We start from the raw sequence: 114,608 nt of genomic DNA on the forward strand, positions 1-114,608 counted from the left end.
AGTTCATGGCGGAGGAGGGGCGGCCGACGGACCCGACCCCCGCCGAGCAGGAGCACGGGGCGTACTCGGAGTCGATGGAGGTCGCGTCCGGCGCGATGCACGTCTCGGCGCACAAGCCCACCGACCGGCCCGACTACGGCGACGAGGCGGTCGACGCGCTGGAGTCGGCGGACGCCGCGGTCGGCACCGACTCGGACGGGACCAGCCCGGCGGCGTCCTACCCGCCGGGGTACTACGGACCGGCGACGGCGTTCTACCTCGTCGCGGTGGACGACACCGTGGCGCAGATCCAGTCGGTGCGCGTGTGGTCGGCCCTGCTCGGTGCCCTGGCGATCGTCTTCGCCTGGCTCTTCGCCGGCGAGCTCCTGCCCGGTCGACGCTGGGCGCGGGCCGGCCTGGTCACGGCGGTCGCCCTCCAGCCGATGCTCGCCCACCAGTTCGCGATCGTGAACAACGACGCCTGGGTGATCGCGGCGGGCTTCGGCGCGCTGTGGCTCGGTGCCCGGCTCGTCCGGTCGGCGCGGGCGCCGTGGATCATGCTCGCCGCCGGTGCGGTGGTCGGCCTGGGGATGCTCGGCAAGCCCTTCGCGGCGATCGCGGTCTTCCCGGTCGCGATCGGCTGGTTGCTCGGCAAGGTGCAGCACCGGGTCCGGGACTGGCGGGTGCTCGTCATGGAGCCGCTGCTCGCGGGCGTCGGCGTCGCCGCGACCTACGGCGTGTGGTTGGTCGTGGCGAGGGCGCTCGGCATCGGCGCCGGGCTGGGCTTCCCCGCGCAGGAGGGCGGGTCACGGGACCTCGTCACGTACCTCGCGACGCAGTGGGACCCCGGGTTCCTGGAGTTCCGCGGCCTGTGGGTGACCCAGTTCTGGGGGAACTTCGGCTGGGTCAACACACCCCTGCCGCAGATCGCCTACCTCGTGATCTGGTGGCTCTACCTCGCCCTCGCCGCCGCCCTGGTCGGCTGGCTCGTGGTGGTCGTCCGCCGGTGGCGGAGCCGTGACGACGAGGCACGCCGGATCGACCGGCTCATCACCCTCTGTGCCGGTTCGGGACTGCTCTCGTTGCTGGGCATGTACGCCATCGAGTACCTGTTCTTCGCCTCGTCGGGGCGGACGGACCTGCTCCAGGGCCGGTACCTGCTGATGATCGCCCCGGCGCTGCTCGCACTGCCCGTCCTGCTCGTCCAGCGGTTCGTCCCGCGACGGGCGGCGGCCACGGTCGCGGCCTGGAGCCTCGCGGCGCTGCTGGTCGTGCTGCACCTCGTCTCGATCGGTGTCGTCGTCCGGCACTACTACCTGTGAGCGGGCACGAGCCGGCCGGCCCGCTGCGGACGGTCGCGGTGGTCACCGCGTACCGGCCGGGTCCCGCGCTCCGCGCGGTGGTCGCCGCGGCAGCGCCGCAGGTCGACGTCGTCGTCGTGGTGGACAACACGCCGGTCGGGACACCCGGAGCAGCGGAGGTCCTCGAGCCGTCCGAGGGCCTCGAGATCGTGTCGATGGGCTACAACTCCGGCCTGGCGGCGGCGCTGAACACGGGCATCGCGCGGCACCCCGACAGCGCGCAGGTGCTGCTGCTCGACCAGGACTCGTCGATCCCGCGCGACCTGGTCGAGCGCCTCGCCGACCGTCTGGGTGAGGACCCGCGGATCGGGGTGGTCGCGCCGGCCCCGTGGGACGCGGCCGCCGGTCGCTACCTGGACCCCCGGGCGAGCGGCCGCCCTGTCCTGGCCGACCTCGGCGCCGTCATCACCTCCGGCATGCTGGTGCGTCGCGGGGTGCTCGACGAGGTGGGCGGGTTCCGCGAGGACTTCTTCGTGGACTGCGTCGACCAGGAGTTCTGCCTGCGCGTGCGCGCCGCCGGCTGGCGGGTGACCCAGGACCGGTCGGTGCTGCTGCCGCACGAGCTCGGTGAGACCCGATGGCACGGCTGGGGTCCGCTCCGGCTGCGCGCCACGCACCACGCGACCTGGCGTCTCTACTGGATCGGCCGGAACTCCGCCGTGATGCTGCGCGAGCACGCGCGCTCGGAGACGGCCTGGTCGCTGCAGTGGGTGGCGATCGTGGGGTACTGGGCGCTCACCATCGTCCTGTTCGAGCCGCCTCGGTGGGAGCGGCTCAGGACCCTGGCCGGGGGCCTGCGGGACGGTGCACGAGGTCGCGCGGTCCCGAGCCGCTACCGACCGCAGGGGCCGTCGACGCCCGGATGAGGTCCGCGGCTACCGCTCGTGCCGCTCGGCGCGCGTGGCGACACGCACGGACGACGGGTTGTGAGGAACGTCACCGGTTCTCGGTACGGTTCGTGAACGGGTGGTCTTGCGCACCTGGAACACTTGTCGGCGACATCCGGACCGAACGCATCGCGGCGTCCGTACCGGGCCCAGCCGCACCCTGTCCCTCATCGAGGCGACGCCTGTGCCGCCCACCGACACGACGGGCCGAGCGAACACCATGACTGCCTCACCCACTCGCACGCCGGAGACCGCGGCGACCCCGCACGCGGACGGTGCAGGCGCCGTCCCGGGTGCCCGGGGGTGGCTCCGCCCGGTCCTCGTGGGCGGTGCCCTCGCGGTGGTCGTGGTGCTGGGTCGCGTCGCCGGAGTGCTCGACGGACCGGTCGGCCTGGTCGTGGCCACCGCCATCGTCCTGGCCGTGCCGACGTCACGCCTGCTCTCGCGCCGGATCGTGCTGGCGGTCCCGATCATCTTCGGGTGGTTCCCCCTGGTGGCGTGGCTGCACCTGCCCGTCGGGTCTCTCGGTGCGGTGACGATCGCCCTGGCCGTCGTCGCCGGAGCGCTCGGCGCCTGGGTGGCCCGGGCGCGCGGGCGGCTCGGTCTGGTCGTCCCGCGGCTCGCCCTGGTCGACGGCGTCCCGCTGGTCGCGCTCCTGCTGGCGGCCTACATGCTCGCCCCCTGGTTGCTGGCCCCCAGCGGCGGGTCGGCGGTGTCGATGCTCGCGAGCGGGTGGGACAACGTCGCGCACTTCAACATGGCGGAGATGATCCGGCAGCACGGCACGGTCGTCGCGCAGACGGCGCAGCCGGCCGACGGGACCTGGGCCTACGCGCACTACCCGCAGGGCTACCACGCGATGACGTCGGCGGTGATGGAGCTCCTCGGCCCGGTCCAGGTGGGCGGACCGGCCCTGGAGGCCGTGCTCTACGTGCACGCCCTCGGGCTGGTCTTCGTGACCGGGATCGTCGCCCTCGCGGCCGGGATCGCCGCCCTTCCGCCCCTGCGACGTCACCCCGGGGTCGCGCTGCTGGGAACCGGGCTGGTCGGCGCCGTGTTCCTCCTCGGTCCGAGCGGGTACGTCATCGTCGACGGCTTCCCCAACTTCCTGTACGCCTGCGTGCTGCTCTGCCTCGTCCCGCTCCTGGTCGTCGCGACCCCGCGGTGGACCGGCATCGTCGTCCTCCTCGCCCTGAGCGGCGCCCTCGTCGGCATCGCGCACAGCTGGGCGCTGCTGCTCACGATGGCGGCTCCCATGGCGGTCGTGATCCTCCTGCCGCTGCGCCGCCGGCTGCCGTCGAGCTGGCGGCACCGTGCCGCGATCATCGCCATCGCCGTGGCGAGCGTGGTCGGCGTGGTGCTGGCCGTCCTGACGATCGAGATCCAGTCGATCGCGGCGATCATGCTGATCGGGGGTGGCATCTCGCCGCGCGGGCCGGCGGAGAAGTTCGTCATCGCGGCCTGGCTCGGCGCGGCCCTGGTGGCTCTCGCCCTGGTCGTGCCGCGCCCTCGCGGCGGTCACGTCCTGCGGGCGCTCGGGGTCGCCGTCGGTCCGCTGACCGGTATCGCCTTCACCGTGTGGATCATCGCCGTGCAGGCCGGGCACGAGGGCGCGGGCTACTACCTCCACAAGTACGTCATCGCGCTCGAGCTGCTGATGGCGACCGTGGCGGTGGTGGCGGGCTCGCTCGCGCTCGCCCACCTCCACCGGCGCAGGAGGCTCGGTGTCCCGGTCGGGGTCGCCCTGGCCGCCACCGCGGGCGTGTTCGTGCTGGGGCTGTTCGGAGCGCCGACCACACCCCTGGCGACGAGCACAGGGCTCACCCTGGCGACCGGAGGGGTGGCGCGCGAGACCCTCGTCACGCGCTCGACGGCGCCCGCGCCGGGTGTGTCCGACCTGCTCGCCGCCGCGCAGCTCACCCGGGAGGTCGCGGGCCGCTCGGTCTACGTCCCGCTCGGTGCGGTGTTCGCCCACCCCGGGTCGATCGGGCAGTGGAACGCCGCGCTGGCCGGCCGGTGGGTCGACGAGGTGAACGCGCCGATCGGCACGATGCTCCGGTTCGACGTCGCGAGCTGCGACGACCCGCACTGGATCTACGGGATCGTCGCCAGCGAGCCCGACCTGACCGTGATCGTCCCGCCGGCATGCCTCGACGCCGCCCGGGCAGAGGTCGACGACCGGGACCGGGGCCGGATCCGCACCTGGTGAGCGCGGGCCTCAGCCCACGGTGACCGTGCGGCAGCCGAGGGTGGCGTTGGCACCTGCCGGGGTGTTGATGGCGTAGAGGCAGACGCTGTGGCTGCCGGGCGGGGCACTCATCGTGGTGGTGAAGCCGTGCCTGTCTCCCATGCCGAAGACCGCGGCGATGTCGGGGCGGGTCTGGTCAGCGACGAACGCCTGGCCGGTGCCGTCGACGTACATGTGCACGGCGATCGGGTCCGTGGTGTCCAGGTCGAGTGCCCAGCCCTTCACCGTCACGGAGTTCGCCGTGGTCGTGACCGAGTCGAGGAACCCTGTGGGCGTCCGGTTGGCGGCCGGCACGACGACCGTCCGGCAGCCCAGGGCGACGTTGGTGCCCGCGGGGGTGTTGATCGCGTAGAGGCAGACGTTCTTGCTGCCGGGCGTGGCGTTCATGGTCGCGCTGAAGCCGTGCCTGTCACCCTTGCCGAAGATGGCGCCGATGTCGGGGCGGGTCTGGTCGGCGACGAACGCCTGGCTGTTGCCGTCGACGTACATGTGGATGGCGATCGGGTCGGTGGTGTCGGGGTCGAGCGCCCAGCCCTTCACCGTGACCGACCCGGGGGCGCCCGAGGTCGAGTCGATGAAGCCGGTGGGTGCGCTGTTGGTCACCGTCATCGTCCGGCAGCCCAGGGCGACGTTGTTGCCCGCGGGGGTGTTGATCGCGTAGAGGCAGACGTTGTGGCTGCCGGGGCTCGCGTTCATGGTCGCGGTGAAGCCGTGGTTGTCGCCCTTGCCGTAGATGGCGCCGATGTCCGGGCGGGGCTCGTTGGCGACGAACGCCTGGCTGTTGCCGTCGACGTACATGTGGATGGCGATCGGGTCGGTGGTGTCCGGGTCGAGCGCCCAGCCCTTGACCGTCACGGTCGACGGGGTCGTCGAGAACGTGTCGCGGAAGCCGGTGGGGCTCTGGTTGACGACAGAGACGGACCGGCAGGTCAGGGGCAGGTCCTTGCCCGGAGCCGGCTTGTGCGCGACGAGGCAGACCGTGTGCGTGCCGATCGACGCCGGCACGTGGGCGGAGAAGCCGTGCCGGGGCCCGGCGCCGTACGCCGCGTCGACGTCCGGGCGCGGCTGGTCGGCGGTGATGCTCGTCGCGACGCCGTCGACGAGCACGCTGACCGGGACGCTCGTGCCGGTCGAGTCGGGGTCGTACACCCAGCCGCTCACCGACACCCCCGTCGCGTCGGGTGTCACGGTGTCGACGAAACCTCGGAGCGGGTTGGGCACGGTCACGGTCCGGCAGCCGAGGAGGGTGTTGCCGGAGATCGTGTCGTTGTTGATCGCCCAGACGCACACGTCCTGCGTCCCGGGGGAGACCTGCATCGACGCGACGTACCCGTGCTTGTCGCCGCGGTTGAACGGCGCCACCAGGTCCGGGCGGGAGACGTCGGCGACGAAGGCCTGGGCCGTGCTGCCCGCGTACACGTGGACGGCGATGGGCGCGTTCGTCTCCGGGTCGATGGCCCAGCCGGTCACGGTCACGGTGAGCCCGGACACCGTCACGGAGTCGAGGAAGCCGAAGGGCGGGCTCCCGGCCGGGTTGCCGAACCAGTCCGAGAAGTAGTTCCAGAAGTTGCGGTTGCCGTACGACGAGCAGGCGTCGCCGGTCCCGTACCCGGCGGCGAGCGCGGCCGCGTTCGGCTGGTACGGCGTGTAGTTGTAGAGGCTCGCGGTCGCCTGGTTGCGGATGAGCACGGGGGAGCTCCCGCAGGCCGCGTTCGGGTGGAAGCGGACGTTGTTGGTCAGGCCCGCGCGGTGCGAGTAGTTCTGCGGGTTGAGCGCGTAGTTCCGGAACTGCGAGGCCGCGGAGTAGACCTGGTTGAAGAAGCCGAAGTAGAGCGCGTCGCAGGCAGCGGTGTCCGGGCAGCCGTACCCCATCGCCTTCTGGTACGTGGAGGCCGGCTTCCCGCTCGACGCGGTCACCAGCCCCTGCTCCTTCTGCAGCGTGACGAGCAGGACCTGGGGGTTGATGCCGCAGGCGGCCGCGACCTTGGCGACGATCGACGCGGCGCTCTCGTTCGCCGCACCCTCGTACGCGGCGCACCGGTTGGTCGCGGCGCGGGAGGTGGTGGACTCCGTGTAGCTCTTCAGACAGGTGCTGCCGGCGGCGGGTACGCAGCCGGCGCCCTTCTGGTCGATGAACGCCTTGACCTGCGCCGGGGTGAGCGCGGCGGAGTTGTAGAAGACGGGGTCGCTGATGATGAAGCCCGGGTCGAACCGGGCCAGGTCCGCGGCCCCGGCCGGTGCGGCGGACAGCGTGCCCAGCAGGACGAGCACGGCGGTGCCGAGCGCCGCGAGCGCGGCCGCGGCCAGGCGGCGGGTCACCGGGCCACCTCGATCGCGACCGGCGCGGCAGCGACCGAGCCGGCGGCGGTCGCGAACGTCAGGGTCGTGCTCCACGTGCCGGACCCGAGGCCGTCGCCGGAGACCGAGACGGTGCCGCAGGAGGTGGTGCTGGCGTCCGGCACGGCGGTCGACGTGCCCGTGAGGGTGGTGCCGTCCTTCGTCGCCGAGACCGTGCACGTCCCGCCGCCCAGGACGGCGTCCACGTACCCGCCCATGACGATGGCACCGGCGGCGGCGTCGTACCCGGAGAACGTGACGGTGAGGGTGGTGCCGGCGAGGGGGTCGGTCGGGGCGGGCGCCTCGGGGGCCGGGGCCGGCTCCGTCGGCTCGGCCGGTGCCGCGGTGGGGGTGCTCTCCGGTGCCGAGGCGGACTCGGTCGGGGACGCGGGCGAGCTGGGGGAGGTCGTCGGCGAGGCTGCAGGGTCCGGTGCAGGCCGCTGCCAGGACGCGACCGCGGCGACCGCGGCGGCGACGAGCGCGACCACCGCGACCGAGACGACCACGACTCGCGAACGAGTGTTGAGCATGACTGACGACCTCCGGGCGACGGCTGAGCGCACCACGCTAGCCGCCGTCGAAGCCATTCTGGCTCACCGCAGGAGCGGCGCGCCCGAGGGTGTCCGGATCATCCCGATAGCGTGTCGCCGGAGGGGGCCGCCCGGTCAGCGCTCGGCGTCGAGCAGCCCCAGGAGGTACGCGCCGTAACCGGACTTGACCAGCGCGGAGGCCCGCTCGGCGAGCTCGTCGTCGCTGAGGAACCCGCGGCGCCAGGCCACCTCTTCCGGGGCGCCGATCTTCAGGCCCTGGCGGTGCTCGATGGTCCGCACGTAGTCGGACGCCTCGAGCAGCGAGTCGAACGTGCCCGTGTCGAGCCACGCGGTTCCCCGGGGCAGCACCTCGACCTGGAGGCGCCCCTGCGCCAGGTAGGTCTTGTTGACGTCCGTGATCTCGTACTCGCCCCGGGGGGAGGGCTGCAGGTCCCGGGCGATGGCGACGACGTCGTTGTCGTAGAAGTAGAGCCCGGGGACCGCATAGTTGCTGCGGGGGTGCGTGGGCTTCTCCTCGAGCGAGAGGGCGCGTCCGTCGGCGTCGAACTCCACGACCCCGTACGACGTGGGGTCGGCGACGCGGTAGGCGAAGACGGCCCCGCCGTCGATGCCCTCGAACCGCTGCAGGCGCGAGCCGAGACCGGGGCCGTAGAAGATGTTGTCGCCCAGCACGAGCGCCACCGAGTCGTCCCCGACGAAGGACGCGCCGAGCACGAACGCCTGCGCCAGCCCGTTGGGCTCGGCCTGCACGGCGTACGTCAGGGAGATGCCGAACTGCGAGCCGTCGCCGAGCAGCCGACGGAACTGCTCCGCGTCGTGGGGGGTGGTGATGATGAGCACGTCACGGATCCCCGCGAGGATCAGCGTCGAGAGCGGGTAGTAGATCATCGGCTTGTCGTACACGGGGACGAGCTGCTTGCTCACGCCGAGGGTGATGGGGTGCAGTCGGGTACCGGAGCCGCCGGCCAGGATGATGCCACGCATGGGCAGCAAGTGTGCCGTACAACGTGGCCGCGCGGCGCATCGGGGCCTGACGGCGGTCAGAGCACGGTGACGACGAGCCCGGACTCCCGCACGACGGCGAGGAAGTCGTCGAGCCGCTCACGGGGCACGAACGCGTGGTTCCAGGCGAGGTCGTGGAAGCGCACGCGGTCGCCGACGACCGCCTCCCGCTCGCTCAGCCGCACGTCGACCAGCGACGCGTCGTCGAGCACGCGCTCCAGGGCGGCGAGGTCGGCGCGGGGCAGGACCTCCACGAACGACACCGGCCGCGACCGGAGCAGCAGCTCGGACGCACCCTGGAGCACCCGGTGCTCCGCTCCCTCGACGTCGATCTTCACGACGGTGACCTCGGGCCGGCCGACCTGGTGCCAGTAGGCGTCGAGGGTCAGCGCGGGCACGGGCACGGGGGTGCTCCCCGCACGGAACGACGCGTCGGTGGAGCAGCTGGTCTCGATCGCCGCGCTCGGCGGCGGGACGAACAGCTCGATCGTGCCGGACCGGTCCGACGCCGCGGCCTGCACGACCCGCACCCGCGCGGCCGACGGGTTGAGCGCCAGGTTCTCGCGGAGCAGCTCGGCGACCGGGGGGTACGCCTCGAACGCGTGCACGGCGGTACCGCGCACGCTCGCAGCGATGAGCGCGTAGACGCCTGTGTTGGCACCCACGTCGAGCACGGTGCCGGGCCTGCGTCGCAGTGCGCCGAGGAACAGGTCCGGCAGCGGTCGCTCGTACCCCAGCCAGCCGGCGAGCCGGAACGCCTCGACGCACTGGTCGCTGCCGTTCCGGCGGAGCGCCTTGATCCGGGGGGTGCTGCGCCACGCACGCGCCGACGGGGGGAGCCGGACCGCGACGATCTCGCCGTGCGCGACGATGCGGTCCGCGCGATCGGCCAGGGTGTGCGCCCGGAGTCCTTCGAGGGCGTGGACCGGCACCCGCGTCCGCGTGAGCACAGCGGCTGCCGTGCTGCGGAGCCGGGTCCTCATGGCCGTCACACAGCGAACATAGGTGCCGCCGTGCGCTACCGGAAGGTGCCCGGGCGGTCGGGCGTCCCGAGGGACTGCGTCGTGACCCGCTCGCTCGAGACCAGGAGCGCCGAGCGCGCGGGGTCGTCCCGGAGCTGCTGGGCCAGCGGGGCGGACACGACGACGGCCGACCCGTCGCCGCGGAGCACGCCGACGACCTCGGTCACGAGGTCGACCCCGGGTCCGGTGGTGGCAGGCAGGAGCGCACGCTCGCGCGCGGAGGGCTCGTCGCCGGGGAGCCCTGCCAGGAGCTCGGCGTGGGTGACCTGCCGTGCGCCGTCGTCGAGAGCGGCGGCGGCGGGGTCGACCGGGGGAGCCCAGCCGAGCACGTCGCCGTAGGTCATGACGGCGCCGGCCGCGTCGATCGCGCCGGGCGGCAGCGTCCCCTCGTACCGCCGGGCGAGCGCGGGCAGCGACACCACGACGAGGTCGCGGACCCCCGGGTGCCGGTCGGGACGGTCGGTCACGGTGACGTCGGCGCTCCCGTCACCGGTCACGACGCAGGCACCGACACGCCAGGTGGCGAGCGCCCACACGACCGTCCGCCAGTGCCCCGGCAGGTCCAGCCGGACGCGCGTGCCGGGGGCGGAGTCGAACTCCTCGACGAGCAGGTTGGCGGTCTTGTTGACCCAGTTCTCCAGGACGGCGCCGGACAGCTCGACGCGCTCACCGGCGTCCCCGTACCAGGTGATCCGCGGCCGTCCGGGCTCGCGGGTCAGCAGGTCCAGCAGGTCGGCGATCGTCGTCAGGGGCACCGCTCCACCCTAGATCGACACGCCCGGATCACCCGTCCGGGGCAAGTTCACCCGACAAAACCGGACAGTTACCACGTCTCCGCTTGACCAACGCGAACGACACGCGTGTAATTCCTTAGAACGGATTCATGAGCGAGCACCACCCGCGGCACTCGGAGAGCGTCGCACGCCGAGCCTTGGAACGAGCAGTTGAACCAGCAAGAAAACCGCACGGAGGCACGCATGTGGAATCTGCTCGACAACGACGAGATCTTCCCGTCGGACGCACGGAGGAGTGCACAGACGCACGCTTCCAACGTCCTGCCGATCTTCGGCGCCCTCGAGGACGAGGGACCGATGGGCTGGCAGGAGCGCGCCCTGTGCGCGCAGACCGACCCTGAGGCGTTCTTCCCCGAGAAGGGCGGCTCGACGCGTGAGGCCAAGAAGGTGTGCACGGGCTGCGACGTGCGCTCGGAGTGCCTCGACTACGCCCTGCAGAACGACGAGCGCTTCGGCATCTGGGGCGGCCTGTCCGAGCGGGAGCGGCGCAAGCTCAAGCGGCGTGTCGTCTGACGGTCTGCGCCGGCGGGGAGTGTCGCGCGCGGGTCCCGACCCGCGCGACGGCATGATGTTCCGAGCATGACTGACACCCTCCTGCCGGTGGACCTGCCCACCGCGACCTCCTCCACACCGGTGACGACGCCGGTGTCGGCCGTCGTCGTGACGCGCGGCCGTACCCCGTACCTGGCAGCCACGGTCGCTGCCCTCGCGGCGCAGACCCGTCGGCCGCTGCGGGTCCTGCTCGTCGACGTCTCCGACGACGGTGACGAGGCGGTCGAGCAGCTCCTGCACAGTGCGTTCACCGCCGCCGGCGGCTCCGCGACGCCCACCCTGCGCGTCGTGCGCACGCCCGGCGCGCGGACGTTCGGGCACGCGGTCCGCCGCGCCCTCGAGGCCGACGACGGGCTCCCGACCACCTGGCTCTGGTTGCTGCACGACGACAGCGCCCCCGCGCCGACCGCCCTCGCCGAGCTGGTGCGCGCCGTGAGCCATGCGCCGTCGGTCGCCGTGGCCGGCGTCAAGCAGCGCACGTGGACCGATCCGGAACGGCTGCTCGAGGTCGGGCTGCGCTCGTCGCGGTCGGGCCGCCGGATGACGGACGTGGAGCCGGGCGAGCTCGACCAGGGCCAGCACGACGGCCGGGAGGACGTCCTCGGCGTCGGGATCGCCGGTGCGCTCGTCCGGCGGGACGTCTGGGCCGACCTCGGGGGCACGGACCCGCTCCTCGGACCCTTCGGAGACGGCTTCGACCTGTCCCGCCGGGCGCGCCTGGCGGGGCACCGCGTGATCGTCGTGCCGTCGGCCGTGGTCCGGCACGCCCAGGCCGGGTACCTCGGGCTGCGGTCGGACGCGGTCGCCGCCGGCGGCGGACCCGTCGACCGGGACGGGGACGGGGAGGACGACCGCGCGGACCCGCGCCGGTCCTTCGCCGCCCGCCGGCGGGCGCTGGTGCACAGCCGGCTCGTCTCCGCGCCGCTCCCTCTGGTGCCGCTCGTCGCCGTCGCCGCGCTGCTCGGTGCCCTGCTGCGTGCCTTCGGTCAGCTCGCGGCCAAGCAGCCCGGCCTGGCGATCGACGAGGTCCGGGCCGCTCTGGTCGCGCTCGCCCGGCCCGACGGTGTCGTCCGCTCCCGCCTCCGCGCGACCCGCAGCCGACGACTGCCGCGCCGTGCGCTGCGACCGCTGCAGGCCGGCTGGCGCGACGTGTGGTCGCAGGCCCGGGACCGGCGGCTCGCGCGGGCCGAGGCCCGTCGGGTCACGCAGGCGCCGAGCGAGCTGGAGCTGCGCGAGCTGGCAGCGGTCGCGACCCGGCGACGCATCACGCTGGCTGTCGTCGCGACCGCTCTCGTCGCCGCGGCGGGCGTCGGGCTCGGTCCCCTCGTCGCGGCCGCCTTCGGTGGGGCTCGCCTGGTCGGTGCCGCCCTGCTCCCGAGCAGCGCCCGCCTGGGAGACCTCTGGACGTCGGCGACGTCAGGCTGGGTCCCCGACGGGCTGGGTGGTCCGGGGCCGGCCGACGCGCTGCTCACCGCGCTGACCGTGCCGACCGCCCTGCTGAGCGGGTCGTCGGCGACGGCCGTCGCGCTCCTGCTGCTCGGTTCGGTGGTGCTGGCCGGGCTGGGGGCGTGGGCCGCGGCCGGTGCCGCGACGCGGTCCGTCGGCGTCCGTGCGTGGGCGGCGGTCGTCTGGGCCGGTGCTCCTGCCCTGCTCCTGGGCCTCGGTGACGGCCGGCTGGGCGCCGTGGTGGCCCATGTCGCCCTGCCGTGGGTCGCCCTGGGCCTCGTCCGGGCGGTCGGTGCGCAGCGGGTCGACCAGGTCCTGTCGGGCGTGGCGACCGCGCGGCGTGCGGACGACGACGACGTCGACCAGGGTGCGGTCGAGACCCCCGTCCGGGGCACGCCGACGGTGCCCACACCCCGGGTCTCCGGGGACGCCCCGGCACCCGTCGGGACCGACCCTGAGCCGTCGGAGCTCGTCGGTGCACCCGACCCGACCGGCTCCATCGCCGCCGCGGCCGCCGCGTCGATCGGGTTCGCGTTCCTGGTGGCCGCGGCGCCGAGCCTTCTCGTCCCCGGTCTGCTGGCACTGTGCGTCGTGGCGCTCTGCGCCCCGCGGCGGCGCGGCCGGGTCCTGCTCGTCGCCGTGCCGGCGATCGTCCTGCTCGGTCCCACCCTCGTCGAGGCGGCGGGGCGCGGCCTGGCCGGCTGGCGGCTCCTGGTCGCCGACCCCGGGCTGCCGAGCGCGGCGCCCGCGGCCGACCCGGTGAGCCGCCTGCTCGGCGTCCCGACGGACGCGTCGTCGCTGGTCCCCGGCGCCCTGCCGGAGGCGGTCGCCACGGTCTGGCCGCTCGCGCTCGGCGCGGTCGTGCTGCTCCTGGCCGTGCTGGCTCTGCTGCGCGGCGCACCCGTCGCCCGCGCGGTCCGCGGCGCGTGGTTCGTGGCGGGCATCGGGGTGGCGACCGCGACGATCGTGGTCGCCGTCCCGGTCGCGGTCACCGACGAGGCGGTCGCGTACGGGTGGGCCGGTCCCGCGCTCTCGCTGGCCGGCGCCGGGCTGCTCGCCGCCGCGGTGCTCGGCGTCGACCAGCTGCGCGAGCGCCTCGCGGCCTACACCTTCGGGTGGCGGCAGCCGCTCGTCGCGCTCCTGACCGTCGTCGCGGTGGCGGTGCCCGCGGTGTGGCTCGGCTCGTGGGTGTGGCAGGCGCGCACGGGGGACGCCGTCGCGCTGCGCGCGATGGAGCGGGCGATCGTGCCCGCCGTCGGTCAGCAGGCGCAGGCGTCGGCGCTGTCGTCCCGCGTGCTCGCGGTGAGCATCGAACCGGGTGGTGACGGGCCGTCGACGGTGACGTGGCAGCTGATGCGCGCCGACGGTCCGCAGCTCGTGGACCAGGCGGCCGCCGAGACGACCCGGACCTTGCACGGCGACCTGCTCACGCCCGAGGTGACGGCCGACGACGCCGCCACGCGCGAGGTCGACGAGCTCGTCGCCCGGCTGGCGTCCGCCGCGACGGGGGACGTCGCGGGCGAGCTCGCGGCGCTGGCGGTGGCCGACGTCGTCGTGCCCCCGCTGCCCGACGACCTCGGTGACGTGTCGCCGCAGGTCGCCGCCGCCCAGCGCGAGGAGCTCGTCAGCCGGCTCGACTCGACGGCCGGGCTCGAGCGGGTGACGCAGAACGCGACGGGCACGCTGTGGCGCGTGCAGGCGACCGCGCCCGCCGCCGGCGTCGCCGCCCCGTCGGTCGTCCCTTCGTGGGCCCGGATCCTGCCCGCGGACGCCGACGTGACCGACCCGTCCGCCGCGGCCGTGCCGGTGGCGTCGTCCGGGCGCTCGGTCGACACCGCGGTGCCCGCGGGCGGTGCCGACCGCCTGCTCGTGCTGGCGGAGCGCGCGGACCCGCACTGGCACGCCACGCTCGACGGCCGGTCGTTGCGGTCGGTGGACGGCGGGTGGCGGCAGACGTTCGACCTCGGTGCCGACGCGGGCGAGCTGGTCGTGCGGTACGACGACCCCGACCGCGGTCTGTGGCTCGCGCTGCAGGGCTTCGTCGCGCTGGTCACGATCCTCCTCGCGGTGCCGGTGCGTCGGCGTCGGGGGGTGCGCGCATGAGCGGCCCCGGGACGGGCTCGCGGGCACAGGTCTGGCTCGCACGCACGGCGCGCGCGGTGTCCGGGTTCGCCGTCCTCGGGCTGGTTGTCCTCGTGGTCGTCGCCGGTGCGCGCTTCCCCGGTGCGGGCACGGACACCGTCGCGACGACCGAGATCGCCGTGCCGCCGACCGCGTCGACGCTCGTCTGTGCCGGCCCGCTGATCCAGCCCGACGACACCGGCAGGGGCGACTCCGCGTTCGACCCCACGCCCGTCGAACCCGTCTCGACCGTCACCGTCCTCACGTCGGTCCCGGACCGCGACGCACGCTCCGCGGCGACCGTGGCCCCGCTCGACCGGTCCGCAGTCACCGCCACGCTGCCCGGCGGGGGCGGCGCGACGGTCGTGCCGGACGTCGCCGGACCGCAGGTCGTCCGCGCCGAGCCGGGGACGGCACCCGCCCGGGTGGCAGCGGCGAGCGCGGGACTGGTCACCGCGGGGGACCTGCGCGGCCTGGCGGCTGCGTCCTGCCAGCAGCCGACCGCCGACGCCTGGCTGCTCGGTGGCGCCACCGACCTGACCAGCACCGCGCAGCTCGTGCTGAGCAACGCCGGCTCGACACCGGCCGAGGTGACCCTCGCTATCTGGGGTCCGTCGGGTCCGGTGGACCTCAGCGGCGAGCGGTTCCTGGTGGCGCCGGGCGCGCAGCGGGTCGTCGTGCTCGGCGGCATCGCCGCCGAGCAGCGGCGGCTGGCGGTGCACGTCTCCGCGACGGGCGGTCGGGTCGGCGCGCACGTCCAGGACTCGGCCATCGACGGCTTCACCCCGGCAGGGACCGAGCTCGTGGTCCCGGGAGCGGCGCCTGCCCGACGTCAGGTGGTCCCCGGGCTCGCGGTCGTCGACTCGACGGTGGGCGACCTGTCCGCGCCCTCCCTGCGGCTGCTGGCGCCGGGGGACACCGGCACCACCGCGACCGTGACGCTGCTCGGACCGACGGGCGTCACCGAGCTGCCGGGTGCCGAGTCGGTCACGCTCGTGCCCGGTGAGGTGACGGACGTGCCCCTGGGCGGCCTGCCCGCCGGTGCGTACACGGCGGTCGTCGACGCGGACCAGCCGGTGCTGGCCTCCGCCGTGCTGACGCGTCCCGGGTCCGTCGGTGAGCTGGACGACGTGCCGAGCGTCGAGCGGGCGTGGGCGGCGTCGACCGCGGTCGGCCGCAGCGGCGTCGTGGCGGTGCCGTCGGGTACCCGCGGCACGCTGGTCGCCGGGGCCGTCGCCACCGGCACGGACCCGACGGCGGGCGGGCCGGCGACGGCGACCCTGCGGCTGCTCGGTGCCGACGGGAGGGTGCTGGCCGAGCGCCGGCTGCGGCTGGACGCCGGCTCGACCGGGGCCTGGTCCGTCGACCAGCTCGCGACCGGGAGCGGCGACCTCGCGGTCACCGAGCTCGGCTCGGGTCCGTCGGTCCCCGCGGGGGTCGTGGGTGTGGACCTGGTGACCGAGGAGGACGCCGAGGTGGCGATCGCGTGGGCCCTCGTCGCCGAGGCGGACCGCCCCGACGGCGTCCTGGTCTCGGTGCTCGACCCGGTGCCCGTGCCGCACACCACCCCGGACGTCGCGGTCCGCGAGGACCCGCGGCTCGGCACCCGCTGACTCACCCCGCGGCGCGCAGCTCCGCACGCTCGCGCACTCGCAGCCCGAGGACCGCTGCCCGGCGCACCGGCCACTGGTACCAGTGCGGGTACCGGCGCCCGACGTAGCGGGCAGCGCTCGCGTGGTGCGCGGAGATCATCGGCGCCGGCCGGGCCCGCCACGACGTGCCACCCACGTGCGTGACCTGCACCTGCGGGACGTAGAGGTTGGTCCACCCGGCACGGCCGAGCCGTTCGCCGAGGTCGACGTCCTCGAAGAACATGAAGTACCCGTCGTCGAACCCGCCGACGGCCTCGAACGCCTCGCGTCGCAGCAGGAGGCAGGCCCCCGACAACCAGCCCGCGGCACGGCGCGTCCCCGTGTCCTGCTCGTGCGCGCGGTACCGGCGGGTCCACGGGTTGCCCGGCCAGACCCGCACGAACAGCGCGTGCCCGGCTCCCTGCGTCAGCGACGGCAGCTCGCGCGCGGACGGGTAGACGGTGCCGTCGGTGTTGAGCAGCGCGGGTCCGACGGACCCGGCGCGCGGGTCGGCGTCCCCGGCGGCGACGAGCGCGTCCAGCGCGCCGGGCTGCCACTCGATGTCGGAGTTGGCCACGACGATCCACGGTGCCGTCGCACCTGCCGCGCCCAGGTTGGCACCGCCGCCGTAGCCGAGGTTCGCCCCGGGGGCGACGAGGTGCGCCCCGACCTCCTCGGCGACCTCGCGCGCGACCGCGGGGTCGGTCCCGTTGTCGACGATGACGAGCTCGACGGGTGCGGCGGAGGCGGTGGCCAGGGTCCGTGCGAACGTCGCCAGCTCGTCGCCGGGGTGGTAGACCACGCAGACCACGCGGACGGTGGGAGGGGACTCAGGGGGAGAGGCGGAGGAGCTCATCGTGAGGAGAGGCTAGTGGGCTCAACCCGCGTCGCCGTACCGCGGGTCGACGTCCTCCGGTGAGCGGCCCAGCAGGTGGGCGACCTGCTCGACCACGACGTCGCGCACGAGGTCGGCCATGTCGAACGGGTCGGACGCGCGCGACTCGACCGGTCGCCGGTAGATCACCACCCGCGCGGGCAGGCCGGCGTCGGGCGGGAAGTACCGCCCGAGCGGGACGCCTCCGTGCTCCCACGGCGCGGGGTTGGACGGGGGCACGTCCTCGACGGCGAACTCGGTGCCCTGCAGCTGTCGCGCCCAGGTCCGCTCGATCCGCTCGACGGCGTCCAGGACGAGGTCGTCGAACCGCTCGGCCCGGGTGCGGTACGCGGGCATGGTGCTCGGCATGAGCGGCCCCCGCGGCCCGCGCCCGCGCCGGTCGCGACGGCGCACGGGCACGACGGACGTGGTCGGCAGCGCGACCGAGCGACGGCCGATGCCGGGAGGCCGGCGGGCGGGTGGGGGCGGTGCTGAGCTCACCTCTGCACTGTAGATCGCGGGCGGGCGACGGCGTGGGGGACACGGCCTGTCGTCCCTCGGGGGTACGGTCAGCCCGTGAGATCCGTGAGGCAGTGCTCCCGCACGGCCTGTGGCCGTGCGGCCGTGGCCACGCTGACCTATGTGTACGCCGACTCGACCGCGGTGCTGGGCCCGTTGGCGCAGCACGCCGAGCCGCACTCGTACGACCTGTGCGTCGAGCACGCGGAGCGCCTCACGGCCCCGCGCGGGTGGGAGGTCGTCCGGCTCACGCCGGAGTTCTCTCCCGCACCCCCCAGCCGGGACGACCTGCTCGCGCTGGCGGACGCCGTGCGCGAGGCCGGCAGGCGCACCGAGCCGGAGCCCGCGCCGCTCCCGGAGGCCGTCGGCGCCGTCCTGAACGACGCACCGCGTCGTGGGCACCTGCGGGTGCTGCGGGGCGAGGGCTGACGTGGCCCGCCGCAAGGGCGAGGCCGCCCGCGCCCGTGCCGAGCGCGCGGGCGAGCCGCTGGGCTCCATCAGCCAGCCCTCCGGACCGGGCGTGCCCGGGACCGCTGCGTGCCTGCGGTGCGGCGAGACCGACCTGACGCGGATCCGGATGGCTCTCGCGGACGGTCGCCAGGTCGTCTTCGTGTCGTGCCCCGCGTGCGAGCAGCGCAACTGGTTCCCGCTCGACGGCGACGGCGTGCCGCTCGACCGCGAGGACGTCGTCGGCGACGCCTGACCTGCCGGGAGGCGTCAGGCACCCCGGTACGATGACGAGGTGACCTCCCCTGCAGCCGAACGTGTCGACCTGTCCGCCCTCATCAAGGCGTACGACGTCCGGGGCCTCGTCCCCAGCGAGCTCAACCCCTCCGTCGCCCGGGCCATCGGCGCCGCGTTCGCCGACGTGGTCGTGCTCCCCGAGGCCACGGACCGTCCCCGCGTGGTCATCGCCAACGACATGCGTCCGTCCGGGCCGGAGCTGGTGGCGGCGTTCGCCGACGGCCTCGCCGCCCGGGGCGTCGACGTCCTGCGGATCGGCCTGGCGTCGACCGACGGCCTGTACTTCGCCTCCGGCTCGCTGGGAATCCCCGGCGCGATGTTCACGGCGAGCCACAACCCGGCGCAGTACAACGGGATCAAGCTCTGCCGCGCCGGTGCCCGCCCGGTCGGCCAGGACAGCGGCCTGACCACGGTGCGCGAGCTGGCCGGTGACTACCTCGCCGGCTCCGTGCCCGAGGTCGACGCCGACCAGCGGGGGAGCGTCGAGGACGGCGACCTGCTCGCCGAGTACGCGTCGTTCCTGCGGTCCCTGGTGGACCTGTCGGGCATCCGCCCGCTGAAGGTCGTCGTCGACGCGGGCAACGGCATGGGTGGCTTCACCGCGCCGGCCGTCCTGGGCACCGGTGCCGGGCTGGCCGAGCTGCCGCTGGACGTCGTGCCGCTGTACTTCGAGCTGGACGGCACGTTCCCCAACCACGAGGCCAACCCGCTCGAGCCCGAGAACCTGAGGGACCTGCAGGCGGCCGTCGTCGAGCACGACGCCGACCTCGGGCTCGCGTTCGACGGGGACGCGGACCGCTGCTTCGTCATCGACGAGCACGGCGACCCGGTCAGCCCGTCCGCGATCACGGCCCTCGTGGGGCTGCGGGAGGTCGAGCGCGAGCGCGCCGCGGGCCGCACGCCGACGGTGATCCACAACCTGATCACGTCGCAGGTGGTCCCGGACCTGCTGACGGCCGCGGGTGCGACCACGGTCCGCACGCGGGTGGGCCACTCGTTCATCAAGGCCGAGATGGCGCAGAACGACGCCGTCTTCGGGGGAGAGCACAGCGCGCACTACTACTTCCGCGACTTCTTCTTCGCCGACACCGGGATGCTCGCCGCGATGCACGTGCTCGCGGCCCTCGGCGGGCAGCCGCACCCGCTGTCCGCGCTGTCGGAGCAGTACCAGCCGTACTCGGCGAGCGGGGAGATCAACTCCCGCGTCGCCGACGTCGCCGCCGCCCGCGCCCGGGTGGTGGAGGCGTACGTCACGCAGCAGGGCGCCGGGCCGGTGCAGGTCGACGAGCTGGACGGGCTGACCGTGTCGCACTGGGACGGGCACCCGCAGTGGTGGTTCAACCTGCGGGCCTCCAACACCGAGCCGCTGCTGCGGCTGAACGTCGAGGCGGCCGACGAGGACATCATGGAGAAGGTCCGCGACGACGTGCTCGCGCTGGTGCGGCAGGACGGGGAGGGCTGATGGCCGGGTCGACGGGGCGCTCGCTGGAGCCCTGGGCACGTGAGCTGCTGCGGTGCCCGGTGACGGGGGCGACGCTGGTCGACGGGGTGGGTCCCGACGGCGCGCCGACGCTCGTGTCGACCGACCCGGACAACCCCCTGGCGTACCCGGTGCGCGACGGGATCCCGGTCCTCCTCGTGGACGAGGGCGTGCCGGTCCCCCGGGGCTGACGAACCTGCTGTGACACCGCTCACCCGGGGCTAGCATGGCCCGGACGGCGTGGGTGATGCCCGCAGACCGAGAGGGGTCGCGCCGGCGCGAACGACCAGGGCGAGAGCCCTGGTGCGTCGCGCCCGCAACCGATCGCACCCCCAGGAGTGAGATGTCGTTCGATGAGCTCCCCGGCCGCTACAAGGTCCGGGACCTGACCCTCGCCGAGGCCGGTCGGCACCAGATCCGCCTCGCCGAGCACGAGATGCCCGGACTCATGGCGCTCCGGGAAGAGTTCGGGCCGACGCAGCCCCTCGCCGGCGCCCGCGTCGCGGGGTCCCTGCACATGACGGTGCAGACGGCGGTGCTGATCGAGACGCTCGTCGCGCTCGGCGCCGAGGTCCGCTGGGCCTCGTGCAACATCTTCTCGACGCAGGACGAGGCGGCCGCGGCCGTCGTCGTCGGCCCGCACGGCACGGTCGACGAGCCCGCCGGCGTGCCGGTGTTCGCCTGGAAGGGCGAGTCGCTCGACGAGTACTGGGACTGCACCGAGCAGATCCTGGTGTGGCCCGGCGGCACCGGCCCGAACATGATCCTCGACGACGGCGGCGACGCGACGCTGCTCGTGCACCAGGGCGTCGAGTACGAGGCCGCGGGTGCGGTGCCGTCCGACCCGCTGCCGGGCGAGGAGGGCTACTCCGAGGAGCACCTCGTCATCCTCGGCACGCTGCGCCGGTCGCTCGCGGCCGACCCGCAGCGGTGGACGACGATCGCGGCGGACATCAAGGGCGTCACCGAGGAGACGACCACGGGCGTGCACCGGCTCTACCAGCTGGCGGAGGCGGGCCGCCTGCTGTTCCCGGCCATCAACGTCAACGACTCCGTGACCAAGTCGAAGTTCGACAACAAGTACGGCATCCGGCACTCGCTGCCCGACGGCATCAACCGCGCCACCGACGTCCTCATGGGCGGCAAGGTCGCGTTCGTCGCGGGCTACGGGGACGTCGGCAAGGGCGCGGCGGAGGCGTTCCGGGGTCAGGGCGCGCGGGTGATCGTGTCCGAGGTCGACCCCATCTGCGCGCTCCAGGCGGCGATGGACGGCTACCAGGTGGCGCGGCTGGACGACGTGATCGACCAGGCCGACTTCGTCATCACGACCACCGGCAACAAGGGCGTCGTGTCCGCGGCGCAGATGGCCCGGATGAAGAACAAGGCCATCGTCGGCAACATCGGGCACTTCGACAACGAGATCGACATGGCCGGACTCGCGGCCGTCCCGGGGATCGTCCGCACCGAGATCAAGCCGCAGGTGCACGAGTGGACGTTCCCGGCCGACGAGGTCGGTCCGGAGCGGTCCGTCATCGTGCTCTCGGAGGGTCGCCTGCTCAACCTCGGCAACGCCACCGGGCACCCGTCGTTCGTCATGAGCAACTCGTTCTCCAACCAGGTCATCGGCCAGATCGAGCTGTTCACCAAGCCGGACGACTACGCCCGCGAGGTCTACCGGCTGCCGAAGGTCCTCGACGAGAAGGTGGCGCGGCTGCACCTCGACGCGCTCGGCGTGCGGCTGACCGAGCTGACGAAGTCGCAGGCCGAGTACCTGGGCATCGACGTCGCGGGACCGTACAAGCCGGAGCACTACCGCTACTGAGACCGCTCAGTTGACGGGGTCCGGGACGCCGTGGGGGAGTCGGTGCAGCTGCGACGACTCCGCGGCGTCCCGCTGCCCGGCACGCAGCCGTGCCGCGAGCTCGCGCTCCCGCCGCTCGGCGAGGACGGCTGCCAGGAACTCCTCGGGGTGGGTGCCCGGCGGAGGCAGCGGGTGGACGTAACGCTGCACCTCGGTGGTGAGCTGGGAGCCCAGCTGGACGCGTGACGCCGGGTGCAGCGTCACCGCACGGCCGAGGAACTGCCGGACCGACAGCGCGAGGCCGTCCGGCAGACGGGCCAGGTCCGCCGTGTGCGCCCAGCCCGCGAGGTGCCGGGGCATGACGACCGCCGCGCGCACCTTGGCGGCGCCGCGCACCCGGACGGCATAGGTGCCCGCGAGGATGTCGCCCACGCGCTTGCCCTGCGGGTGGACGATCGAGCAGATCAGGGCGACGGTGCCGAGGGTGAGCCAGAGCTCGACCACGCCGACGAGGGCCCGCACCAGGGCCTGCCGGAAGACGAGAGGGCCTCCGTCGTCGCGCACGATGCGGATGCCCGTCGCCAGCTTGCCGAGCGACCGACCGCGGGTCAGCGTGTCCACGGTGGTGGGCAGCACCACCATGATCGTCGCGAGCAGGACGATGACGAGGATCCGGCCGAGCTCCTCGGAGACGTCGGGACCGAGACCGTTGACGGCCACGAGCACGACGATCAGGCCGATCGCGAGGACGCCCAGGTCGAGCAGCGCCGCGAGCAGACGTGTCGCCGCCGACGTGGGGCGTGCGTCGAGCAGGACGCCTTCGCCTGTGAGGATGCCGTCCATGGGGGGCAGGTTAACCGGTGGCGGGCGCCGAGGATGGCAGGCTGTGCGCCATGGACCTGGACGCCTTCGAACGTGCACGCGCCGGCGACTGGGCGCGGCTCGAGGAGCTCGTGCGGCTGCGCCGGCGCACGGGTGCGGAGGCCGACGAGCTGGTGCGTCTCTACCAGGGTGTCGCCACCGACCTGTCGAGCGTGCGCTCCGCCGCCCCCGACCCCGAGATGGTGACCCGCCTGTCGATGCTCGTCGGACGCGCCCGGGCCGCCATCGCGGGCACGCACGAGCCGAGCTGGCGCGACGTCACCGCCTTCGTCATGGTGGCCCTGCCCGCGGCCCTCTACCGGATCCGGTGGTGGACGGTCGCGGTCATGGTGGCCTTCCTCCTGCTCGCCGTCACCGCGGGCATCTGGGTGGCGACGCAGCCGGACGCGCTCGCGGCGATGGGCACCCCGAGCCAGCAGCAGGAGTACGTCGAGAGCTCGTTCGCGGAGTACTACACGCCCGGTGCGGGCTTCGCGGCGATGGTCTGGACCAACAACGCGTGGCTGACCGCCGTCTGCATCGCCACCGGCATCACCGGGATCGGCCCGGTCTACTTCCAGGCCACGAACGCGATCAACGTCGGCGCGACCGGCGGGATGATGGCCTACCACGGTCACCTGGACGTCTTCCTCCAGCTCATCGCCCCGCACGGTCTGCTCGAGCTGACCGCGGTGTTCGTCGCCGGCGCGGCGGGCCTCCGGATCTTCTGGACCTGGATCGACCCGGGGCCCCGGACCCGCGGCCGCGCACTGGCCGAGGAGGCCCGCGCCCTGTTCACGGTCGCGCTCGGGCTGGTCGGTGTGCTCGCGGTCTCGGGCCTGATCGAGGGCTTCGTCACCGGCTCGGGCCTGCCGTGGGCGGTCAAGGTGAGCATCGGGGCGGTCGCGCTGGCGGGCTTCTGGGCGTACACGCTGGTGCTCGGGCGTCGGGCCGTCCGCGCGGGGCACACCGGTGACCTCGAGGCGGACCGCGCCGGCTACGTCCTGGCCACCGCCGGCTGATCAGACCTCGGGGTCGACCACGACGACCCGGCGCGCGTCGGCGCCCGGTGCCATGAGCTCGGCCAGGTCCTGCGCCTCGGCACGGAGCTCGTCGTGCTGGTCGGCGGTCGGCCGCGCGAACGGGCGCACCGTGAGCGTGACGGTGCCGCGGAGCCTCGGGTCCCGCGGGACGTCCCAGGTGCCCGCCACGCGGCCGTCCAGCAGGAACGTGGCCGGCACGACGCCGTTCGGGCTGGCCAGGTACGGCCGGTGGGCGGGCGAGACGATCCGGGTGCGGTCGGCGTGCCCGAGGAGCACGTTGTCGTAGTCCGCCAGGAAGCGCACCGGCGCCGGTGTTCCCGGGTCGGGCAGCACCCCTCCTGGCAGGTCGAGGACCTCGCGCTCGCGCACGCCACCCGGGGACGGGTCGGCGCGGTACCGGACCAGGTCGAGCCGGTCCACCACCGCCCTCATCCCCGTGAGCCCGGACCAGCTCTGCAGGTCGGCGACCGACGCCGGACCGAACGCCGCGAGGTAGCGACGCACGAACCGCTCCTGCTCGGTGGCGAGCACCTCGGGGTCGGCCAGGTCGGGCGTCGCAGCCGTGAGCTCCGGCCCGAACCAGGACCAGGCGGTGGTCCACGTCGTCGCACCCGAGCGTCCCCACACGCCGCGCGGTGGCACCTGGACCAGGGGGAGCGTCCCGCGGGCGGCGTAGGCGAGCGTGCTCGGGGCGACGTCCGGCCACCGCTGCGCGAGCAGACGTCCGAGCTCGGTGGTGACGCGCGGCTCCTCCTCGACGAGCGCGCGGGCGGCGGCGGTGACCTCGCCGACGTCGAGCGTGCGCAGCGCCGCGCTGTGCTGCGCGTTGACCAGCAGGTCCTTGGCGTGGAGCGGGGCGACGAGGCCGGGCAGCAGCAGGGCGTCGGCCGGGGTGACGAGGTGGATGGTGCTGCGCATCACCGCGATCCGGGTGACGCGGCGGTCCCAGAAGGCGTCGCCGAGCTCCTCGGGTCGGAACCCCGCGACGCGGCTCCACAGCCCGACGTAGGGCGACCACGCGTTCTGCGCCTGGAGTCCCACCAGGTGCTCGACCATCTCGGTCGCGGGACAGGACCGGCGCGCGAGCAGGTGCTGGCGCGCGAGCAGCGCGCGGTTCAGGTGCGTGCGGGTGAGCAGGTCGGGCACCCTCGGAACCTATCGGGGGTCGCCGACACCGTCAGAGTCGCCCGGCCGCCTTCAGGGAGATGTACGTGTCCGCGAGCCGGGGAGCCAGGTGGTCCGGCAGGGCGTCGACCACCTCGGCGCCGCGCTGGCGCAGGCGCACCGCGACCGCCGCGCGCTCGAGCCCCACGCGCTCGGCGGCAGCAGCGTCGAACACCGCCGCGGCTCCGGTGCGAGCCGTCCGCAAGGCGTCGACCTCGGGGTCGGACACCGACGCGAGCACCACCTGGTGCCGCTCGGTGAGCTGTCCGACGACCCCGAGGAGCCCCTGTTCCACCGCCGCCGGGTCGAGTGCGGTGAGCAGCACGACGAGAGCCCGCTGGCTCAGCCGCTGACGCACCTGGGCCACGACCCCGGGCCAGTCCGTCTCGACGAGCTCGGGCTCGACCAGGGCGAGCGTGTCGGCGAACGACGCCATCACCCCGGCACCGGTCGCGCTGGCCACGCGCCCACGGACCCGGCGGTCGAAGACGAGCAGCTCGACCCGGTCGCCGGCCTTCGTGGCGAGCGCGGCCAGCAGCAGCGCGGCCTCGATCGACGCGTCGATCCGGGGCGCGTCCAGCACCCGCACGGCGGACGTCCGGCCGCTGTCGAGCACGATGAGCACCCGGCGGTCGCGCTCCGGGCGCCACGTGCGCACGACGACGTCGGACCGCCGGGCCGTCGCGCGCCAGTCGATCGCACGGACGTCGTCGCCGATGACGTACTCCCGCAGCGAGTCGAACTCGGTCCCGGGGCCGCGGACCTGCACCGACGCCCTCCCGTCCAGCTCACGCAGCCGGGCGAGCCGGCTGGGCAGGTGCCGGCGCGAGGCGAACTCGGGCAGCACGCGCAGCCGTCCGGGGGTGTCGATCGACGCCTGGCGACCCGCGACGCCGAGCGGCCCGAGCGTCCGGAGGGTGACGCGGTCCGCGTGCGCGTCCCCCCGACGGGTCGGCTCCAGGACCGTCCGGACCCGGGCACCGTCGCGCGGTCGCACGTCCACGCGGTGCCGGTCGCTCTGCGCGCCCGTCGACGGCGGCCACGCGTCACGCACCAGGGCCCGGAGCCGGCGGGCGCCCAGGTTGGTCAGGGTGAGCGTGGACGTCGCAGGCTCGGTGAGGCGGACCGACGACGGCACCTCCCGTCGGATCGCGACCTGCCGGGGGGACGCGGCGAGCGCCACGTCGACGACGCACACGAGCACGACGAGCAGCGTCCACAGCATCACGGTGCCGGTGGCGGGCACGACGAGCACCACCGGCAGGCCGAGCGCGGCGAGGACGACCGCGCGCCAGGTGAGGGCCATGTCAGCGGGGCACGGGGACGGACGCGAGCACCGTGTCGAGGACGCTCTCCGTGCTGACGCCCTCGAGCTCCGCCTCGGGGCGGAGCTGGACGCGGTGGCGCAGCGTGGGGTGCGCGAGCGCCTTGACGTCGTCCGGCGTCACGTAGCCGCGGCCGGACAGCCAGGCCCACGCGCGGGAGGTCGCCAGCAGCGCCGTGGCGCCCCGGGGGGAGACCCCGAGCGAGAGGGACGGCGACTGCCGCGTCGCCCGGCAGACGTCGACGGCGTAGCCGAGGACGTCGGGCGCGATCTGCACGTGCCCGACCTCGGCCCGGGCGCGCGCGAGCATCTCCGGCGTGGCGACGGCACGCAGCCCGGCGCCGGCGAGGTCGCGCGGGTCGAACCCGGCGGCGTGCCGGGTGAGCACCTCGATCTCCTCGTGGCGCTCGGGCAGCGGCAGCACCAGCTTGAGCAGGAAACGGTCCAGCTGCGCCTCCGGGAGCGTGTACGTGCCCTCGTACTCGACCGGGTTCTGCGTCGCGATGACCAGGAACGGGTCGGGCAGCGGCCGCGGGGTGCCGTCGATGGACACCTGGCGCTCCTCCATCGCCTCGAGCAGCGACGCCTGCGTCTTGGGGGGCGTGCGGTTGATCTCGTCGGCCAGCAGCAGGTTGGTGAACACGGGGCCCGCGCGGAACGAGAACTCGGCGGTCCGGGCGTCGTACACCAGCGAGCCCGTCACGTCACCGGGCATGAGGTCGGGGGTGAACTGGACGCGCTTGGTGTCGAGGTCGAGCGCGGCCGAGAGCGCCCGGACGAGCAGCGTCTTGGCGACGCCCGGCACGCCCTCGAGCAGCACGTGACCGCGGCACAGCAGTGCGATGACCAGGCCGCTGACGGCCGCGTCCTGCCCGACGACCGCCTTCGCGACCTCGGTGCGCACGGCACCCAGGGCGGCACGGAGGTCCTCGGACGGCTGGTGCGGTGGGGCGGGGGGTGCAGTCGCGCCCCACGAAGGGCTCTGGTCGCTCACGTTCGGTGAACCTCGCTCTCGAGATGGTCCAGGTCACGGGCCAGCTGCGTCAGCCCGCGGTCGTCGGTCGGTGGGGGTCCGTACAGCAGCGCCTCGACGTCGGTTGGGCGGCGCCCGGCGGCGCGGGCGATCGCGTCGATGACGAGGGGTGCCCCGGCCGAGCCGGGCAGCCCGAGCCGCGCGGCGCTGCGTGCGGCCGTGCCGGCACGCAGGGCGGCGGCGGCGTGCCCGTAGGAGCGCCCGCGCCGGTACAGGCGTCCCCGGCCGCGGGTCGTCTCGCCCGCACGGACCACGACCGGCAGCTGCTCGGTGACCAGGCGGCCCAGCCGGCGGCCGCGCCACAGGGCCGTGACCACGAGGACGAGCAGCAGCTGCAGTGCGAGGACCGGGACCACCGGGGGCAGGAGCTGGCCGGAGGAGGGCTCCTGCTCGCCGCCGCCGCCGGTGTCGTCGAGCGACGGGATGTACCAGACGAGCCGCTCGTGCCTGCCCAGCGCGCGCAGGACCAGAGCGGCGTTGCCCTGCTCCGCGAGGTGCTGGTTGGTCAGCGGCGCCATGTCGGCCAGCCCGACGATCCGGCGTCCGTCGGACTCGGTCACGGCGTAGGCACCGCCCTGGTCCGTCCCGGTGCCGGGGGCGGGGAAGCAGACCACCGCGCCCGGCCCGGTCGCCAGCAGGCCGCCACCCGCCGTGATGGTGCCGGCCGCGACCGCGTCGGGGTCATCGCACGCCGCGGCACGGACCTCGGCCTCGGCGGGCGCCACCCCGCTCGACGCGAGCGAGGGGGAGAGCACGCCGAGCGCCCACCCGGCGTCGGCCAGCACCAGGTCCGCGCCCGTGGCGTCCAGGACGTCGACCTGCTCGTCCGTGAGCAGGTAGTCGCCGACGACGAGCACCGTCGAGCCGGGGCCGGCGAGCGTCCGGACGTCGGCGACCCGACGCACGTACCGGACGTCCACGCCCTCGCGGGCGAGGATCTGGGCCGCCGCGCGGGCGCCCAGGTCGCCGGGGTTGTCGGGCGCGAGGGTCAGCGTCGAGGTCCGCGGCTCGGGCAGCGCGGAGAGGATGCCCGCACCGACGACCAGAGCCAGCAGGGCCAACGGCCAGCGCGCGCGCCGCCACCGCTGCGCCGACCGGCCGCGGGTCGAGGTGCCGTCGCCGACGACCGCGTCGTGGACGGTGGTCACCGGGGTGCTCATCGGGGAGCCGCCACGGCCAGGTCGGTGACCTCGGTGGCGGGCGTCGGCCGTGCGTCCTGGACGCGCGCGTCGAGACCGCGCAGCCGGACCTCGTCCTGCGCGGTCGCCGGCACGTCCCCGTAGGCGACGTCGTCGAAGGTGCGGCCCGCTGCGACGAGCTCGGAGCCGAGCGCCGGGAGCCGGGCCGCCGCGGCGAGCGCCGCCTCGTGCGCCGTCCGGGCCGCGCGTTCGTCCAGCACGGCCCGCTCCTCGAGCCCGCGCACGATCGCGCGGAACCGTTCGAGCACGGCCGTCGCGAAGTCGCCCGCGGTCGCCGCGGCGTCGGCGGCGGCCCGGATCTCGTCGGACGTCCGAGCGTCCCCGTCGGCCAGCACCCTCCGGTCCGCACCGCCGCGGCGGGACAGGCGGACCGGTCCTGCCACGAGGAAGGCGATCCCGACGACCGCGACGAGCACCAGGACGACCGCGAGGACCGCGAGAGGGCTGAGCGCCGCGGGGGTCCGCAGCCCGGCGAGCTGCTCCGCGATCCAGTCCAGCAGGCTGGCCAGCAGCGAGCGCTGCTCGTGGTAGACGGGGTCGAGCAGCTCCTCGGTGGCCCAGCGGCGCGCCGTCGGGGCGTCGGGGTCGACGGGGACGCCCGCCACCATCCGGGCCAGCACGCTCACGCGGTGGTCTCGGCCGCGCGGGCCAGCTCGACGTCCAACCCTTCGCGGCGCATCCGGACGTCGATGTAGAGCAGGGCCACCACCGACGACACGAACGTGGTGGACAGGGTGGAGGCGATGACGGTGGCGATGCCGATCACGACGACCGAGCCGAACGACGTCGCCGTCGGGTCCCGCAGGACCAGCTGCGCGATGAGCGTCGCGGGGAACACGATGATCTGCGCGATGATCCCGGCGAGGATCGTCGTGAGCAGGTAGATCCCGAACAGTCGCCAGAAGCCGTGGTAGGTCAGCCGCCACGCCCGGGTGATGGTCGGCCAGAACTTCTTGCCCTCGAGCATCAGTGCGGGCGGCACGAGCAGCGTCCGCGTGGTGAACCAGACCGCGGCGACGACGAACGCCAGCGCGCCGCCGAGCCCCAGCACCACCGCGAGGGCGACCTGGTCGTTGACGGCCAGCAGCGTGACGCCCATGACGAGCACGGTGAGCGCCGTGAGCACGACGATCCCGCTGAGGAAGGTGAAGGCGACGACGAGCCAGACGCGCCACGAGCGCAGGACCTCGCCGACGGTCGCCACCTGGCCGAGGACGGAGCGGCTGACGGACACGATGAGCAGTCCCGTGAGGATCGTGGTCGCGATCGTCGTCACCGGCGCCGCGATGAGCAGGCCGATCGAGGAGCCGAGCTGCTCGGCGAAGCCCATCTGCCCGGACGGGTCCAGGTCGACCGAGAGGTCGGAGAGCTGCGGCGCGAGGATGCCCTTGACGTACCACTGGATGACGGACTGCAGGACGACCGCCAGCGTGACCACCAGGGCAGCGAGCCCGAACATCACGCGCGGGTTGGCCCGGACGGCCCGGAAGGCCCCGTCGTAGATCTCGCCCATCCCGAGCGGGCGCAGCGGGATGATCCCCGGCTGCAGCGCCTGCGGACGCCACGAGACCCCGGGCGGCGGCGGCGCCGTCGGGCCCCACGAGCCGTACCCGCCGGGTGCCTGCTGCCCCCAGCCGGACGGGGGCGGGGGCGGGGGTGCGACGGGCGGGCCCGGCTGCGGCGCGGCCTCCGGCGGCGGTGCTCCCGGGCCTGCGGGGGCCGCCCAGGAGGGCGGTCGCGGGGCGTCGTCGTGCGGGCTCGTCATGCGAGCGCGGCTCCTCGGCTGTCGTGGTGCAGGCGGTCGGGGGCGCCGTCGTCGGGCCCCCCACGGAGGAATCATCGTGCCACGACGGCACGGTCCCGGGACGCGCGACCGGGTGATCTGTCCGCGTCGGGACAGGTCGCAGCGCCAGGTGGCCCAGGTCCGGGCCTGTGCGGTGCGAGAATGCCGCCATGAAGGGACGCGTGCTGGTGGTCGACGACGACACCGCGCTGGCCGAGATGATCGGCATCGTGCTGCGGTCGGAGGGTTTCGACCCGGTGTTCTGCGAGGACGGTGACGAGGCGATCGGGGTGTTCCGCGCCACACAGCCGGACCTCGTCCTGCTCGACCTCATGCTGCCCGGCAAGGACGGCAACGAGGTCTGCCGGCAGATCCGCGCCGAGTCGGGCGTCCCCATCGTCATGCTCACGGCCAAGAGCGACACGGTCGACGTGGTCCTCGGCCTGGAGTCGGGCGCGGACGACTACATCTCGAAGCCGTTCAAGCCCAAGGAGCTCGTCGCCCGCGTCCGTGCCCGGCTGCGCCGCAGCGACGAGCCGGCGCCCGAGCACCTGACGATCGGCGACGTCACCATCGACGTGCCCGGCCACCGGGTCGCGCGGGCGGGTCGTCCTGTCTCGCTGACGCCGCTCGAGTTCGACCTGCTGGTGGCGCTCGCGCGCAAGCCGTGGCAGGTGTTCACACGCGAGGTGCTGCTGGAGAAGGTCTGGGGCTACCGGCACGCCGCCGACACCCGCCTCGTGAACGTGCACGTGCAGCGTCTGCGCTCGAAGATCGAGAACGACCCCGAGCAGCCCGAGATCGTCGTCACCGTCCGTGGTGTCGGCTACAAGGCGGGCGTGGCCTCGACGTGACGTCGCAAGGTGCGGCCCCGTGCGGGTGAGCGGCGCCTGGCGGCTGCTCCGGGCACGGTCGAGGCGGCGGGCTCGCTCGTGGACGCGGGCCTGGCGCTCGTCGCTGCAGCTCCGCGTCATCACCTCGACGCTGGCGATCGGCCTCGTCGCACTCACCCTCGTCGGCGCCTACGTGAGCGCCCGCACGGCCGCCGGCCTCTTCGACGACCGGCTCCAGCAGGTCCTCCAGGAGAGCGCCCGGTCCACGCTCCAGGCGCAGACCACGTTCGACTCCTCGACCGCAGCGACGGGCGCGGACGTGCAGCGTCTCAAGCGGGACGTCGTGGAGGCCCAGCGCACCGGCGGCTCGGACAGTCGCGAGGTGTTCCTGCTCCGGGCACCCGGGCAGCAGGGCGGTGACATGTTCATCCCCGGTGCCGCGACGGACCAGGCCCTCGTCCCGCTCGTCAGCCGCGAGCTGCGCCTGGCGACGGCGGAAGGTGGACAGCGCTGGCAGTCCGTGGCGATCCCGCGGGAGACCGGGGGCGTCTCGCCCGGGGTGATGGTGGGGCAGGACGTGATCGTGCCCGTCGACGGGACGTACCAGCTCTTCTTCCTGTACAGCATGCAGTCCGAGCAGGACCGGCTCGACTTCCTGCAGCGCACGCTGGGCCTCGCCGCGGTGGCGCTCGTCGTGCTGCTGGGGAGCATGACGTGGCTGGTCACACGACAGACGGTCCGGCCGGTGCGTCGCGCGGCGGAGGTCGCCGAGCGGCTGGCCGACGGGCACCTGTCGGAGCGGATGCCCGAGAAGGGCGAGGACGAGATGGCCACCCTGGCCCGCTCGTTCAACGAGATGGCCGACAGCCTCCAGGACCAGATCCATCGCATGGAGGAGCTGTCCACGTTGCAGCGACGGTTCGTCTCGGACGTCTCGCACGAGCTGCGGACCCCCTTGACGACCATCCGGATGGCCGGGGAGGTCATCCACGCCTCGCGCGAGGACTTCGACCCGGCCGTGAAGCGCTCTGCGGAGCTCCTGCAGACCCAGCTCGACCGGTTCGAGGACCTGCTGGCGGACCTGCTCGAGATCAGCCGGTTCGACGCGGGCGCGGCCATGCTCGACGCCGAGGGGCGCGACGTGCGCGACGTCGTGATCCAGGCGGTCGACCACGCCGCCCCGCTCGCCGAGCGCCGGGGTGCGTGGCTGCACGTCGTCGTGCCCGAGGAGCGCTGCGTCGCGGACATCGACCCCCGCCGGGTCGAGCGGATCCTGCGCAACCTGCTGGTCAACGCCGTCGAGCACGCGGAGGGCAGCACCGTCGAGGTCACCGTCGGCGCCGACGCGCACGCGGTCGCGGTGACCGTCCGCGACCGGGGGGTCGGCATGACCCCCGACGAGGCCGCCCACGTGTTCGACCGCTTCTGGCGGGCCGACCCCGCGCGGGCCCGCACGACGGGCGGCACGGGGCTCGGGCTGGCCATCTCGTTGGAGGACGCCCACCTGCACGGCGGCTGGCTCGAGGCGTGGGGGAGGCCCGGCCGCGGTGCGAGCTTCCGGCTCACGCTCCCGCGGCGCGCGGGGATCCGGCTCACCGCGTCACCCCTGCCGCTGCAGCCGGAGGAGTCGCCGATCACGGGCTCCCTGAGGATCGTGGCCCGCCCGCACAACGACCCGGCAGCGCTCCCGGAGATGGGGTCCGACGACCTCGACTCCGCGCTGTCCGACGACGAGCGGCAGGAGGTCCGATGATCGCGCACCGGCTCCGTCGCGCCACCGTCGCCCTCGGCGCGGTCGTCGTCCTGGCAGCCTGCACCGCCATCCCGACGTCGGGACCCGTCCAGGAGGGTGACACGGAGGTCACCGAGCCGTCGGAGATCGACGTGCTCGCCGAGGGGCCGCAGCCGGGGGACACCCCGGCCGAGATCGTCGACGGCTTCCTCGCCGCGGGCGCCGCCGGTTTCACCGACAACTTCGGGACGGCCCGGGAGTACCTCGCGGGCGAGGCGAAGACCACGTGGGACCCCACGGCCGGCGTGCTCGTCTCCGGGGCCGTCGAGCCTGCACCGACCACGACGGAGACCGAGGTCACGATCGACGTCCCCGTCGAGGCCCGCGTCGGCGAGAGCGGGGTCTACGCCGAGGCGCCGCCGGACGGTCGCGAGTCCGTGACGTTCGGCATGGTCCGCAACGACGCCGACGAGTGGCGGATCGCCGCGACGCCGCCCGGCCTGATCCTCCAGCAGGAGGACTTCGCCCGCCTGTACCGCCCCGCCTCCCTGTACTTCGTCTCGCCGGACCAGAGGTTCCTGGTCCCGGAGGAGCGCTGGTTCCCGCAGAAGAACCTGAGCACGTCCATCGTCAGCGAGCTGCTCGCCGGGCCGTCGGCCTGGTTGCAGGACGCCGTCGTGACGGCGGTGCCCGACGGCGTCGAGCTCAACCCGGAGGCCGTGCTCATCGACGAGAACGACGGTGTGGCGGCGGTCCGGCTGGAGCCCGCGCTCGCCGTGACCCGGGCGGACCGTGACCTGCTGATCGCCCAGATCGAGGCGAGCCTGCGACCCGTGCGGGGGATCAGCTCGGTGCAGGTGTACGCCCGGGACGTGCCGCTGGAGGGTTCGGCGAGCCTGGAGAGCGGTCCCGGTCCGTCGAGCAACCTCGAGCTCGTGCAGGACGACCGGCTCGTCGCGCTCGCCGACGGCCAGATCGAGCCCGTGCCCGGCCTCGACACTCTCGACGGGCTCGACCCGCGCAGCCCGGCACGCAACGAGGACGGCTCCGTGCGCGTGATGCTGTCCGGCCCGAACCGGCTGACCACCGTGCCGACGGCGGAGGTCGGCCCGCAGGAGCTCGTGACCGGGTCCAGCCTGGCGGCACCGTCGGTCGACCGGTTCGACTGGGCGTGGACGGCGCAGCCGGCCAGCGGTCTCGTCGCTGCGCGCGTCGGAGCACCGTCGGTCCAGGTGGGTGCCGACTGGCTGGAGGGCCGGGCGGTCCGTGCGGTCCGGGTGGCGCGTGACGGCGTCCGGATCGCGGTCGTCTCCGCGGGCGCCGACGGTGTCCAGGTGGACATCGCCGCGATCACTCGTGACGACTCCGGCGCGCCGCAGCAGCTGGGGTCCCCGGTCCGGGCGGGTGCGTCGTTGGTGGACGCGTCGTCGGTCGTCTGGTCGGGGGAGTCGACGCTGGCGGTCGTCGGGAGGTCCGTCGGCAGCGCGAACGTCCACCTCGTCCCGGTCGCCGGCCCGACGAGGCCGCTGCCCGAGGTCGCGAACCTCGCCGACCTCGCCGGGAGCACCGTCATCTACGTCACGACGACCGACGGTGAGCTGCGCAGGTTCGGCACCACCTGGGCGCAGATCCTCGGTGTGACGGGCGTGTCGTACCCGTCGTTCCCCGGCTGACGAGCCGCCCACAGCCCACCGTCGTCCCCACGTCGGGCGCGCGTCGCACCCTGGGGTGGGCACGCTCCGCCCATGACGTTCGCGCGTGAGCTGCTCGGTCTGCTCCTCCCGGTCGAGTGCGCGGGCTGCGGGCTCGACGACGTCGCGTGGTGCGCGGCGTGCGGGGCCCTGCTCGCGGCTCGGTTCTGGCGGTGCGAGGACCGGGCTCCGCGTCTCGACCGCCTGGACGGACGGGGGCCGCTGCCGGTGTGGACGCTCTCCGACTGCACCGGCCCGGTCCGACGAGCCGTGATCGCGTGGAAGGACCGCGGCCGGCTCGACCTGACCCGCCCGTTCGCCGCCGCCCTCGCGAGCGCGGCCGCGGGGCTGTCGGCCGACGTCGGGGCCGGCACGCTGCTCGTGGTGCCCAGCCCGTCGACGGCGGCGGCACGTCGACGCCGGGGCGGCAACGTCGTGGACGCGCTCGCGGCGGGGGTCGCGGACGGTCTCGCGCGTAGGGGCGTGGCCGCCGGGGTCGCACCGGTGCTCGCCCGGGCGCGGGGTCAGGACCAGGTCGGGCTCGGCGCCCGGGCGCGTGCGCGCAACCTCGCCGGCCAGGTCCGTGTCCCGGCGCGGCACGCCACGGGACTGGCCGGCCGGCGCGTCCTCGTCGTGGACGACGTGCTCACGACCGGGGCGACCCTCGCCGCGTGCCGCTCCGCGCTCGAGCGTGCCGGCGCCCAGGTCATCGGCGCGGTGACGCTGGCCTCGACCCCCGACCCCCGGGGTGCGCCCCGGCTCCCGCGAGGGCTGTCCACAGGGTGATCAGTGCGCGGCGCGGGTGGTTCGAGCGGTGGTGCGGGGTTAGCGTGGGGTACTGAGCCGACGGCGAGCGCGGACCGACCCCCACGGGTCGACCGGGCCGGCCGCGGGAGGAGGTGACGCCGCCCGACTGCCCCCTGGGGCAGCCCATCGCACTGTCACCCCCGGGCGGGCACGACCCGCCCCTGACCCTCTCAGGAGGCTCACATGGAGATCGTGGTTGCCGGCCGGCACACCGAGGTGCTCCCGAAGTACCGGGCGCACGTCGAGCAGAAGCTCGCGAAAGTCGAGCAGCTGGCCCCCCGCGCCCAGCGCATCGATGTCGTCGTGTCGCACGAGACGAACCCCCGTCAGGCAGGCAGCAGTGAGCGTGTCGAGCTCACCGTCGTCGACCGTGGCCCCGTGATCCGTGCGGAGGCCTGCGCGGACGACCGGTACGCGGCCCTGGACCTGGCCCTCGGGAAGCTCCTCGAGCGACTCCGTCGGACGCGTGACCGGCGCAAGGACCACCGCAACCACACTCCGATCGCCCCCGTCGACGTCCGGCCCCCCGAGCCGGAGCCGGCCGCTCCCGCACCGGTCGACCCGGACGCCGCGGTCGAGACGACGCTCGGCGACTCGCCCGTGGTGATCCGCGAGAAGGTCCACCAGGCGCAGCCGATGACGGTCGACGACGCGCTCTACGAGATGGAGCTCGTCGGCCACGACTTCTTCCTGTTCATCGACGCCGAGACCGCCCAGCCGTCCGTGGCGTACCGCCGGCGCGGCTGGAGCTACGGCGTCATCAAGCTCGACGCCGCGGTGACCGCGGCACCGCTCGCGACGGTCGCCGGCTGACCGGCTCGATCGACGACGACGCCCGGCCCGGTCGACCCGACCGGCCGGGCGTCGTCGTGTCGGTGGGGCACGCAAAGATGTCCGGGTGACCGTCCCCGGAGCTGAACGCCTCACGCTGTCGCAGGCCCGTCGCATCACGCTGCGCGCACAGGGCCTCGACCGTCCTCGCCCGGTGCGGCCAGCTGCGCCCACGATGCGGCAGTTCCAGCAGGTGGTGGACCGTCTCGGCGTGCTGCAGATCGACTCCGTCAACGTGCTGGCCCGCGCGCACCTCCTGCCCGCGTTCTCGAGGCTGGGCGCCTACGACCCCGCCCTCCTCGACCGGGCGTCCGGGACGGCGCCGCGCCGGCTCGTCGAGACGTGGGCGCACGAGGCGTCGTACGTGCCCCCGGAGACGTTCCGACTGCTGGGCTGGCGGCAGCGCGCGTACCTCGACCAGGCGTGGGGCGCGATCGCGGAGGTGCCGATGAAGCACTCGCCGCTGGTCGAGGAGGTCCGCACCATCATCGCCGAGCGCGGTCCGGTCACCGCGCGGCAGGTGCAGCAGGACTTCGAGGCCGACCACCCGACCACTCGCGGGGAGTGGGGGTGGAACTGGTCGGTGGCCAAGCGCGTCCTCGAGTTCCTCTTCTTCACCGGGGAGATCACGTCGGCGGGTCGCAACGGGGCGTTCGAGCGCCGCTACGACCTGACCAGCCGGGTGCTCCCACCCCACGTGCTGGCTCTGCCCGAACCCTCGGACGAGGACGCGGTCCGGGCGCTCACGCAGATCGGTGCACGGGCGCACGGCATCGGCACGCTGCGCAGCTTCGCCGACTACTTCCGCATCAAGGAGTCCCGGGTGGTGCCGGCGATCGCCGACCTCGTCGAGGAGGGCGTGCTGCAGGAGGTGGTGGTCGACGGGTGGAACCAGGGGCCGGTGTACCGGCACCGGGACGCCGACCTGCCCCGCCGGGCCACCGGTCGCGCCCTGCTGAACCCGTTCGACCCGCTGGTGTTCGAGCGCCGCCGGCTGGAGGCGCTGTTCGGTCTGCGCTACCGCATCGAGATCTACACCCCGGAGCCCAAGCGGGTCTGGGGCTACTACGTCCTGCCGTTCCTGCTGGGAGAGTCGCTGCCCGCCCTGGTGGACCTCAAGGCCGACCGGAAGGCGGGGGTCCTGCGCGTGCTCTCCGCGCACCGGGCGACGGGCTCGACGGTGCCGGACGCCGACGTCGTCGAGCCGCTCGCGGCGGAGCTGCACGAGCTGGCCGGGTGGCTGTGCCTCGACGACATCATGGTCGGCGACCGGGACGGCGTCCTGCGCGGTGACCTCGCGGCGGACCTTGCGATCGCCGTCCGGTCGGCATGACGCCCGAGACGCGGCCGCGCGACTTCGCCCTCGTCGCGCTCGGCGGCGCCCTGTGGGGCACGGGCGGCCTGGCCGGTGCAGCGCTCGCCGATGCCGCCGGCCTGCCGCCGCTGACCGTCGCCGCGTACAGGCTGCTGGGTGGCGGGGGCGTGCTGCTCCTGGCGCTCGCGGTGACCGGCGCGCTGCGCGGACTCGCCCGGACGCGCCCGGTCGTCCTGCTCGTCGTGGAGACCGCTCTGCTCGCTGCCGTGTACCAGGCCGCGTACTTCGCGGCGGTCCAGCGGGCGGGGGTCGCGGTGGCCACGCTGGTCGCTCTCGGGGCCGCTCCGATCCTGGTCGCCGTGGGCACCGCCGTGTCCGCCCGGCGGCCCCCGTCGCCGCGCACGCTGGTCGCGCTCGGGATGGCGCTGACCGGGCTGGTGCTCCTGGTGGGCCCGTCGGACGCGGCCGGTCCGGGGACCGCGTCCGGTGCCCTGCTCGCCCTCGTGGCGGCTGCGGCCTTCGCGACGATGACCGGGCTGAACCGCCGCAGCGTGCCCGGACTGGGTCCACTACCCCTCACGGCGACCTCGTTCACGCTCGGCGGAATCCTGCTGCTCCCGGTCGCCGCGGTGGCCGGTCCCGGCCTCGGTGTGCCGTCCGACGCGGAGGGCTGGGTGCTCCTCGCCTACCTCGCCGTCGTCCCCACGGCGGCGGCCTACAGCGCCTACTTCACGGGCCTGCGGCACGTTCCCGCGACGACCGCGGCGCTGCTCGCCCTGCTCGAGCCGCTGACCGCCACCGTCGGCGCGGTGCTGCTGCGCGACGAGCGCCTCGGCCCTGCCGGCGTCGTCGGTGCCCTCCTGCTGGCAGCTGCGGTGGTCGTTCTTCGACCACGCCGCGCAGGCTCGCCTACGATGGACGCGCCCGGCCGTGCGGCCGGTCACCTCAGCCGCTCCGACGCCGCGCGCGCCCGGAGCGCGAACACGTCGGGAGTAGTGCGTGCCAGCGATCCTCGAGAAGGTCCTGCGCCTCGGTGAAGGCCGGATCGTCAAGAAGCTGTCGGGCATCGCCCAGCAGGTCAACGCCCTGGAGGACAGCTTCGTCGCGCTGTCCGACGCCGAGCTGCGCGAGGAGACCGACCGCTTCCGCGCCCGGCTCGCCGAGGGCGAGACGCTGGACGACATCCTCGCCGAGGCGTTCGCCACGGTCCGCGAGGCCGCGCGGCGCACGCTCGGGCAGCGCCACTTCGACGTGCAGCTCATGGGCGGTGCCGCTCTCCACCTGGGCAACATCGCCGAGATGAAGACCGGTGAGGGCAAGACCCTCGTCGCGACCGCGCCCGCGTACCTGAACGCCCTGAGCGGCAAGGGCGTGCACGTCGTCACCGTCAACGACTACCTGGCCAGCTACCAGTCCGAGCTCATGGGCCGCGTCTACCGGTTCCTCGGCCTGACCAGCGGCGTGATCCTGTCCAACCAGGACCCCGCCACGCGCCGCAAGCAGTACGCGTGCGACATCACGTACGGCACGAACAACGAGTTCGGCTTCGACTACCTTCGCGACAACATGGCGTGGAGCGTCGACGAGCTGGTCCAGCGTGGCCACAACTTCGCGATCGTCGACGAGGTCGACTCCATCCTCATCGACGAGGCGCGAACCCCGCTGATCATCTCCGGACCCGCGTCCGGCGACACCAACCGCTGGTACGCCGAGTTCGCCAAGGTCGTCCGCCGCCTGCAGCCCGAGCGCGACTACGAGGTCGACGAGAAGAAGCGCACCGTCGGGGTGCTCGAGCCCGGCATCGAGCGCGTCGAGGACTACCTCGGCATCGACAACCTCTACGAGTCCCTCAACACGCCGCTCATCGGGTTCCTGAACAACGCCATCAAGGCGCAGGAGCTGTTCAAGCGTGACAAGGACTACGTCGTGATGAACGGCGAGGTGCTCATCGTCGACGAGCACACGGGCCGCATCCTGCCGGGCCGTCGCTACAACGAGGGCATGCACCAGGCGATCGAGGCGAAGGAGGGCGTGGCGATCAAGGCCGAGAACCAGACGCTCGCCACGATCACGCTGCAGAACTACTTCCGTCTCTACGGCAAGCTCTCCGGGATGACCGGTACGGCCGAGACCGAGGCCGCCGAGTTCCAGGGCACGTACAAACTCGGCGTCGTCCCCATCCCGACCAACCGCGACATGCAGCGCATCGACCAGCGCGACTTCGTCTACAAGAGCGAGGACGGCAAGTTCGACGCCGTCGTCGCGGACATCGTCGAGCGGCACGCGCACGGTCAGCCGGTCCTCGTGGGCACCACCAGCGTCGAGAAGAGCGAGCTGCTGTCGTCCAAGCTGAAGAAGCAGGGCGTCCCGCACGAGGTCCTCAACGCCAAGCAGCACGCGCGTGAGGCGTCGATCATCGCGCAGGCGGGCCGCAAGGGCGCCGTCACCGTCGCGACGAACATGGCCGGCCGCGGCACCGACATCATGCTCGGCGGCAACGCCGAGTTCATGGCCGTCGCGGACCTCGCAGCCCGCGGCCTCGAGCCCGCCGAGCAGCCGGAGGAGTACGAGGCCGCCTGGCCCGCCGCGCTCGAGAAGGCCAAGGAAGCCGTCGCCGCGGAGCACGACGAGGTCGTCGAGCTGGGCGGGCTCTACGTGCTCGGCACCGAGCGCCACGAGTCGCGCCGCATCGACAACCAGCTGCGCGGCCGGTCCGGCCGGCAGGGTGACCCGGGCGAGTCGCGCTTCTACCTGTCGATGCAGGACGACCTGATGCGCCTGTTCAACTCCTCGCTCGCGGAGTCGATGATGACGCGCGCCGGGTTCCCCGAGGACATGCCGCTCGAGTCGAAGATCGTGACGCGCGGCATCCAGTCGGCGCAGTCGCAGGTCGAGTCGCGCAACTTCGAGATCCGCAAGAACGTCCTGAAGTACGACGACGTCATGTCCCGGCAGCGCGTCGTCATCTACGAGCAGCGCCGTCGCGTGCTGGAGGGCGAGGACCTGCACGAGCAGGTCAAGCACTTCCGTTCCGACGTGCTCTCGGCCTACATCACCGGCGCCACCGCCGAGGGTCGGCCGGAGGACTGGGACCTCGACGCGCTGTGGACCGCCCTCAAGGCCGTGTACCCCGTCACGATCACCCCGGACGAGGTCGTCGAGCAGGCCGGCGGCCCCACCCGGCTGTCCGCCGAGCTCATCGAGCGGGAGATCCTCTCGGACGCCGAGCACGCCTACGCGGAGCGTGAGGAGCAGATCGGCTCGGAGAACATGCGCCAGCTCGAGCGGCGGGTGACCCTGTCGGTCCTCGACCGCAAGTGGCGCGAGCACCTCTACGAGATGGACTACCTCAAGGAGGGCATCGGCCTGCGCGCGATGGCGCAGCGCGACCCCCTGGTGGAGTACCAGCGTGAGGGCTACCAGCTCTTCAACGCGATGACCGACGCCATCAAGGAAGAGACGGTCGGGTACCTGTACAACCTGGAGGTCCAGGTCGCAGCCCCCGAGGCTCCCGCGGTGACCGCCGACTCCGCCGTCGCTGCCGCCGCGAGCGCGGGCGCCCAGGCCGCCCTGCCGCGGTCGGTCTCCGACGGCCCGACGCCGGGCCGGCTCGTGGCCAAGGGCATCGACGGCCCCGAGCAGCGCGCACCGCTGCAGTACAGCGCGCCGTCGGTGGACGGTGACGGCGGGGTGGTGACCCGCGGCGACGCCGGTGGCAGGGCCGCAGGCGCCCGTCCGGCCGCGGCCGACGGCGAGGCCAACCGCGAGGCCCGTCGCAAGGCGGCCAAGCAGCAGCGCAAGCGCTGACACGGACGCGAGCCCGTCCCCGTGCACCGGGGGCGGGCTCGCGTGCGTCCGGGCTCAGCCGATCTCGAGCGCGGTGACGCGCCACGAGCCGCGGTGCCCCTCCAGCCGGAGCGCGACAGCGCGCACCCGGACGCCGTCGTCGGCCACGAGGCTCGCCTCCAGCACGTGCGGGTCGACGCGGCAGGCGCGACCGCGACGGATCGAGGGCGGTCTGCCCCCGCCGCCGGTGCCGAGGACGCGCTGGGTCAAGCCTGCCCGGACCTGGAGGGACTCGTACACGCCCGGGGTGAGCCAGCGGGCGAGCTGCGCCACGGAGCGCCGACCGGCGAGCACCTCCAGCGACGCCAGCGCGACCGCGCGGGCGACCGTCGCCGGGTCGCCGTCGGGGAGCAGGCGGGGGGAGTCGTCGTCGGCCTCCATGACGAGCGACCGGTCGGTGACCCGCAGGACCGCGATCCGGCCGGCGACGGTCTCCGGCACCGCGTGCGCGGGACCGGTCGCCTCCTCGACGAGGGAGGGCGCGAGCGCGGGGACCAGCCGGACCTGGGGACGGCGCGCGCGCACGGCTCCCGGTCGGGTGGGACCAGGCCCGCGCTGCCTGTCCTCCGCCCCGCGCACCCGGGCGAAGGCGTCCTCGGCGGGGGTCCTGCCACGGGTGAGGACGACGGCTCCGACGTCGGCGCTCACAGTGCCGGCTCCCCGGCGGTCGCGGGCACCAGGAGCACCTGACCCGGCCGGAGGAGATCGGGATCGGCACCGATCACCGCCACGTTGGCCTGGTACCACTGCGGCCACGCGGCGGCGATCTGCGCATCGGTCGCCCCTGACGGGAGGTGGCGTGCCGCGATCGCCCAGAGGCTGTCTCCGGCCTCCACGACCACCTCGCCGGACCCCACGGGCGCCGGGGGTGTCCGGACGTGGTCGGCGGCGGCCGTCTCGACGGCCGCCGTGGCGTGCCCGGGCGGAGCGGTCGGACCGGGCGCCGGGCGTGCCGGCGCGGGGACCGGTTCCGCGGGGGCCGGCGCGGCGCTCGCAGACGCGGACGGCTCGGTCACCGTGGTCGGTCGTGGCGCGAGGTCGGGGTCCGGGGTGCTGGTCGAGGTCGTCGTCACCGCCCACCCGAGGTCGTCGGGCACGGCGGCGTCGTGCGGCTCGACGGTGGCCGACGACGGCGAGGGCACGGGTACGACGGCCGACGCGCCGGTCGCCATGCCGAGCCCGATCCCCGCCCCGACGGCGAGCACAAGAGCCTTGCGTACGACCTGTGGCGCGCACCGGTGCACCAGCCGCTCGCCGGCCCGCCAGCTCGCGCCGGCGACCCGCACGACGACGCACACGGTCGCGAGGAGGGCGCCGGCCGCCAGCCAGACCGCGACGAGCGCTCCGGCGGCGGTCACGGCGACCTCGATGACGGCGTCGACCTGCCACGGGCCGACGTGGTCCGACAGCACGGTCCGCACGTGGTGCGCGAGCACCCCCGCCAGCGCGGCCGACGCCAGCGTCCCCGCGAGCAGCCCACCGATCGGCCCCCCTGCTCCTCGCATCTCCGTGCCCACCATGTTCGCCCCTGACCATGTCGTTTGATGCAGTTTGGTGTTGCTTGCGTGGCATAGATGTACCTGAGCGCGCTCCATTTTGTCCAGCGATGTCCGACATGCGGCGGTTCGGCGGCTCCGTCGCCGGCTCGGTGGAGTGGGGCGTCGCCATCTCGTCACGCAGCTCCAGGTCGAGGGCCTGTACGCGCTGCTCCGGGCCAGATCACCGATCTGCACACGGCCACGACGTCACCGTCGCCCCACCGGTTCAGCGCCGCTTGTCGGCCAGGCCGTAGCCGCGGGCCGTGGCCGCGGGCCGACGGGCGCCGGTGAGGACGGCAGCGGCGCTGGTCGGGCAGGAGGCACCGGTACCGTGCACGCATGCGGTGGGAGTCGCTCTTCGCGGACATGGAGGCCCAGCTCGCGGCCGGTCGGCTCGCCGACGTCCGCGCCGACGTGGCCGAGCTCGCGCGCGCCGAACGAGCCTCGATCACCCTCGCTGCGCGGGCCCGTGCGTCGATCGGTCGACCCGTGCGGGTGCTGGTGGGTGGTGCCGACGTGGTCGAGGGCGAGCTGGTCGACGCCGCGCCGGAGTGGCTCCTGGTGGCGACGTCTCCCGTGCGGCGGGCGCTCGTCCCGGTCACCGCCGCGGCAGCGCTCGACGGGCTCGTCACGCACGCGGCCCCGGCGCCCCGTGCGGTGAAGGCGCGCCTGGGCCTCGGGCACGCCCTGCGCGCTCTGGCTCGGGACCGCGCCGTGGTCAGGGTGCGCGCCGCGGACGCCGACCTGACGGGTCGCATCGAGCGCGTCGGGGCGGACCACCTGGACCTCGCGGAGGTCGACGGGCGGCGCGGCACGTGGGCGGTCACGTTCGCGACGCTGCGCGCGGTCCAGACGGGGTGAGGGCCGGTCAGTCCCCGGCGCCGTCGGCGACCGAGCCGCCGTCGCTCGAGATGCGGGCGCGCGTCTGCTCGTACATCCGCTGGATGTACTTCTCCAGCTCGGTCGACTCCACGCGCCACTGCAGCCGCCCGCCGATCTGGATGGCGGGCAGCTCACCGGAGCGCACGAGCGCGTAGGCCTGCGGCGCCGAGATGTTCAGCACCTCGGTGACGTCCGCGAGGGTCAGGAACCGCGAAGACATGACCGCAGTGTGGCACGCGGTGGCGCCCGGACCCGGTTGTCCACAATGCTCCGTTCGCGCCGGTCGGCAGACGGCAGGATGGCCGTCTGCACCGCCGCACCACGACCCAGGGGAGCCGATGGACACGAGCGTGATGGACCTGCCTGCACCGGTGGCGGCTCGGCTGCGGCGCCCCGGTTGGCGTGACCCTCGGCTGCTGGCGGGGATCGCGATGGTCGCCGCGTCGGTGCTGCTCGGCTCGTGGGCGGTGCGCACGGCGCAGTCCACCGTTCCCGTCTATGTGACGCGCGCCGCGCTCGTGCCGGGTGACCGCGTCGCGGCCGACGAGCTCGCGGTCGTCGACGTCCGGCTGGGCACCGTCAACCTCGACCACTACCTGCGCGCCGACCGGGCGGTCGCGAGCGACGTGGTGGCCGTCCGTGCCGTCGGTCGCGGCGAGCTGGTGCCCGCGTCAGCGGTGGGCTCGTCGGCGGACCTCGACCTGCGCCCCGTCTCGGTGACGCTGACCCGCGCGCCGTCGAGCGACGTGGTCCCGGGCGCCCTCGTGGACCTGTGGTTCACGCCGCCCGCCCCGACGGACGAGGCCGAGCCGGGCGCGCCGGACGAGCTGGCCGGCGGCCTCACGGTCGCCGAGGTGAGCACGCCCTCCGGCGCCTTCGGCGGGTCCGGCGGGACGGTCGTGCAGGTCCTGGTCCCGAGCTCGTTGCTGCCCGCGATCCTGACCGCGCTCGCGGCCGAGGGCACGGTCGACGTCGTCCCGGTCCTGGGCACGGGAGGCTGACGTGGCGGTCGGGGTGCTCTGCGCCGTCCAGGGGTCGGCGGAGGCGATCATCGTCCAGGCCGTCGAGCAGACGGGCGGCCGGCTCAGCGTGACCAGGCGGTGCGCCGACCTCACCGAGCTGCTGGCGGCCGCCGAGGCGGGGCTGGGGCGGCTGGCCGTCGTCTCGGGCGACCTCGACCTTCTCGACCGGGAGGCGATCGAGCTGCTGCACCGGGCCGGGGTCCGTGTCGTGGGCATCGGCGACGCCACGCGCCCGTGGCTCGGGGAGCGGCTCGTGGCGCTCGGCGCGGACCTGGTGACCGTCGCGCCGCACGACGAGGCGTCCGCGAGCGACGTCGTGCGGGAGGCGCTCGCCATCCTCGGCGCCGCACCTGAGGGCGACCCCGAGCCGTCGTGGCCCGACGAGCAGACCGTCCGGCGTCCGGCGCGCGGACTCGTCGTCGCCGTCTGGGGTCCGACGGGTGCACCCGGCCGCACGACCGTGGCCGTCAACGTGGCAGCAGAGCTCGCCGCCGCCGGACGCCGGACGTTGCTCGTCGACGCCGACACCTACGGCGGGAGCGTCGCGCAGGTGGTCGGGATGCTCGACGAGGCGCCCGGGCTCGCCGCCGCCGCACGGGCGGCCGGGCAGGGCACGCTCGACCTGATGACCCTCGCTCGCCTCACGCCGACGATCGCCCCCGGCCTGCGGGTCCTGTCGGGCATCTCGCGAGCGGACCGCTGGCCGGAGCTCCCGTCCTCGTCGCTGGACGCGGTGTGGACGGTCGCGCGGGGGCTCGCCGAGTGGACGGTGATCGACTGCGGCTTCTGCCTCGAGCAGGACGAGGCGCTCAGCTACGACACCCGGGCACCCCGCAGGAACGCCGCCACGCTCAGCGCCCTGGAGGCCGCCGACGTCGTGCTCGTCGTCGGCGCGGGGGACCCGGTGGGCATCCAGCGGCTCGTCCGCGGCCTGGGCGAGCTCACCGACCTCGGGCTGGGCAGCACGCGGTTCGTCCTGGTGAACCGGGTCCGGGCGTCGGTCGCGGGCCCGCATCCTGCCGACGCCGTCGGCCAGGCGCTCGCCCGGTACGCAGGAGTCACCGACGCGCACCTGGTGCCCGACGACCGTCCGGCCCTGGACACGGCCCTGCTCGAGGCCCGGACGCTGCGAGAGGCGGCGCCGGGGTCCCCTGTGCGACGCGTCCTGGCAGGGGTCGCGGCACGGGTCGACGGGCTGCTCGTCGCCGCACCCCTCGAGGAGTCTGTCGAGGAGTCCGTCGTCTGCTGAGGCGGGTGGCGCGCACCGGCGCCCGCGGCCCGTGCGCGTCCGGACGAGCGGGCGAGCGTGGAAGCGGCACACTGGCCCCGTGCGCATCTACCTCCCCGCCTCGCTCGACGAGCTCGACCCCGCCTCCCCGCCGCTGTCGGCGCGCCGTGCGCACGCCGTGACACCGGCGCTGCGGGCGATGTTCCCCGACGAGGACGACGAGGGTCTGGAGTACGCCGCCCAGCTGGCGGCTGCCGACGACTCGCTCGTGCTCCTGGGCGAGCGACGGGACGCCCCGCAGCTGCGGTGCGTCGTGTCGGCGGACGTCGCCGACGCGGCGGTGCTCGCGCTGTCGGACGACGACGACGTGCCGAGCGCCGTCGAGCTGACGCGTGCCGTCCCGCAGGCCGACGTCATCTGCGCGCACGTCGACGAACCCGCGGCAGCGACCGACGTCGCGCTGGCGGCCGGGGGAGACGAGGCGGCTGCCGCGCGCCTCGACGAGCGCGACCTGCTCTGGTACGACGCGTCCGAGCTCGGGAGCGTCCCGCGCTGACACGGCGGGGGCCGGCCCCGTGGGTGGGCTTCGTCACGTGGCGGGTCGCCGGTTGGACCCGGCCTCGGCGCTCGGGTAGTGTTCACCGCCGGTACGACGTCCGGATGCACGCGGGTCCGCCCCGCCAGGCGACCTTCGAGCTCCGGGCGTTATACCCCCATGGGGTATGGTGTAATTGGCAGCACGACTGATTCTGGTTCAGTTAGTCTAGGTTCGAGTCCTGGTACCCCAGCGCGAGCACCGCTGGCTCGATCTCCTCGGAGCATCGGGTAGAGTGTTCACTCGCAAGCGAGGCCCACGGGCCGAGCAGCGTATAGGCCCCCGTTGTGTAGCGGCCTAGCACGCCGCCCTCTCACGGCGGTAGCGCCGGTTCGAATCCGGTCGGGGGTACGTCAAGAAGGCCCGGTCACCATGACCGGGCCTTCTGCGTTGCTGATGGCCGCGAGGACTCGTCGCTCCGAGGTCAGTGCTGGCCGGGCGGTCCGTGCGACGACGTGGGCAGGAGCGCGACGACACCCCAGCCGATCACCGCGGCGATCGCGCCGACGAGCACGCCGGTGACCACGGCGTCGCCGGCGCCCCCGCCGCCCAGGAGGGCGAGGACCGCGCCCAGGGCGAGACCTGCGGTGCCGGCGACGATCGCCACCCGCCGGCGCAGGCGGCGCCGCGAGGCGGCGGCCCCGCGGACGGCCACGTCAGTCCGCCGTCCGTCGCAGGACCTCGGTCAGCCGGTTGGCCGCCGAGACGACCGCGGCGGCGTGCAGCCGGCCCGGCTGCCGGGAGAGCCGCTCGAGCGGCCCGGAGACCGACACGGCGGCCACGATGCGGCCCGACGGCCCGCGCACCGGCGCGGACACCGACGCGACGCCGACCTCGCGCTCGGACACCGACTGCGCCCAGCCGCGGCGGCGGACGCCGGACAGGATCGTCGCGGTGAACTTGGCGCCCTGCAGGCCGCGGTGCAGCCGGTCGGGCTCCTCCCAGGCGAGCAGGATCTGCGCGGCGGAACCGGCGTGCATGGTCAGGGTGGCGCCGACCGGGATCGAGTCGCGCAGGCCGATCGGGCGCTCGGCCGCGGCGACACAGATGCGCTGGTCCCCCTGGCGGCGGTAGAGCTGGGCGCTCTCGCCCGTGTGGTCGCGCAGGGCGGCCAGCACGGGGCCGGCCGCGGCGAGCAGACGGTCCTCGCCGGCGGCCGTCGCGAGCTCCGAGAGGCGGGGTCCGAGCACGAACCGACCCTGCATGTCACGCGCGACGAGCCGGTGGTGCTCGAGCGCCACGGCCAGCCGGTGGGCCGTCGGTCGAGCAAGATGGGTGGCGGTAACGAGCTGCGCGAGCGTGGCCGGGCCTGCCTCGAGGGCGCTGAGAACGGACGCGGCCTTGTCCAGCACGCCGACTCCGCTAGAGTTGTCCATAGGTCGATATTGGCGTCTCGCAGGCTGAGATGCAAGTACGACGGCAGACGAGCCGGGAAAACCACACTCCCGGCCGAGAGAACGAACGAGAGAACGGACCGAGAAGATGGCCGGCACGTTGGCGGAGAAGGTCTGGGACGCGCACGTCGTGCGACGGGGCACCGACGGGGCGCCCGACCTCCTCTACATCGACCTCCACCTCGTGCACGAGGTGACGAGCCCTCAGGCGTTCGAGGGGCTCCGCCTGGCAGGCCGCACGGTTCGCCGCCCGGACCTCACCCTCGCGACCGAGGACCACAACACCCCCACGCTCGACATCGACCGGCCCATCGCCGACGAGACGAGCCGCACGCAGATCCAGACCCTGCGCAACAACGCCGCGGAGTTCGGCGTGCGGATCCACTCGCTCGGCGACGCGGACCAGGGCATCGTCCACCAGGTCGGCCCGCAGCTCGGGCTGACCCAGCCCGGGCTCACCGTGGTCTGCGGGGACTCGCACACCTCGACGCACGGCGCGTTCGGCGCCCTGGCGTTCGGCATCGGCACCAGCGAGGTCGAGCACGTGCTCGCCACGCAGACCCTGCCGCTGGCGCCGTTCAAGACCATGGCGATCACGGTCGACGGCGAGCTGCCCGCCGGCGCGACGAGCAAGGACATCATCCTGGCGATCATCGCCAAGATCGGCACCGGCGGCGGTCAGGGCTACGTGCTCGAGTACCGCGGCGAGGCCATCCGCGCGCTGTCGATGGAAGCCCGCATGACGGTCTGCAACATGTCGATCGAGGCCGGTGCGCGCGCGGGCATGATCGCCCCCGACCAGACCACGTTCGACTACCTCAAGGGGCGCCCGCACGCGCCTGAGGGCGCGGACTGGGACGCCGCGGTGGAGTACTGGAGCACGCTGCGGACCGACGACGACGCGGAGTTCGACGTCGAGGTCGTCCTCAAGGCCGAGGACCTCGAGCCGTTCGTCACCTGGGGCACCAACCCCGGCCAGGGTCTGCCGCTGTCCGGGTCCGTCCCGGTGCCGGAGGAGATCGCCGACGCCGACGAGCGCGGAGCCGCCGAGCGGGCCATCGAGTACATGGGCCTGACCCCGGGGCAGCCGCTGCGCGAGATCAAGGTCGACACGGTCTTCATCGGCTCGTGCACCAACGGCCGCATCGAGGACCTGCGCTCGGTGGCCAAGGTCATCCGGGGCAGGCACAAGTCCGACGACGTCCGCGTCCTCGTGGTGCCGGCGTCGGCGCGCGTGCGGCTCCAGGCGGAGGCCGAGGGGCTCGACAAGATCTTCCTCGACTTCGGCGCCGAGTGGCGCAATGCCGGCTGCTCGATGTGTCTGGGCATGAACCCCGACCAGCTGGCACCGGGGGAGCGCTCGGCGTCCACGTCGAACCGCAACTTCGAGGGCCGGCAGGGCAAGGGCGGACGCACGCACCTGGTCTCGCCGCTCGTCGCCGCGGCGACCGCCATCCGCGGCACGCTGTCGTCCTACGCCGACCTCGAGACGGGCGCGCCGACGCCCGACGGCAGCCCCCTCACCGACCTCCAGACGGTCTGACCCAGGAAAGCGAGCACTGTCATGGAGAAGTTCAGCCAGCACACCGGCGTCGGGGTCCCGCTGCGGCGCAGCAACGTCGACACCGACCAGATCATCCCGGCCGTCTACCTCAAGCGCGTCACGCGCACCGGCTTCGAGGACGCCCTGTTCGCCGCCTGGCGCGGCGACCCGTCGTTCATCCTCAACCAGGAGGCCTACGCCAACGGCTCGGTCCTCGTCGCCGGGCCCGACTTCGGCACCGGCTCGTCCCGTGAGCACGCCGTCTGGGCGCTCAAGGACTACGGGTTCAAGGTCGTCATCTCGAACCGCTTCGCCGACATCTTCCGCGGCAACTCCGGCAAGCAGGGCCTGCTCGCCGCACAGGCCGCGCAGGAGGACATCGAGCTGATCTGGAAGATCCTCGAGACGCGTCCGGGCACCGCCGTGACGGTCGACCTCGAGTCGAGGACGATCACGTGCGACGACGTCGTCGTGCCGTTCCAGGTCGACGACTACACGCGCTGGCGCCTCATGGAGGGCCTCGACGACATCGGGCTCACGCTCGAGCACGCCGACGAGATCTCGGAGTTCGAGGCCCGGCGCGAGTCGTGGCGGCCCGCCACGCTGCCCGCCAAGCACCTGCCGCCGGTCGAGATCGTCGCAGCGCGGCCCGCCGGCGTGCCCGTCGAGATCGGGCGCCGGCCCTGACCCCGGTCCGGCGTGCCGCCCTCTGGTGGCGCGCCGGACCGACCCAGTGACTAGCGTGTGCGCTGGGCCACGGTGCAGTGCGCGCCGGCCGAGGGAGGATCACCATGCCGGGCAAGTCGCAGATCGCCGACCGGATCGCCGCGAGAGGCGCCTCCCGCGCCGCGGCCGCCGCGGCGGTCGAGGCCGTGCTGGACGAGATCACGACCGCGCTCGCGGCCGGGGAGCGGGTGACGCTGACCGGGTTCGGGACGTTCGAGGCCACCGGTCGCGCTGCCCGCTCGGGCCGCAACCCGCGCACGGGTGAAACGCTGGAGGTCGCGGCCACGACGGTGGCCAGGTTCCACCCCGGAGCGACGCTGCGGGCCCGCGTCGCCGACGGCGCCGCAGAGCCGCTCGGCGCCGTCGCCGACCTGAGCTCCCTCCAGGGCCTGGCCGCACCCGAGCCGGCACCCGCTGCGGCGCGGACCGCGGCGGCCGGCGCCACGGCGAAGGCGTCGAGCAAGCCGACCGCGGCCCCGAAGGCGACGAGCAAGCCCACCCCGGCCCCGAAGGCATCGAGCAAGCCCACCTCGGGCGCGAAGGCGAGCGCCAAGGCGAAGGCGAAGGCCGAGGCGAAGAAGGCCGAGGTCAAGAAGCGCGCTGATGCCGCGAAGAAGGCCGACGCGAAGAAGCGGGCCGACGCCAAGAAGGCGGACGCCAAGAAGAAGAAGGCCGACGCCAAGTCCTCGAAGAAGTCTGGCAAGGGGCACGCCAAGAAGAAGTGACGGCTCGCCCCGTCACGTGAAGGTTTCGCACCCGCTCGGCGTGCCGACGCGGGTGCGGTCAGGAGCACGCGCGCGCGTGGGAGACGATGGTTCGATGACCGACCTGCTGTACGTCAACGGTGGCAACCCGCTCGCGGGCGAGATCACCGTCCGCGGTGCCAAGAACTTCGTCTCCAAGGCGATGGTCGCCGCGCTGCTGGGGGAGACGCCGAGCGTGCTGCGCAACGTCCCCCAGATCCGCGACGTCGCGGTGGTCACCGGGCTGCTGGAGCTGCACGGCGTCAAGGTCGCCGCCGACGCCGAGGCGGGCGTCCTGCACCTCGACCCCACGGACGTCGAGTCGGCGCACGTCGCGGACATCGACACCCACGCCGGGTCCAGCCGCATCCCGATCCTGTTCTGCGGGCCGCTGCTGCACCGGCTCGGTGAGGCGTTCATCCCGGACCTCGGGGGCTGCCGGATCGGCGACCGGCCGATCAACTACCACCTCGACATCCTGCGGCAGTTCGGTGCGGTCGTGGACAAGACCGACAACGGCATCCACATCCGCGCCCCGCGACGGCTCCAGGGCACCAAGATCGCGCTGCCGTACCCGAGCGTGGGGGCGACCGAGCAGCTGCTGCTCACGGCCGTGCGCGCCGAGGGCGTCACCGAGCTGTCCAACGCGGCGATAGAGCCCGAGATCCTCGACCTGATCAACGTGCTGCAGAAGATGGGCGCGATCATCTCGGTGGACACGGACCGCGTGATCCGGATCGAGGGTGTCGACCGGCTCGTCGGCTTCCAGCACACCGCGCTGTCCGACCGGATCGAGGCGGCGTCGTGGGCGTCGGCGGCCCTGGCGACCGGCGGCGACATCTACGTCCGCGGCGCGACCCAGCCGGAGATGACGACGTTCCTCAACACGTTCCGCAAGGTCGGCGGTGAGTTCGCCATCGACGACGCGGGCATCCGGTTCTTCCACCCGGGCGGGGACCTGCGCTCGATCACGCTCGAGACGGACGTGCACCCCGGGTTCATGACGGACTGGCAGCAGCCGCTCGTCGTCGCCCTGACCCAGGCCAAGGGCCTCTCGATCGTGCACGAGACGGTCTACGAGAACCGGTTCGGGTTCACCGAGGCCCTGGTCGGGATGGGGGCGACGATCCAGGTCTACAAGGAGTGCCTGGGCGGGCGGCCCTGCCGGTTCGGGCAGCGCAACTTCTACCACTCCGCGGTGATCTCCGGGCCGACGCCGCTGGCCGCGGCCGACATCGAGGTGCCGGACCTGCGCGGAGGCTTCAGCCACCTCATCGCGGCGCTCGCCGCGAAGGGCACCTCGTCGGTGCGGGGCATCAGCCTCATCGACCGGGGGTACGAGCACTTCATGGCGAAGCTCGGGGCGCTCGGCGCCGAGTTCAGCCGCGACTGACAGGTAGCATCGGCTCCCGTGCAACCGCCGGCCAGATCGAATCGCGCCTACCGCAACGTCGCTCACATCGTGCGGCCCCTCCTGCGCGCGATGACGCGCACGGACTGGAGCGGGACGGAGAACTTCCCCCGTGAGGGCGGGTTCATCGTCGCGTCGAACCACATGACGAACATCGACCCGCTGACGTTCGCGCACTTCCTGTGGGACAACGGCGTCGCGCCGCGCATCCTGGCGAAGGCGCCCCTGTTCAAGGTCCCGGTGGTGGCCGGCGTCCTGCGCGCGACCGGCCAGATCCCCGTGTACCGGAACACGTCGTCGGCGGGGGAGTCGCTCACGGCGGCGGTCGCCGCGATCGGCGAGGGCGAGGTCGTGGCGGTCTTCCCCGAGGGCACCCTGACCCGGGACCCCGACCTGTGGCCGATGGTCGGCAAGACCGGGATCGCGCGGCTGGCGCTCACCACGCAGGCGCCGGTGATCCCTGTCGCGCAGTGGGGCCCGCAGCTGCTCCTGGGCCGCTACAAGAAGCTCCTCAAGCCCTTCCCGCGCAAGAAGGTCACCGTCGTCGCGGGCCCTCCCGTGGTGCTCGACGACCTGTACGGACGCCCGCAGGACACCGCCACCCTGCGCGAGGCCACGGAGCGGGTCATGGACGCGATCACGGCGCTGCTGGCGCAGGTGCGCGACGAGGAGCCGCCCGCGGTGCGCTACGACATGCGCAAGCCGCTCGCCCAGGGCGAGAAGCGCGTCGGCGGGGACCACGCGACCCACCCCGAGCTGCCGTGACGGCGGACCAGGTGACGCACGACCGGCCGCACCCCCCGGGTGCACCGCGGCTGCGGGCCGCGGTGCTGGGAGCCGGTGCCTGGGGCACGACGTTCGCGGCCGTCATGGCCGACGCCGGGTGCGACGTGACGGTCTGGGGGCGCGACGAGAAGGTCTGCCGGCAGATCGCCGACGAGCACCGCAACGAGGCCTACCTGCCGGGGGTCGAGCTGCCGGCGCGGGTCACCGCGTCGAGCGACGCCCGGGCCGTGCTCGCCGGCGCCGATGTCGTCGCCGTCGCGATCCCGTCGCAGAGCGCGCGCGCCACCCTGACGCCCCTGGCCGACGCCGTCGCGCGCCATGCCGTGGCCGTGTCGCTGATGAAGGGTGTCGAGCTGTCGACCGACCGCCGCATGAGCGAGGTCGTCGCCGAGTCGCTCGGCATCCCCGCCGACCGGATCGCCGTGGTCTCCGGGCCCAACCTGGCGCTCGAGATCGCCCACCGGCAGCCGACGGCGACCGTCGTGGCCTCCACGAGCGCCTCGACGGCCCAGCTGGTGGCGCGGGCGTGCGCGTCCGCGTACTTCCGGCCGTACACGAACGACGACGTCGTCGGCGTGGAGCTGTGCGGCGCCGTGAAGAACGTCATCGCCCTCGCGGTGGGCATCTCGCAGGGCCGCGGCCTCGGCTACAACACGATGGCGACGGTCATCACGCGCGGCCTCGTGGAGATCACCCGCCTCGGGCTGGCGCTCGGCGCGGACGCCGACACGTTCCCGGGGCTCGCGGGCCTCGGCGACCTCATGGCGACGTGCGCCTCGCCCGACTCGCGCAACCACACGCTCGGCGGTCACATCGGCCGCGGGATGACCCTCGACGAGGCGGTCTCCGCGACCGGGGGCACCGCGGAGGGCGTGAAGTCGTGCCGGTCGGTCCTGGAGCTCGCCACGACCCTCGGGGTCGAGATGCCGATCACGTCGGCGGTCGTCAAGGTGCTGCACGAGGGCCTGCCCGTCGACCAGCTGGCCCCGCTGCTGCTGGCGCGGCCGCACAAGGCCGAAGGGGCCTAGAGCGACCCGAGCCCCTGCGCGAGGTCCCGCCAGAGGTCCTCGACGTCCTCGATGCCGACCGACATCCGCAGCAGGTCCTCCGGCACGGTGACGGACTCGGTGGCGAAGCGGCGCCGTCGCTCGAGCGTCGACTCGACGCCGCCGAGGCTCGTCGCGGGGACCCAGAGCCGCAGGGCCGCGACGAGGGCGTCGGCCGCGTCGGGGCCGCCGTGCGGGCGCAGGCCGATGATCGCGCCGAAGCCGTCCATGAGGCGCTCGGCCCGCTCGTGGCCGGGGTCCGAGGGCAGGCTCGGGTGCCGGACCTCCGCGACCGCCGGGTGCTTGGCGAGGCGCCGTGCGAGCTCGGCGGCATTGCTCTGGGCCCGCTCGACCCGCAGCGCGAGGGTGCGCAGACCGCGCAGGGCCAGCCACACCTCGAACGGCCCGGCGATCGACCCGTGCAGCGTGCGGTACGCGTGCAGCCGCGCGTGCAGGGCGGGGTCGTCGGCCAGCGCGGCGCCGAGCACCACGTCCGTGTGCCCGGCGAGGTACTTGGTCACGGAGTGCACGACCACGTCCGCGCCGTGCTCGAACGGACGCTGGACGAGGGGCGTGGCGAACGTGTTGTCGACGCCGACGAGCGCGCCGACGGCGTGCGCCGCCGCGACGAGCGCCGGCAGGTCGGCGACCTCGAGCATGGGGTTGGTCGGCGTCTCGACCCAGAGCATCGACGGGGGCCGGCCCTCGCTCAGGGCGGCGACCACCGCCGCGGTGTCGTCGATGTCGACCATGGTCACGTCGATGCCGAGGCGGTCCCGGAGGTCCTGCGCGTACCCGAGCGTCACCTGGTACGCGTGCCGAGGCAGGACCAGCCGGCCGCCGGGCGGCACCAGGGACAGCGCGGCCGCGATGGCCGCCATCCCCGAGCCGAACACCAGGGCGGGGTGCGCCGACCCCTCCAGGGTGCCGAGAGCCTCCTCGAACGGGTGCCACGTCGCGGCGTCCATGCGGCCGTAGAGGGGCTCGCCCGCCCCGGGCACACCCTGCGAGACGAAGGTGGAGGAGAGCACGACCGGCGGGTTCACGGGAGCGCCCTGCGTGCGGTCCGGCCGGCCGGCGGCGACGACGAGCGTCGCGGGGGAGAGGTCGTCATCGGGGTCGGAGGTCACGTGCCGCACGTTACCCGGGGGCCGCCCCGGCGACGCAGCGTGGGCTGACGCACGGATGCGTGCACCGAGGGCCCGGACGGCCTTGGCGAGCCGCCCCCGCCAGGTAGGGTCGGGCGCGATGGACGCCACCTCTGAGCCCTCGGGCCACGACCAGACCCCCGCCGCGACCCGTGGACAGGCTCCCGGGAACGGCCGCCGCCCCCGCGTGATGGTCCTGTTCGGTGGTCGCTCCGGCGAGCACGCGATCAGCTGCGCGACGGCCGGCGGGGTGCTGCGCGCCATCGACCGCGACCGCTACGACGTCCTTGCCGTGGGCATCACTCCGGCCGGCCGCTGGGTGCTCGCCGACGACGACCCCGAGCGCTGGGCGATCACCGACGGCCACCTGCCGCAGGTCGAGGACACCGCGGCGCACGTGCTGCTCCCGCAGGCGGTCGACGACCGCGACGTCCAGGTGCTCGAGGCGGGGCAGCTGCCGCGCGTGCTCGGCGAGGTCGACGTCGTCTTCCCCCTGCTGCACGGACCCTTCGGCGAGGACGGCACACTGCAGGGCCTGCTCGAGCTCGCCGACGTCCGCTACGTCGGCGCCGGGGTGCTCGCGTCCGCGGTCGGCATGGACAAGCACATGATGAAGCTCGTCCTCGCGGGCCACGGGCTGCCCGTCGGCCCGTTCCGCGTGGTCCTCCCCGGCGAGCTGGACCGCGACCCCGACGGCGTCACGGCGCGGATCGCCGAGCTCGGGCTGCCGGTGTTCGTCAAGCCCGCGCGCGCCGGCTCCAGCCTGGGGATCTCCCGCGTGACGGACCTGGCCGACCTGCCTGCCGCCATCGCCGCCGCCGCCGCGCACGACCCGAAGATCGTCGTCGAGGCCGCGATCGTCGGGCGCGAGATCGAGTGCGGCGTGCTGGGCGGCCACGACGGGGACCGGGCGCGCGCGTCGCTCCCCGGCGAGATCGTCGTCACCGACCCCCGGCACACGTTCTACGACTTCGAGGCGAAGTACCTCGACGAGGCCGGTGTGACGCTGGCGTGCCCGGCGGACCTGCCCGAGGGGATCGTCGAGGCCGTGCGCGACGTGGCCGTCCGGACGTTCGAGGCCGTCGGGTGCGAGGGGCTGGCCCGTGTCGACGTCTTCGTGACGCCGGAGGACGACGTCGTCGTCAACGAGATCAACACGATGCCGGGGTTCACGCCGTTCTCGATGTACCCCCGTCTGTGGGAGGCGTCCGGCGTCGGCTACGCCGAGCTGGTCGACGAGCTGCTCCGGCTGGCGCTCGCCCGTCCGACCGGGTTGCGCTGACCTGTGGGCGTTCCCAGCCGCGCAGGTTACGCTTCCGTAGGTCGTGACGGATCGGGCGACGGGACCACAGCCGTGGCCGCCCCCGACGCCGGCACGACCGGGTCGTCCTCCGGGCGACCCACCGCACCCCGGGTCGGGGCTGCGCCGCCTGGCCGACACGCTGTGACGGCTCTCCGCAGATCGGTCGTGACCGTCATGGGTGCTCCCCACGCTGCCTCACCGCGCCGCCGGCGCGTCGACGTCGTCGCCGGTCGCCTCGCGTGAGCGCCGCCGTCTCGCCGCCCCCCGCCGCTGCGGCGCGCGTGGCGAAGAACGCCCAGGACTACACCGCGCTCGCGGCCTACGTGCGGGAGTCCGGTCTCCTGAAGCGTCGCTATGGCTACTACTGGACGCGCCTCATCGCGGCCGTCCTGGCGTTCGCGGGCATCTGGGTCGCTGTGGTCCTCGTCGGCGACTCGTGGTGGCAGCTGGCCGTCGCCGCAGGGCTCGCGCTCGTGCTCACGCAGATCGCGTTCCTCGGGCACGACAGCGCCCACCGCCAGATCTTCACCTCCGGGGCCTGGAACGACTGGACGTCGCGGATCCTCGCGGGAGCGTTCGCCGGCCTGAGCCACACGTGGTGGCGCAACAAGCACAACCGGCACCACGCCTCGCCCAACCAGCAGGGCACGGACCCCGACATCGCGCCCGGCGTCGTCGTCTGGACGGCCGACGCCCTGGAGACCCGCACCGGGTTCCGCGGCTGGTTCGGTCGCAACCAGGGCTGGTTCTTCTTCCCGCTGCTCATGCTCGAGGGCCTGAGCCTGCACATCTCCAGCGTGCGCATGCTGCTGGCCAAGGGGACCGTCCCGCACCGGTGGGTCGAGGCCCCCATCGTCATCACCCGCCTCGCCCTCTACGTCGGCGTCCTGTTCTACCTGCTCCCGCCCGGCAAGGCCGCTGCGTTCATCGGCGTCCAGATGGCGCTGTTCGGCGTCATGCTCGGCGGTTCCTTCGCTCCGAACCACAAGGGCATGCCGATCATCCCCGCCGGCATGAAGGTCGACTTCCTGCGCCGGCAGGTCATCACGTCGCGGAACATCAAGGGCGGCGCGGCGGTCGACTTCGTCATGGGCGGCCTGAACTACCAGGTCGAGCACCACCTGTTCCCGAGCATGCCGCGGCCGAACCTCAAGAAGGTCCAGCCGGTGGTGCGCGACTACTGCGAGCAGCTGGGCGTGACGTACACGGAGGTCGGCTTCTTCCGGTCGTACCGGATCGTCGTCGAGTACCTCAACCGTGTCGGCCTGGCCGACCGGGCGGCGTTCGACTGCCCGGTGGCCGCCCAGTACGGTCGCTGACCCGCTACACGCAGGAACGGACCTGCTCGGTCAGCGCGACGGCCGGGCCGAGCTGGTCGACGAACGCCGTCGAGCGCTCCGCCGCGACCGTGGCCGGGACGTGCAGCTCGACGGCGGGCTCGCGCCCGTAGGTGGTGAACGTCCAGCCGTCGTCGCCCTCGACGATCACCCAGTCGACGCTCGGGCCGCCGGGCGTCTCCACGGTCTGGCAGCGCTCCGTCGTGGGTCCGAGCGGCTCGACCCCGCACCGCAGGACGAGGGGCGCCGCGGGGTCGCCCCACGCGGTCGTCGCCTGGGCCGTGGTGTCGCGCTGCGGGAGCCCGTCGCCGAGGGAGTCGGGCATCGCCAGGACGACGCTCGCGCACAGCGGATCTGTCGCGTAGGGGGCGACCTGGGCGGGGACGGCGGCCGCGCACCCGGCGAGGGCCACGACGCCGGCGACGGGGGCGATCAGGAGGCGGATCCGGGGCACCGGGTCACGGTAACCCGCGGGTCGCGCCGAACCCTTACCGTGTCCGGGTGACCGCCGACACTCCCGTTCCGTCCGACGGCCCTCTCGTCGCGGAGCTCTCCGAGGACGCCCTCCTCGCCCGCATCTTCCCGCTCCTGCCGGTCGGCGCCGACACGCACGTTCCGCCGGGCGACGACGCCGCGGTCGTGGCCGCACCCGACGGCCGGTTCGTCGTCACCACCGACGTCCTCGTCGAGGACCGGCACTTCCGCCGGGCCTGGTCCTCCGGCGAGGACGTCGGCCGGCGGGCCGCGGTGCAGAACCTGGCCGACGTGGCCGCGATGGGCGCCCGGCCGACGAGCCTCGTCGTCTCCCTGGTGATGCCGGGGGACCTGCCGGTGTCGTGGGTCGAGGGGCTGGCGCGCGGGCTGGCCGCCGAGTGCGGGCCCCTCGGGGTCGGTGTCGTCGGTGGCGACCTGTCCGGGGGGCCGGTCGTCGTCGTCGCCGTCACGGCGCACGGGGACCTGGCCGGCCGCGCGCCGGTGCTGCGCTCGGGCGCGCGACCGGGGGATCTGGTGGCGCACGCCGGGGTGGTCGGACGGTCGGCGGCCGGGCTGGCCCTGCTGGAGGCGGGGCGCGCGGACCTCGACCGCGCCCTGGTGGACGCCCACCTGCGCCCCGTCGCACCGCTGGCAGCGGGTCCGCTCGCGGCGGCCGCGGGTGCGACGGCGATGCTCGACGTCTCGGACGGGCTCCTGCGCGACGCGGGGCGGATCGCACGGGCGAGCGGGGTGCGGATCGACCTGGACGCGGCTGCCCTCGCCGCGGACCGGGAGCGCCTGGGTGTCGTCGCGGGCGAGCTCGGCGGTGTCGCGGAGCGCTGGGTCCTGGACGGTGGGGAGGACCACGGCCTGCTGGCGACGTTCCCCGCCGACTCCCCGCTGCCGGTGCCGTTCCGGGTCGTCGGTCGCGTGGGGGAGGGCTCCGGGGTGAGCGTCGACGGGGTCCCGGCGCCCGCACGGTCCGGGTGGGACCACTTCGCGGGGTGAGCGTCAGCCTCGGCGGTAACGGACCTCGAGCAGGCTGGCGCCGCCGATGTCGTCGAACCGCTCGACACCGTCCGCCTGGAACCCGTGCCGGCGGTAGAAGTGCCGCGCACGCTCGTTGTCCGCGAGGACCCAGAGCGTGATCGTGGTCTTCTCGCCGACCTCCGCGATCACGGTCCGCATGAGGTCGCGCGCCACGCCGTGGCCCCACGTCCCCGGGTCGAGGTAGATCGAGAAGATCTCGCGGTCGCCGCGGCGAGCGTCCTCGTCGCGGCTGGGCCCGACGGTGACGAAGCCGACCACGCGGTCGCCGGAGAGGGCGACCCAGGTGTGGATGTCGTCCCCGGGCCCCTCGCGCAGGTACGTGCGCCACTGCGCCATGCGCGCGTCGGCGTCCAGCGAGGCGAGGTACGCGTCGGGCACGATGCCCGCGTACGCCTCCTGCCAGGACCGCACGTGCACCCGGGCGATACCTGCGGCGTCCCCCTCGGTGGCGACACGGATCGTCACCTCGTCCAGCTGCTCGACCATGGACGTCACCCTGCCACACGGACCGGGCATGACGAAGGCCCGCGAGGTGACAACCTCGCGGGCCTTCGATGCGTCGGGTCGACGTCAGACGGCGCGCTGCACCTTGCCGGCCTTAAGGCACGACGTGCACACGTTGAGACGCTTGGGCGTCCCCGCGACGACGGCACGCACGCGCTGGATGTTCGGGTTCCAGCGCCGCTTCGTGCGCACGTGCGAGTGCGAGATGCTGTGCCCGAAGCTCGGGCCCTTGGCGCAGACGTCGCAGTTGGCAGCCACGGTCTTCTCCTGTTGCTCTTTGCGGATCATGAGCCGCGTATGCGGCGAAGTCAGGGGTCGGGGCGCACGAGGGACACCGTCTCCGTACCGTTTCCGGAAGAGGATTCGGGGGCCGCCACCGGGCACCACCAGCGCCCAGCGAGGCCGGGCAACCGGTCAAGACTAGCCCATCGGGCACGTCGACCCAAATGTGGGTGGGATGAGGCAGGGTGGTGCCCCGGCTCTGGCGACGAGGGTGCTGCAGCGGGACGACACGGCGGAGGTGTGGTGGATCTGCTGGAGGCAGCGGCGGTGCGCGCCTGGGCGGTGGCGGCGCGGACGGCGCTCGAGGCGGCGGCGGACCGGATCGACGCCGTGAACGTGTTCCCGGTGGCGGACTCCGACACGGGCACGAACGTCCTGCTGACCGTCGTGGGCGGTGCGGACGCGGTCGCGCTCGCGCCCGCGGACGCCCTGGCGACGGACGTGGCGCGAGCGTTCGGGCGCGGCGCGCTGCTGGCGGCGCGCGGCAACTCGGGTGTCATCGTCAGCCAGTACCTGACGGGCTTCGCCCGGGGCCTGCCCGCGCACGCGGGTGCCCGCGACGTCGCCCGCGCGCTCGCGGTGGCGGCGCGGGCGGCACGGGAGGCGACCGTCGAGCCGCAGGAGGGCACCGTCCTGACGCTGGCGGACGTCGTGTCCGCGGCCGCGTCGAGCGCGGCCGACGCGGGAGCGGACCTGCCGACGGTGCTCGCCGAGGCGGTGGCGGAGGCGCTGCGTGCTCTCGGACGGATCAGCGCACTGCATCCCGTGCTGCGGGCCGCCCGCGTGCTCGACGCCGGTGCCTGCGCCCTGCTGGTCGTCCTGGACGCGCTCGCTCGCTCGGTCGCCGACGAGCGGCCCGTGCACGTCCCGCTCGACTGGCTGCCCACGGCTGCGGCGCACCACGCGACCGCCGAACCGAGCGGTGGTGCCTACGAGGTCATGCTGCTGGTCAGCGACGACGGCGCGGGCGGGGTCGACGGTGGCGTCGTCGACACCGGTGCCGAGCTCCGGCGGCGCATGGGCGGGCTGGGGGACTCCGTGGCCGTCGTCGGCGGGGACGGGTGGTGGCACGTGCACGTCCACACCGACCAGCCGGCCGCCGCGATCGCCGCCGCCGCGCTCGGCCGACGCGAGCAGGTCCTCGTCCGGCTCCTGGCCGGCGCGCACGCGGGCGGGTCGGCCCTGCACGACCGGGCGGACGGTCGCGAGCGGTGGGGTGTCGTGGTCTGCACGGCCGCACCGGACCTGGCGGCGTGGTACGCCGCCCTGGGGGCCGTCGTCCTGGTCCGCTGTCCCGAGGCGCCGGTCCGGTCCGAGCACCTCGAGCGGGCGGTCACGGACACGGGGGCGGCGCACGTGGTCGTCCTGCCGGGCACGGGGACGGACGCCTCGACGGAGCCGGCCGTGCCGGGCGTGCTCGTCGAGACGCTCGACGCGACCGACGAGGTCCGCGCCGTCGTCGCGTCGCTCGCGCTCGCCGGCGAGGGACCGACCGCCCAGGGTCGCTCGGCGGCGCAGGCGGCTCTGGGGCGCCTCGGCACCGGCACGGTCGACGTCGCCTCGGCAGCCGTCGCGTCGCAGGTCGTCGACGCCCTCGTCCGCGCTCCCCGCGCCACCCCGGCCGAGAGCCTGACGATCCTGTGGCGCGACGCCCCGGACGACGAGCTGCTCGACGCGGTCGTCGCCCACCTGGCCGCGCACCACCCCGGTGTCGAGGCCACGGCGGTCGGGCCGACGGGCCACGGACCCGCTCTCGTGCTGGGACTGGACTGACCGTGGCGACCACCAAGGGGATCCGGTACCAGGACAGCGTGGACTCGCACGTCGACCCGCTCGACGAGAAGCCGCCCGGCAAGCCCGCCGAGCTGAAGAAGCTCGCGGCGCTCGGGATCGAGACGGTGGGGGACCTGCTCTCTCACTACCCCTGGCGCTACGCCGACTCGCGCGAGGTCACCGACATCGCGAGCCTGGCCGTCGGCCGCAACGTCTCGCTCGTCGCCCAGGTGCGCAGCGCCGAGGTCAAGCTGGCGCAGCGGACGGGCAAGCCGCGCGTCGAGGCGAAGGTCACGGACGGCACCCGCACGCTCGACCTGGTGATCTTCATGCCGCACCGGGGTGCCGCGGACTTCCACGTCAAGCGGCTGGTCCCGGGGTCGCTGGGGCTGTTCTCCGGGCAGATCAACATCTTCAACGGGCGCCTGCAGCTGGCCAACCCCACGTACGCGATCTTCGGGCACGAGGTCGACGAGGCGGTGGCTCTCGAGGAGGCCGAGTGGCCGATCCCGATCTACCCCGCGACCGCCGGGCTGGAGTCGGACAAGATCCGGGCGGCCGTCCGGGCTGCGCTCGACCCCCTCACCGAGCAGGACGTGCCCGACCCGGTGCCGGACGTCGTGCGCGCGCAGCGGCACCTCGCGTCGCGCTGGAGCGCCCTGCGCGCCGTCCACGTGCCGCAGACCGAGGAGGACTGGCGCAAGGGCCAGGCACGCCTGCGGTACGAGGAGGCGTTCGTCCTGCAGGCCGAGCTGGCCCGACGTCGGGCCCGCGCGCAGCGCGAGGAGTCGACGGCGCGCCCGGCCCGGTCCGGCGGGCTGCTGGAGGCGTTCGACGCACGGTTGCCCTTCGTCCTCACGGACGGGCAGGTCGCCGCGGGCGAGCAGATCGCGGCCGACCTGGCGCGGGCGCACCCGATGCAGCGGCTCCTCCAGGGCGAGGTCGGCTCGGGCAAGACCGTCGTGGCGCTGCGGGCGATGCTGCAGGTCGTCGACGCGGGCGGTCAGGCGGCGCTGCTGGCACCCACGTCGGTGCTGGCGGGACAGCACGTGCGGACCCTCCGGGCCATGCTGGGCGACCTCGCCGAGGGCGGTCTGCTGGGCGGCTCGGACATCGGCACCCGGGTCGCACTGCTCACGGGGGCGCAGAACGCTGCCGAGCGGCGCAGCAACCTGCTGGAGGCGGCCAGCGGGCAGGCGGGGATCGTCGTCGGCACGCACGCTCTGCTGTCGGACCCGGTGCAGTTCGCGGACCTCGGGCTCGTCGTCATCGACGAGCAGCACAAGTTCGGTGTCGAGCAGCGCGGACGGCTGCAGGCCAAGGCCGCGAACACCCCGCACCTCCTGGTCACCACGGCCACGCCGATCCCGCGCACCGTCGCGATGACGGTCTTCGGTGAGCTGGAGATCTCCGAGCTGCGCCACGTCCCCGCCGGTCGCAGCGGCATCACGACCCACGTGGTGCCCGCGGACAACCGGCCCTGGATGGACCGCACCTGGAGCCGGGTCCGGGAGGAGGTCGAGCGCGGCGGTCGCGCGTTCGTGGTGTGCGCGCGGATCGACCCGGACGAGGAGGAGTCCGACGACGCCGACCTGATCCTCGACGAGCCCGCGACCGTCGGCGAGGCGCAGGCCGCCGCGCAGCGCGCGCCCAAGCGCCCGCTGCGCGCCGTGCTCGAGGTCGCCGAGACGCTGCGGACCGACCCTCGGCTGGGCGGCCTCGCCGTCGGGCTCCTGCACGGGCGCATGACGAGCGAGGAGAAGGACCGCGCGATCGCCGACTTCGCCTCCGGACGCACGCCCGTGCTCGTCTCGACGACGGTCATCGAGGTCGGCGTCGACGTGACCGCCGCCACGATCATGGTGATCCTCGACGCCCAGGTCTTCGGGCTCTCCCAGCTGCACCAGCTGCGCGGCCGGGTGGGCCGGGGGAGCGCGCCGGGGCTGTGCCTGCTCGTCGCGGACGCCCCCGAGGGCACGGTCGCCGCCCAACGGCTGGGTGCGCTCGCGGCGACGACCGACGGGTTCGAGCTGGCGCGGGTCGACCTCGAGCTGCGCAAGGAAGGCGACGTGCTCGGCTCGGCGCAGTCCGGAGGGCGCAGGGCGCTGCGGTTCCTGCGGGTCGTCAGCGACGGCGCCGTCATCGACCGTGCCCGAGACGACGCGCGCGCCCTGGTCGAGGCCGACCCGGACCTGGCGGCGTGGCCGGCGCTGCGGGCGGCCATCCACGTGCAGCTGGCCGACGGGCGCGAGGAGTTCCTCGGCCAGAGCTGAGCCTGTCTCGGGGGCTGCGTCGGAAGGCCAGGACCTCGCATACCCTGACGCACGTGCCCAAGAAGCCCGTCATCCGCGCCCAGGACCTGATCGTCGGCTACGGCGGGGCGCCCGTCTGTGCACCCGTGACCTTCACGCTGGCACCCGGCAAGGTCGTCGCCCTGGTCGGCGCGAACGGCTCCGGGAAGTCCACGGTCCTGCGGGCCGTGATCGGGTTGCTCGAACCGTCCGGTGGGACGCTGCGCGTGTTCGACAACCCCGTCGACGAGCGGGACGTCGTGTTCCGGACGAAGGTCGCCAGCGTCCTCGACGACGACGCGTACTTCCCGGCCCTCACCGTCTCCGAGCACCTGTACCTGACCGCGCGCGGGCACGGCGTGCACGGCGCGCAGGAGGTCGTCGCCGGGCTGCTCGCCGAGTTCGGCCTGACCGACCACGCCAGGTCGCTGCCGGTCGCGCTCTCGTCGGGCCAGCGGCGCCGGCTGCTCCTCGCCGCGGGCTTCGTCCGCCCGCGCTCCCTGCTCGTCCTCGACGAGCCCGAGCAGCGGCTCGACCGCGCGATGCGGGACCGGCTCGCCGCGCGCATCGTCGCGGAGAAGCAGGCCGGCGGCGCGGTGCTGCTCGCCACGCACGACCCGGACCTGCTGCGCGCCGTCGCCGACCGGGCCGTGCACGTCGCCGACGACGTCACGCGGCTGCTGCCGACCGACCAGGCCGCGGACCTGATCTCGCGGGAGAACCCGTGACCGCCGTCGAGCACGACGACGGGTACGACGACGAGCCCGCGGTCCAGCCCTTCGAGGTCGGCGCGGTGCCGTCCGCGACGAGCATCCGCCGGTTCACGTCCCAGGCGGCGAACTCCCGCGGGGGCGCCAGCCTCGGGTCCCTCCTGGGCGGCGTGTACTACGCGGTCATCAGCATCGCGATCAGCGTCGGCGTCGCTCTCGGGGCCGCCCAGGCGATGCGCGCGTCCCTGCCGCCCGCGCCCGAGGTGGAGGCGCCGCTGTCGCTGAACCTCGCCACGCTCGTCGTGGTCATCGTCGTGGCGCTCGCCGGAGCGCTCCTGTCGCTCGCCGGCCGGCTGGGCCCGGTCGGCGCCGGGGGAGCCGAGGCGGCCTGGTGGCTCCCGCTCCCGGTCGACCGGCGCGGGCTGCTGCGCCCCGCGGCGCGCCGGCTGCCGCTGCTCGCGGGCTTCGTCGGCGCGGTCCTCGTCGCCCTCCTGGACGCCGGGCTGCTCGCCGACCCCGGTCTGCGCGTCGCACGGGTCGCCACGACCGCGGCTCTCGTCGCCGCGGGGATCGTCCTGCTCGCGGCCGTCGGCCAGTCCGCCGGGGTGTCCCGACGCTCCCTCGCGCTCGCCGGCGACGTCCTGCTCTTCCTCGCCCCCGTTGCGGCGGTGGTCCTCGCGCGCGTCGGCTGGTCCGTCGACGCGCTGCCGAGCGCGCCCTGGTGGTTCGTCGTCGCGCTCGTGCCCGTGGTCGTCGCGCTCGCGGTCGTCGTCGACCGTCGCCTCGGCCGGGTCCCGACGCGGACGCTGCGGGAGAGCGGCTCGGTGGCGACGCAGGCGGTCGGCGCGGTGGTGTCGATGGACTCCCGCGAGCTGGGCAGGGCGCTGACCGACGGCGCGGCTGCTCCGGTACGCCGGTGGATCGCGCCCCTGAGCACCGCCCGCGGCCCGGCGTCCGCCCTGGTCACCGCCGACTGGGTGGTGCTGCGCCGGTCCGCCCGCCACGTCGTGCAGCTCGTCGTCGCCGCGCTCGTGCCGGTGCTCATCAGCACGGTGCCGCAGCTCGCCAGCCAGGTCGGCGTGCTGTTCGCGCTCCTGATCGCCGGCGCCGTCGCGATGAGCGCGACCGGCGAGGGCGCCCGGCGCGCCGAGATGGCGCCGATCCTCGACCGTCTGCTGCCGCTGGAGGCCAAGACCGTCCGGCGCCTGCGCATGGTCGTGCCCGCCGTCGCGATGCTGCTGTGGTCCCTCGTCGCGTTCGCGGCGGTCGGCCGGTGGGCGTCCGACGTGCCGGGGTGGATCGCGCTCGGGGTCGCCTCGACGCCGGTCTGGGCGGCGGCAGCCGTGCGCGGGTCCTACCGGCCCGCTCCCGACTGGGGCGGAGCGCTCGTGTCGACCCCGATGGGTGCCCTGCCGACGGGCGTGGCGACCGTGCTCGCGCGCGGGCCCGACCTCGTCATCCTGTGCCTGCTGCCGGTGTGGATCGCGGTGCTCCTGCGGACGGTGAACGCGCCGCTGCTCTACGCCCAGATCGTCCTGTCGATCATCGCCGTGGCGATCGCCTCGTCCATCCGCACGCGGTCGCTCATGGAGACCCTCATGGACGCGCAGGAGCAGGAGAGGGCGGGAGCGCGCCGGTGACCCGGATCGTCGCGGGGACGGTCGGCGGGCGGACGCTCGCCGTGCCGCGCGCCGGGACCCGGCCGACGAGCGAGCGGGTCCGCGAGGCGCTGTTCTCCCGGCTCGAGCACCTCGACGTGGTCGACGGTGCCCGGGTGCTCGACCTGTACGCCGGCTCGGGGGCGCTCGGGATCGAGGCCGCGAGCCGCGGCGCCGCCCACGTGACGCTCGTCGAGTCGGCCCGCGACGCGGCCGACGTGTGCCGCCGCAACGTGACGACGCTCGGGCTGGCGGCGACGGTCACGGTGGCCGCCTCGACGGTGGAGCGGTTCGCCGCGCGGCCCACCGTGGCGCCGTGGGACCTCGTCCTCGTCGACCCGCCCTACGACCTGCCGGAGGTCGACCTCGCGACGGTGCTGAGCAGTGTCTCGGCAGCCCTGTCGCCCCACGCCGTCGTCGTCGTGGAGCGCGCGTCACGCACGCCCGAGCCGACGTGGCCGACGGCGCTCGTGCGGTTCGACCGGCGCGCCTACGGGGACACGGTCATGTGGTTCGCGGAGCCGGCGGAGACCTGAGCCGGCCGGTGCAGCACCGTGAGCGCCGGGCCGTCGGGCGCGAGGGGCACGGTGCCGGCCTCGGCGTAGCCCAGGCGCCGGTAGAACGGCAGGTTCCGCGGGTCCGTCGTGCCGAGGTACGTGCCGACGCCGTCTGCTTCTGCCGCCGCGATCCCCGCCTCGGCCAGGCGCCGTCCGACCGTCCGCCCCTGCACCTGCGGGTCGACCGCGAGGTAGTTGAGGTAGGCGGCGGGGGCCGAGGGTGCGAGCGGTGCGGCCGAGCCCAGGGCGGCGAGGATCTCGTCGGCCCGCGTCCGGCCCACGAGGACGGCGAGCACCCCGGCCGGCGACGGGAGCGTGACCGGCGGCTGCGCGGCGCCGGGCAGCCGCCAGGCGGCGACACCGAGCACCCGCCCGGCCCCCCGGGCGACGTGCACGCGACCGACGGCCAGGTAGCGGTCGACGGACGGCCCGAGCCAGGCGGCGCACGCGTCCTGACGGGTGCCGGCATCCGGCAGCGCCCAGACCATCAGCGGGTTCGCGTGGTACGCGCGGGCCAGGACCGTGCGGATCTCCGGGCAGTCGGCGGCGGTGGCCCTGTCCACGACGACGTCGGTGGTCATGGGGCGAGGGTAGGGCTGCCGCGCGTTCGGCTGGTCGGGGCGGGCCGCTGGCCTACCCTGGCGACGTGACCACCGCCGTCTGCCCCGGGTCCTTCGACCCCCTCACGCTCGGGCACGTGGATGTCGTGCAGCGGGCTCGCTCGATGTTCGACGAGGTCGTCGTCGGCGTCGCACGGAACTCGTCCAAGTCGTCGTTGCTCCCGGTCGAGGTGCGGGTCGACCTGGCGCGTGCGGCGTTCGCGGACGTCGACGGGATCCGGGTCGAGGCGGTCGACGGGCTGCTCGCGGACTTCGTCCGTACGGTGGGTGCCGTCGCCGTGGTCAAGGGGCTGCGCGGTGGCGCCGACTTCGACGCGGAGCTGCCGATGGCTCTGATGAACCGGCACCTGTCGGGCGTCGAGACCGTGTTCGTGGTCGGCGACCAGGCGTTGGCGCACATCGCGTCGTCGCTGGTCAAGGATGTGGCGCGCTACGGCGGTCCGATCGACGACCTGGTGCCGCCGGGCGTCGCGGACGCGGTGCGGGCGGCACTACGAGGAGGGGACGCACGATGACCGACGAGGACCCGACCACCAGGCCCGAGGGCCTCACGGGCGTGCTGGACGCGATCGCGTCCGCGGTCGCCAACGCCCGGGCGATGCCGATGTCGTCCTCGGTGCTGGTGAACCGCGCGGAGCTGCTCGACCTGGTGGACCAGGCGCGTGACGTGCTGCCCAGCCAGCTCTCGCGGGCCGACGAGGTGCTCGCCGACGCGGACGCCGCACGTGCGGTCGCCCAGGCGGACGCCGACGCGGTGCTGGCGCAGGCGCGTGCCCAGGCCGCCGCCCTCGTCGACCGGGAGGCCGTGGTCGTCGCGGCGCAGGAGCGTGCCGCGCAGATCGTGGCGGAGGCCGAGCGGGTCGCCGAGGGTCTCCAGCGGGACGCCGACGACTACTGCGACCGTCGGCTGGCGGACTTCGAGATCGACCTGGGCAAGGTGCTGAGCCAGGTCCAGGCCGGCCGCGCGAAGCTCGCGGGACGCCTGGGGGCGGACGAGAGCTGAGACCTGTGCCACTCCCGAACGATTTGGGTGGCCCCTGACCTGTGCCGTAGAGTTATCCGTTGGTTCTGCCGCTCATGGCTGGACCGAGATCAACGAGGGGACCCTGGCCGTGCCGCGCCCTGTTCACCTCGATCCCCGTTCGCCCTTCGTGCTCGATTCGCACGAGCTCGGGAGACGTCCGGGATCGACGAGGACCGTGCAGCGCACCGTGGGTGCCCCGGAAGATCTCGGGACCGACGTGATCGGCATCCCCACCGGGACCGACGTCGAGCTGGATCTGCGGCTCGAGGCGGTCATGGAGGGGGTCCTGGTCACCGGATCCGTCCGTGGTCGGGCGATCGGGGAGTGCGTGCGCTGCCTGGGTGAGGTCGTCGAGAACGTCGACGTCCAGCTCACGGAGCTCTACGTGTATCCCGAGCGCGCGGCCGTCGCGGTCGAGGACGGCGACGACGAGGAGGACGTGCGCGAGCTCGAGGGCGACCTGGTCGACCTGGAACCTGCGCTGCGGGACACGGTCGTGCCGGCTCTGCCGTTCCAGCCGCTGTGCCGTCCCGACTGCCCCGGCCTGTGCTCCGAGTGTGGAGCGCGGCTGGCGGACGACCCTGACCACTCGCATGAGACGCTTGACCCCCGCTGGTCCGCCCTGAGCGGCCTGCTGGGTTCGAACGACGAGACGAAAGAGAGCTAGCCGTGGCTGTTCCGAAGCGCAAGATGTCGCGCAGCAACACCCGTGCGCGTCGGTCGCAGTGGAAGACCACTGCCACGACGCTCCACACGTGCCCGCAGTGCAAGGCCAACAAGATGCCGCACACGGCGTGCCCGTCGTGCGGTACCTACAAGGGCCGCGCCTACGCCGAGGCCGTGCGTACCGAGTTCGAGGTTCGCTGAGCAGTCGCTCGTCCGCTGTGGAGCATTCGATGACCGCAGGACCGGCGTGAGTGCCGCGGCAGAGCTCTTGCACGAGAAGCTCGGGGTCCACCTGGACCCCGAGCTTCTCGTGCTTGCTCTGACGCACCGCTCGTTCGCGCACGAGGCCGGAGGCATCCCCACCAACGAGCGGCTCGAGTTCCTCGGGGACGCGGTGCTCGGGCTGGTCGTCACGGAGTCGCTGTACCGCGCGCACCCGGACCTGCCGGAAGGTGCGCTCGCGAAGATGCGGGCCGCCACGGTGTCGCAGCGTGCGCTCGCGCTCGTCGCGCGGGAGCTCGACCTCGGCGACTACGTGCTGCTGGGCAAGGGTGAGCTGTCGACGGGCGGGCGGGACAAGGACTCGATCCTGTCCGACACCCTCGAGGCCGTGTTCGGTGCCGTGTACCTCAACCACGGCGTGGAGACCGCCCGCGCGGTGGTCGAACGCCTGGTCGGGCCGTCCCTGGTCGCCGCGGCGGACCTCGGTGCCGGGCTGGACTGGAAGACGTCCCTGCAGGAGCTGTCGGCGTCCCTCGGTCTCGGTGCACCGAGCTACGACGTCACCGGCGAGGGACCGGACCACTCCCGCACGTTCACGGCGCGGGCGATCGTCGCGGGTGAGCCCCGTGGCGTCGGCGTCGGCCCGGCCAAGAAGCTCGCCGAGCAGGACGCCGCTGCGGACGCCTACCGGGTGCTCGCCGCGCAGCTGCAGCCCTGACGTGCCCGAGCTGCCCGAGGTCGAGACCGTCCGCGACGGGCTGGCGCGGCACGTGCTGGGCCGCACCGTGGCCGCGGTCGAGGTGCGGCGCGACTACAGCGTCCGGCGGCACGTCGGCGGGCCTCTCGACTTCGCGGGACGGCTGCGCGGTCGACGGCTGGAGGCGGCGGTCCGGCGCGGCAAGTTCCTGTGGCTGCTGCTCGACGAGCACGACGACGCCCTGATGGCGCACCTGGGCATGAGCGGGCAGCTGCTCGTGCGCGAGGCCGGCGAGCCGCGACCGGAGCACCCGCACCTGCGCGTCCGGCTCGACCTCGACGACGGGTCCGCGCTGGACTTCGTGGACCAGCGCACGTTCGGGCACCTGAGCGTCCCGGAGCTCGTCCCCACCCCGGACGGCGCACCCGGCGGGCTCGGGTCGGCGCTGCCGGTGGTCCCGGAGCCCGTCGCGCACATCGCCCGTGACCTGCTGGACCCCGTGCTCGACCGGGCGGCGCTGGTGGCCGCGGTGCGCCGACGCAGGACGGGCATCAAGCGTGCCCTCCTGGACCAGACCGTCGTGTCCGGGATCGGGAACATCTACGCCGACGAGGGCCTCTGGCGAGCGCAGCTGCACTATGCACGGCCGACGGAGACGCTGCGCCGGGCGGAGGTCGAGCGGGCGCTCGACGGCGCGGCGGCGGTGATGACCGAGGCGCTCGTGCAGGGCGGGACCAGCTTCGACGCGCTCTACGTCAACGTGAACGGCGCCTCCGGCTACTTCGACCGCTCGCTCGCCGTGTACGGGCAGGAGGGGCAGCCGTGCCCCCGCTGCGGCACCCCGGTGCGTCGCGACGAGTTCATGAACCGCTCGTCGTACAGCTGCCCGCGGTGCCAGCCGCGCCCGCGCCGAGGCCGGTTCTAGCTAGCGCGCGACGACGTTGCGGAGCTCGCCACCGGCGAGGAACGCCGCCAGGTTCGCGGCCACGAGCTCGCCGGCACCCCTCGGCCGTCCGCCGGCCGCGTGCGGGCTGATCAGCAGCCGCGGCTCGTCCCACAGCGGGGAGTCGGCCGGGAGCGGCTCGGTCTCGAACACGTCGAGGGCGGCACCCGCCAGCCGGTCGGACCGCAGCGCGTCGAGCAGCGCGGCCTCGTCGAGCGTCGCGCCGCGGCCCACATTCACCACCCACGCACGCGGGGGCAGGAGGGACAGCACGCCGGCGTCGACCGCGTGCCGGGTCTGCTCGGTGGCGGGCAGGAGGGAGATGAGCACGTCGGTCCGCGGCAGGTGGTCGGGCAGGTCGAACGCGGAGATGACCGGGAAGCCGTGCCGGTCTCCCGCCGTGGTGGCGACGCCGGTGACCTGGGCGCCGAGGGCGCCGAGCAGGGGAGCGAGGCGCGCGGCGATCGACCCGAAGCCCCAGATGAGCACCTGCGCGCCGTCGAGCGTCCGGAACGCGTTCCCGGGCTGGGGATCCTGCATGCCGCCGAGCTCACCGGCCCACCGGCGCTCTCCCTGCGCACGGACGAGGTCCGGGAGCCGACGGGCCGCCGCCAGGACGAGGGCCAGGGTGTGCTCCGCGACCGGTCCGTCGTGCAGGCCGCGGCCCGACGTGAGGACGACGTCGTCGGCGAACCCCGCCGCGACCGCCGCGTCCGGACCCGCCGCGAGCGTCTGCACCCACCGCAGGTGCGTGAGGCGGCGGGCGGCGTCGGCCGTCTGCTCCGGCTCGTTGCCCCAGAGCACGAGCACCTCGGCGTCGAGGGCGTCGGCCGGGACCGGTTCGCGCACGTCGTAGCGCACCACCCGCACGTCGGCGGGCAGCGTCGGGTCGTCGGACATCGTCGTCGGCAGCAGGATCGTGGTCACCGTCGATACGATGCCACCGTGGCCGCACGCAGCGCCTCCGGACCCATCACCGTCATGATCGTCGACGATCACGAGGTGGTCCGGCGCGGCGTGGCCGAGATCGTGGACCGGGCCGAGGGCATGACCGTGGTGGCCGAGGCCGGCTCGGTGGCGGACGGGCTCCAGCGGGCCGACCTCGTGCGGCCGAGTGTCGTGCTCGTCGACCTGCAGCTGCCGGACGGCACCGGCATCGACGTCATGCGCGCGCTGCGCGAGCGGCTCCCCGAGTCGCGGGCGATCGTCCTGACGTCGTTCGACGACGCCGGCGCCCTGGAGGCCGCGCTCGACGAGGGAGCCGCCGCCTACCTGCTGAAGTCCGCGCGCGGCGCGGAGATCGTCGACGCGATCCGTGCCGTCGCTGCCGGCCGCGTGCTGCTCGACCAGCGGGCGGTCTCCCGGCACAAGGACCGTCAGGAGGACCCGACCGGAACCCTGACGCCGAGCGAGCTGCGCGTGGTCGAGCTCATCGGCGAAGGGCTGTCCAACCGGGAGATCGCCGAGCGGCTGGGCATCGTCGAGAAGACCGTGAAGAACCACATCACGTCGGTGCTCGCGAAGATGGGGCTGCAGCGGCGCACGCAGGTCGCGGCGTGGGTGGCGTCGCGTGCACGCGCGGGCTGGCAGGTGGACGCCGGCGGCTGATCGGGCGTCGTCGCAGGTCAGCCCAGCGGTGCCTGCCACGTCAGGAGCGTGCCGTGCCCGTCGGGCGCCGCACCGATGTCGGCGGTGCCGCCGTGCTGCCGGGCGCGCTCCGTGAGGTTGTGGGTGCCCGAGGTGCGGCCAGGTCCGGGCGCGAGCCCTACCCCGTCGTCCTCGACCTCGACCCGGACGGAGCCCTGCGGTCCCGCGCCGAGGACGCGCACGCGCACCGTCACCGACGTGGCCTGCGCGTGCCGGGCCGCGTTGGCCAGCCCCTCGCGCACGACCGCGACCACGTCCGAGGCGAGGTCCCGGCCGACCCGCCCGTCCAGCCGGTCCTCGTCGAGGCCGCCCTCGGTCACGACGACCCCGTCGAGGCTCACGACGAGCGCGGGCGCGAACCCGAGGCCCGTCCGTGCGAGGAACGCCTCACGGCGCAGCCGCTCGACCAGGCCGGTCGCGGCGTCCGGGTCGCGCAGGTCGTGCACGATGCGACGGATCTGGCGCACGGAGTCGTCGACGTTGTCGAGCGCCTCGTCCACGATCGCGGTCAGCTCGGTGGCGTCGACGCCGCGGGCCGCGCGTCGTCGGACGGTCTCCAGCTGCAGGCCCGTCGCGAACAGCTGCTGGATGGCGAGGTCGTGCAGGTCCCGGGCGATGCGCTCACGCTCGTCGTGCAGCGCCGCGACGTCCTGGGCGTGGCGACCGGCGGCCAGCTGGTAGGCGAGCGCAGCCTGCGTGGCGAACGACTCCGCGGTGGTCAGGTCGTACGGCTCGAACAGGGGTGCGCCGACCTTCCGCAGCAGGATGAGCACCCCGACGGCGCCGCCGGGCACCAGGACGGGTGTGAACAGTGCCGGGCCGAAGGCCCGCATCGCGGGGGCGGCGACGGAGTGCGCGCGCGAGAGGGACGACGTGATCCGGCCCTTGCGGTCCTCGACCACCGACCATGCCCGGGAGCCCGGGGGCATGGCGGTGCCGACCAGCTTGCGACGCTTGCGGCCGACCGCGACCTCGATGAGCAGCGCGCCACCCACCCCGGGCAGGGCCAGCGCGGCGGCGTCGGCATGGTCGGCGTCCCGGGCGGTCGAGACGATGCGTTCGAGGGCGTCGTCGTCGTCGAGACCCTCCAGCAGCAGGGTGGTGAGGTCCTGGCCCGCCTGGAGCCAGTGCACGCGCTGCCGGGCGTCGGCGTACAGGCGCGCGTTCGTGACGGCCGCCCCGGCTGCCGCGGCGAGCGACACCACGACGTGCTCGTCGGCCGGCGTGAACCCGCCGGCCTTCTCGGACAGGCAGAGCTGGCCGAAGACGCGCGGGCCGACCCGGACCGAGGTGCCGAGGAACGGCACGGTGGTCGGGTGGTCGGCCGGGATGCCGCGGAAGGCGGGGTGGTCACGCACGTCGGTGAGGCGCAGGGCGCCGGTCGCGGGGACGGCGCCGAGCGCCCCGAGCGCCAGGGGTGCCGACCGCAGGACGTCCGCGACGGTGCCCGGCGGCCCGGTGGTCACGAACGCCGTCGAGACCCCGCTGTCGTCGATGACGGTGAGCGCGCCGGACAGGGCACCCGTGAGCCGCGCGGCGACCTGGACGAACCGGTCGAGCACCGCGGCGAGCTCGATCTCGCTCGTGACCGCGAGGATCGCGTCGACCAGGTCGTCGCCGTGCGGGAGGTCCGTGCTCGGCGGAGCACCGGGAAGGGTCTCCTCGGCCACGGTCCGGCCCCCCGTCAGTCCGTCGAGCGCTCCCGCTCCCAGGCGTCACGGTAGTGGGGGACCGTTGCGAGCAGGTTGCTGTGCGACCCGCGGGCCAGCACGCCCCCGGCGCCCAGCAGCACGACCTCGTCGGCCGCTGCCAGCGGGCTGAGCCGGTGGGTCACGACCACGACGCCCCGCGGGTCGTCCAGCAGGTCGGTGACCAGGGCGTCGGCGCGTTCGGGGTCGAGGTGCTCGGCGGGCTCGTCGACGAGCAGGAGCTCGGCAGGGGACACCAGGGCGCGCGCGACGAGCAACCGGCGCCGCTCGCCCCCCGACACGGTGCGCGCGTCCGGGCCGACGACGGTGTCGAGCCCGTCGGGCAGCCCGCCGAGCCACTCCGCCAGCCCGACCCGCGCCAGGACGTCGGTCGCCTCCGTGGAGGTGAGGTCGCCACGTCCGACGCGCAGGTTCTCCAGGACGGTCGTCCCGAAGACGTGGGCGTCCTCGGTGCCCACGACGACCGCGGCGGCCACGGCGTGCCGGTCGAGGTGGTCCACGTCGTGCCCGTCGAGCGTGAGGGTGCCGGCCTGCCGGGGGAGCAGCCCGGCGAGGGTGAGCAGGGTGGTCGTCTTGCCCGTGCCGGACGGCCCGACGAGGGCGACCGAACGGCCCGGGCGCAGGTCGAGGGAGAGCCCGGTGACGACGGGCTGGGTCCCCGGCCACCCGCACGCGAGGTCCGTCGCGACGAGCGGGGGCCGTCCGGCCGCGCCGTCGGTGGCGGGTGGGTCGGTCGGTGCGTCGAGCAGCGCGAGGACCCGGACCGCCGCCGCGCGCGAGCGCTGCACCTGGATCGCCGCGGCGGGCAGCAGAGACGTCGCCTCGAACGCCGCGAGCGGGGTGAGCACGACGACCGCGAGCTCGACGGGGGAGAGCAGCCCGGCCCCGACGGCCGGGACGCCGGTGAGCAGGGCCGCCAGCATCGCTGCACCGACCGCGAGCTGACCGAGCCCTGCGGCGACTGCGGCCGGACCGGCCCCGGCGTCGGTGGCAGCCGCCAGGCGGCGGTCGGACTCGCGCAGGGCCGCCAGCTCCTGGTCCGCCCGGCCGCCGACGAGCAGCGGTCCGGCGTCGTCGAGCAGGCCGAGGGCGGTCGCGGTCATGTCCGAGCGGCTCTGCAGCGCGCGCTGCTCGGTCGTGCGCGCGGCGCGGGCGGCGATCGCGGGGGCGACGACCCCCGCGAGCACGAGGCACGCACCGAGCGCGAGGCCGGCCGGCGGCCAGAACGCGCACATCGCGATCACCGTGCCCGCTCCGAGCGCGGCGGCGACACCGGCGGGCAGCAGCCCACGGACCACCACGTCGCCGACCGTGTCGACGTCCGCGCCGACCCGCGCGAGCAGGTCCCCGCGTCGCACCCGCAGCAGCGTCTCGGGCCGGGCGACCGCGAGCCGCTCGTACAGCGTGGTGCGCAGCTCGGTCATGCCGCGCAGGGCGACGTCGTGGGAGACCAGCCGCTCCAGGTAGCGCAGGACCCCGCGGCCGATGCCGAAGGCGCGCACCGCGACGGTCGCGACCGACAGCTGCAGCACGGGCGGCATCTGCGAGGCGCGGGCGATCAGCCACGCCGAGACCGCCGCGAGGGCGACCCCGCAGCCGAGCGCGAGCGTCCCGAGCAGCAGCGCGAGGGCGAACCGGCGCGGATCGAGGTCCAGGAGGCGGACCGCGCGCCGCAGCGTGCCGCGGCTCATGCGAGCACCGCTGCGGCCGACCGGACCTGCACGACGTCGTCGGCGACCGCGACGAGCGACGGACGGTGCGCCACGAGCAGGACGGTCCGGCCGGCGTCCCGCAGCGCCCGGACGGTGTCGAGCACCACCCGCTCGCCGGCGGCGTCCAGGTGCGCGGTGGGCTCGTCGAGGATCACCAGCGGCGTCTGCGCGAGGAGCGTGCGCGTCAGGGCGACGCGCTGCCGCTGCCCCAGGCTCAGGCCCGCGCCGCCCCGTCCCAGCGCGGTGGCCCAGCCGTCGGGCAGGGCGGCGAGCACGGTGTCGAGGCCAGTGAGCGCGGCGGCCGCGGCACGCGAGGCGTCGTCGCCGCCGACGAGCTCGGCCACCGTGCCCGGCTCCAGCACGGGTCGCTGCGGCAGCCAGGACACCTGGGCCCACACGGAGGAGGGATCGAGGTCGGCGAGGTCCACGCCGTCGATCGAGGCGCGCCCCTCGTCGGGTCGCAGCAGGCCGAGCGCGACCTCGAGCGCGGTCGTCTTGCCGGCGCCGCTCGGCCCGGTCAGCGCGACGACCGTGCCGGGCCGGAGCACGAGGTCGAGCCCGTGCGGGGTGCTGCCCCCCGAGGTCCGCACCCCCACGGCGTCGAGCCGCAGGGTCGCCGTCCGCAGGTCCGGCGCGGTCCGCGTCCCCGCCGGCGGGACCGGTGTCTCCAGCACCTCGAAGGCCCGTCCTGCCGCCGCGACGCCGTCGGCAGCGGCGTGGAACTGGACCCCCACCTGGCGCAGCGGGAGGAACACCTCGGGCGCGAGGACGAGGACCGCGATCCCGGTGACCAGGTCGAGGTCCCCTTCCACCAGGCGCAACCCGATGCCGACCGCGACGAGGGCGACCGACAGCGTGGTCAGCAGCTCGAGGACCATGCCGGACAGGAACGCGATGCGCAGCGTCCCCATCGTGGCCTGCCGGTGCGCGTCGCCGAGCGTCCGCACGCGAGCGCCCGGCCCGCGCTCGCGACCGTGCGCGCGCAGGGTCGGCAGACCGGCGAGCAGGTCGAGGACCTGCGCACCGAGCCGCTGCATGCTGACCAGCCCTCGCTCGGACCGGCCCTGCGTCAGCCGTCCGACGAGGACCATGAAGATCGGGACCAGCGGGATCACGACGACGAGGATCGCGGCCGAGACCCAGTCGAGCCCGAGGACCACGAGCAGGACGCCGGGCGTCACGGTGGCCGCGAGCACGAGCTGCGGCAGGTACCGCACGAAGTACGGCTCGAGCGCGTCGAGCCCACGGGTCGCCAGAGTGACCACCGACGGTCCCTCGCCGGACGCGAGCCAGCGCGGACCCAGCGCCACGGCGTGCGCCACGACCTGCTCGCGCAGCTCGGCCACCGTCCGCGTGGCGGCTCGGTGCGCGAAGCGCTCCTGCGTCGCGGTCACCAGCGTCCGGGCGACGACGACGGCTGCCAGCCACGCGATCGTCGGAGCCAGGACGTCGAGCGTGGCGCCGTCCGAGACGGCGGCGCCGAGCGCGTGCGCGAGCAGCAGCGCCTGCGCGACGACCAGCGCCGCCGTGACCACGCCGAGCGCCGCGGTCAGCGCGACGTACCCGCGTGCGGCTCGCGCGTGCCGCAGCAGGCGCGGGTCGAGCGGCCTCACTTGTCGGGCGTGCTCAGGGCGGGCAGCTTCTCGAAGGTGAGACCGGTGTGGTCCGGGATCCGGTCCGCGGAGATCCGCTTGCGGAACACCCAGTACGTCCAGCCCTGGTAGAGCAGGACCAGCGGGGTGAGGAACGCGGCCACCCAGGTCATGACCGTGAGCGTGTAGTCCGTCGACGACGCGTTCGTGACGGTCAGCGAGTTGGCCGGGTCGAACGCGGGCATGACGTCGGGGTACATCGACCCGAAGATCAGGACGACCGCTGCGACGATGGCGACGGCCGACGCCGTGAACGCGAGCCCTTCCTTGCGGCGCTGCGCGGCGACGACGAGCACGACCAGCGCGCCGGCCGCGACGACGACGGCCGCCCACGTCCACGGCACCGAGTAGGCCAGCTGCGCCCACACGGCCCAGGCGCCGGCCACGACGAGCGTCACGACGGACGCCCGTGCCGCGAACGCCCCGGCGCGGACGCGGACGTCACCGTCGGACTTCAGCGCGAGGAACACCGCGCCGTGCGTGAGGAAGATCAGGGCGGTCGTGGCGCCACCGAGCAGCGCGAACGGGTTGAGCAGGGCCCAGAAACCCCCGACGTACTGGTGGTCGGCGTCGAGCTCGACACCCCGGACGAGGTTGCCGAACGCCACGCCCCAGAGCACGGCCGGCACCCACGAGCCCACCATCAGGCACCGGTCGGCCAGCGACCGCCAGCGCGGGTCGTCGATCTTGCCGCGCCACTCGAACGCGACCACGCGCACGATGAGCGCCAGCAGGATGAGCAGGAGCGGCAGGTAGAACCCGGAGAACATCGTCGCGTACCACTCCGGGAACGCCGCGAACGTCGCGCCGCCGGCCGTGAGCAGCCACACCTCGTTGCCGTCCCAGACCGGGCCGATCGTGTTGATCATGACGCGGCGGTCCCGGTCCTTGGTCGCGCGGTCGCCGCGGGACAGCAGCCCCAGCAGCATGCCGACGCCGAAGTCGAAACCCTCCAGCACGAGGTAGCCGGTCCACAGGACCGCGATGAGGAGGAACCAGACGGTCGTGAGCTCCATGGTCGTCTGCTCCGCTCAGTACGCGAACGACAGCGGGCGCTCGTGCGCCGTGTCCGGGTCGTTTTCGGGGTTGTCCGGGCTGGGGTCGTGCTCGCTGTCCGCCACGCCCTGGATCGCGTACCGGTGCATCAGGCGGTACCAGAACACGGCGAGGACCCCGTAGAGGAGCGTGAACGCGATCAGGCTCGTGAGGACCGTCCCCGTGCTGGTCACCGTCGAGACGCCGCGGGCGGTGAGCAGCCAGACGCCGTCCACGCCGCCGGGGTTCGGGTTGGGCGCGACGACCCACGGCTGGCGGCCCATCTCGGTGAAGATCCAACCGAACGAGGAGGCCAGGAACGGGGTCGCGATGGCGGCGATGCCGAGGCGGCCGACCCACACGTTCCCGCTCACCCGGCCCTTGCGGGTCACCCAGAACGCGACCAGCGCGAGCGCGGCCGAGCCGAGGGCGAACCCGATCATGAGGCGGAAGCCCCAGTAGGTGACGGCGAGGTTCGGGATGTAGCTGATGGGCTCGCCGTTCGCGTCCGTGTACCCGAACTTCTCCTCGTACTCCTGCTGCAGCTGGTCGGTGCCCTGCAGGGTGGCGGAGAAGTCGCCCGTCGCCAGGAACGAGAGGGCGCCGGGGATCTCCAGGAGGTGGGTGACCTTGTCGCAGTCGGCGCCGGTGCCCAGCGGCCCGATCGCGAGGATCGAGAACGGCACGCTCGACGTCGTCTGGCACAGCGCCTCGGCGGCGGCCATCTTCGTCGGCTGCTGCTCGAACATGAGCTTGGCCTGCTGGTCCCCGCTCAGGGCGACGCCCACGCCCGAGATCACCATCACGATGACGCCGAGGACCACGGCGGGGCGGTACACGTCGCGGGCCTTGTCCGCCTGACCGGCGCGCACGAGACGCACCATCCACCAGGCGGCGATCCCGGCGACGAACGTGCCGGCGGTGAGGAAGGCGGCCGAGATCGTGTGCGGGAACGCCGCGAGCAGGGTGTTGTTCGTGAGGATGGCGCCGATGTCCGTCATCTCCGCCCGCCCGCGTTCCTCGTTGAACGTGGCGCCGACGGGGTGCTGCATCCAGGAGTTCGCCGCGAGGATGAAGTAGGCGGACAGGTTCGTCGCGATCGCGACGGCCCAGATGCAGGCCAGGTGGATCTTCTTCGGCAGTTTGTCCCAGCCGAAGATCCACAGGCCCAGGAACGTCGACTCGACGAAGAACGCGGCGAGCGCCTCCATCGCCAGCGGGGCACCGAACACGTCGCCCACGAAGCGGGAGTACTCGCTCCACGCCATGCCGAACTGGAACTCCTGCACGATGCCGGTGGCCACACCGATCGCGAAGTTGATGAGCAGGAGCTTTCCGAAGAACTTGGTGAGCCGCAGCCAGCGCTCGTTCCCGGTCCGCACCCAGGCCGTCTGCATGATCGCGACGAGGGGCGCCAGGCCGATCGTCAACGGGACGAAGATGAAGTGGTAGACGGTCGTGATGCCGAACTGCCACCGTGCCACGTCCAGCGTGTCCACGAGTCCTCCGGGGCCTACAGGTGCGTCGGGCCTTCGGTCCACGCGCCCGACGGACGAGACGACTGTCCAGGTCAGGCGGCCTGGCCAGAACGCGAGGACCGAGTCCAGTCTGCCCCTGCCGACGGGGTGCCGGAAGCCAGTCACGACCGGGCGTGCATCACACCGGGACGCGCCGCGGAAACGGAGCGGCACGCCGTACGAAGGCCCCTGTGCGATACTGACCCCGGCTCCTAGGACGACCACACCGCCCCGGGACCCTTGAGCTCGCAGCACCAGCATGTCGTGCGCGCCAGCCGCCGCTTCGCCGCCCGCTGGTCCCCGATCGGGACTGACGGCTCCGGCCCCGCAGGCGATGGCGCCGACCGGGTGCAGCAGCCACGACCGCCGACTTTCCGTCGCCGCGCAGCACGCGTGCGACGACCGACCGACCGAGTACCGCCGCGTGTGGGTGGCGATACCCGGTACCCAGGAGCACTTCGCGTGACCGACGAGAACACCCCCACCGCAGACGTGACGACCGCCGGGGGTGAGGCACCGCCCGCACCCCCGCGCCGCCGCCGTGCCACCCGCGTGACCGCCGCCCCCAGCAACGACGCCCCGGCAGCCGCCGTGGTCACCGTGCCGGCACCGGTCGAGCCGCCCGCCGAGCCCGCAGCCACCCCCGCGCCGGTCGTCGAGGTGTCGAGCGACGACGCCCCGGCCGCACCGCCGAAGAAGAAGTCCCGCCGCGTCACGCGCACCGTGGTCGTCGCGTCGGCGGACGAGGCGCCGTCCGCCCCCGTCGAGGCCCCGGCGCCGCAGACTGCCGCCGTCGAGGAGACGCCCGCGGTCGACGTGGCCCCGGACGTCGTCGCGGAGGAGCCCGTCGCGGCTGCGCCGCGTCGTCGCCGCTCCGGAACCCGCGCCGCGGCAGCCCCGGCGCCGGCGCCCGAGCCGCTCGTCGAGGACGAGGAGGCCGAGGGCGCAGCGACGCTCGACGTCCTGGCCGAGCTGGCCGCCGCGGGCGCGCCGGTCGAGCCCGACGTGGCCCCCGAGCCGGCGAACGCCACCACGAGCACCACCTCCACCGGGTCCCGCTTCGCCACGACGGCGCTCCTCTTCCAGGCGCCGGACCCGACCGCTGCGCGCCCGCGCCGCCGCCGGGCGCAGGTCGGCACGGGCTCGCCGGAGGAGATCTCCGAGGCCGCCCACCGCGACGCGGAGGCGGACGCGACCGAGGCCGTCGAGCAGGTCGAGCCGGCGGAGCAGGCCGCCGCGCCCGCGTCGCGCGGCTCGCGCCGCCGTGGCCGTCGCGGTCGCAGCGGTGACGCGGCCCCCGCCGAGGACACCGCCGCCGACGAGGTCGAGGTCGAGGTTCCCGTCGACGAGGTCGCCGAGGACCGCGAGGTCGACGACCAGGTCGAGACCGACGAGGACGAGGACGCCGAGGCGACCGACGAGGGCACCGGCGGTGCCCCCCGTCGCCGTCGTCGCCGCGGCGGCCGCGGCCGACGCAGCCGACCCGAGTCCGGTGGCGCGCCCGAGGACGCCGACGAGCCCGACGACGAGTCCGACGAGAGCGCCGAGGGCGACGCGGAGTCCGACGCCGACGAGTCCGCGGGGGAGGGCGACGGTTCGAGCCGTCGCCGCCGCCGTCGTCGTCGGGGGTCCTCGCGGGGTGACTCGGGCGACCAGGCCGAGGCCCGCCCGGCCCGCACGCGCGCGCCCAGCGACGAGGTCACCGCACTGCGCGGGTCCACCCGCCTCGAGGCCAAGCGTCAGCGCAGGCGGGACGGCCGCGACGCCGGCCGCCGCCGCCAGATCATCACGGAGTCCGAGTTCCTGGCTCGCCGCGAGTCGGTCGACCGCTCGATGATCGTGCGGGAGAAGAACGCGCGCACGCAGATCGCCGTGCTCGAGGACGGGGTGCTCGTCGAGCACTACGTGTCCAACCAGGCGCAGTCGTCGATGGTCGGCAACGTGTACCTCGGTCGCGTGCAGAACGTGCTGCCCAGCATGGAGGCCGCGTTCGTCGACGTCGGCAAGGGTCGCAACGCCGTGCTCTACGCCGGTGAGGTCAACTGGGACGCCGCCGGGCTCGAGGGGGGTTCGGCGCGCCGCATCGAGCAGGCGCTCAAGTCCGGCGACCCGGTCCTGGTGCAGGTCACCAAGGACCCCATCGGCCACAAGGGCGCCCGCCTGACCTCGCAGGTCACGCTCGCCGGCCGCTACCTGGTCTACGTGCCCGGTGGCGGCATGACCGGCATCAGCCGCAAGCTGCCCGACACCGAGCGCAACCGTCTGAAGAAGATCCTGCGCGAGATCGTCCCGGACACCGCGGGCGTCATCGTCCGCACCGCGGCCGAGGGGGCCAGCGAGGACGAGCTGCGCGCGGACATCGCCCGCCTGCAGGGGCAGTGGGAGGCCATCGAGAAGAAGTCGAAGACCGCGTCGGCCCCGGCCCTGCTCCAGGGTGAGCCGGACATGGCCATCCGCGTGGTCCGCGACATCTTCAACGACGACTTCTCGTCGCTGATCGTGGAGGGGGCCGAGGCCTGGTCGACGATCTCGTCGTACATCGACGAGCTCGCGCCGGACCTGGCGCAGAAGGTGTCCCGCTGGGAGTCCGACGCGGACGTCTTCGCCGAGCACCGCATCGACGAGCAGCTGGCCAAGGGCATGGACCGCAAGGTCTGGCTGCCGTCGGGTGGCTCGCTGGTCATCGACCGCACCGAGGCCATGACGGTCGTCGACGTCAACACCGGCAAGTTCACGGGCTCGGGCGGCACGCTCGAGGAGACCGTGACGCGCAACAACCTCGAGGCCGCCGAGGAGATCGTCCGCCAGCTCCGGCTGCGCGACATCGGCGGCATCATCGTCATCGACTTCATCGACATGGTGCTCGAGTCCAACCGTGACCTCGTGCTGCGCCGCCTGGTGGAGTGCCTGGGCCGGGACCGGACCAAGCACCAGGTCGCCGAGGTCACCTCGCTCGGCCTGGTCCAGATGACGCGCAAGCGTGTCGGCCAGGGCCTGGTCGAGGCGTTCAGCGAGACGTGCGAGCACTGCCACGGGCGGGGCTTCATCGTGCACGAGGAGCCGATCGAGAAGAACAACCAGCGTCCCGACGCCGGCGCCCAGCAGCAGCCCACCGCCAACTCCGACGGCGAGGCCAAGAGGTCGCGCCGCAAGCGTGGGGGTGCCAAGGAGCCGGTCGCGCACGTCCCGCACGCGGGTGTGCCGGTCCTGCCCGAGGCCCGAGAGGCGGTCAAGGCGACGCTCGCGACCATCGCCGCGGCCGCCGCCCACGCGCACGAGCACGAGCACGAGCACCACGCGCCGGCCGCAGCCGAGCCGACGGACTCCGTCACGCCCAGCGCTCCTGCTCTCGACGTGCTCGCGGAGTTCGCGGGCTCGAAGGCGGCGGCCGAGCCCGTGCCGGACGGCCCGTTCGAGGAGCTCGAGCTGACGGCGGTCCCCGCGGACGTGTTCGAGCCGGAGCGCGCGGAGCCGACCGTCGAGCCCGAGGACGACGCCGCCACCCAGCAGGACTGACGACGAGGCTCGTGCCGGTCAGCCGACCGGCACGAGCGCCTCGTCGCGGGGCGTGAGCCGAACACGGGCGACGCGGTCCTCCATGCGGGCGAGCCACCGCTCGCGTCGCTGCGGGGACACCTCGGCCACCCGCGGGTGGCTCAGCCATCGCGCCGGTACGCCCATCTTGTGCCAGACCCCGCGGACCGACGCCTTCTGCGCGGTGTTGCCGAACAGCCACCGGTAGGCGGGTCCCGGCGTCGCCATCGTCGTCGCCACGGTGACGCGCTGGAGTCGCACGAACCGTGCCCGGGGCAGGCCGAGGACGCCGTCCTCGTAGGCCCAGCCGGGCACGAGCACCTTGTCGATGAAGCCCTTCATCACGGCCGGTGCGGTCTCCCACCAGACGGGGTGGACCAGGACGAGGTGGTCGGCGGCGTCGATCCGGCGCTGCAGGTCGGCGACGACCGGGTCGATGGTCGCGTGAGCCCGCCAGGCCGCGAGGTCCGCGCGGCGCATGACCGGGTCGAAGCCCGAGGCGTCGAGGTCGACGAGGTCCACCTCCCGTCCGGCCCGCCGCGCACCGTGCACCGCGGCGTCGGCGAGCGCGTGGCAGAAGCTGCCCTCGTAGGGGTGGTTGACGACGATCATCGTGCGCACGGCAGCTCCTTGAACGATGTTAAATTGAACGCTGTTAGATTGATTTAACGACGTTCAGTTGTCAAGGTGAGGCGGAACCCGAGGGGAGGGCGGTGCGGATGGCGCAGCGACTGGATCGCGAGCGGATCGTCCGGCGCGCCCTCGACCTGCTCGACGAGGTCGGCCTGGACGGCCTCACGCTGCGCCGGCTGGCGAGCGACCTCGGGGTGCAGGCGGCCGCGCTGTACTGGCACGTCCCGAGCAAGGCGGCGCTGCTCGACGAGATGGCGACGACCATGCTCCGCGACCTCATCGAGCAGGCGAACGACGAGCTCGCCGCGCTGGCGGGGGAGCCGTGGCAGGACTGCGTCCTGCTCTCTGCCGACCGGTTCCGGGCGGCGCTCCTGGCCCGCCGGGACGGCGCCCGGGTGTTCAGCGGCACCTACCTCACTGACGAGCGGCTGGCCGGTTGGGTCGAGCTGCCGCTGTCGATCCTTGTCGACGCCGGCTTCCCCACGGCCGACGCGACGCGTGCCTGGGGGACTCTCCTGGCGTTCGTGCAGGGGTTCGCGGTCGAGGAGCAGGCGCAGCCGCCGGGCGCGGGCGCAGACGTCGACGAGCGCTTCGCGTTCGGGGTCGACGTGATCGTGCGCGGGCTGGAGTCCCGGCTCGCGGCGGCCGACGTGCGTTCCGTCACGTCGGCCCTGGCGCAGCACGACCACGTTTGACCCTGCGCCGTGCGGTCCGTACCCTAGAACGTCGGCGCGTCGTGTGCGCGCTGGTCAGGTGTGCCGCCGTAGCGGCGCCGACGCGAACCCCCACGGGAACCGGCCAAGACCGGTGGCAGCGGGATGTGCGCGGGCGCAGGCAGGGCGCATCCCGAGCATGGTGACCTAGGCAGTTCGACGAGCAGAGATGAGCAGCAACGTGGTGTACGCGATCGTGAAGGCTGGCGGCCGCCAGGAGAAGGTCGCGGTGGGCGACGTCGTCGTCGTCGACCGCCTCGCCGCGCAGGCCGGGTCGACCATCGAGCTGACCGCCCTGCTGCTCGTCGACGGTGAGAAGGTCACCACCGACGCCAAGGCGCTGGCCAAGGTCAAGGTGACGGCGGAGGTCGTGCGGGACGAGAAGGGTCCCAAGATCGACATCCTCAAGTACAAGAACAAGACCGGCTACCGCAAGCGCCAGGGTCACCGCCAGAAGCTGACCCGCCTCAAGGTCACCGGCATCTCCTGATCTCACGCGCCGCGGCCTGCAGGCTGCGGACCCCCATTCTCTGAGCACGAAAGCAGGTTCGTCATGGCACACAAGAAGGGCGCGAGCTCCTCGCGCAACGGTCGCGACTCCAACGCCCAGCGCCTGGGCGTCAAGCGCTTCGGTGGCCAGGTCGTGAAGGCCGGCGAGATCATCGTCCGCCAGCGCGGCACGCACTTCCACCCCGGTGTGAACGTCGGCCGTGGCGGCGACGACACGCTGTTCGCCCTCGCCCCCGGCGCCGTGACCTTCGGGACGCGCCGTGGCCGCAAGGTCATCGACATCGTCGCGGCGGCCGAGGTCTGAGTTTTCAGGACGATGCGGCATCGGTCCGCGTCGGGTCATTCGTGGAAGGGGCGCACCGGTGCGGTGCGCCCCTTCTGCGTGTGAGGATCAAGCAGCAAGAGCAAGGGAGGTTCAGCCGTGGTGACATTCGTCGACCGGGTCGTGCTGCATGCGACCGGCGGTGACGGTGGGCACGGTTGTGCGTCCATCCACCGGGAGAAGTTCAAGCCGCTCGCCGGCCCCGACGGGGGCAACGGCGGCAACGGTGGCTCGGTGATCATCCAGGTCGACCCGCAGGTCACCACGCTGCTCGACTACCACCACTCGCCCCACCGGCACGCGCCGTCCGGCACCCAGGGCATGGGCGACCACCGCTCCGGCTCCACCGGCGCGGACCTGGTGCTCGGCGTCCCCGACGGCACCGTCGTGAAGTCCCCCGACGGCACGGTCCTCGCTGACCTCGTCGGCGTCGGGGCCCAGTACGTCGCCGCCGCCGGTGGCCGTGGGGGACTCGGCAACGCCGCGCTCGCCTCGCAGCGGCGCAAGGCCCCCGGCTTCGCGCTGCTCGGCGAGCCCGGGACCGAGCAGGACATCGTGCTCGAGCTCAAGACGATCGCCGACGTCGCCCTCGTCGGGTACCCGAGCGCCGGCAAGTCCAGCCTCGTCGCCGCGATCTCCGCGGCCCGGCCGAAGATCGCCGACTACCCGTTCACGACGCTCGTCCCGAACCTGGGCGTCGTGCAGGCGGGCAGCGCGCGGTACACCGTCGCCGACGTCCCCGGGCTCATCCCCGGCGCGTCCGAGGGGCGTGGCCTCGGCCTGGAGTTCCTGCGGCACATCGAGCGCTGCGCGGTCATCGTGCACGTGCTCGACTGCGCGACCCTCGAGCCGGACCGCGACCCGCTGTCGGACCTCGAGGACATCGAGGCCGAGCTGCGGACCTACGCTGGCGACCTGACGATCGAGGGCGGCCGCGTGCCGCTCCTGGAGCGGCCGCAGATCGTCGTGCTGAACAAGATCGACGTCCCCGAGGCGCGCGAGCTCGCCGAGCTGGTCAAGCCTGACCTCGAGGCCCGCGGGTTCCGCGTGTTCGAGGTGTCGACGGCGAGCCACGAGGGTCTGCGCCCGCTGACGTTCGCGCTCGGCGAGATCGTCGACAAGGCCCGACGGGACGCGCCGGCGCCGGAGAACACGCGCGTCGTGCTGCGTCCGAAGGCCGTCGACGACGCCGGGTTCACCGTGACCCGCCGCGAGGTCGAGGGGCAGGGCGTCTACTTCTGGGTGCGGGGCGAGAAGCCCGAGCGCTGGGTGCGTCAGACCGACTTCTCCAACGACGAGGCCGTCGGCTACCTGGCCGACCGGCTGGCACGCCTGGGCGTCGAGGAGAAGCTCTTCGCCACGGGCGCCGTCGCCGGCGACGAGGTGCGCATCGGTCCGGAGCACAACGCCGTGGTGTTCGACTGGGAGCCGACGCTCATGACCGGGTCGGAGTTCCTCGGCGGTCCCCGTGGTGTCGACCTGCGGCTCGAGGACCACTCGCGCCCGACGCGCGGCGAGAAGCGCCAGGAGTACAAGGAGCGCATGGACGCCAAGACGGAGGCGCGCGAGGAGCTGTGGACCGAGCGTGAGGCCGGCGTCTGGACGGACGCGGCGGAGAGCTGACGTCCGCGCACCGGATAAGCGCGTGACCAGCGGCAGCCACGCGGCAGAATGCGGGGCGTGACCGTCGACGCCCTGCAGGACCGCCAGCAGCTGGTCTCGGCGTCCCGGGTGGTCGTCAAGATCGGCTCGTCGTCGCTGACCGGGCCTGACGGTCGGCTCGCCCCGGAGCGGCTGAACGCGCTGGTCGACGTGCTCGCCGCGCGCCGGGCCGCCGGTGGGCAGGTGGTGCTGGTGTCCTCCGGAGCGATCGCGGCCGGCCTGGGCCCGCTCGGTCTGGCGGCCCGCCCGCGGGACCTGGCGACGCAGCAGGCGGCCGCGTCGGTGGGTCAGGGGCTGCTCGTCGCGCACTACACCGCCGCCTTCGCCCGGTACGGGCTGCAGGTCGGGCAGGTGCTGCTGACCGCCGACGACACCGTCCGTCGCGTGCACTACCGCAACGCGCACCGGGCGCTCACCCGGCTCCTCGACCTCGGCATCGTGCCGGTCATCAACGAGAACGACGCCGTGGCCACCGACGAGATCCGGTTCGGGGACAACGACCGGCTCGCGGCACTGGTCTCGCACCTGGTGCACGCGGACGCGCTGCTGCTGCTCAGTGACGTCGACTCGCTCTACACCGGCCCACCGTCGCGCGACGGGTCCCGGCGCATCGCGTCCGTCGTCCACGCCCAGGACCTCGAGGGGATCGACGTCGCGTCGCGGGGGAGTGCCGTCGGCACCGGCGGGATGGTGACCAAGCTCGAGTCGGTCGCGATCGCGACGCAGTCCGGGGTGCCCGTCGTCCTCACGTCCGCCGCGCAGGCGGCGCAGGCGCTCGACGGGCAGGACGTCGGCACCTGGTTCACCGCCACCGGTCGGCGCACCTCGATCCGCCGGCTGTGGCTCGCGCACGCCGCCAACACACGGGGGCGGCTGGTGCTCGACGCCGGTGCGGTCAGGGCCGTGCTCGAGCGCGGGACCTCGTTGCTGCCTGCCGGGGTGACCGGCGTCGAGGGCGCGTTCGAGGCGGGCGACCCCGTCGAGCTCGTGGGACCCGACGGCCACCTCGTGGCGCGCGGGCTGGTCTCCTACGACGCCGACGAGGTACCGCCGTTGCTGGGCCGCTCGACCTCCGAGCTGCGCGCGTCCCTGGGCCCCGGCTACGACCGCGAGCTGGTCCACCGCGACGACCTGGTCCTGGTCCGCAGGCGCCGCTGACCACCCGCCACGGCGTCGTGGAGCGTGCGCCGAGGACGTCCGCGCCGGGGCGGGCCCATCCCGTGATGTGAGATGCCCGTCCCGATCGTTGACATTGCTCACGGCGCGGCCGACCCTCCTGCGCAGGTCACGAGCTCCGCCCAGCGGAGCGGCAGCCCGAGGGCGACCCAGCCCGTCCGACTCCAGCAGGGGGAACCCACCATGTCCGTCGACGTCCTCCCGTCCGCAGTCGGGGCCCGCTACGGCGGCGCCGCGCCGGACACCGTCGCTGCGAGCGCGGTGATCGAGCTCCAGATCGCCCACCGCTCGGTCCGTCGAAGTGCGATGACCGACGCGAAGGAGCTCTCATGACGCGCGCCCTGGGACCGCTGACGGTCTCCCCGGTCGGGCTCGGCGGCATGTCGTTGACCGGCGCGTACGGCACTGCCGACCGCGACGAGTCCGTCGCCACCGTGCGGCGCGCACTCGACCTGGGCGTCACGTTCTTCGACACCGCCGACGTGTACGCGGACGGCGAGAACGAGCGCCTGCTCGGGCCTCTGCTGGCGCCGCACCGCGAGTCCGTCGTGCTCGCCACCAAGGTCGGCCTCGGGGTGCGGGGGCGGCAGGTCGACGGGCGGCCCGCGCACGTGCACCGAGCAATCGACGCGAGCCTCTCGCGCCTCGGCTGGGACCACGTCGACCTGTACTACCTGCACCGGGTGGACCCGCTGGTGCCGATCGAGGAGACCGTCGGCGCGCTCGCGGAGGTCGTGGCCGCGGGCAAGGCCCGGCACGTCGGCCTGTCCGAGGCGTCCGCGGCGACGATCCGGCGGGCCCACGCGGTCCACCCGCTCGCGGCCGTGCAGAGCGAGTACTCGCTGTTCCACCGCGGGGTCGAGGACGAGGTCCTGCCTACCCTGCGCGAGCTCGGCATCGGCTTCGTGCCGTTCTCGCCGCTCGGCCGGGGCATCCTCAGCGGCACGGTGACGTCCACCGCGTTCGACCCGGGCGACACCCGTGCCCGGCACGAGCGCTATCAGGGTGACGCGTTCGCCGCGAACGTCCGGCTCGCGGCGCGCCTGCGCACCCTCGCCGACTCCCGCGGGGTGCCCGCGGCGCGGCTCGCCCTGGCGTGGGTGCTGGCTCAGGGCGACGACGTCGTCCCGATCCCCGGCACCCGGCATGCGGCCCACCTCGCCTCCAACGTCGAGGCGGCCGACCTCGTCCTCGACGCCGCCGACCTGGCCGCGATCACCGACGCCGTGCCGGCCGACGCCGTCGTCGGGGTACGGCACCCGCAGCCGCACCTGCTCGACGGCTGACCGACCCTCACCACGAAGGAGCCCACCATGACCGACACCACCGCCCGGCCCGGCGCCCCGGCCGAGCACCTCAGCCTCGACGAGGCCGCTGCGCTGGCGCCCGTGGTGACGCCCGCGGAGGCCGCCGAGCGCGTGGCACGCGGCGCGTTCCTCGTCGACGTGCGCAGCGAGGTCGGCCGGTCCCGCGCCGGCTCGATCCCGGGCGCGACCGTCGCCGACCGGTACGCGATCGACGACGAGTTCGACCTCACGGCCGCCACCCGGCACACCCCCGTCGTCTCGCTGGACACGCCCATCGTCGTCGTCTGCGGCTCGGTCCGCGGTTCCGGCCCGGTCGCGGCGGAGCTCCGCGCGAAGGGGTTCACCGACGTGGTGCACGTCGAGGGCGGCTTCCCGGCCTGGAAGGACGCCGGGCTGCCCACGACGGCACCCGTCGACTGAGCCGACCCACCGTCTCCCACGACGACCGGCGCTCGGGCCAGGAGATGTTCCGGCTCCCGGCGGGCGCCGGAGGGCCACCGGCGGCGGGACTACCCTGGTGCGATGACGACGTCGCTCGACCAGCAGGTGCAGACGACAGCCGAGACGGACGTGACGGCGCAGGTCCGCGCGGTCGCGGAGCGGGCCAAGACCGCCTCCCGCCGGCTCGCCACCGCGACCCGCGCCACCAAGGACGCCGCACTGCGCGCGATGGCGGACGCGCTCGTCGCGGCCACGCCCGAGATCGTCGCGGCGAACGCGGTGGACCTGGAGCGCGGCCGCGTCAACGGCACGTCCGCGGGACTGCTGGACCGGCTCGCGCTGACGCCCGAGCGCATCGCGGCCATCGCGGACGCGTTGCGGGAGCTGGCCGCGCTGCCGGACCCGGTGGGGGAGGTCGTGCGCGGCCAGACGCTGCCGAACGGTCTGCGGATGCGCCAGGTGCGGGTGCCGATGGGCGTGGTCGGCATGATCTACGAGGCCCGGCCGAACGTGACCGTCGACGCTGCGGGGCTGGCGCTCAAGAGCGGCAACGCGGTCATCCTGCGCGGTGGCTCGGCCGCGGCGGCGAGCAACGAGGTCATCGTCGACGTGCTGTCGCAGGCTCTCGTCGCGCAGCGCCTGCCCGGCGCCCTGGTCCAGTCCATCGACGCGTGGGGCCGTGAGGGTGCCGTGGCGCTCATGCACGCCCGCGGTCTGGTGGACGTCCTCGTCCCGCGCGGTGGGGCCGACCTCATCCGGACGGTCGTGCGGGAGTCGACGGTGCCGGTCGTGGAGACGGGCGTCGGCAACGTGCACGTCTACGTCGACGAGACCGCCGACCTCGCCGTCGCCATCCCGATCCTGCTGAACTCCAAGACGCAGCGCGTGGGCGTCTGCAACGCCGCGGAGACCCTCCTCGTGCACCAGGCGGTCGCCGACGAGTTCCTGCCGGTCGCCCTGGCGATGCTCGCCGACGCGGGCGTGACGATCCACGGCGACGAGGCGACCCTCGCGCTGGCGCCGGACGAGGTCGCCTGCGTCCCGGCGACGGAGGAGGACTGGGCGACCGAGTACCTCTCGCTCGACCTCGCGGTGCGGGTCGTGGACTCGCTCGACGAGGCCCTGGAGCACATCCGTGAGTGGAGCTCCGGGCACACCGAGGCGATCGTCACACGGGACCTCGCGGCGTCCGAACGGTTCGTCGCCGAGGTGGACTCCGCCGCGGTCATGGTGAACGCGTCGACCCGGTTCACCGACGGCGGCCAGCTGGGCCTGGGGGCCGAGATCGGGATCTCCACGCAGAAGCTGCACGCGCGGGGGCCGATGGGCCTCGGGGAGCTCACCACCACGAAGTGGATCGTGCACGGCGACGGGCACGTCCGACCCTGATCGCACAGCCGGTCGTGCGACACTGAGGGCTTCTCGCCCCACCTTGGAGGATTGACGTGCATGCTGCCCTGATCGCCGCTGCTGAGGCCGCCGAGCACACCAACGAGCTGCCGTTCCCGCCCGTCGTGTTCGGCATCGGCGCGTTCGTCGGTCTCGTCGCCATGCTGCTCATCACGTTCGCCTTCCGGAGCGTCGGGACGCGCCACTGACCGACGGACCGGAAGGCACCGAACCGATGACCGATCGGCCGCGCAGGACGCGTCTGGGTGTGATGGGCGGCACGTTCGACCCCGTTCACCACGGTCACCTGGTCGCCGCGAGCGAGGTCGCCGCGCGGTTCGACCTCGACGAGGTCGTCTTCGTCCCCACCGGCCAGCCGACGTTCAAGCTGGACCAGGACGTCACGGCAGCCGAGCACCGCTACCTGATGACGGTCATCGCGACCGCGTCGAACCCGCGGTTCACGGTGAGCCGCGTCGACGTGGACCGGGCGGGTGTGACATACACCGTGGATACCCTCCGCGACCTCAAGACCGCACGCCCCGACGCCGAACTCTTCTTCATCACAGGTGCGGACGCCATCGCACAGATCCTGACGTGGAAGGATGCCGACGAGCTCTTCTCGATGGCGCAGTTCGTGGCGGTCACCCGTCCCGGGCACGCACTGTCGGTCGACGGGCTCCCCGGTGATCGTGTGCACGTCCTGGAGGTCCCTGCCCTGGCGATCTCCTCGACCGACGTCCGCGCACGTGCACGCGCCGGGCAGCCAGTCTGGTACCTCGTCCCTGACGGGGTCGTCCAGTACATCGCCAAGCACAGGTTGTATCGAGGTCAGTCATGAGTGAACCGGGAGAGCGGCGCCGTCGTCGCGAGCTCCACCGCAACCCTGAGACGGGTGACGTCCAGGGCGCCGCACCCGACCCCGGGTCCGCGGCACCGCAGGGCACCCCTGCCCGACCGGACGCCCCGGTCTCCCGTCGGGCCATGCGCGGGCCGAGCGGCCCCGAGGACACCCCGCCCCGCGGGATCGCCGCCGAGACCAGCCGCTCGCGCAGGTCCATCCGCGACACGTCGCTCGACCCGACAAGCTCGCGCCCCGCACCGGCGGGCACCGGAACCCCAGCCTGGTCGACGCAGCCGCCGGCCGCCGCCGCGCCCAGCCGCCCGGCCGCCCCGGCGCCCGGCCGCCCGGCCGCCCCGGCGCCCGGCCGCCCGGCCTCCCCACCGCCCCCGCCCCGCCAGCCGCCCTCGAGCACCGCTCCTGCCATCTCGCGCCCGCCGGCGGCGTCGCGTCCGGCTCCGACGCCTCCCGTGACGTCCCGCCCCGCAGCACCCGCCCCGAGCAGCCCTCCCGCGACCTCGCGTCCGGCGCCGTCCTCGGGCGCCCCCGGGCAGTGGGGTCAGCGCAGCCCCGAACCGGCCGGCCCCGCCGCACCGGGCGCGGGCTGGTCGCCGTCGCCGCCGTCGCGCACGCCGAACCCTCCGCAGACCGGCTCCGCCACGCCGCCCGTCCGGCGCGAGAGCCCCAGCTGGACCGGCGCCGGTGCGGCAGCCGGGACCGCGGGGTCGTGGGGGACGCAGCCGTCCGCGCCGCAGGCCCCCGCACCGCAGCAGGCGCCGTGGCAGGCCGCCCAGGCCCCTGCCCCCACCGCCCAGCCCGCTCCGTGGCAGGCGGCACCGTCGGCCGCGCGCGCACCGGGGGCTCCCGCGACGAGCCGTCCCACCCCGCAGCCCACCGGCCAGCCCGGCTGGTCCGGGGCGCAGGCTCCGGCCGAGACCGCACCGGAAGCCGCACCCGCACCCGCCGCCTGGGCGCCCACCGGCCTGTCGTCCTCGGGCACCGTGCCTGCCCCGCGCGCCGGGGGAGAGCCCGCCGCACCGGTGTTCGCCGCCGGGCCGGCCGGCCGGCCCGACCACGTCGGCTTCGGCGTCGGCCGCGACGACGATGACGACTACGACGACGATGACGACGACGACTACGACGAGCGCCCTCGCCACCCGTACACCTGGCTGCACCTGATCGTGCTGGCCCTCGTCGCGTTCGTGCTCGGCTTCCTCATCGTGCTGCTGCTCAGCAACAACTCGGAGGAGCAGCCCGCCTCCTCGGCGGCGGCGCCCTCGACCGTCCACGTCATGGCCGGCCTGCCGGCCGGACCTGCCTGACCTGCCTGACCCCGAACCAAGGAGACCTGTGGCTGCGACCGAACGAGCGATCGAGCTGGCCGTGGCGGCCGCTCGTGCCGCCTCCGACATCAAGGCGGAGGAGATCATCGCTCTCGACGTCAGTGAGCAGCTCGTCCTCACCGACGTCTTCCTCATCGCCTCCGGCACGAACGAGCGGCAGGTCGGCGCCATCGTCGACGCCGTCGAGGAGGCCCTCTTCAAGCTCGGTGCCAAGCCCATCCGTCGCGAGGGCAAGAGTGCGGGTCGCTGGGTCCTCGTGGACTTCGGCGACGTCGTCGTGCACGTGCAGCACGCGGAGGACCGGGTGTACTACGCCCTCGAGCGGCTGTGGAAGGACTGCCCTGTGATCGAGCTCCCCGCTGACGCGCGGGGGACCGACGAGGGCGCTGACGCGTGACGGCAGGGCGTCTGCTCCTGGTCCGGCACGGCCGGACCGCGTACAACTCCGAGGCGCGTCTGCAGGGCCAGGTCGACATCCCGCTCGACGCGGTCGGTCGCTGGCAGGCACGCACCGCCGCCGCTCGGCTGCTGACACGGCACGAGCCGACGGCGATCGTCGTGTCCGACCTCAGCCGCGCGCACGAGACGGCCAGCTTCCTGGCGCGGGCCGCCGGCCTCGACCTCGCGGTGGACGCTCGCCTGCGCGAGCGGGCGTTCGGCCTGTGGGAGGGCCTCACCGGGGACGACCTGCGCCGGGACTGGGCCGACCAGTTCGCCGTCTGGCGCGCGGGCGGGCAGCCCGAGGGCGTCGGTGCGGAGACCCGCGCAGAGGTCGCGCAGCGCGTCCGGGAGGGCATCCTGGAGCACGCGTCCGCGCTCGGCCCGGACGACACCCTCGTGGTCGTCTCGCACGGCTCCGCGATCAGCTGCGCGGTCGGCGACCTGCTCGGCATGCCCACCGACTGGCACGGGTTCGCCGGCATGCTCAACGCCCACTGGACCGAGCTCGTCGCCACCCGCGGCGACTTCTCCCCGGCCTGGCGCATGGTCGGGTACAACCTCGGGCCGACCGACGCGTCGACGGACTGGAACGCCGGGCCTGACACCACCCGCGACTCCGACGCCGCCGCCGAGACGCGGGACCCCGATTAGCGTTTGGGCCCGGATCCGATCTAGACTCTCCGAGCGCCTACGGGCGTAGGTGGTTCCCTCCGGGGGGCCGCGGGGCTGTGGCGCAGCTGGTAGCGCACCTGCATGGCATGCAGGGGGTCAGGGGTTCGAATCCCCTCAGCTCCACCGAAGCAGTAGATCAGAGGCCGTTTCTCCCCTCGGAGAGGCGGCCTCGTGATCATGGTGGACATGTGTCTCCCACTCGGCACGACGCCGTGGCGAGGGTGCTCGTCCTTCCCGGGCCTGGACATCGGGAAGGTGAGACCGATGCGATGAGCGGACGCCGAGGCTGGAGGGCGCGACCGTCCCTCTAGGTCCGGTCACGCGCGATCTGGGCGTCCGCCGTCGGGGAGGGTGCGGTCGCCGTGCGCCTCGTGTACGAGCACCTCGTCGCCGCTGGCCGACGATGAGGGCTGGACCCCCGGGTCCGGACAGAGCGTTCCCGAGGGAACGTCTGCGCCGCTCTCGCGCCAGGCGGCCCTCAGCTCCACCGACGATGCTGGTCAGAGGCCGCGCCGGGATCCTGAACCAGGGAAGCCTGACGTGGCTATCACCCATGTGTCGGACACGTGTTGGTCCGGGCACGGCCTCAGGCGGGCCGATCTCGGCCCTCCTCGCGCGTGTGGCGCCCGAGGTGTGCCGACGAGAGTCCTCGCGGAAACCTCAGGGCGCGAGACCCCGAACGAGGAGGTCTACTGCGTCGTCGAGGTGCGCGGGACTCAGGTCGCCGCTCGCATCGGGCGGCTGGAGCGCCAGAGCGAAGAGCAGGGCGAGGATGATGCTGGCAGCTCGGTGCGGATCGAGGTCGGCGCGCAGCCGTCCCAGCTGCTGCTCGGACGCGAGGTACTCGGCGAGGCGTTCGGGTGGACCGCCGTGACCTGCGCCCAGGGGTCCGGCCTGCATGGTCGCGCGGGCCGAGGCGAGCTCCGGGTCGGTCATGATCGCGAGCTCGAGCGGGACGATGTCCGCGCGCAGCTGCGCGAGCCGGCGCAGGGCGGACGAGAGGTTCTCGGCCACGGTGCTGGTGCCTGCCAGGGCCGGCAGCGCATCGAACTGGACGAGCATCTCCTCGTGCGGGCCGAGGGCGGCGGCGAAGAACATCGTCGTCTTGTCGGGGAAGTGTCGGTAGATGGTTCCCTCGGTGACGCCGGCGGCGTGCGCGATGGCCCGGGTGGTGGCGCGGCTGTACCCGACCTCTCGCACGACGTCCCGCGTCGCGGCGATCAACCGCTCACGGGTCACCCTGCCTCGCTCGCTCATCGCGCGCCTCTCCGTGCGTTCGGGGACCGTGGTGACGGTGCGGTCCGGCTAGTCGGTGATGTCCCGGCGCCATCCCACCACGAACGCGAGACCCAGCCCGACGCCTGCGTAGGCCAGGCCGAGTCCGGCCGCCTGTGCGAGGTCCAGAGAGTCGTTGCCGCCCTGCGCGAGGGCCGTGAGCGTGCTGCCAGGCAGCCACGGTGTGTCCCGGTCGAGTGCCGAGGCGACGACGCCTTCCACGACGAGCACCCATCCGACACCGATCGAGATCGCGAGCGCGGAGGAGCGCAGGAGCATCGCCAGGACCAGCCCGATGACACCCCAGACGAGAGCCGCGGCGAACGCGTTGCCCCAGGCCTGGGCCAGCAGCGTCACCGTCAGGGCCTCGCGCCAGGTCGAGGTGTCGATCCCGGCGCCCTCCGCGGCGACCGGTGCGATCCCGACGTTCACGGCGAGCGCGACGGTCGTGGCCACGGCGGTGGCGAGGGTCAGAGCGACGACCTTGCCCGCCAGGAGCTTGCCCCGGTGGGGCTGGGCGGCGACGAGCAGGCGGATGAGGCCGGTCGAGTAGTCGGTGGCGGTGAGCAGTGCCCACAGCGACAGGGTCACGATCCCGAACATGCTGGCGGCCGAGGACACCCCGGCGACGAGCCCGTCGACGGTGGCGAGCGTGGCGTCATCCGGGAAGACGACCCCCGGGCCGGTGGGAGGCTGGTCGCCTCCCGCCATGGAGAACATCACCGTGTTGATCAGGACGGCGAACAGCGCGACGAGCCCGAGCCAGCCGAGCACCAGTCGCGGTCGCGCGAGTCGGACGAGCTCACTCCGGGTCGCGGCGATCACCGGGTCACCTGCCCGTGGGGCCGGTTCGCGCGGGCGGCCGCGAGCTCACCGTCCGTCTGTCCGGTCAGGTCGAGGAAGACCTGCTCGAGCGAGTCCTGGACCACCTCCAGGCGGCTGAGGGTGATCCCGGCGGCCGCCGCTGCGCGGTTGATCGCCGCGGCATCGGTCCGGTCGGCCGTCACCCGGACCGCGCCGGCCGCGTACGTGACCGGCCAGTTCGCCGCGGTCAGGGCGGAGGCGAGCGCATCGTCGTCGGCGCGGTGCTCGGGTGCGACGTCGACATAGGTCCGGGTCCTGCCCAGGAGCTCGCTGGTCGGTCCGGAGAACAGCAGCTCACCGAAGCGGATGACCACGATCCAGTCGCAGGCCGCCTCGATCTCCGCCATCAGGTGCGAGGAGACCAGCACCGTGCGACCGGACCGCCCCAGCTCGGTGAGCAGCGACCGGATCTCCACGATCCCGGCGGGGTCGAGGCCGTTCGTCGGCTCGTCGAGGATCAACAGCTCCGGGTCCGGCAGGAGTGCCGCGGCGATGCCGAGGCGCTGCTTCATGCCGAGGGAGAAGCGACGCACCGGTTCCCGGTCCCGACCCTGCAGGCCGACGATCTCGATCACCTCCGCCACCCGCGTGGCGGGGAGTCTGCGCAGGCGGGCGAGCGAGAGAAGGTTGGTGCGCGCCGAGAGCCCTCCGACGAACGACGGGCTCTCGACCAGGGCGCCGACCCGCGCCGCGTACTGCGCGGGGTGGTGGATCGGAGAACCCAGCACCGCGGCGTCGCCGCTGCTCGGGCGGACGAGCCCCAGCAGCATGCGGATCAGCGTGGACTTGCCCGACCCGTTGGGGCCAAGAAGGCCGACGACCCCTCCGGCGGGCAGGTCCAGCGACAGGCGGTCCACGGCGCGGACCGCCCCGAAGCTGCGGCTGAGGTCATGCGTGACGACTGCGGACATCGGACCTCCTGTATGTAAACGCTCACTTACATTTTGCCGTGAGCGTCGTCGACATGCAAGGGGCGACGGAGGGTGCTGGTCAGAGGCCATGCCGGGATCCCGGGCACAGGAGCCTGACGTGGCCATCGGCCCTCGTCGGCGGGCTACCAGGTGAGCGTGCCCTCACCGCGGAGGACGTTGTGGTCGGAGAGCCACGAGGACGTCGACGCGCCGGCATGGTCGGGGGCCCACCGCCGGGCCGTGAAGAAGACGCAGTCGAGCTTGCTGGTGCCCACCGTGGGAGCGTTGTACGTCCCGTCCCCTCCGGTACGTGCCTGGTCGGCCTCCACCATGGCGCCGGTGCCCACCTGGCAGGTCGTGCTCGACGTGCCGGCGAACGGGCCGGCGTAGAGGGGCCGTAGCGCGACGGCCGCGGTGCAGCTGCGCACGTTGATGTTGGTGTCCGCCCCGAGGATCGCGGCGCCCCCGCTCCCCGCGTGCGTCGCCAGCCTGCTCCCGACGGCCGCGGCCTGGTTGTCGGAGATCGAGGCGGGGACGGAGAAGTGGGAGGTGCACACCCGCAACGCGGCTCCCATGACGACGTCCCCGCACAGCAGGTACCGTCGTTCGAACTCCCAGAACGGCTTCGGCAGCTGCGTCGCGGTCACGTTGGTCGGTGCCGGGGCCTGGACGAGCAGGGCGATCCCCCAGCTGCGTGCACCGGGCGCGCAGCGGTCGTCGCGGACGGCGACGGTCTGGAGGAACGCGCCGCTCCAGGTCGGGCCCAGCCGCTCGATCAGGCGGTCGTAGGTGTAGCGGCACACCTCCTGCAGCGTGACGACGTTGCTGCCGCCGTTCACCACGCTGGTCGCGATGGCCTCCGCGCGCTGGGCGGAGGTGGCATCACACTCGGAGCTGTTCCCGTACTGGTCGCACGCGTTGAACTCCAAGACCTTCGTCCGCAGGGTCGCCGCGTGGGCAGCGGACTGGGCGGCCAGGGACCCGACGACCAGCACCAGCAGCGCGAGCAGCCAGGCCACGTGCCGCCGACGAGCGCGTCGGGCGCTCATGAGAGGGCGCACCGGGGGATGTCCAGCCGGTCCGCGCCCACCAGACCGAGGTCGGCTCCGATCGTCGCCGTCGACGTCTGCACGAAGCGTCCCCCCGGGGTGCGCGACCACGTGCGGGCGACAGCGGACGACTCCGGGCCGTTGTCGAGCATCGTGAGCCGGGACCCGTCCGCGGCCGAGTACACCAGGTCACCGCGGACTCCCCGCAGCACGATCGTCGACCGCCCCGTGGCGACGTCGATCTCGACGACCGTGTCGCGTGATCTGCCGGCGTTGGTGGGCGCGCGACCCTCGACGGCCAGCAACGTCGTGCCGTCGGGCGACCAGTCCAGCGAGAGCAGGGCCGTCGTCGCGTCGGACCGGTGGAGGGACGAGCTCTCACCGGTCACCGCGTCCGCGACCCGGACCTCCTGGGTCGCGTCGGGCAGGGTCGCGACGAACGCCAGCCGCTGCCCGTCGGAGCTCCACGTGAGCTCACGCGTCACCACCACGACCGGCTCGGCGCGGCGTGCGGCTCCCGTGTCCGGGGCGAGGCTGCGCGGGGCCGACACGGCGGGCAGGTCCACCACCGCGGGTGCCGTCGTGCCGACGTCCGGCTGCTCGCCGGCGGTGAAGACGGTCAGTCCGAGCCGGGACGCGTCCGGTGCGGGCGCGACCGCACCGACGTCGGGCGCCTCCAGGACGAGGGTCTGCTGCCCTGATGCCGTGGCGATCGCCACCACGCGGTCCGCGGACGGCGACGGCGCCACCGTCGTCACGTCGGCCGTGGACCGCGACGTGGAGCTGGACGGCGACGGATCGGGGGACGCGTAGATGGTGGCGGCATCGTCGGCGATGCCGAACTGGTAGGAGCCGAGGTCGGTGGTCACCGGGGACACGGAGCCGTCCGGTCGTACGCCGTAGATGTCGGAGGACGGCGACGACCCCACCTTCTCCACCAGCTCGCCGTCGGCGGTGAAGCCACGGAAGACGGCGACGAACGGCTGGTCGCCGCACGGGGCCAGCGCCGCGAACGGGGCGCGGTCCACCCGCCGCGCGTCCGGGGAGTCCCCCGACTCCGTGTCGACGGCCGGCGCGCACGCCGACACCAGCAGCGCAAGGCCGAGGAGCCGGGCGCCTGTGCTCGCAGGCTGCGCTCTGGTCGTGGATGTCATGTCGGGCCCCCGCCGTCCTTCGCTCGAACATAGGTCGCGGCGGCGCCACGCGACAAGGCCGCCGGACGGCGCGGTGCGCTCGGGATCGTCATCACCGGTCCGACGCCGAGCACCGCTCGAGGCGACGTCAGCCCGGCTGCCGGCTCGAACCAGGTGCGGGACGAGGGCTGACGTCAGGGTGCCGAGACCCGGCCCAGGACCCGGTCGGCTGGTGGTACCGCCCGAAGCTCCGGTCTTCAGGAGCTCGCTCGCCGCCGACCGAGCAGCAGGTTCGCCCGTGTCGGGACGCTTGTCGGTCCGGTCTCGATCTGCCAGGGTCGACCGGGGACCTCACCAGCACGACGTCGACGTTCGCCGCCCCCACGGCCCGGTGGCGGGAGGATCTGAGCATGTGGGCAGCGCTGGGCTGGGGCGGTGTCGCGGCGTCGTCGCTCGTCATCGGCGCCGTGCTCGGCGTCGCGCGGCAGTGGCCCCGGGCGTTGATCGGTGTCGTCCTCGGATTCGGTGCCGGGGCGTTGATCTCGAGCGTGTCCTTCGAGCTGGTCCAGGAGGGGTACCTCAAGGGCGGTGGCCTGGCGCTCGTGCTGGGCCTGGCCGCCGGGGCCGTCGCGTTCTACGTCGCCGATCGCCTGGTGCAGCGCATGGGGGTGCGATCGGGTGCCGGTGCGGCGGGGCTCCCGCTCGCGCTCGGTGCCCTTCTCGACGGCATACCCGAGCAGACGGTGCTCGGGCTCGGGCTGGCGGACGGCCACGGCGTCGGCATCGCTCTGCTGGTCTCGATCTTCGTGTCCAACCTGCCCGAGGCGATCGGCTCGTCGAGCGACATGAGGGCCGCCGGCCAGACACCCGGACGCATCATGCGACTGTGGGCGGTCGTCGCCGTCGCCTGCACGGCGGCGACGCTCGGCGGCTACGCGGTCGCCACGATCACCGCGGAACGGTTCGAGGCTGCGGTGGACGGCTTCGCCGCGGGCGCCCTGCTCGTGATGCTGGTCGGCTCGATGATCCCGGAGGCCACCGAGAAGGCCCGTGACAAGGCAGGGCTCGCCGCCGTCCTCGGGTTCGCCGTCGCCGCGGGGCTGTCCGCCGTGACGTGATCCGGCAGGGTGGTCGTCGGACGGGTCCCCCCGTCTGGCGGTCGACGGACGCGGGGTCGCGGTGGGATCGTCGGACGACGCACCGCGGAGGACATGCCAGTGCTCGGACCACGACGGACGACCCAGGGTCGTCGTTCGGCGCGCCTGCGGCAGGGACGCCGGCCGTGGGAGTCGGCCGTGGTCCTCGCGTCGATGGCGTTCCTGACGGCCGTCCTGGCCGCGCCGCCCGTCGACACGTCCCCTTCGGCCGTCGAGCGGGCCGCGACCGGCGCCGAGCCGCCGGTCGCGCAGGAGTCGACGGGACCGGAACGCACGCGCGCGCTGACCCGGCTCGACGACCGGGTGGCGGCGGTGGAGGCGGCGACCGTCACGCTCGTCGGCCATCCGCTGGTGGACACCACGAAGGTCGCCTCGAGAACGCTGCTGCGTCGCGACGCGGTCGAGGCCACGGCCGTACCCGCGGTGTCGGGGCTGACCGCCGAGCAGCTCCCGGACCGGGTCCTGGGTGCGCGGCAGCACGTGGCCTCGGGTGACGTCGCCACGGCGGCACGCGTGGTCGAGGACGTCGAGACGGACGTCCTGCTCGTCGCGCTCGACCTCGGCGACCAGTCGGCGCAGAACGTCGCCATGACCCGCCTGCTGGTCTCCGCCGACCCGCAGGTCGCGGTGCTCGACGCGGCCGTCGGGGCCACCCACGCCGCCGCCGAGGACCGGGACGTCGTCGCGGCAGCCACCTCGGCGGTCCAGGCCCGGGACGCCGCGGCCGGCATCACGGTCGCGGCGCAGCGGATCGCGGTGACGGGGGACGAGGACGAGAAGGCCGCTGTCGCCCGGGTGGAGGCGCAGGCCCGGTCGACCGACGGCTACACCAACGGCAACATCCCGCTGAAGGTGCTGTGCCCGGTCGCGTTCGCGCCGAGCCATCGCCTGCGGTGCGACGCGGCCGAAGCCCTGGCGCGACTGAACGTGGCGTTCCGGGCGGACTTCGGCCACGACCTGAGGATCACGGGCGCGTACCGCACGCTCGAGGAGCAGATCAGCACGCGGGCGGCCAAGGGCACCATGGCGGCCGTGCCGGGCACGTCCAACCACGGCTGGGGCCTGGCGATCGACCTCGACCAGGTGAACGGCTACCGGGCCGCGCCGTACGTCTGGCTCAAGGCGCACGCGATGACCTACGGCTGGCACCACCCGGTCTACATGGACGAGGGCGGTCGCGGCCCCCACGAGCCGTGGCACTGGGAGTTCGGCACGTCGGACGACACCAGAACCGGTACGTCGGTGCCGATCACCGCGGGCGTCGCCGCGCCGAGCAACCCGCCGCAGGCCCCGCCCGCACCACCGGTCGTCGAGCAGCCCAGCGTCGCTCCGGCCCAGCCGGCGCCGGCCCCGAGCTCCACGCCGACCCCGGCGCCGACCCCGACGCCGAGCCCGACCGCCACCGTGGAGCCGTCCGCTCCGTGACGCGGCCGGTCTCCGGCGCGCCCGAGCCGGGCGGCCCCAGACCCGCCGGCACGCCCGACCACGCGAACGTCCGCTCCATGGTCCCGACTCGTCGACGAGCACCACGCGGCCGTCCGGATCGCCACCGCCGGGGCTGACCGCGTCCTCGATGTCGAGGCTCAGCGTGGAGGTGGTGCGGTGCTCGCCCGGACGATGAGCTCCGTGGGCACGACCGTCAGGGCCGGCGGTGGCACGGACCTCGACCGGAGCTGTCCGACGACGAGGGTGATGAGTGCGCGGCCGATGGCGTGGAAGTCCTGCCGGACGGTCGTCAGGGGCGGTGAGGTCCAGCCGGCGACGGCGATGTCGTCGAAGCCCACCACGGACACGTCGTCGGGCACGCGCCGGCCGGCCTCGTGCAGCGCGCGCACGAGGCCGAGCGCCATCTCGTCGTTCGCGCAGAACACGGCGGTGACCTCGGGGTCGGCCGCGAGCCGCTGTCCCGCCTCGTAGCCGTCGTGCGCGCTCCAGTCCCCGTACACCGGCTCGGGTGGACGGATCCCGGCTTCCAGCAGGCAGCGGCGCCACGTGCCGCTGCGCACCAGGGCGTGCTCCGAGTCCCGCGGCCCCGCGAGATGGTGCACGGTGCGGTGTCCCAGGTCGAGCAGGTGGCGGACCGCATCCTCGCTGCCCTGGACCTGGTCGGCGGTGACGGTGGGGTAGTGGCCCGCGAACTTGGAGAAGGACACTGCCACGGGCATGCCCGCGGGGAGCGCCAGCGTCGCCGGCGACGCCTGCTCGGCCCGCATGATGACGAGGCCGTCGATGGCCTGGTGCGAGATGCGGTGCGCTGCGGTGTCCCAGCTCTCCCGAGCGGGGTTGCGCACGTGCAGGAGCGTGACCGAGTAGTCCTCGAGCGCGGCAGCCTCGACCAGCGCCTCGGCGGTGAGGGCCTCGCCCGTGCGCTGGAAGCCGGTCGAGAGCACTCCGATGGCGCCGAACGTGCCGTTCCGCAGTGCCTGGGCAGCCCGGTTCGGCGAGTAGCCGAGCTGGTCCATCGCCTGCACGACGCGGGCGCGGGTGCTCGGTCGGACCGAGTCGGCACCGGTCGAGACGCGCGAGACCGTCTGGGGCGACACGCCGGCGAGACGGGCGACGTCACCGATCGACGGACCCGAGCGACGGCGGCCAGGTGCTGACGCGGTTGTCATGGCCAGATGGTAGTGGGGTTTGGGGATGGTGACGTCACCATCTGACAACGATTCGCGTCAGACCGTTACCAAAGCGTCGCCAAACGGGGCGAGACACGCTGCTATGGTGACGTCACCAAACGCCAGATGGGGCCGATCGACACAGATGTCGCTCATGGTCGACGTGGACCGGGCCCCTCCGGCGCAGAGCTGGCACACCGCCTGACCCTCAGTACGGCGCACGACCTCCAACAGCACAGTCGACCTGTCCCGCTCACCCGTCGCGACGTCGCGGCGAGGGGGTGGGAGCCGGCGGCTCGGCGAGAGCCGGCGGCGGTCCACGGGACGACCGACAGCACGAAGGGATCACCCGATGAAGAAGACACGCACGCTCGGCGCGCTGGGCGCCGTCCTGTCGCTCAGCCTCGCCCTCGCAGCCTGCAGCGGCGGAGACGGTGGCTCGGGCTCGGACGAGACGAGTGACGGAGGCTCCGGCGGCAACACCCTGACGGTCTGGGCCTGGGACCCGGCGTTCAACATCTACGCCCTCGAGGAGGCCGAGAAGGTCTTCCAGGCCGACAACCCGGACTTCGAGCTCGAGATCGTCGAGACGCCGTGGGAGGACGTGCAGACCAAGCTGACCACGCTCGCCCAGTCCGGTGAGACCGACCAGCTGCCCGACATCTTCCTCATGCAGAACAACGCGTTCCAGAAGAACGTCATCAACTACCCGGACATCTTCGCCGACTTCGCCGACTCCGACGTGGACTTCAGCGAGTTCCCCGAGTCCGTGGTGGCCTACTCCACGTACGAGGACGTCAACTACGGGGTGCCGTTCGACAACGGGACCGCGATCGGCGCGTACCGGACGGACATCCTCGAGCAGGCCGGCTACACGGTCGACGACTTCACCGACATCACGTGGGACGAGTTCCTCACCATCGGCAAGGACGTGCTGGCCAAGACGGGCAAGCCGCTCCTCACGGGCCAGGCCGGCTCGGCCGACACGATCATGATGATGCTGCAGAGCGCCGGCGCGAGCCTGTTCGACGACGAGGGCAAGCCGACCATCACCGACAACGACGCCCTGCTGGCCGCCATCGACATGTACGGCCAGCTCGTCGAGGCCGGCGTCTTCGTCGAGGTGAACTCGTGGGACGAGTACATCAACACGATCGTCAACTCGAACACGGCCGGTGTCGTCAACGGCGTGTGGATCTCCGGCTCCATCCAGTCGGCAGCCGACCAGTCCGGCATGTGGGCCGTCACCAACGTCCCGAAGCTCGACGGTGTCGACGGTGCGACCAACTACACCGCGAACGGCGGCTCGTCGTGGGCGATCACCCCGAACGGGAACGAGGCGCTCGCCGCCGACTTCCTGAACGCCACGTTCGCCGGCTCGACCGAGTTCTACGACACGATCCTCCCGGCCTCCGGCGCGCTCGCCAACTGGCTCCCGGCGGGTGAGTCGGACGTCTACGGCGAGCCGCAGGAGTTCTTCGGCGGGCAGCCGATCTACGCCGACGTCCTGACATTCGCCGCGGAGGTGCCCAGCAACAACACGGGCGCCTACTACTACGAGGGGCGCGACGCCGTGAGCGTCGCCATCACCAACATCCTCAACGGTGCGGACCCGGCCACCGCGCTCGAGGAGGCGCAGCAGACCGTCGAGTTCGCCATGGGGTGACCCCCGGGCGGGCGGCGGAGTCGGTCCATGGCTCCGCCGCCCGCTTCCCCGCCCCAGTCCGTCACCGGCGAAGAAGAGGTGAGCTGATCGTGTCTGCTCCCACCGCACCAACCGAGGACCGCGCGTCGAGCGCACCCCCCGACGGGACGAAGCAGTCCCCCGACCGTTCGAAGCGGGTACCCCTGTCGGCGATCGCGCGCCGCCGCAGCCTGACGGGGTGGGCGTTCATCATCCCCGCCGCAGCACTCATCGTGCTGGTCAACTTCTGGCCGATGATCCAGGCGCTGTTCCTGTCGCTGCAGACCGGACGCGGGACCCGGCTGACCTGGGCCGAGCCGTTGTGGTTGAACTACCAGCGGCTGTTCGAGGACGAGACGTTCCGGCTGACGATGAGCACGACGTTCATCTACCTGATCGTCCAGGTGCCGATCATGCTCATCCTCGCCATGGTGCTCGCGAACCTGCTCAACGCGCCGTGGCTGAGGTTCAAGGGATTCTGGCGGACGGCGATCTTCCTGCCGTGCGCGGTGGGTCTGGTGTCCTACGCGCTGGTGTTCCGGCAGATCTTCGCGACGGACGGCCTGGCCAACGACCTGCTCATCAAGTTCGGACTGCTGGACGACAACGTCAACTGGCTCGGCCAGACGGGTACCGCACGGATGGTGATCATCCTCGGCCTGCTGTGGCGGTGGACCGGTTACAACATGATCTTCTTCCTGGCCGCGCTGCAGAACATCGACCGGTCGACCCTGGAGGCTGCCCGCGTCGACGGTGCGAACGGGTTCAAGACCTTCTGGTACGTGACCATGCCGCAGCTCAAGCCCATCATCCTGCTCTGCGCGATCCTGTCGACCAACGGGACGCTGCAGATGTTCGACGAGTCGTTCAACCTCACCAACGGTGGGCCTGGCAACACGACGATGACGGTGTCGCACTACCTGTACAACGTCTCGTTCCGCAACAGCCCGAACTTCGGGTACGCGGCTGCCATCTCCTACGCGATCCTCATCATCGTGGCCGTGCTGGCCGCCATTCAAATGAAGGTGGGCGACAAGCGTGACTAAGACACAGCTTCGCCGGATCCCCGCATACGCGTTCCTGTCGCTCGCCGTCTTCCTGTCGGTCTTCCCGCTCTACTTCATGGCCGTCTCGGCGACGAACACGAGCAACGAGGTCGTCGCGTCGAAGCTGCTGCCGGGCAGCCATCTCGTCGAGAACTTCCAGACGCTCGTCGACTCCCAGCCCCTGTGGTCGGCGCTGTACCACTCGTCGGTCAACGCCATCCTGACGACCCTGCTCGCCCTGATCCTGTGCTCGATCGCGGGATACGCGTTCGAGATCTACCACTCGCGGGCGAAGGACGCCGTCATGGGCATCCTTCTCCTCGCGATCATGATCCCGTTCGCGGCGACGATGATCCCGTTGTTCCGGCTCTTCGCGCAGCTGGGGATGGTGAACTCGACGTTCGCCGTCATCGTGCCCCTGATTGCGACGCCGTTCCTGATCCTGCTGTTCCGGCAGGCCTCGCGGACGTTCCCGCACGAGATCATCGAGGCGGCCCGCCTCGACGGACTGGGCGAGGTGAGCATCTTCTCGCGCATCTACCTGCCGACGATGAAGCCCACGCTCGCTGCCGCGGGCGTCATCACGTTCCTGTTCTCGTGGAACAACTTCCTGTGGCCGAAGGTGATCCTCGTCGACAACGCCTACCAGACCCTGCCCATGCTGCTCTCGAACATGCGCGCCGGGTACGTCACCGACTACGGGAGCCTCATGCTCGCGGTGTTCATCGTCTCGGTGCCGACGATGGTCGTCTTCCTCCTGCTGCAGCGCCACTTCGCCGAGGGAGTCACGGGGGCCATCAAGTGACCTTCGACCTCGACCGGATCGCTGACCCTGCCTTCGTCCGGGAGAACCGGCTCGACGCGCACTCCGACCACCGGTGGTTCGCCTCCGCGCAGGAGGCGGAGACCGGGACGAGCTCCTTCGAGCAGTCGCTCAACGGGCTGTGGAAGCTGCACTACGCGAAGAGCCCCGCCCTCGTCGTCCCCGGCTTCGAGCGGGTGGACACCGACGACTCGGGCTGGGACGACGTGCCGGTGCCGGCCCACGTCCAGCTGCTCGGCTACGACCGCCCGCAGTACACCAACGTGCAGTACCCGTGGGACGGCTACGAGCAGCTCGAGGCCGGGCAGGTCCCGCAGCGGTACAACCCCGTGGCGACCTACCGCAGGACGTTCACCCTCGAGCACCCGCTCGAGCCCGGCGAGCGGCTGAGCGTGAGCTTCCACGGTGCGGAGAGCACCGTCGCCGTGTGGCTGAACGGCACCTACGTCGGATACGGGACGGACTCGTTCACCCCGTCGGAGTTCGACCTCACCGACCTCGTGGTCGACGGGGAGAACCTCGTCGTGGCGCAGGTGGTCCGGTGGAGCGCCGGGTCGTGGATCGAGGACCAGGACTTCTTCAGGTTCTCGGGCCTGTTCCGGGACGTCGTCCTGTACCGCCGGCCCGCCGTGCACGTGGAGGACGTGCGGGTGGTGACCGACGTCGCCGACGACCTCTCCGAGGCGACGGTGCGCGTGCGCGTCGTCCTGGCCGGCGACGGCCGGGTGGACGCGAGGGTCGCCGGTGCCGGACCGCTCACGGGCGACGACGAGCTCGTCGTCCGCATCGAGGGCCCGCGGCTGTGGAGCGCGGAGGACCCCTACCTGTACGACCTCACGCTCGACGTGCACGACGCGTCGGGCCGCCTGACCGAGCACGTCCCTGTGCGCGTGGGAGTGCGACGGTTCGGCATCGAGGACGGTCTGCTGAAGGTCAACGGGTCCCGTGTGGTCTTCAATGGCGTCAACCGGCACGACTTCGGCCTCCAGGGTCGCGTCATGACCCGGGAGCAGACCGAGGCCGACATCCGCCTCATGAAGCGGCTGAACATCAATGCCGTGCGGACCAGCCACTACCCGAACAACTCGTACTTCTACGAGCTGTGCGACGAGTACGGCCTCTACGTCATCGACGAGATGAACCTCGAGTCGCACGGGATGTGGGACCTGATCAGGTTCGCGGGGGCCGGGACCGACGTGGCGCTGCCCGGGGACCGTCCCGAGTGGCTGCCCGCCCTGCTCGACCGCGCCGCGAGCATGCTGGAGCGGGACAAGAACCACCCCAGCGTCGTCCTGTGGTCGTGCGGCAACGAGTCGTTCGGCGGGACGGGCATCCTGGAGGTCGCCGAGTACTTCCGCCGCCGGGACTCGCGGCCGGTGCACTACGAGGGCGTCCACTGGGACCCGCGGCACCCGCAGACGACCGACGTCGTCTCGCGGATGTACGCACCGGCCGCCGAGATCGAGGAGTTTCTCGCGACGCACCGCGACAAGCCCTACGTCCTGTGCGAGTACGCCCACGCGATGGGCAACTCGTTCGGGGCGGTCCACAAGTACGTCGACCTCGCCTACCGCGAGCCGCTGTTCCAGGGCGGGTTCATCTGGGACTTCGCGGACCAGGCGCTGCGGCGCACCGACCCCGCCGGCCGCGAGTACTTCGGCTACGGCGGCGACTTCGGTGACGCGCCGCACGACTCGGACTTCAGCGGCAACGGGATCGTCTTCGCCGATCGCTCGCTCAAGCCGCTCGCCCAGGAGGTGCGCTACCTCTACCAGGGCTACCGGCTCTCGGTGGGCAGCGACAAGGTCACGGTCGAGAACCGGCACCTGGCGACGTCCTCGTCGGCGCACGAGTGCGTGGTGACCGTCGCCCGGGAGGGCAGGGTGCTCCAGGAGGCGGTGCTCGAGACCGACGTCGCCCCCGGGGCGTCGCAGGTCTACGCGCTCCCGGTCACGGTGCCGTCCGCGTCCGGCGAGTACACGGTCGACGTGTCCTTCCGGCTGCGTCGCAGCACCCGCTGGGCGGCGGCCGGGCACGAGGTCGCCCACGAGCAGACCGTCGTGGTCGTGCCGGCCACGGCGCCGGCCCGGCGGGTCGCTCTGCCGGAGGTCGTCGCAGGCATCCACAACGTGGGTGTGCGAGGGCGGCACTTCACCGCCCTCTTCTCCCGGCTGCACGGGGGGCTCGTCTCGTACCGCTACGGGCTGACGCACGACGGTGGCCGTGAGCTGCTGCGGTCCGTGCCCCGACCGTCGTTCTGGCACGCACCCACCTCCAACGAGCGTGGGTGGGGCGCTCCGGCGCTGGACGGGGCGTGGCTGGTCGCCAGCCGGTACGCGACGGCCGTCCGGGGCGCCGACCATCCCGCCGTCGAGCAGACGGACTCGGGGGTCCTCGTGAGCTTCCGGTACGAGCTGCCCACCGCACCCGTCGGGGAGTGCGAGCTCTCCTACCTCGTGGACGGTGACGGTCGGGTCGAGGTGACACTCACGGTGCGACCCGGTGCAGGGCTGTCGGACATGCCCGAGCTCGGTCTCCTCCTGGCGACCGACCACGCGTTCCACCGCCTGCGCTGGTACGGGGACGGGCCCGAGGAGTCCTACGTCGACCGCCGGGCAGGTGCGCGGCTGGGGGTGTGGGAGGCCGACGTCCGGACGTCGCTCACGCCCTACCTGCGTCCGCAGGAGGCGGGCAGCCGCACCGGCGTGCGCTGGGCGACCGTGACGGACGAGCGGGGGGCGGGTCTGCGGTTGGAGTCGGCGGAGGGCATGGAGCTGTCGGCCCTGCCGTGGACGCCGTTCGAGATCGAGAACGCCGCCCACCACACCGAGCTGCCGCCGATCTACCAGACGGTCCTGCGACCCGCGCTCCAGCGTCGCGGGGTCGGTGGCGACGACTCCTGGGGTGCGCAGACGCATCCCGAGTACCGACTGCCCACCGAGACCGAGCTCACGTTCCGGTTCGCCTTCCGCGGGCTCCTCTAGCCGGTTCCCCCTGCCTGAACCCGGGCGCAGTCCTCACCACCACGGAGCGACCACCATGGCAGTGCAGCACGACCGAGTGCGCTTCGGCGCGGCGTACTACTACGAGTACGCCGGTCCGGGACAGGACCCGCGGCCGGAGACGCTGGAGCGTGACCTCGACCTCATGCAGGCCGCGGGGTTCTCGGTGATCCGCGTGGGGGAGTCGGTCTGGTCCACGTGGGAGCCGGACGAGGGCAGGTTCGAGCTGGACTGGCTCGAGCCCGTCCTCGACGGGGCGCTGGCCCGGGGGATCGACGTCGTGATCGGCACCCCGACCTACGCGGTGCCGATGTGGCTCGTGCGGCGGTACCCGGAGGTCGCGGGCGAGGACCGCACGGGCCGGCCGATGGGCTGGGGCGCCCGGCAGGAGGCCGACTTCACGCACCCCGTGTTCCGGTTCCACGCCGACCGGGTCCTGCGCAGGATCGTCGAGCACTACCGCGACCACCCCGCCGTGATCGGCTTCCAGGTCGACAACGAGCCCGGGGAGCACCTCCTGCACAACCACGGGGTGTTCCAGCGGTTCGTCGACCACCTCCGGCACACGTACGGCGACGTCGAGACCCTGAACCGCGAGTGGGGGCTCGTCTACTGGTCGCACCGGCTGTCCACGTGGGCGGACCTGTGGACCCCGGACGGCAACGCCCAGCCGCAGTACGACCTCGCCTGGCGCGAGTTCCAGGCGACCCTGACCACCGAGCTGATCGACTGGCAGGCCCGCACGGTGCGCGAGCTCGCCCGGTCGGACCAGTTCGTCACCACCTGCATCTCCTACGAGCGCCCGGCCCTCGAGGACGCCGATCTCGCCTCCGTCCTCGACGTCACGAGCGGGAACCCCTACTACCGCATGCAGGACGGGCTCGCGCACCCCAGCGCCGCCGTCGTGCCGCAGTACTGGACGACCACCGGCACCTGGGCGCTGTTCCAGGTCGCGGACGTGATGTTCTCGAGCCGCGGCGAGCCGTTCCTGGTGACCGAGACGGACGCCTCCGCGATCGGTGGGCCGAGCACGAACTACCCGGCCTACCCGGGGCAGTGGCGTCAGGCTGCCTGGGCGCTGGTCGCGCGGGGCGCGCGGATGGTCGAGTACTGGCACTGGCACACGCTGCACTACGGCGCCGAGACCTACTGGGGCGGCGTGCTGCCGCACAGCGGGCGCCCGGGTCGCGCCTACGCGGAGATCGCCCGCCTGGGTGCCGAGCTCGCCCGCGCGGGCGGTGCGATCGCCGATGCGACGCCCGACGCCGACATCGCGATCCTGAGCTCGACGAAGGCGCGGTTCGCGCTCGCGGCCCAGCCGCCGCTGCAGCTCGCCGACGGCAGCGGGGACCGCGACAGCTACCCGAGGATCGTCGCGGCCTTCTACCGGGGCGCGTTCGACGCCGGGCTCCAGGCGCGCGTGGTGCGCCCGCGCCACCTCTTCGACGAGGAGCCGGCGGACGCCGCCCGCACGCACCCGGTCCTCGTGGCGGCGGGCTACTATCCGGCCTCCGACCGCGACCTCGACTGGCTCCGCCGGTACGCCGAGTCCGGCGGGCACCTGGTCGTCGGGCCGCGGACGGGATATGCGGACGACGAGGCCCGCGCTCGGGCGGAGATCCAGCCCGCACGGCTGTCCGGGCCGGCCGGTGCCTGGTACGACGAGTTCGCCAACCTCGACGAGCCGGTCCCGGTGCGCGGGTCCGCCGAGCTCCCGCTCGACGAGGGCGCGGCAGCGACGGGCTGGGCCGAGTGCCTCGTCGCGGACGGCGCCGACGTCCTCGCCACCTACGACCACCCGCACCTGGGCGCCTGGGCGGCGGTCACCACGCGGGCGTACGGCACCGGTCGGGTGACGGTCGTCGGCACGGTGCCGGACCTGACGCTCGCGCGCAGCCTCGCGCGCTGGTTGGTGCCGACCCCGCTCGCCGGCTGGTCCGACCTGCCCCCGAGCGTCACCGTGCACAGCTCGACCCGACCCGACGGCGCGCGCGTGCACGTCGTCCACAACTGGTCCTGGGAGGCCACCATGGTCATCGTTCCTACCGACCTCGACGTCGTCGCGGCGCCGCACGGGTCCTCGCCGACCCCGACCCGGTTCACCGGGGGCGACACCGTCACCCTCGGCGCGTGGGACGTGCTCGTGGCGGTGGCCCGGTGAGCCGCTGGTCGGGCCGGTGGCCCACGGACGGCATCGCGTTCGGAGCGGACTACAACCCGGAGCAGTGGCCGGAGGAGGTCTGGGCCGAGGACGTCGCGCTCATGCGTGAGGCGGGCGTGACGCTGGTGAGCGTCGGGATCTTCTCCTGGGGTCAGCTGGAGCCGGCACAGGGCGTGTTCGACTTCGGCTGGCTCGACCGGGTCCTCGACCTGCTGCACGAGGCCGGGATCGGTGTGGACCTGGCCACGCCCAGCGCCGCGCCACCGGTCTGGCTGCACCTGGCGCACCCCGAGATGCTGCCGGTCGACGCCGACGGGACCCGGTTCACGCACGGCAGCCGCGAGTCCTGGTGCGTCTCCTCGCCGGTCATCCGGCACCACGCCACGCGCATCGCCCGGGTGGTCGCCGAGCGGTACGGCCACCACCCCGCGGTGAAGATGTGGCACGTCTCCAACGAGCTGGCCTGCCACAACGGTCGCTGCTACTGCGACGTGTCCGCCGCCGCGTTCCGTGACTGGCTGGGCAAGGAGTACGCCGACATCGACGCGCTGAACCTGGCCTGGGGGACCGCCTTCTGGGGCCAGCGCTACGCGAGCTTCGAGCAGATCCTGCCGCCGCGACGCACCACGACCATCCCGAACCCGGGGCAGCGGCTGGACTTCGAGCGGTTCTCCTCCGACGCGTTCGTCGCGCACCTGGAGGCCGAGGCGGCCGTGCTGCGCGAGGTCACGCCGCACCTGCCGGTGACCACGAACTACATGGTGATGGGCGACTTCCACCAGATCGACTACACCCAGACCACGCCGCTGGTCGACATCGTGTCCAACGACCACTACCTGCGGGCGGAGGACCCGCACGGCTGGGCGGAGCTCGCCTTCAGCGCGGACCGGGTCCGCGGGCTGGCCGGTGGCGACCCGTGGGTCCTCATGGAGCACTCCACCAGCGCGGTCAACTGGCAGCCGCGCAACATCGCCAAGGAACCCGGGCAGATGCTGCGCAACTCGCTCCAGCACGTCGCCCGCGGCTCGGACGGGGTGCTCTTCTTCCAGTGGCGCCAGTCGCGCGCGGGTGCGGAGAAGTACCACTCCGGGATGGTTCCGCACGCCGGACGGGACTCCTCGCTGTTCCGGGAGGTCGTCGAGCTCGGCGCGACCCTCGGCCGCCTCGCCGAGGTGCGGGGGAGCCGGGTGGAGCAGGGGCGCGTGGCGCTCCTCTGGGACACGCAGGCGTGGTGGGCCGCCGAGCTCGAGGCCCACCCCACGGTCGACCTGCGCTACCTCGACGTCGCCCAGCGCATGCACCGCGTGCTGCTCGACGCGGGCGTGGCGGTGGACGTCCTGCCGGCCGGGTCGTCGCTCGACGGCTACGACGTCGTCCTGGTGCCCACCCTCTACCTGGCCCCACCGGACCTTGCGGGCCGGTTGACCGACGTCGTGGCGCGTGGCGGGGAGGTGCTCGTCTCGTACTTCTCCGGCATCGTCGACGAGCACGACCGCGTGCTGCTCGGCGGGTACCCGGGTGCGTTCCGGGACCTGCTGGGGGTGCGCGTGGAGGAGTTCGCGCCGCTGGCGGCCGGCGGGACCGCGACGCTGAGCGACGGGAGCACCGGGGAGGTCTGGACGGAGCGGATGACGTCGACGGGCGCCGA

Annotated in this window: 105 protein-coding genes and 3 tRNA genes (2 of these 108 cut by a window edge); 71 read left to right on the forward strand and 37 right to left on the reverse strand. The window is 73.7% G+C overall.

What is annotated here, in order from left to right:
• From CTE05_RS06065 to CTE05_RS06075, 3 genes are all read left to right on the forward strand, one after another.
• Positions 1–1,301: the 3' portion of a DUF2142 domain-containing protein gene (locus CTE05_RS06065; protein WP_146845219.1), read on the forward strand. Its footprint begins 823 nt before the window's first position; only the last 1,301 of its 2,124 coding nucleotides appear in the window; the start codon falls outside the window, past its left edge; it ends in the stop codon at positions 1,299–1,301.
• Positions 1,298–2,206, forward strand: coding sequence for a glycosyltransferase (locus tag CTE05_RS06070; protein ID WP_186814754.1), 909 nt, complete (start codon positions 1,298–1,300; stop codon positions 2,204–2,206). Before CTE05_RS06065 ends, CTE05_RS06070 begins: the two co-directional genes overlap by 4 nt.
• A 241-nt stretch (positions 2,207–2,447) precedes the next feature.
• Positions 2,448–4,436, forward strand: coding sequence for a DUF6541 family protein (locus CTE05_RS06075; RefSeq protein WP_146845221.1), 1,989 nt, complete (start codon positions 2,448–2,450; stop codon positions 4,434–4,436).
• Between the two features lie 9 nt (positions 4,437–4,445).
• On the opposite strand, the gene CTE05_RS20170 is transcribed toward CTE05_RS06075, so the two are convergent.
• The 5 genes from CTE05_RS20170 to CTE05_RS06100 form a co-directional block, all read right to left on the reverse strand.
• The gene (locus CTE05_RS20170; RefSeq protein WP_186814755.1) at positions 4,446–6,794 is read right to left on the reverse strand and encodes a hypothetical protein; all 2,349 of its coding nucleotides are present in this window, start codon (positions 6,792–6,794) and stop codon (positions 4,446–4,448) included.
• Complete coding sequence (locus CTE05_RS20720) at positions 6,791–7,342, reverse strand: RAD23 family protein (RefSeq protein ID WP_186814756.1); 552 nt, start codon at positions 7,340–7,342, stop codon at positions 6,791–6,793. The genes CTE05_RS20170 and CTE05_RS20720 overlap by 4 nt, the downstream gene beginning before the upstream one ends.
• Positions 7,343–7,477: 135 nt before the next feature.
• On the reverse strand, positions 7,478–8,347 hold the full coding sequence (rfbA, locus tag CTE05_RS06090) for a glucose-1-phosphate thymidylyltransferase RfbA (protein WP_146845223.1): 870 nt from the start codon (positions 8,345–8,347) through the stop codon (positions 7,478–7,480).
• Between the two features lie 56 nt (positions 8,348–8,403).
• Positions 8,404–9,348, reverse strand: a complete 945-nt coding sequence (locus tag CTE05_RS06095) for an FkbM family methyltransferase (RefSeq protein ID WP_246123360.1) — start codon at positions 9,346–9,348, stop codon at positions 8,404–8,406.
• 35 nt (positions 9,349–9,383) lie between these two features.
• Positions 9,384–10,142 carry a TIGR03089 family protein gene (locus CTE05_RS06100; RefSeq protein ID WP_246123335.1) on the reverse strand — a complete coding sequence of 253 codons (759 nt, stop codon included), beginning with the start codon at positions 10,140–10,142 and terminating at the stop codon, positions 9,384–9,386.
• A 222-nt stretch (positions 10,143–10,364) separates the two neighbouring features.
• On the opposite strand from CTE05_RS06100, the gene CTE05_RS06105 reads away from it, so the two are divergent.
• From CTE05_RS06105 to CTE05_RS06115, 3 genes are all read left to right on the forward strand, one after another.
• Positions 10,365–10,694: a WhiB family transcriptional regulator gene (locus CTE05_RS06105; protein WP_146845225.1), complete on the forward strand. Its 330-nt coding sequence runs from the start codon at positions 10,365–10,367 to the stop codon at positions 10,692–10,694.
• 66 nt (positions 10,695–10,760) lie between these two features.
• Complete coding sequence (locus CTE05_RS06110) at positions 10,761–14,282, forward strand: glycosyltransferase family 2 protein (protein WP_146845226.1); 3,522 nt, start codon at positions 10,761–10,763, stop codon at positions 14,280–14,282.
• Positions 14,279–15,913: a DUF5719 family protein gene (locus tag CTE05_RS06115; RefSeq protein WP_146845227.1), complete on the forward strand. Its 1,635-nt coding sequence runs from the start codon at positions 14,279–14,281 to the stop codon at positions 15,911–15,913. Before CTE05_RS06110 ends, CTE05_RS06115 begins: the two co-directional genes overlap by 4 nt.
• A gap of 1 nt (position 15,914) precedes the next feature.
• Here the strand turns inward: CTE05_RS06115 and CTE05_RS06120 are convergent, their stop codons facing one another.
• Together CTE05_RS06120 and CTE05_RS06125 are read right to left on the reverse strand one after the other, a co-directional pair.
• Positions 15,915–16,787, reverse strand: coding sequence for a glycosyltransferase (locus CTE05_RS06120; RefSeq protein ID WP_146845228.1), 873 nt, complete (start codon positions 16,785–16,787; stop codon positions 15,915–15,917).
• Positions 16,788–16,808: 21 nt separating this feature from the next.
• Positions 16,809–17,306 carry a metallopeptidase family protein gene (locus CTE05_RS06125; protein WP_246123337.1) on the reverse strand — a complete coding sequence of 166 codons (498 nt, stop codon included), beginning with the start codon at positions 17,304–17,306 and terminating at the stop codon, positions 16,809–16,811.
• A 75-nt stretch (positions 17,307–17,381) separates the two neighbouring features.
• On the opposite strand from CTE05_RS06125, the gene CTE05_RS06130 reads away from it, so the two are divergent.
• The 5 genes from CTE05_RS06130 (at position 17,382) to ahcY (ending at position 21,370) form a co-directional block, all read left to right on the forward strand.
• Positions 17,382–17,753: a DUF3499 domain-containing protein gene (locus CTE05_RS06130; protein ID WP_146845229.1), complete on the forward strand. Its 372-nt coding sequence runs from the start codon at positions 17,382–17,384 to the stop codon at positions 17,751–17,753.
• A gap of 1 nt (position 17,754) precedes the next feature.
• Positions 17,755–18,027, forward strand: a complete 273-nt coding sequence (locus CTE05_RS06135; protein ID WP_146845230.1) for a hypothetical protein — start codon at positions 17,755–17,757, stop codon at positions 18,025–18,027.
• 39 nt (positions 18,028–18,066) lie between these two features.
• Positions 18,067–19,530 carry a phosphomannomutase/phosphoglucomutase gene (locus tag CTE05_RS06140; protein WP_146845231.1) on the forward strand — a complete coding sequence of 488 codons (1,464 nt, stop codon included), beginning with the start codon at positions 18,067–18,069 and terminating at the stop codon, positions 19,528–19,530.
• On the forward strand, positions 19,530–19,739 hold the full coding sequence (locus CTE05_RS06145) for a Trm112 family protein (RefSeq protein WP_146845232.1): 210 nt from the start codon (positions 19,530–19,532) through the stop codon (positions 19,737–19,739). Before CTE05_RS06140 ends, CTE05_RS06145 begins: the two co-directional genes overlap by 1 nt.
• A gap of 152 nt (positions 19,740–19,891) precedes the next feature.
• The gene (gene ahcY, locus CTE05_RS06150) at positions 19,892–21,370 is read left to right on the forward strand and encodes an adenosylhomocysteinase (RefSeq protein ID WP_146845233.1); all 1,479 of its coding nucleotides are present in this window, start codon (positions 19,892–19,894) and stop codon (positions 21,368–21,370) included.
• Between the two features lie 6 nt (positions 21,371–21,376).
• Here ahcY and CTE05_RS06155 read toward each other — a convergent pair whose 3' ends face one another.
• Positions 21,377–22,192: an RDD family protein gene (locus CTE05_RS06155; RefSeq protein WP_146845234.1), complete on the reverse strand. Its 816-nt coding sequence runs from the start codon at positions 22,190–22,192 to the stop codon at positions 21,377–21,379.
• Between the two features lie 50 nt (positions 22,193–22,242).
• Here CTE05_RS06155 and CTE05_RS06160 point away from each other — a divergent pair, with 50 nt between their 5' ends.
• Positions 22,243–23,232: a stage II sporulation protein M gene (locus CTE05_RS06160; RefSeq protein WP_146845235.1), complete on the forward strand. Its 990-nt coding sequence runs from the start codon at positions 22,243–22,245 to the stop codon at positions 23,230–23,232.
• On the opposite strand, the gene CTE05_RS06165 is transcribed toward CTE05_RS06160, so the two are convergent.
• From CTE05_RS06165 to CTE05_RS06190, 6 genes are read right to left on the reverse strand one after another with little or no spacing between them, the layout of a single operon-like run.
• On the reverse strand, positions 23,233–24,399 hold the full coding sequence (locus CTE05_RS06165) for a winged helix DNA-binding domain-containing protein (protein WP_146845236.1): 1,167 nt from the start codon (positions 24,397–24,399) through the stop codon (positions 23,233–23,235). It abuts the gene before it with no gap.
• A gap of 31 nt (positions 24,400–24,430) precedes the next feature.
• On the reverse strand, positions 24,431–25,723 hold the full coding sequence (locus CTE05_RS06170; protein WP_146845237.1) for a DUF58 domain-containing protein: 1,293 nt from the start codon (positions 25,721–25,723) through the stop codon (positions 24,431–24,433).
• Between the two features lies 1 nt (position 25,724).
• Positions 25,725–26,735, reverse strand: a complete 1,011-nt coding sequence (locus CTE05_RS06175; RefSeq protein ID WP_146845238.1) for an AAA family ATPase — start codon at positions 26,733–26,735, stop codon at positions 25,725–25,727.
• On the reverse strand, positions 26,732–27,922 hold the full coding sequence (locus CTE05_RS06180) for a DUF4350 domain-containing protein (protein WP_246123339.1): 1,191 nt from the start codon (positions 27,920–27,922) through the stop codon (positions 26,732–26,734). The genes CTE05_RS06175 and CTE05_RS06180 overlap by 4 nt, the downstream gene beginning before the upstream one ends.
• 8 nt (positions 27,923–27,930) lie before the next feature.
• On the reverse strand, positions 27,931–28,599 hold the full coding sequence (locus CTE05_RS06185) for a DUF4129 domain-containing protein (protein ID WP_246123341.1): 669 nt from the start codon (positions 28,597–28,599) through the stop codon (positions 27,931–27,933).
• Complete coding sequence (locus CTE05_RS06190) at positions 28,596–29,738, reverse strand: glycerophosphoryl diester phosphodiesterase membrane domain-containing protein (RefSeq protein ID WP_146845240.1); 1,143 nt, start codon at positions 29,736–29,738, stop codon at positions 28,596–28,598. Before CTE05_RS06190 ends, CTE05_RS06185 begins: the two co-directional genes overlap by 4 nt.
• 188 nt (positions 29,739–29,926) lie before the next feature.
• Here CTE05_RS06190 and mtrA point away from each other — a divergent pair, with 188 nt between their 5' ends.
• From mtrA to secA, 8 genes are all read left to right on the forward strand, one after another.
• Positions 29,927–30,610 (forward strand): MtrAB system response regulator MtrA, encoded by a 684-nt coding sequence (gene mtrA, locus CTE05_RS06195; protein ID WP_055912929.1) that lies wholly within the window; start codon positions 29,927–29,929, stop codon positions 30,608–30,610.
• A gap of 19 nt (positions 30,611–30,629) precedes the next feature.
• Positions 30,630–32,342 carry an MtrAB system histidine kinase MtrB gene (gene mtrB / locus CTE05_RS06200; protein ID WP_146845241.1) on the forward strand — a complete coding sequence of 571 codons (1,713 nt, stop codon included), beginning with the start codon at positions 30,630–30,632 and terminating at the stop codon, positions 32,340–32,342.
• A complete protein-coding gene (locus tag CTE05_RS06205; RefSeq protein WP_146845242.1) occupies positions 32,339–33,994 on the forward strand; it encodes an LpqB family beta-propeller domain-containing protein in 1,656 nt (551 codons plus the stop codon). The genes mtrB and CTE05_RS06205 overlap by 4 nt, the downstream gene beginning before the upstream one ends.
• Positions 33,995–34,066: 72 nt before the next feature.
• Positions 34,067–34,798, forward strand: coding sequence for a ComF family protein (locus tag CTE05_RS06210; protein WP_146845243.1), 732 nt, complete (start codon positions 34,067–34,069; stop codon positions 34,796–34,798).
• Positions 34,799–35,002: 204 nt separating this feature from the next.
• Positions 35,003–35,632 (forward strand): ribosome hibernation-promoting factor, HPF/YfiA family, encoded by a 630-nt coding sequence (hpf, locus tag CTE05_RS06215; protein ID WP_146845244.1) that lies wholly within the window; start codon positions 35,003–35,005, stop codon positions 35,630–35,632.
• Between the two features lie 85 nt (positions 35,633–35,717).
• Positions 35,718–36,983 carry a winged helix-turn-helix domain-containing protein gene (locus tag CTE05_RS06220; protein WP_146845245.1) on the forward strand — a complete coding sequence of 422 codons (1,266 nt, stop codon included), beginning with the start codon at positions 35,718–35,720 and terminating at the stop codon, positions 36,981–36,983.
• Complete coding sequence (locus tag CTE05_RS06225; RefSeq protein WP_146845246.1) at positions 36,980–38,002, forward strand: DMT family transporter; 1,023 nt, start codon at positions 36,980–36,982, stop codon at positions 38,000–38,002. Before CTE05_RS06220 ends, CTE05_RS06225 begins: the two co-directional genes overlap by 4 nt.
• Positions 37,965–40,772, forward strand: coding sequence for a preprotein translocase subunit SecA (secA, locus tag CTE05_RS06230; protein ID WP_146845247.1), 2,808 nt, complete (start codon positions 37,965–37,967; stop codon positions 40,770–40,772). The genes CTE05_RS06225 and secA overlap by 38 nt, the downstream gene beginning before the upstream one ends.
• 54 nt (positions 40,773–40,826) lie before the next feature.
• Here the strand turns inward: secA and CTE05_RS06235 are convergent, their stop codons facing one another.
• Positions 40,827–41,459, reverse strand: a complete 633-nt coding sequence (locus tag CTE05_RS06235) for an Rv3235 family protein (protein ID WP_146845248.1) — start codon at positions 41,457–41,459, stop codon at positions 40,827–40,829.
• Positions 41,456–42,316, reverse strand: a complete 861-nt coding sequence (locus tag CTE05_RS06240) for a LysM peptidoglycan-binding domain-containing protein (protein WP_146845249.1) — start codon at positions 42,314–42,316, stop codon at positions 41,456–41,458. The genes CTE05_RS06235 and CTE05_RS06240 overlap by 4 nt, the downstream gene beginning before the upstream one ends.
• Positions 42,317–42,688: 372 nt before the next feature.
• Here CTE05_RS06240 and CTE05_RS06245 point away from each other — a divergent pair, with 372 nt between their 5' ends.
• Positions 42,689–43,210, forward strand: a complete 522-nt coding sequence (locus CTE05_RS06245) for a hypothetical protein (protein WP_146845250.1) — start codon at positions 42,689–42,691, stop codon at positions 43,208–43,210.
• Positions 43,211–43,217: 7 nt separating this feature from the next.
• On the opposite strand, the gene CTE05_RS06250 is transcribed toward CTE05_RS06245, so the two are convergent.
• Positions 43,218–43,451 (reverse strand): helix-turn-helix domain-containing protein, encoded by a 234-nt coding sequence (locus tag CTE05_RS06250; protein WP_146845251.1) that lies wholly within the window; start codon positions 43,449–43,451, stop codon positions 43,218–43,220.
• Between the two features lie 118 nt (positions 43,452–43,569).
• Between CTE05_RS06250 and CTE05_RS06255 the strand changes: the two genes are divergently transcribed.
• From CTE05_RS06255 to CTE05_RS06275, 5 genes are all read left to right on the forward strand, one after another.
• Complete coding sequence (locus CTE05_RS06255) at positions 43,570–44,232, forward strand: CpaB family protein (protein ID WP_146845252.1); 663 nt, start codon at positions 43,570–43,572, stop codon at positions 44,230–44,232.
• A gap of 1 nt (position 44,233) precedes the next feature.
• Positions 44,234–45,502, forward strand: a complete 1,269-nt coding sequence (locus CTE05_RS06260; protein WP_146845253.1) for a CpaE/TadZ family protein — start codon at positions 44,234–44,236, stop codon at positions 45,500–45,502.
• Positions 45,503–45,581: 79 nt separating this feature from the next.
• Positions 45,582–46,037, forward strand: coding sequence for a DUF6912 family protein (locus CTE05_RS06265; RefSeq protein WP_146845254.1), 456 nt, complete (start codon positions 45,582–45,584; stop codon positions 46,035–46,037).
• Between the two features lie 160 nt (positions 46,038–46,197).
• Positions 46,198–46,269 (forward strand) — tRNA-Gln (locus CTE05_RS06270).
• An 85-nt stretch (positions 46,270–46,354) separates the two neighbouring features.
• A tRNA-Glu gene (locus tag CTE05_RS06275) sits at positions 46,355–46,427 on the forward strand.
• Positions 46,428–46,500: 73 nt separating this feature from the next.
• Here CTE05_RS06275 and CTE05_RS06280 read toward each other — a convergent pair.
• Both CTE05_RS06280 and CTE05_RS06285 read right to left on the reverse strand, forming a co-directional pair.
• Positions 46,501–46,731 carry a hypothetical protein gene (locus CTE05_RS06280; protein ID WP_146845255.1) on the reverse strand — a complete coding sequence of 77 codons (231 nt, stop codon included), beginning with the start codon at positions 46,729–46,731 and terminating at the stop codon, positions 46,501–46,503.
• 1 nt (position 46,732) lies between these two features.
• On the reverse strand, positions 46,733–47,452 hold the full coding sequence (locus CTE05_RS06285) for an IclR family transcriptional regulator (protein ID WP_028046824.1): 720 nt from the start codon (positions 47,450–47,452) through the stop codon (positions 46,733–46,735).
• A 106-nt stretch (positions 47,453–47,558) separates the two neighbouring features.
• On the opposite strand from CTE05_RS06285, the gene leuC reads away from it, so the two are divergent.
• The 6 genes from leuC (at position 47,559) to CTE05_RS06315 (ending at position 53,707) form a co-directional block, all read left to right on the forward strand.
• Complete coding sequence (gene leuC, locus CTE05_RS06290) at positions 47,559–49,013, forward strand: 3-isopropylmalate dehydratase large subunit (protein ID WP_146845256.1); 1,455 nt, start codon at positions 47,559–47,561, stop codon at positions 49,011–49,013.
• 21 nt (positions 49,014–49,034) lie between these two features.
• Positions 49,035–49,700 (forward strand): 3-isopropylmalate dehydratase small subunit, encoded by a 666-nt coding sequence (gene leuD / locus CTE05_RS06295; protein ID WP_146845257.1) that lies wholly within the window; start codon positions 49,035–49,037, stop codon positions 49,698–49,700.
• A gap of 104 nt (positions 49,701–49,804) precedes the next feature.
• Positions 49,805–50,464, forward strand: coding sequence for an HU family DNA-binding protein (locus CTE05_RS06300; protein WP_146845258.1), 660 nt, complete (start codon positions 49,805–49,807; stop codon positions 50,462–50,464).
• Positions 50,465–50,558: 94 nt separating this feature from the next.
• Positions 50,559–51,875, forward strand: a complete 1,317-nt coding sequence (murA, locus tag CTE05_RS06305; RefSeq protein ID WP_146845259.1) for a UDP-N-acetylglucosamine 1-carboxyvinyltransferase — start codon at positions 50,559–50,561, stop codon at positions 51,873–51,875.
• An 18-nt stretch (positions 51,876–51,893) separates the two neighbouring features.
• Positions 51,894–52,658, forward strand: a complete 765-nt coding sequence (locus tag CTE05_RS06310; protein WP_146845260.1) for a lysophospholipid acyltransferase family protein — start codon at positions 51,894–51,896, stop codon at positions 52,656–52,658.
• Complete coding sequence (locus CTE05_RS06315) at positions 52,655–53,707, forward strand: NAD(P)H-dependent glycerol-3-phosphate dehydrogenase (RefSeq protein ID WP_371863353.1); 1,053 nt, start codon at positions 52,655–52,657, stop codon at positions 53,705–53,707. Before CTE05_RS06310 ends, CTE05_RS06315 begins: the two co-directional genes overlap by 4 nt.
• On the opposite strand, the gene CTE05_RS06320 is transcribed toward CTE05_RS06315, so the two are convergent.
• Complete coding sequence (locus CTE05_RS06320) at positions 53,704–54,855, reverse strand: trans-sulfuration enzyme family protein (RefSeq protein WP_146845261.1); 1,152 nt, start codon at positions 54,853–54,855, stop codon at positions 53,704–53,706. The two genes, CTE05_RS06315 and CTE05_RS06320, sit on opposite strands and share 4 nt — an antisense overlap.
• 118 nt (positions 54,856–54,973) lie before the next feature.
• Between CTE05_RS06320 and CTE05_RS06325 the strand changes: the two genes are divergently transcribed.
• Together CTE05_RS06325 and CTE05_RS06330 are read left to right on the forward strand one after the other, a co-directional pair.
• Positions 54,974–56,155: a D-alanine--D-alanine ligase family protein gene (locus tag CTE05_RS06325; RefSeq protein WP_281286157.1), complete on the forward strand. Its 1,182-nt coding sequence runs from the start codon at positions 54,974–54,976 to the stop codon at positions 56,153–56,155.
• Positions 56,156–56,415: 260 nt separating this feature from the next.
• A complete protein-coding gene (locus CTE05_RS06330) occupies positions 56,416–57,495 on the forward strand; it encodes a fatty acid desaturase family protein (protein ID WP_222595420.1) in 1,080 nt (359 codons plus the stop codon).
• A 4-nt stretch (positions 57,496–57,499) separates the two neighbouring features.
• On the opposite strand, the gene CTE05_RS06335 is transcribed toward CTE05_RS06330, so the two are convergent.
• A complete protein-coding gene (locus CTE05_RS06335; protein ID WP_146845262.1) occupies positions 57,500–57,967 on the reverse strand; it encodes a DUF3515 family protein in 468 nt (155 codons plus the stop codon).
• A 47-nt stretch (positions 57,968–58,014) separates the two neighbouring features.
• Between CTE05_RS06335 and CTE05_RS06340 the strand changes: the two genes are divergently transcribed.
• A complete protein-coding gene (locus tag CTE05_RS06340; RefSeq protein ID WP_146845263.1) occupies positions 58,015–58,995 on the forward strand; it encodes a thiamine-phosphate kinase in 981 nt (326 codons plus the stop codon).
• A 3-nt stretch (positions 58,996–58,998) separates the two neighbouring features.
• Here CTE05_RS06340 and CTE05_RS06345 read toward each other — a convergent pair whose 3' ends face one another.
• Positions 58,999–59,523 carry a GNAT family N-acetyltransferase gene (locus CTE05_RS06345; protein ID WP_146845264.1) on the reverse strand — a complete coding sequence of 175 codons (525 nt, stop codon included), beginning with the start codon at positions 59,521–59,523 and terminating at the stop codon, positions 58,999–59,001.
• 84 nt (positions 59,524–59,607) lie between these two features.
• Entirely contained in the window at positions 59,608–59,799 is a 192-nt protein-coding gene (rpmB, locus tag CTE05_RS06350) for a 50S ribosomal protein L28 (protein WP_029289091.1), read from the reverse strand.
• 267 nt (positions 59,800–60,066) lie between these two features.
• On the opposite strand from rpmB, the gene CTE05_RS06355 reads away from it, so the two are divergent.
• The 5 genes from CTE05_RS06355 to rsmD are packed head-to-tail and all read left to right on the forward strand — an operon-like array spanning position 60,067 to position 66,791.
• Entirely contained in the window at positions 60,067–61,596 is a 1,530-nt protein-coding gene (locus CTE05_RS06355; protein ID WP_186814757.1) for a DAK2 domain-containing protein, read from the forward strand.
• Between the two features lie 2 nt (positions 61,597–61,598).
• The gene (locus CTE05_RS06360; protein ID WP_307724280.1) at positions 61,599–63,869 is read left to right on the forward strand and encodes an ATP-dependent DNA helicase RecG; all 2,271 of its coding nucleotides are present in this window, start codon (positions 61,599–61,601) and stop codon (positions 63,867–63,869) included.
• A gap of 53 nt (positions 63,870–63,922) precedes the next feature.
• Positions 63,923–64,615, forward strand: coding sequence for an ABC transporter ATP-binding protein (locus CTE05_RS06365; protein WP_146845266.1), 693 nt, complete (start codon positions 63,923–63,925; stop codon positions 64,613–64,615).
• Entirely contained in the window at positions 64,612–66,237 is a 1,626-nt protein-coding gene (locus CTE05_RS06370) for a DUF6297 family protein (protein WP_146845267.1), read from the forward strand. The genes CTE05_RS06365 and CTE05_RS06370 overlap by 4 nt, the downstream gene beginning before the upstream one ends.
• Entirely contained in the window at positions 66,234–66,791 is a 558-nt protein-coding gene (rsmD, locus tag CTE05_RS06375; RefSeq protein WP_146845268.1) for a 16S rRNA (guanine(966)-N(2))-methyltransferase RsmD, read from the forward strand. Before CTE05_RS06370 ends, rsmD begins: the two co-directional genes overlap by 4 nt.
• Here the strand turns inward: rsmD and CTE05_RS06380 are convergent.
• Entirely contained in the window at positions 66,746–67,393 is a 648-nt protein-coding gene (locus CTE05_RS06380) for a GNAT family N-acetyltransferase (RefSeq protein ID WP_146845269.1), read from the reverse strand. The genes rsmD and CTE05_RS06380 overlap by 46 nt on opposite strands.
• Before the next feature lie 65 nt (positions 67,394–67,458).
• Here CTE05_RS06380 and coaD point away from each other — a divergent pair, with 65 nt between their 5' ends.
• From coaD to mutM, 6 genes are all read left to right on the forward strand, one after another.
• Positions 67,459–67,947: a pantetheine-phosphate adenylyltransferase gene (gene coaD / locus CTE05_RS06385; RefSeq protein ID WP_146845270.1), complete on the forward strand. Its 489-nt coding sequence runs from the start codon at positions 67,459–67,461 to the stop codon at positions 67,945–67,947.
• Positions 67,944–68,435: a hypothetical protein gene (locus CTE05_RS06390; protein WP_146845271.1), complete on the forward strand. Its 492-nt coding sequence runs from the start codon at positions 67,944–67,946 to the stop codon at positions 68,433–68,435. The genes coaD and CTE05_RS06390 overlap by 4 nt, the downstream gene beginning before the upstream one ends.
• Before the next feature lie 109 nt (positions 68,436–68,544).
• Positions 68,545–69,123: a YceD family protein gene (locus tag CTE05_RS06395; protein ID WP_146845272.1), complete on the forward strand. Its 579-nt coding sequence runs from the start codon at positions 68,545–68,547 to the stop codon at positions 69,121–69,123.
• 2 nt (positions 69,124–69,125) lie between these two features.
• Entirely contained in the window at positions 69,126–69,323 is a 198-nt protein-coding gene (gene rpmF, locus CTE05_RS06400) for a 50S ribosomal protein L32 (RefSeq protein WP_056585203.1), read from the forward strand.
• 46 nt (positions 69,324–69,369) lie between these two features.
• Positions 69,370–70,062: a ribonuclease III gene (gene rnc / locus CTE05_RS06405; RefSeq protein ID WP_146845273.1), complete on the forward strand. Its 693-nt coding sequence runs from the start codon at positions 69,370–69,372 to the stop codon at positions 70,060–70,062.
• A gap of 1 nt (position 70,063) precedes the next feature.
• On the forward strand, positions 70,064–70,966 hold the full coding sequence (gene mutM, locus CTE05_RS06410) for a bifunctional DNA-formamidopyrimidine glycosylase/DNA-(apurinic or apyrimidinic site) lyase (protein WP_146845274.1): 903 nt from the start codon (positions 70,064–70,066) through the stop codon (positions 70,964–70,966).
• Here the strand turns inward: mutM and CTE05_RS06415 are convergent, their stop codons facing one another.
• On the reverse strand, positions 70,967–71,911 hold the full coding sequence (locus CTE05_RS06415) for a phosphoglycerate dehydrogenase (protein ID WP_307724281.1): 945 nt from the start codon (positions 71,909–71,911) through the stop codon (positions 70,967–70,969).
• Positions 71,912–71,965: 54 nt separating this feature from the next.
• On the opposite strand from CTE05_RS06415, the gene CTE05_RS06420 reads away from it, so the two are divergent.
• Entirely contained in the window at positions 71,966–72,592 is a 627-nt protein-coding gene (locus tag CTE05_RS06420) for a response regulator (RefSeq protein ID WP_146845337.1), read from the forward strand.
• A 17-nt stretch (positions 72,593–72,609) separates the two neighbouring features.
• Here CTE05_RS06420 and CTE05_RS06425 read toward each other — a convergent pair whose 3' ends face one another.
• From CTE05_RS06425 to CTE05_RS06445, 5 genes are read right to left on the reverse strand one after another with little or no spacing between them, the layout of a single operon-like run.
• The gene (locus tag CTE05_RS06425) at positions 72,610–74,301 is read right to left on the reverse strand and encodes a GAF domain-containing sensor histidine kinase (RefSeq protein ID WP_246123342.1); all 1,692 of its coding nucleotides are present in this window, start codon (positions 74,299–74,301) and stop codon (positions 72,610–72,612) included.
• A gap of 14 nt (positions 74,302–74,315) precedes the next feature.
• Positions 74,316–76,031, reverse strand: a complete 1,716-nt coding sequence (gene cydC, locus CTE05_RS06430) for a thiol reductant ABC exporter subunit CydC (RefSeq protein WP_146845276.1) — start codon at positions 76,029–76,031, stop codon at positions 74,316–74,318.
• Positions 76,028–77,665, reverse strand: coding sequence for a thiol reductant ABC exporter subunit CydD (gene cydD, locus CTE05_RS06435; protein WP_146845277.1), 1,638 nt, complete (start codon positions 77,663–77,665; stop codon positions 76,028–76,030). Before cydD ends, cydC begins: the two co-directional genes overlap by 4 nt.
• The gene (cydB, locus tag CTE05_RS06440; RefSeq protein WP_146845278.1) at positions 77,662–78,720 is read right to left on the reverse strand and encodes a cytochrome d ubiquinol oxidase subunit II; all 1,059 of its coding nucleotides are present in this window, start codon (positions 78,718–78,720) and stop codon (positions 77,662–77,664) included. Before cydB ends, cydD begins: the two co-directional genes overlap by 4 nt.
• Positions 78,721–78,735: 15 nt before the next feature.
• Positions 78,736–80,238 (reverse strand): cytochrome ubiquinol oxidase subunit I, encoded by a 1,503-nt coding sequence (locus tag CTE05_RS06445; protein ID WP_146845279.1) that lies wholly within the window; start codon positions 80,236–80,238, stop codon positions 78,736–78,738.
• A 480-nt stretch (positions 80,239–80,718) separates the two neighbouring features.
• On the opposite strand from CTE05_RS06445, the gene CTE05_RS06450 reads away from it, so the two are divergent.
• Complete coding sequence (locus tag CTE05_RS06450; protein ID WP_146845280.1) at positions 80,719–83,772, forward strand: Rne/Rng family ribonuclease; 3,054 nt, start codon at positions 80,719–80,721, stop codon at positions 83,770–83,772.
• A gap of 18 nt (positions 83,773–83,790) precedes the next feature.
• Here CTE05_RS06450 and CTE05_RS06455 read toward each other — a convergent pair whose 3' ends face one another.
• Complete coding sequence (locus CTE05_RS06455) at positions 83,791–84,402, reverse strand: NAD(P)H-dependent oxidoreductase (RefSeq protein WP_246123367.1); 612 nt, start codon at positions 84,400–84,402, stop codon at positions 83,791–83,793.
• Positions 84,403–84,509: 107 nt separating this feature from the next.
• Here CTE05_RS06455 and CTE05_RS06460 point away from each other — a divergent pair, with 107 nt between their 5' ends.
• The 15 genes from CTE05_RS06460 to CTE05_RS06520 all read left to right on the forward strand — a co-directional run bounded on the left by CTE05_RS06460 (position 84,510) and on the right by CTE05_RS06520 (position 95,363).
• Positions 84,510–85,118 carry a TetR/AcrR family transcriptional regulator C-terminal domain-containing protein gene (locus CTE05_RS06460; RefSeq protein ID WP_146845282.1) on the forward strand — a complete coding sequence of 203 codons (609 nt, stop codon included), beginning with the start codon at positions 84,510–84,512 and terminating at the stop codon, positions 85,116–85,118.
• A gap of 199 nt (positions 85,119–85,317) precedes the next feature.
• Positions 85,318–85,626 carry a 50S ribosomal protein L21 gene (gene rplU, locus CTE05_RS06465; RefSeq protein ID WP_186814764.1) on the forward strand — a complete coding sequence of 103 codons (309 nt, stop codon included), beginning with the start codon at positions 85,318–85,320 and terminating at the stop codon, positions 85,624–85,626.
• 63 nt (positions 85,627–85,689) lie between these two features.
• On the forward strand, positions 85,690–85,950 hold the full coding sequence (gene rpmA / locus CTE05_RS06470) for a 50S ribosomal protein L27 (RefSeq protein ID WP_146845283.1): 261 nt from the start codon (positions 85,690–85,692) through the stop codon (positions 85,948–85,950).
• 117 nt (positions 85,951–86,067) lie between these two features.
• Positions 86,068–87,591 (forward strand): GTPase ObgE, encoded by a 1,524-nt coding sequence (gene obgE, locus CTE05_RS06475; RefSeq protein WP_146845284.1) that lies wholly within the window; start codon positions 86,068–86,070, stop codon positions 87,589–87,591.
• Between the two features lie 48 nt (positions 87,592–87,639).
• Entirely contained in the window at positions 87,640–88,788 is a 1,149-nt protein-coding gene (gene proB / locus CTE05_RS06480) for a glutamate 5-kinase (RefSeq protein ID WP_146845285.1), read from the forward strand.
• 201 nt (positions 88,789–88,989) lie between these two features.
• A complete protein-coding gene (locus tag CTE05_RS20180) occupies positions 88,990–89,139 on the forward strand; it encodes a hypothetical protein (protein ID WP_186814758.1) in 150 nt (49 codons plus the stop codon).
• Positions 89,136–90,092, forward strand: coding sequence for an aldo/keto reductase (locus CTE05_RS06485; RefSeq protein WP_146845286.1), 957 nt, complete (start codon positions 89,136–89,138; stop codon positions 90,090–90,092). The genes CTE05_RS20180 and CTE05_RS06485 overlap by 4 nt, the downstream gene beginning before the upstream one ends.
• Before the next feature lie 27 nt (positions 90,093–90,119).
• Positions 90,120–90,533, forward strand: coding sequence for a rhodanese-like domain-containing protein (locus CTE05_RS06490; RefSeq protein ID WP_146845287.1), 414 nt, complete (start codon positions 90,120–90,122; stop codon positions 90,531–90,533).
• A 102-nt stretch (positions 90,534–90,635) separates the two neighbouring features.
• Positions 90,636–91,943 (forward strand): glutamate-5-semialdehyde dehydrogenase, encoded by a 1,308-nt coding sequence (locus tag CTE05_RS06495; protein ID WP_146845288.1) that lies wholly within the window; start codon positions 90,636–90,638, stop codon positions 91,941–91,943.
• Between the two features lie 56 nt (positions 91,944–91,999).
• Positions 92,000–92,152 (forward strand): hypothetical protein, encoded by a 153-nt coding sequence (locus CTE05_RS20185; RefSeq protein ID WP_186814759.1) that lies wholly within the window; start codon positions 92,000–92,002, stop codon positions 92,150–92,152.
• A gap of 26 nt (positions 92,153–92,178) precedes the next feature.
• Positions 92,179–92,784 carry a nicotinate-nucleotide adenylyltransferase gene (gene nadD, locus CTE05_RS06500; RefSeq protein ID WP_146845289.1) on the forward strand — a complete coding sequence of 202 codons (606 nt, stop codon included), beginning with the start codon at positions 92,179–92,181 and terminating at the stop codon, positions 92,782–92,784.
• Positions 92,781–94,106, forward strand: coding sequence for a hypothetical protein (locus CTE05_RS20190; protein WP_186814760.1), 1,326 nt, complete (start codon positions 92,781–92,783; stop codon positions 94,104–94,106). Before nadD ends, CTE05_RS20190 begins: the two co-directional genes overlap by 4 nt.
• Before the next feature lie 28 nt (positions 94,107–94,134).
• Positions 94,135–94,524 (forward strand): ribosome silencing factor, encoded by a 390-nt coding sequence (gene rsfS, locus CTE05_RS06510; RefSeq protein WP_146845290.1) that lies wholly within the window; start codon positions 94,135–94,137, stop codon positions 94,522–94,524.
• A complete protein-coding gene (locus CTE05_RS06515; protein WP_146845291.1) occupies positions 94,521–95,219 on the forward strand; it encodes a histidine phosphatase family protein in 699 nt (232 codons plus the stop codon). The genes rsfS and CTE05_RS06515 overlap by 4 nt, the downstream gene beginning before the upstream one ends.
• Before the next feature lie 71 nt (positions 95,220–95,290).
• Positions 95,291–95,363, forward strand: a tRNA-Ala gene (locus CTE05_RS06520).
• A 537-nt stretch (positions 95,364–95,900) separates the two neighbouring features.
• On the opposite strand, the gene CTE05_RS06525 is transcribed toward CTE05_RS06520, so the two are convergent.
• The 5 genes from CTE05_RS06525 to CTE05_RS06545 form a co-directional block, all read right to left on the reverse strand.
• A complete protein-coding gene (locus CTE05_RS06525) occupies positions 95,901–96,497 on the reverse strand; it encodes a TetR/AcrR family transcriptional regulator (RefSeq protein ID WP_146845292.1) in 597 nt (198 codons plus the stop codon).
• Between the two features lie 48 nt (positions 96,498–96,545).
• Positions 96,546–97,340, reverse strand: coding sequence for a hypothetical protein (locus CTE05_RS06530; protein WP_146845293.1), 795 nt, complete (start codon positions 97,338–97,340; stop codon positions 96,546–96,548).
• Complete coding sequence (locus CTE05_RS06535) at positions 97,337–98,290, reverse strand: ABC transporter ATP-binding protein (RefSeq protein ID WP_186814761.1); 954 nt, start codon at positions 98,288–98,290, stop codon at positions 97,337–97,339. The genes CTE05_RS06530 and CTE05_RS06535 overlap by 4 nt, the downstream gene beginning before the upstream one ends.
• A 143-nt stretch (positions 98,291–98,433) precedes the next feature.
• Complete coding sequence (locus tag CTE05_RS06540; RefSeq protein WP_146845295.1) at positions 98,434–99,339, reverse strand: exonuclease/endonuclease/phosphatase family protein; 906 nt, start codon at positions 99,337–99,339, stop codon at positions 98,434–98,436.
• Entirely contained in the window at positions 99,336–100,493 is a 1,158-nt protein-coding gene (locus CTE05_RS06545; RefSeq protein WP_146845296.1) for a WD40 repeat domain-containing protein, read from the reverse strand. The genes CTE05_RS06540 and CTE05_RS06545 overlap by 4 nt, the downstream gene beginning before the upstream one ends.
• Before the next feature lie 389 nt (positions 100,494–100,882).
• On the opposite strand from CTE05_RS06545, the gene CTE05_RS06550 reads away from it, so the two are divergent.
• Positions 100,883–101,590 (forward strand): ZIP family metal transporter, encoded by a 708-nt coding sequence (locus CTE05_RS06550; protein WP_146845297.1) that lies wholly within the window; start codon positions 100,883–100,885, stop codon positions 101,588–101,590.
• Positions 101,591–101,767: 177 nt separating this feature from the next.
• Entirely contained in the window at positions 101,768–103,054 is a 1,287-nt protein-coding gene (locus CTE05_RS06555; protein ID WP_146845298.1) for a M15 family metallopeptidase, read from the forward strand.
• A 158-nt stretch (positions 103,055–103,212) separates the two neighbouring features.
• Here the strand turns inward: CTE05_RS06555 and CTE05_RS06560 are convergent, their stop codons facing one another.
• Entirely contained in the window at positions 103,213–104,244 is a 1,032-nt protein-coding gene (locus tag CTE05_RS06560; protein ID WP_146845299.1) for a LacI family DNA-binding transcriptional regulator, read from the reverse strand.
• Between the two features lie 352 nt (positions 104,245–104,596).
• On the opposite strand from CTE05_RS06560, the gene CTE05_RS06565 reads away from it, so the two are divergent.
• The 6 genes from CTE05_RS06565 to CTE05_RS06590 all read left to right on the forward strand — a co-directional run.
• On the forward strand, positions 104,597–105,910 hold the full coding sequence (locus CTE05_RS06565; protein WP_146845300.1) for an ABC transporter substrate-binding protein: 1,314 nt from the start codon (positions 104,597–104,599) through the stop codon (positions 105,908–105,910).
• Positions 105,911–105,999: 89 nt separating this feature from the next.
• On the forward strand, positions 106,000–106,974 hold the full coding sequence (locus CTE05_RS06570) for a carbohydrate ABC transporter permease (protein WP_246123344.1): 975 nt from the start codon (positions 106,000–106,002) through the stop codon (positions 106,972–106,974).
• Positions 106,967–107,779 carry a carbohydrate ABC transporter permease gene (locus CTE05_RS06575; RefSeq protein WP_246123346.1) on the forward strand — a complete coding sequence of 271 codons (813 nt, stop codon included), beginning with the start codon at positions 106,967–106,969 and terminating at the stop codon, positions 107,777–107,779. Before CTE05_RS06570 ends, CTE05_RS06575 begins: the two co-directional genes overlap by 8 nt.
• Positions 107,776–110,781, forward strand: coding sequence for a beta-galactosidase, LacZ type (gene lacZ / locus CTE05_RS06580; protein ID WP_146845301.1), 3,006 nt, complete (start codon positions 107,776–107,778; stop codon positions 110,779–110,781). The genes CTE05_RS06575 and lacZ overlap by 4 nt, the downstream gene beginning before the upstream one ends.
• A gap of 55 nt (positions 110,782–110,836) precedes the next feature.
• Positions 110,837–112,960 carry a beta-galactosidase gene (locus CTE05_RS06585; RefSeq protein WP_146845302.1) on the forward strand — a complete coding sequence of 708 codons (2,124 nt, stop codon included), beginning with the start codon at positions 110,837–110,839 and terminating at the stop codon, positions 112,958–112,960.
• Positions 112,957–114,608, forward strand: partial view of a beta-galactosidase gene (locus tag CTE05_RS06590; protein WP_146845303.1) — the 5' portion only. 355 nt of this gene lie beyond the right edge of the window; 1,652 of the gene's 2,007 nt are visible here — the first part of the coding sequence; the start codon lies at positions 112,957–112,959; the stop codon falls past the right edge of the window. Before CTE05_RS06585 ends, CTE05_RS06590 begins: the two co-directional genes overlap by 4 nt.

This window comes from Cellulomonas terrae (genome assembly GCF_007990265.1).
In the GTDB taxonomy this organism is placed as follows: Bacteria; Actinomycetota; Actinomycetes; order Actinomycetales; family Cellulomonadaceae; genus Cellulomonas; species Cellulomonas terrae.

Coding starts and splice junctions, on each gene's coding strand:
- CTE05_RS06075 (WP_146845221.1), top strand. CDS start 2,448: ATGACTGCCTCACCCACTCGCACGCCGGAGACCGCGGCGACCCCGCAC.
- CTE05_RS20720 (WP_186814756.1), bottom strand. CDS start 7,342: ATGCTCAACACTCGTTCGCGAGTCGTGGTCGTCTCGGTCGCGGTGGTC.
- rfbA (WP_146845223.1), bottom strand. CDS start 8,347: ATGCGTGGCATCATCCTGGCCGGCGGCTCCGGTACCCGACTGCACCCC.
- CTE05_RS06095 (WP_246123360.1), bottom strand. CDS start 9,348: ATGAGGACCCGGCTCCGCAGCACGGCAGCCGCTGTGCTCACGCGGACG.
- CTE05_RS06105 (WP_146845225.1), top strand. CDS start 10,365: ATGTGGAATCTGCTCGACAACGACGAGATCTTCCCGTCGGACGCACGG.
- CTE05_RS06110 (WP_146845226.1), top strand. CDS start 10,761: ATGACTGACACCCTCCTGCCGGTGGACCTGCCCACCGCGACCTCCTCC.
- CTE05_RS06115 (WP_146845227.1), top strand. CDS start 14,279: ATGAGCGGCCCCGGGACGGGCTCGCGGGCACAGGTCTGGCTCGCACGC.
- CTE05_RS06120 (WP_146845228.1), bottom strand. CDS start 16,787: ATGAGCTCCTCCGCCTCTCCCCCTGAGTCCCCTCCCACCGTCCGCGTG.
- CTE05_RS06145 (WP_146845232.1), top strand. CDS start 19,530: ATGGCCGGGTCGACGGGGCGCTCGCTGGAGCCCTGGGCACGTGAGCTG.
- ahcY (WP_146845233.1), top strand. CDS start 19,892: ATGTCGTTCGATGAGCTCCCCGGCCGCTACAAGGTCCGGGACCTGACC.
- CTE05_RS06155 (WP_146845234.1), bottom strand. CDS start 22,192: ATGGACGGCATCCTCACAGGCGAAGGCGTCCTGCTCGACGCACGCCCC.
- CTE05_RS06160 (WP_146845235.1), top strand. CDS start 22,243: ATGGACCTGGACGCCTTCGAACGTGCACGCGCCGGCGACTGGGCGCGG.
- CTE05_RS06170 (WP_146845237.1), bottom strand. CDS start 25,723: ATGGCCCTCACCTGGCGCGCGGTCGTCCTCGCCGCGCTCGGCCTGCCG.
- CTE05_RS06190 (WP_146845240.1), bottom strand. CDS start 29,738: ATGACGAGCCCGCACGACGACGCCCCGCGACCGCCCTCCTGGGCGGCC.
- mtrA (WP_055912929.1), top strand. CDS start 29,927: ATGAAGGGACGCGTGCTGGTGGTCGACGACGACACCGCGCTGGCCGAG.
- CTE05_RS06205 (WP_146845242.1), top strand. CDS start 32,339: ATGATCGCGCACCGGCTCCGTCGCGCCACCGTCGCCCTCGGCGCGGTC.
- CTE05_RS06210 (WP_146845243.1), top strand. CDS start 34,067: ATGACGTTCGCGCGTGAGCTGCTCGGTCTGCTCCTCCCGGTCGAGTGC.
- hpf (WP_146845244.1), top strand. CDS start 35,003: ATGGAGATCGTGGTTGCCGGCCGGCACACCGAGGTGCTCCCGAAGTAC.
- CTE05_RS06225 (WP_146845246.1), top strand. CDS start 36,980: ATGACGCCCGAGACGCGGCCGCGCGACTTCGCCCTCGTCGCGCTCGGC.
- CTE05_RS06240 (WP_146845249.1), bottom strand. CDS start 42,316: ATGCGAGGAGCAGGGGGGCCGATCGGTGGGCTGCTCGCGGGGACGCTG.
- CTE05_RS06245 (WP_146845250.1), top strand. CDS start 42,689: ATGCGGTGGGAGTCGCTCTTCGCGGACATGGAGGCCCAGCTCGCGGCC.
- CTE05_RS06250 (WP_146845251.1), bottom strand. CDS start 43,451: ATGTCTTCGCGGTTCCTGACCCTCGCGGACGTCACCGAGGTGCTGAAC.
- CTE05_RS06255 (WP_146845252.1), top strand. CDS start 43,570: ATGGACACGAGCGTGATGGACCTGCCTGCACCGGTGGCGGCTCGGCTG.
- CTE05_RS06285 (WP_028046824.1), bottom strand. CDS start 47,452: ATGGACAACTCTAGCGGAGTCGGCGTGCTGGACAAGGCCGCGTCCGTT.
- leuC (WP_146845256.1), top strand. CDS start 47,559: ATGGCCGGCACGTTGGCGGAGAAGGTCTGGGACGCGCACGTCGTGCGA.
- leuD (WP_146845257.1), top strand. CDS start 49,035: ATGGAGAAGTTCAGCCAGCACACCGGCGTCGGGGTCCCGCTGCGGCGC.
- CTE05_RS06300 (WP_146845258.1), top strand. CDS start 49,805: ATGCCGGGCAAGTCGCAGATCGCCGACCGGATCGCCGCGAGAGGCGCC.
- murA (WP_146845259.1), top strand. CDS start 50,559: ATGACCGACCTGCTGTACGTCAACGGTGGCAACCCGCTCGCGGGCGAG.
- CTE05_RS06325 (WP_281286157.1), top strand. CDS start 54,974: ATGGACGCCACCTCTGAGCCCTCGGGCCACGACCAGACCCCCGCCGCG.
- CTE05_RS06345 (WP_146845264.1), bottom strand. CDS start 59,523: ATGGTCGAGCAGCTGGACGAGGTGACGATCCGTGTCGCCACCGAGGGG.
- CTE05_RS06380 (WP_146845269.1), bottom strand. CDS start 67,393: ATGACCACCGACGTCGTCGTGGACAGGGCCACCGCCGCCGACTGCCCG.
- CTE05_RS06390 (WP_146845271.1), top strand. CDS start 67,944: ATGACCGACGAGGACCCGACCACCAGGCCCGAGGGCCTCACGGGCGTG.
- CTE05_RS06420 (WP_146845337.1), top strand. CDS start 71,966: ATGATCGTCGACGATCACGAGGTGGTCCGGCGCGGCGTGGCCGAGATC.
- cydC (WP_146845276.1), bottom strand. CDS start 76,031: ATGAGCCGCGGCACGCTGCGGCGCGCGGTCCGCCTCCTGGACCTCGAT.
- cydB (WP_146845278.1), bottom strand. CDS start 78,720: ATGGAGCTCACGACCGTCTGGTTCCTCCTCATCGCGGTCCTGTGGACC.
- CTE05_RS06455 (WP_246123367.1), bottom strand. CDS start 84,402: ATGATCGTCGTCAACCACCCCTACGAGGGCAGCTTCTGCCACGCGCTC.
- CTE05_RS06460 (WP_146845282.1), top strand. CDS start 84,510: ATGGCGCAGCGACTGGATCGCGAGCGGATCGTCCGGCGCGCCCTCGAC.
- rpmA (WP_146845283.1), top strand. CDS start 85,690: ATGGCACACAAGAAGGGCGCGAGCTCCTCGCGCAACGGTCGCGACTCC.
- proB (WP_146845285.1), top strand. CDS start 87,640: ATGCGGGGCGTGACCGTCGACGCCCTGCAGGACCGCCAGCAGCTGGTC.
- CTE05_RS20180 (WP_186814758.1), top strand. CDS start 88,990: ATGTCCGTCGACGTCCTCCCGTCCGCAGTCGGGGCCCGCTACGGCGGC.
- CTE05_RS06485 (WP_146845286.1), top strand. CDS start 89,136: ATGACGCGCGCCCTGGGACCGCTGACGGTCTCCCCGGTCGGGCTCGGC.
- CTE05_RS06490 (WP_146845287.1), top strand. CDS start 90,120: ATGACCGACACCACCGCCCGGCCCGGCGCCCCGGCCGAGCACCTCAGC.
- CTE05_RS06495 (WP_146845288.1), top strand. CDS start 90,636: ATGACGACGTCGCTCGACCAGCAGGTGCAGACGACAGCCGAGACGGAC.
- nadD (WP_146845289.1), top strand. CDS start 92,179: ATGACCGATCGGCCGCGCAGGACGCGTCTGGGTGTGATGGGCGGCACG.
- CTE05_RS20190 (WP_186814760.1), top strand. CDS start 92,781: ATGAGTGAACCGGGAGAGCGGCGCCGTCGTCGCGAGCTCCACCGCAAC.
- CTE05_RS06525 (WP_146845292.1), bottom strand. CDS start 96,497: ATGAGCGAGCGAGGCAGGGTGACCCGTGAGCGGTTGATCGCCGCGACG.
- CTE05_RS06535 (WP_186814761.1), bottom strand. CDS start 98,290: ATGTCCGCAGTCGTCACGCATGACCTCAGCCGCAGCTTCGGGGCGGTC.
- CTE05_RS06540 (WP_146845295.1), bottom strand. CDS start 99,339: ATGAGCGCCCGACGCGCTCGTCGGCGGCACGTGGCCTGGCTGCTCGCG.
- CTE05_RS06545 (WP_146845296.1), bottom strand. CDS start 100,493: ATGACATCCACGACCAGAGCGCAGCCTGCGAGCACAGGCGCCCGGCTC.
- CTE05_RS06550 (WP_146845297.1), top strand. CDS start 100,883: ATGTGGGCAGCGCTGGGCTGGGGCGGTGTCGCGGCGTCGTCGCTCGTC.
- CTE05_RS06560 (WP_146845299.1), bottom strand. CDS start 104,244: ATGACAACCGCGTCAGCACCTGGCCGCCGTCGCTCGGGTCCGTCGATC.
- CTE05_RS06565 (WP_146845300.1), top strand. CDS start 104,597: ATGAAGAAGACACGCACGCTCGGCGCGCTGGGCGCCGTCCTGTCGCTC.
- CTE05_RS06585 (WP_146845302.1), top strand. CDS start 110,837: ATGGCAGTGCAGCACGACCGAGTGCGCTTCGGCGCGGCGTACTACTAC.